Genomic DNA, 110,403 nt, shown 5'->3' with positions numbered 1-110,403 from the left:
GAGCCACAGCCCCTTCATAGTGATGATGTGGCCGTTGAGGACGAGAAAGTCCGGGCGGTATGGATACTCGAGAAACCAGATCCCGTATTCCGTGTTCTCGACGAAACCGCCGTGCTCGGGGGACAGGTAGAACGAGTTAAAGAGCCGATGGGCCGCGCGCAGGTACGTCTCGTTGCCGGTCTCGTTGTATAGCCATGCGTAAAGGCCGGCGAGCATTCCCTGTGAAAACGATGAGGCCCATGGCAGATGGATTCCCCTTGTGCCTGGTGGCTCGAAATAAACGTTGAAGATGCCCGCTTCGCCGGTGCTTTGATTAACCACCTCCATAAGGGGGAGCATTTCCCTTAGAAGTGCCTCAGCCTTTCTATCTTGGCCCGTCTTCAGGTAGTGGTACGCCCAGTTGGAGGCCGTCACAGGGTAATACTGAAAACCGCGCCCCCTGTAGTACACGAAGGGCAGCGTGCTCGTGAAGTTCTGACATTCCACGTAGGGAATGCTTTCGAGGGGTCGCTCCCTGGAGAATGAGACGACGTGGTAATCGGTATCCGGCGGCTCGCTCTTCGAGAAGTAGCAGAGGTCGGCGCGGAGGGTGAGGTTCAGTATCTCCAGCTCGGCCCGAGTAAGACGTCGTTTCCGTGCGATTGAGGAGAACACCTCGATGGGATAATGGATGTCCGGGAATTCCAGGGAGGCATTGAACGCTTTCCCTATGACCTCCCGTAGGGAGGGATATTCCTCCATGAGGAGTTCATAGTCCCCAGGTCCGGCGGGCTGGGGTTTAATCGGAGGTGTGTGAATGGGCGTGGCTGTACCAGTCACCGGGTTGGAATGGGTTGGGTCTTTTTCTTCTTCGCCCGTTCCCAAGCAACCGGAGGCTACGATAAGGAGCGTTACCAAAATTACTGTTGCTGTTTTTCTCCTGGAACTCATGGTTAACACTATCTGAAAAAGTTAAAAAGCTTTTCGAAAGATTTTAAAAAATGGTTAGAGATTCCCGAGTATCTCTTCCTCTTCCATCGTCCTCTCGCAGTAGTGGCAGCGCACCTTTAGGGGCTCCCTTGAGACGACGTAGAACTTTGAAACGGTGTACTCGTGGTTGCTGACGCAGTTTGGATTGGCACAGCGGAGGATTCCGGTTATCTCATCGGGAGTCTCGACCTTGAACTTCTCGGCCACCCTGTAGTCCCGCACTATGTTCACAGTGGCCGTCGGGGCGATGAGGGCTATCTTGTTGACCTCCTCCTCGCTCAGGAATTTCCCTTCTATCTTGACGATGTCCTTCCTTCCGAGCTTCCCGCTGTGGACGTTCGAGGCGAGAAGCAGAACGCCGCCGTTCGGCCTGTTGAGGCGGAGTATCTCGATGACCTTCAGCCCCTTCCCGGCAGGGATGTGGTCTATGACGGTTCCCTCTCTAATCGCGGTAACCTTGAGCTCGGCCATTCAAACCCCCTCCAGAACGCCAAGTGTGAGCCCCAAGAGGGCCATTCTTACTGGAACCCCGGAGAAGACCTGCCTGAAGTAGAGTGCGTGCTCCGTTCTATCGACCTCGGGGTGTATCTCGTCGACCCTCGGGAGCGGGTGCATTATCCTGAGTGTCTCCTTCGCCTTCTTCAGAACAGCACAGTTAACCTGGTAGCTGCCCTTGACCTTGAGGTACTCCTGCTCGTCCGGGAAGCGCTCGCGCTGGATTCTGGTGACGTAGAGAACATCGAGCTTAGGGATTGTCCCCTCCAGGTCGGTCGTCTCGTGAATTCTAACTCCCTTCTCCCGGAGCTCCTCTATGATGTGCTTGGGCATCCTCAAAAGCTCCGGCGAAATCAGGTAGAGCTCGACGTCGTAGAATGCTAAAGCTTCAGCCAGGCTGTGGACGGTTCTCCCGTACTTGAGGTCGCCGAGCAGGCCTATGGTCAGGCCATCTATCCTCCCGAAGGCTCGCTTTATCGTGTAGAGGTCGAGCAGAGTTTGAGTTGGGTGCTGGTTGCTGCCGTCGCCGGCGTTGATGACCGGTATCTCCGCCACCTCCGCGGCCAGCCTCGCCGCTCCTTCCATTGGATGGCGTATCACTATAACGTCGCTGTACTGCTCGACCGTCTTTATAGTGTCTGCCAGGCTCTCGCCCTTCTTGACGCTCGTGCTTGCGGCGGAGGAGAAGCCTATAACCGAGCCGCCGAGGCGGTGCATGGCGCTCTCAAAGCTTAGCCTTGTTCTCGTTGACGGCTCGAAGAAGAGAGTCGCGAGTATCTTTCCCTTCGCGTAGTCGAGTGAGCCCTTCTCGTTGAGTTCCGTTTCGAGTCTTTCTGCAACCTTTAAAACGAACTCTATATCGCTTTTCGAGAAGTCCCTAACGCTTATCACGTCGCGTCCTTTCCAATCCATAGAAGCCCTTCTAGTGTAAATTTCGAAGGGTTTTTAAACGTTTTTTAACATAAACTTGTCGACGGTAACCCTTTAAAGACGGGTTCAAAATTTCCATAACCTGGTTTTAGGGTGGTAGCATGAGGACGCCCAGCGTGTACGTAGCCGAGGAGCTAATGCCTTTTCTGAGGGCCAAGATAGCCGAGAGGCTTTACCGCGAGGGCATGAAGCAGTCCCAGATAGCCGAGTACCTCGGCATAACCCAGGCGATGGTCAGCAAATATCTGGCCGGGAAGTATAAGGTGCCCCCCTCGGAGGTGGCCGAGAGGCTCGAAGACATGGCCAACGACGTGTCTTCCTTCATTCTCTTCGGGGGGAGCAGGGGAGATGCCGTCCTTCTCGTGGCGAAGCACATTTTTGATCTGTTTCAAACCGGTTTTCTGTGCAGGTTCTACGCTGAATACGCAGGGGTGAGCGAGGACTCCTGCAGGTCGCTCTTTGAGGTCCAGCCGCTGAGGAGCGAGATACTTGAGGTTCTGAACATGGCCCTCAACGAACTCCTCAGGGATGAAAAGTTCCCCTCACTCATCCCGGAGGTCAGGAGCAATTTCGCCTACTCCCTTCCGTCCCCGCGGGGCATCGAAGACGTTGCGGCGATTCCAGGAAGGATAACCGCCGCCAAGGGAAAGGCCTTTGCTCTGCCGCCGGAGTTCGGGGCTAGCGGCTTTACTGCGAGCATACTCGTTAAGCTGGCCGAGGTCAGGCCTGGGATACGGAGCGTTCTCAACATCAGGTACGGACCGGACATAGAATCCGCCCTGACTGCGGCCGGGTTCACGATTGGGAAGGTTAAAACCGGTGGACTGAGCGAGGAGGAGGCCGTGAGGGCTATAGCCGACGTCTTCAGGCAGGACGCCTACGACGCAGTCGTTGACGTGGGTGGGCTTGGGGTCGAACCGCTGGTCTATATATTCGGCGAGACGCCCTTCGACGTCGTTGAGAAGCTCAAAAGGCTGGTGGGGAACCTTTGAGGCGGAGACTTCTCTTCCTCTACCTGCTCCTTCTTCTGTTCCTGAACCTGACGCCGAGGGTTCCATCGTCGCCCGTAGCCAACGGGGATAAGCTGGCTCATCTATTTGAATTCGCGATCCTGGGCTTTCTCGGATGGCGTTTGTGGACCTACATGCTTCCGTTGCCGGTTCTCCTGGAGTTTCTTCAGCTCTTCGTCCCAGGGAGAACGTTCTCCTTCGCAGACATGGGCGCAAACCTAATAGGCTTCACCCTTGGACTCATTGCGGGGTGGTGGTATGAAGGTTCTCACGAGGGAACTGAGGTTTCAAACGAAGGGGGAGATTGACCTTGTGGATATAACCCGTGAGGTGGAGAGAATCGTCGAGGAATCCGGAATCGAGAACGGCCAGGTTCTGGTATTCGTTCCCGGAGCCACTGGAGCAATAGTCACGATAGAGCACGAGTCCGGCCTTCTTGAGGACTTCAAGCGGGCTTTGAAGGAGCTTATCCCAAAGGGCAAAGGCTACCTCCACGACAGGATCGACGACAACGCCCACAGCCACCTTCGTGCCACACTCCTCGGCGCGAGCGAGTGCTTTCCCGTTGTGAACGGCAGGCTCGTGCGCGGAACCTGGCAGCAGATTTTCTTCGTCGAGCTTGACGTGAGGCCGAGGCACAGGCGCGTTATAGTGCAGCTCATGGGAGAATAATGTCGAGGAGGAAAAAGGGTACGTCCTCCTTTTCGAGCACGATGACGTTTTTTGGGTATCTCCTATGGGCTTTCCCGGCCTTCACCTCAACCTTCAGGTTTCCGGCTATCGCGTCCACCTCGTATGAGTTCCTGTAATAGTAAACTTTCCCGAACCTCCGGTATAGATGCTCCTGGACGACCCATTCGTACAGCGCCTCCTCCCTAAGCTCTGCTCCGCTCCAGGTGGAGAAAAGCCTTGCCAAAAGCGGGTCGCGGAAGAAAAACTTCTTCTCCCGCTTGTAGAGCACCTGCTCTCCCTGCCTGAGGTACGCTATTCCGAGAATGTACAGCTCGACGAAGAACTCTATGTAGTCCTGAACCACCTTGTAGGAGTAGCCAGAGGTCATTCCAGCCAACGCTCTGAAGCTCGTCGCTGAGGGCGCGCTCCTTATTATTGCTGAAAAAGTCTCTTTCACTATCTCCAGACTCTTTCCGAAGCGGACGAATTCCCCTATGTAAGCCCCAAGAAGGTCATCCATCGGAAGGCCGTTTATTGCTCCCGGAAAGCCTCCTGTTTTTAGGTACTTCTCAAAGAGTTTCAGCGTCTTTTCTCCCTGAAGTCCTGGCCTTTTCAGGCCCATCACTTCGACGTATTCCTTGAAAGAGAGCGGCATGACATCAATGGTCTTTCCCTTCCCCCTCCTTCCCGGGAACAATTCTATGTCTCTTTTTACCCTCAGAGAGCTTGACCCTGTAACCGTGATAACGTCGTTCTCTAAGATACCTGCGTCAATGAGGGGCTTAACTCCCCTCCACCAGCCCTCAAGTGACGATGCTTCATCCAGGAAAATGTATCCTGTTCTGATTCTTTCCCTTTCCTTCAGCTCATGAAATTCTCTCAGCAGGGCTGAAAGCTCTCTATAGTCTGGGAGGATTTCGACGTTGATGTACAGAATTGATTCGGGCGGATTTTCTCTCAGGAGCTCTTGGATGAGGAGCTTTATCCCCGTTGTCTTTCCTACCTGCCTCGGGCCGAGGACGAAGTTGAGCGAGAATGGCTTAAGTGAGAGCTTACCAGTCCATTTTGGCCACCAGCGGATTCTCTGCTCTCTCCAGCGCCTCGCGTGGTAGTCCTCCTTTCCCTCCCACCAGGGGTTCATATAAGTCAAATCCCCGAGCCTCATACCAACACCTGAGAACTATTAGTTCTCACATCTTTATAAATGTTGAGAAGTGTGGGTTCCCAGGGTTTAAAAAGTGGGAGTTAAATCTTGATGGAAATCTCAGCCTTGTCGTTTTTCTTAAGCTGGATTGCGAAGAGCTGTTTGCTGTATCTCCTGTAGCGGAGATATGCCCAAATCATTAGAACAAAGTTGATAAACCCGAATATTGGGAACAGGATTATTGATAGCGATGTTATCCAGGATGGATAGATATTTCCGCTTAACAGGCCGTATTCAATGATAGTTAGCCCCACGCCAGATGCGATCCAGGCGAATAGCGCCTGTTTAAACCCATTAAAGGTGTTTTTAACGGCAACTGAATAGACAGTCTCAAGTTTCTCGATTTTGGATTTATCTTTTTCAAAACCTACCTATCGCCCTTCCCATTCTTTCTCACATCTTTGCAGGGCGATGTTTGGTTCATCGAGGGCCAATGGTGTATAAGCTGTTGCTGTTATGTTTGGCATTACAATGGCTAAAGCACTGAATACTGCAAGTATGAGTCGCCATATTATGTCGCTCCCTGCATCGTTGGAGAGCATCGAAAGTATGAAGAGAAAGGGAGCGCCGGCAAAAAGCAATAACCCGAAAATATAGCCCATAAAGGAGTCACCCATTGAAGAGTTTGGATCAAGATATTTGTCGCATTCCTCTTTGGAACTCATTCCCCCTCCCGGAGGGTATAATAAGGCGAAGGCGTTAAATATTGCCTGCCGTATTATTCAACATGATGAAGCTTAGTGAGTATGAGCGCTGGATGAGGCAGGCGGAGAGGACACTAAAATCGGCACTCAGGGATTTGGACGGTGGTGACTACATCAGGGGGCTCGTGGATGGGGGAGAACTTGAGCCTTTCGTCAAAAGACTCGTGGATTACTTCGATGGTGACGTTACTATAATCCTCTTCGGTTCGAGAGCGAGGGGTGATTTCAACAGGACAAGTGATTACGATCTCGTGGTAATCTCGAAAAAACTGGGAGGGAACCCGCTCCAGAGGACGCGCCCTCTCTACGAGCTGAACGAGGAATTTTTGGATGTGGATATAATCGCTTACACTCTTTGGGAGTTCTTGAAGGCGCTCGAAAACCTTTCGCCATCTGCCCTCGATGCTATGAAGGATGGAATAGTCCTGCACGACAACGGGTTCTATGGCATGGCCAAGAAAAAGTTCGAAGAGATGAAAAAGAAGGGGCTGAGAAGGGAAAGGTACTGGGTTATGAGGGCTTAGTCTTTTGATTTTAACCCTCTAGCCGTTGATTCTCATGACTCTTCTCTCATATGCTCTCATTTGGAGCATTTAAGGCAGCGATGAATAGATTCTGTATTCCTTCCCCCAGGGAATATAACATCTGGCTTAGAGCATGACTCAACCTTGATTCCTCAGAAAAACCACAAAGGGGGTAATAACCCGCCCAAGTTCATCGGCTCCGCCTTCGGCGGCACTCCCCGGGCAGAGTGCGTTGGTCATCATGCCTAAAAGGCTTCCGGTCAGTACACTCTGATGGGGTCCTCGGAGGAGACGGCTTTTGCAGGTTTCTCCTCGTATTTGCCGCTTCTCTTGATGATCAGGTAGTACACCAGCGCCCCCAGTATCGTGAAAAGGAACGCCAGGACTATCCAGAGCACCTTTTCAACGTCCGACATTCTCTTCTGCTTTGTGAGGACGTCGTAGATTACCCACACGAGGGCGAGCAGCTGGAGCGCCATTAGGAACATGCCAAGCGCCCATACCGTCCCTAGAAAGACTGCGTCTCCCATACAACCACCCGCCTATATGACATCCCGCGATAAAAAAGCTTTCCGTAACCCTAAGGTTTAAATTTCTCGGGAGTACGGCTCTCATGGACTTTAAAACGGCACTAACCGGACTGTGCCCCCGGAGGTCCTCGGAGGAAGGTCTGTCCTCGCTACCGGCGCTTTGGGTTTGAGGGAAACGACGTCTGGCTGGTTCTGAGAAGAAGAGAATGAAAAAGAAGAATCACTCCTTCTTGACGTGCTTCTCGACGAACTCCTTGAGGACGTCCTTGAGCTTCGGCTCGCCGATCTCCTCAAGCTCGTACCTGACCCTGACGGCCGGCTTGTTGAGCTTCATGACGCGCCTGAGGTCGATTGGAGTGCCCATGATGACGACGTCTGCATCAGCCCTGTTGATGGTCTCCTCGAGCTCCTTGATCTGCTTGGCGCCGTAGCCCATAGCGGGAAGGATGACGTCGAGGTGACTGTACTTCTTGTAGGTCTCGACGATTGAGCCAACGGCGTAGGGCCTCGGGTCGACTATCTCGGCCGCGCCGTACTTCTTGGCGGCGATGTAGCCGGCACCGTACTTCATGCCGCCATGGGTGAGGGTCGGGCCGTCCTCAACCACCAAAACGCGCTTGCCCTTGATGAGCTCCGGCTTGTCCACGTAGAGCGGTGAGGCACCGTCGATGACGATGGCGTTCGGGTTGACCTTCTCGATGCTCTCACGGACCTTCTGAATGTCGTCCCTGTTGGCGGTGTCAATCTTGTTGATGATTATGACGTCAGCCGCGCGGAAGTTGGTCTCACCGGGGTGGTACTTGAGTTCGTGGCCGGGCCTGTGCGGGTCCGTAACGACTATCCAGAGGTCCGGAACGTAGAACGGGAAGTCGTTGTTTCCGCCGTCCCAGAGGATTATGTCTGCCTCCTTCTCGGCCTCGCGGAGGATCTTCTCGTAGTCCACTCCAGCGTAAACGACCATGCCCCTGTCGATGTAGGGCTCGTACTCTTCCCTCTCCTCGATGGTGCACTCGTGCTTGTCGAGGTCCTCGTAGCTGGCGAAGCGCTGGACGACCTGCTTTCTGAGGTCGCCGTAGGGCATCGGGTGCCTTATCGCGACGACCTTGTAGCCCATCTCCTGGAGGAGCTGAGCGACCTTTCTGCTGGTCTGGCTCTTTCCACAGCCGGTTCTGACGGCGGTAACTGCTATGACCGGCTTGGTGCTCTTGAGCATGGTGCTCTTCGGGCCGAGGAGCCAGAAGTCAGCGCCAGCTGAGTGAGCGCGAGAGGCGAGGTGCATGACGTGCTCGTGCGGAACATCGGAGTAGGCGAAGACGACGACGTCGATGTCGTGCTCCTTGATGATCTTCTCCATGTCATCCTCGCTCCATATCGGAATTCCGTTCGGGTAGAGCTCTCCGGCGAGCTCAGGCGGGTAGACCCTTCCCTCGATGTCAGGAATCTGAGTGGCGGTGAAGGCAACGACCTCGTAGTCGGGGTTGTCGCGGAAGAACACGTTGAAGTTGTGGAAGTCCCTACCTGCGGCGCCCAAAATGAGAACCCTCTTTCTCTTCTTTTCGGCCATGGTGACCACCTCAAAAGTTTTTAATCAGGCACTGGTGTATCGTTTTTGGCATTTATAACGGTTTTTGTTTAATGGTGCAAGCTTCTGGCGGGAATTATTCGGTACGGCCATCAGTGGACTGAAAAACATTCAAGAGCCGCTGGATAATCTCCGTTTGAATTTACCTGTGAGATTAATAACCTGCCGGGCCTTCCCTAACGTCCGCAACCGTTAATAAGTCCTCCGAGAAGATAAAACGATGCCTATGCCATCGTTGGAGGTTAGAACCCACACCGCTCTTCACGTCGTCAAGGGTGCCGTTGTAAAGGTTCTGGGTGAAAATGCCAAGTGGACGGCGAGCGTTTATGTTAGTGTGAACCACGGAAGATTAACGGTCAAGTTCGACCGGAAGCCGACGCCCGAAGAGGTTAGAGAGATAGAGCGCCTTGCCAACGAGAAGGTAAAAGAAAACGTTCCGGTTCGGGTCTACGAGCTTCCGAGAGATGAGGCTGAAAAGCGCTTCGGCAAGGACATGTACGACCTCTTCCCTATCCCGCAGGAGGTGAGAACCCTAAAGGTCGTCGTCATCGAGGGATGGAACGTCAACGCATGCAACAAGGAGCACACATCAACGACGGGAGAAATAGGGGAGATAAAGATCAGGAAAGTCCGCTTCAGGAGGAGCAAAGAGCTTTTGGAGATCAGCTTTGACGTTCTTTAGCCCTTCCTCACCCACAGCGCCCCCGCCATGCCGAAGTAGGTCGGGCACGCGTAGGCACTCTCCTTTAGCTCGAATTCAGCCTTCCTCATGGCTCCGAGCATTATGAGCATTTGCCAGTAGCTGTCAACCAAGGCATTCCTCACGAGCTCCTCGGGAACCCTGAGAAGCTCCTCGAGACGGTTCTCGTTAATCAGCTCCATGATGAGCCTGTCGTAGGTTTCGCTCTCCTTTCTCAACCCGTACGGCCCGTTCTCGTCGTGTGCATGTCCGTGGTCGGCGCTGACTATGAGTACGATTCTCTTCTCAGCACTCTCGATGACATCGCCGAGGACTTCGCCGAACTTCACGAGCGTTTCCCTGCTCACCTCTCTCGTTGGGGTTATGAGAACGAGGGGCTTCTTGTCCAAAAAGTTCAGTGGAATCAGCTCACCCCAGCTCAGCGGCCATCTCGAATACTCCCCCCTCAGCGAGGCGAAGTTCAAATCAACGACCGGCATTCCGGCCTCTTTCTCGGCCTGGTATATTCTCTCGGCCAACTCTCTATCAGTCTTCCACTCGCCAGGTATCTCTTTCCCCTCAAAGCCGAGCCACGAGACGAGGTTTTCGGCGAGAACGATGCCGAGATGGTCGCTCATTCTTACGTTGTGGGGGCTGATGAGGATGTAGGCGTCAACGTCCCTGAACTTCTCTCCTATCTCCCTGAGAACCTCTGCGAGCCTCTTCGTCTCCTCGTCTTCCGGCTCCAGGACGGGGTTTCCATGTGGCATGAGGCCGACTCCGACTAACATGCCCTTTCACCCCAGGCATTTTTCAAGCTCCTCAAGGCGGCACTCCCTTATTTCCCCAGCTGGCGTGTCATTAAGAGTTTTCAAACCGGAACCGGTAAGAATTGAGACTACCTTAGCTCCTTCCGGAAGTTCGAGCTTTCTCAAAGCGGCTACACCGGTTGCGCTCGCCGGCTGAACGAAGAGGCCTTCACCGGCGAGCTTCCTCTGGGCTTCAAGGATTTCATCGTCGCCCACTGAAACGCATTTCCAGTCGAACTCGCGGAGAAATTTGAGCACGGCGTTCCCGCTCGGCGGGTATGGGTTGGCTATGGCCTTTGCTATCGTTTTAGGGCTCTCAAAGCGCTCGATTCTGGCTTTTCCCTCGCTGAAGGCTCTGCATATTGGCGAACAGCCCTCGGCCTGAACCGCTATGAGTGCTGGAACCCTATCGATGAGTCTGCTCTCGTGGAGCTCGATAAAGCCCTTGACGACTCCCCGGAATAGTCCGCCCGAGCTGGTCGGGATTAGAACGTAGTCGGGGCTTATCTCTTCCGCTATCTCGAAGGCTATTCCCTTATAGCCCTCGACCCTGAAGGGGTTGTCGGAGTTGATGAAGTAAATGCCGAGCTTCTCTCCTATGGCCAGGCTCTCGAAGTAGAGCCTCCCGTAGTCGCCGAGAACCCTGATGACCTCTCCACCATAGACGGAGACGGCCTTGAGCTTCTCGTCGCTTGCGCTCTCTGAGACGAGGATTTTGGCCTTCAATCCGGCGCGGGTGGCATAAGCGGAGACGCTCGCCGCCATGTTGCCGGTTGAGACCGTTCCAACGGTTTTGTAGCCGGCCTTTAGGGCGTGGCTCATTGCCAGGAACGTCCCCCTGTCCTTGAAGCTCCAGGTCGGGTTTACCGTCTCGTTTTTGAGGTAGAGCTTCACTCCAAGCTCTTCGCCAAGCCTCGACTTCACAAGGGGTGTGTCACCCTCGCCGAGGGAGAACTCCAGTGCCGGTTCCACCGGCCAGAAGTCCCAGAACCGCTCCCAGACGCTCCTTCCTATGTACGGTTCGCCCTTGAACCTTTCAAACTCAACCGGTTCACCGCATTCGCACCTCTGAACCGGTTTATCGTAGGTTTTCCCGCAGACGGGACAGATGAGCTTCATTTTATTCCCTCCTTTCGGCGATCAGGAGAACGGAGCTTCCATCGATTCTTATCGTGTAGTTCGCGTAGGTGTTTCCCTCCGCGAGCTTGGAGAGGGTTTCCCCGAAGGTCTTCGCGGCGTTCTCGCTTGAGAAGACGACCCTCCACTGGAGGAGGTAACCCGTCGCGTTCCTACTTAGGAGGAGCCTGTCACCCCGACACGCACTCGAGACGTTCCAGGCGGTCTCGTTGTCAAGCTTCGCAACGTCCCTGAGGAGTAGGTAGACGTAGTATTCTCCCAGTCTATCTTCCTTGAGAATCCGAGAGTTTGGCGGTGAGTTCAGGGTGACGTTGAGGGGGGTAACGTTTTCGAGGTACAGCTCCGGATGCATGACCTGCTGCGCCGAGACGGGATATCGGTTGTAAGCCTCGTTGACAAGCTTCCAGCCACCTTTATCGTACAGATACCGCACAAAACTGTCGCCGAAGACGTATGGGAAGATGTGGAGGTCTGTGAGCGGATCCCCGCCCAGGGAGCGTATCTTGTGTATCGGAATCCCGTTCCTCTCGCAGTAGAGGTCCGCGACGAGGTCGGCGTCACCTTCGATTAGTGACTGGATAGCTATCGTCCCATCGTAGGTGTCGGCTCCATAGCGCGCGTCGAACCACTGCTTCTGGAGGACGTGAACAGACTCGTGGGCTATCGTCCTCTGGGCGACGTCGAGGTTTGACATGAAGTTCTCCTGGATGATGTAGATGGTATCCCCAACCGTCGCGGCTATCCAGTTGGCGCTCCTCTCCCTCTCCTTTTTGATGTACTGGTAGTCCGGGGGAAGAAGGAGGGTCATCTTGTAGGTAAGCTCCTCGGTTTTCATCCTCTCGATGTCGGCTTTTCCGGGCTTCCATTTGGCCAGGGCCTCGCTTTTCGTGAGAACCACTATCTTCGGCCTCTCCTTGAATGTGAGGTTCCTTATCTCCTGAACCTGGTCGAGTATCCCGTTTACCTGACTTAGAACCGTGTTCGGGTTGACGGTTAGTCTCTCGGCTGCGTAGAGCGATGAAATGAGCAGTATTATCAGCCCGAGAACCGCCAGCTTTTCCGAGAGATTCCGCATGCTATCAACTCGAAAAGGGAATTAAAAAGGGCTTTGGTGCAACCTTTGAACCATCACTCTTTGAACTCGACGAACTCCTCCTTCATGCCGTCCTTCGTTATGACGACGACCTGGACCTTCCTGCTGCCGGTGTAGACGTCCCTCTTTCCGGCGGTCTTGACGGCCCTGATCGCGAGCTCTTTCGCTTCCTCGACGCTCATGCCCTTCTTGAAGCCATCCTCAAGAACCGCTATGGCAAAGGGACTCCCAGAGCCAGTTGCCGTGTATTCGTCGAAGATAAGCCCTCCCATCGGGTCGAGGTTCGCCAAGGTCGGCTCCTCCACGTAGCCGCCGATGATTATCTGGACGAGGTAGGGGAACCACTTGTTCTCGTTGAGTATGTTGCTGAGCAGGTTCGCCATGGCCTTGGTGCTCATGGGCCTGTTCCAGGTGAACTGGTAGTATCTGGCTTCGGCCTCAAGCATTCTCGCCAGTGCCTGAACGTCGCCAACGCTTCCCGCGGTGGTTATCGCTATCCTGTCGGTGATGGGAACTATCTTCCTGATGTTGAGGGTCTCGACCATGTGGTCGAGGGAAGCCTGCGTATCCGCGGCCAGAACAACACCATCTCTGGCCTTTATTCCCACGGTGGTGGTACCGGTTTTCTTAGTTTCCATTCTCTCACCCCTTGACCCTTCTTCTCACGCCGGGTTTTAAACCTTTGCTAGACGTTGGCGAGAAGAACCCTGTGGTATCCCTGGGCTGTCTTTAATTGTTCAGTGTTCCGAATCCTTGGGCTGTCTTTCCCATTGCGTACTCTCATGTGATAGAAACCTCTGTTCGCACGGCGGTTGCTGGATATTTGAAAAATAGAAAGAAGAGTTAGTTCCCTTATCTTTCCCGCGGGCTCGTAGATTCTACACATACACCGGTTCTTGGATTGCAAGGGGGAGATGACGACCCACCGTCCGTTATGATACTGAATACCACTGGAACGTTTACCTTTATCCTCTCCGTTCCAACATTTACACCCAGAACACTGTACATAGAGTAGCAGTTCTTTCTTGGTTTGATGTCCACATCGTACACTGCAATTGATACAGCGTTCATATACTTGTGAAATCCAAATGTTAGGCTGAGTGCGCTGGCCAGTTTTCCGAGGGTTGGGCTTATACCCGTGAGATAATTTCCAGCGGCGTAGCCTATTGGGATGCTCAGACTTGACTTGGAGGAAAGTGAATTGGCCTGAAGCTGCTTTATGAATACTGCCTCCTCCCAGTTTCCAGTATTACCAATCCACTTTCTCTTCCATTCTGCCTCTCTTGAGATGCTCCAGATGTTGGGAGTCTTCGTAATTTTTGGAGGATTCTGTCCTGCGGATTTTTCGAACCTCCATCCTTCTCCCAGCTCTTTAATGTTGTAATCTCCGGTGCTGTGGATCTTGATTGGGTATGTCTGTACTATCCCTATGTCCACATACCTTTTCGTGAGTTTATCGTATGCAGGGACTTTGGCGTGGGCCACTATATACTCTACCCTAATGCTAAGATACCTCTCCCATGTTCTAGAATAAATAGGGACTGGGCCATTTGTTTTGTAGTATACATCAAGTGCCCATCCCTCGAAGTGGTGTCCCTTGGATACGCTGAGAACCGTAAACGGCCCTACATCAATCCCGACCGTCCAGTAGCTGTAGGTGCTCTTGCTGAGCACAAGGTGCCAGTCAAAATCGACTTTTTCTGTGGCCCAATTCTCAATCTTCAATCCCATCACTGAAACCCATTCGTCGAAGGTTTTTGCCTTTGCCCTGCTGTCAAAGTACAGGTCCCATTGGGGGTTGAGGCAGTACCTTCCTCCAAAGTCTATCCAGCCCCGTGGACACGAACCCTTTGCCTGAACCTGATAGTCCCCCTTCAGGTTCAGCGTCTTTTCGCTTTCGAGCTTGATTCTGCTTGAGGTTATGCTTTTCACTCCCAGCTTTCCGTCCTTCGTGATGTAGAGTATTAGGGGAGTTGGTGGGGCGTAGAGGGCTTTCTCGTCCGTTGAGAGTTCCTTTATCCACTCGTGCCTGGGTACTTTGACGAAAGTCGGGAAGAAGCTGCCGGCTTTTCCCTTCTTCAGCACTTTAACGCTTCCGTTGGGTAGAGGGTAGTAGATGATGTAGTTGCCCGAGCCTTCTATTTTGTACACGTCGTAACCAAGGATTCTGGTTACGGAGTCTTCGTTGCCTGCCGTGTAGTTCAAAGCCCCTACTGTGGTTCCTCCCAGGAGGATCAGCAGTAATGCCACTAACAGGGGTTTCTTTCTCACCATTGTGAACCCCACATGCTATTGCTTAATGATAACTTATAACGTTTACTCTTAAGGCTCGGAAAAACCGATGGGCCTTTCGTTCGTTTGGAGTATGAGTAAAGGGTAAAGAACATAACTGGCCTCTTCCCGGCCGTCTCTTATACTGGCTTTCAAATCCCAGCTAGAAGGACCCGGTGGCCATCGACCTCCGCTATCCTCGCCCTCACTCCGTAGACCTCCTCAATAGTCTCCGGCTTCAGCTCCCATGGCTTCCCCTCCCAGTACTTTTCTCCTTCCTTCAGGAGGACCAGCCTGTCCGCGTAGCGGAGGGCCAGGTTGAGGTCGTGGAGAACGGCCACGATTATCTTCTCCTTCTTGAGGGCCTTCAGCAGTTCCATCACCATGAGGGCGTGGTTTATGTCCAGGTGGCTCGTCGGCTCGTCCAGGAGTATCGCCTCGCTCCCCTGTGCTAAGGCCCTCGCTATCAGGGCCAGCTGGTACTCGCCGCCGCTCAGGTTCGTAACCGGCTCTTTCCTGCGCTCCCAGAGGCCGACGCGCTTTAAAGCCGCCTCAACGTTGCCCCTTGTCGCGTAGGCACCCATCTCAACAAACTCCTCGATGGTGAAGGCGAACTCGGGGAAGGAGCTCTGCGGGACGTAGGTTATGAGCCTTGCCCTCTCCGGCGGCCTCATTGAGAGCAGGTCCCTTCCGTCGAGCCTCACGCTCCCCGTCGGTCTCAGAATACCGACCGTGGCCTTCAGCAGGGTGCTCTTTCCGGCACCGTTCGGCCCGATTATTGTTAGAAGCTCACCCATCTCCGCCGTGAACTCCACCCCTCTGAGAACCTCTCTCTCGCCGTAGGCGAAGGAAATCCTAACCTCCAGCCTCATCGTCATGAGTACAGCTCCCCCCTCTTGTGCTTCATCAGGAGGTATAGGAAGAAGGGCGCCCCCATCAGGGCGGTTATTATGCCGACGGGCAGTTCCGTCGGCTTTGCGACGGTTCTGGCGAGCAGGTCTGCGAAGACGAGGAGAACGCCCCCGAAGAGGGCACTTGCCGGGGTCAGTTCCCTGTGGTTCGGACCGAGGAGAAGGCGCATTACATGCGGACTGACAAGGCCGACGAAGCCAATTATTCCTGCGGTTGAAACGGCGAATGCCGTTAGGAGGGCTATCGCACCTATGAATAGCTTCCGGTAGAGGTGCAGATCAAGGCCGAGGGCTATGCTCTCCTCCCCCAGGAGGATAAGGTTCAGCTCGCGCCACTTCCATACGAGGAAGCCGACGCCAAGGAGTGCAATGATAAACATCTCAACGACGTCTTCCCAGCCCTTTCCGTTGAACGTCCCCATGAGCCACATCCATGTGAGGTGCCCGCGGGGCCCCTGGGTTATCACCAGGTACGACGTTACCGCGCTCGCCAGGAAGCCGTAGGCTATTCCCGCTAGGAGGAGCGTATCGACGGGAACTTTTCCATCAACCCTTGAGACGGAGTAAACTATGAACACCGAGAGCAGGGCCGAGGTCAGGGCCAGGCCGCCCATATGCTGGGGGGCGTAGATAGCCCCCAGCGCCGCACCTATCCCAGCCCCGGCACTCACGCCGATTATGTACGGGTCGGCCAGGGGGTTGCGGAAGAGCGCCTGACTCGCCACACCGGCGGAAGCTAAGGAGAGTCCGACCAGATAGGCCAACAGAACCCTGGGGAAGCGGAGCTCCCACACGATGATGAAGGCCTTCGGTCTTTCGCCGGGGAAAATTCCTGGGAAGAAGGCCGACAGGGTCGATTTTATCCCGTAGGCTATGCCGGCCGTCACGTCCGAGGGGCTGAGGCTAACGGAGCCCACATATGTGCCCAGGAAGAGGGAAACCACCGAGAGCAGTGCTAGCGCGGGAAGCCATCTCCTCATGGGGTCGGATTATTTGTCCAGGCGTTTAAAGCTTTTGGGTGCGGTGCTCGAAAGGAAAAGATAAATAGTTCGGGGTTGTAGTGTGTAGGGGTGATGGGTACGAATAAAACCGCCGCGCTTTTTACGACGCTGTTATTGCTTGTCCTGGCCTTGCCGGTCGCGTCCCCGACCGTGATAGTGACTGCCCCTCAGCCTCCAATAGTAATAGTGGGCAATCCCCCGGAGGGTTCAGTGGTTGCACCGTACACCGAGTATACCATCTATTTCCTCGTGGCCGATGACTACGGTGTCACAACGGGCCCGGGCAAGATTGAAGCGTACTACCGGATAAACGACGGCGAGTGGAAGGAGGCTTACCTGAGAACGACAGCTGAGAACCCTGTGGTGGCGTCTCTGAGGGCGAGGTTCTATGGGGAGAGTCAGAACTTCTACGTCTTCTACCGCAGGTTCACCATACCTGGCCTTCCCGCGGGGAGCAGGGTTGAGTTCAAAATAAAGGTCACCGACGTTGAGAACCACGTCTCATTTAGCCCTGTCTACACGTATTATGTCGTCAATCCAGAGGGCCCGAGGGTTCTGATAGTCGATCCCTCCGTTGAAGCCCTGGCATTCGAGCGTTCCTTTGACTGGGTCACCGCGCAGGTAAACGCATCCCGGGCATTCTATCACTACAATCTCTCGGATTTTGAGGCCGTCCTCAGATCCCTCAACAGGGGTGCGGGACAGTTCCTTGTGGAGCACCACTGGGAGTTCCTCGCGAGGGACTACAACATCAGCATCGTCTCCCCGGATGAGCTTCCGGAGGCTCTCGAAAAGTTTCAGCCGCAGGTCGTTGTACTCTCAAACCTGTGGGTGCCGGACTGGGGCCTGGACAGCGAGGAGATGAATGCCCTTGAGGACTACCTCCGGTCAACCCATGCCGGTCTGATAGTCACCGCCGGAACCCTGCTGGACTCCACGAATCCCCAGCACATAGGCTCACCCGGAAACGTCAGCGTTGCCTCGATGCTCCGCATGGAACACCTCCAGCTTGCTATGGCTATCAAGGACGCACTCAACATGAGCGACGTCCCTGTGATGACGATGAACGTGAACACCGGTTACCCCCTGGTGTTCATGAAGCAGGGGCCCTTTGACGGGGGCCAGGTTAGTTTGAACGTCTCCACCGTCGTCGGCTGGCAGTGCCTTCTGTCCGAGACCCAGCTCGGTATTGCAAAGAGGAGTCTTGCGAAGTTCGCTAACGAGAACGGGTTGAGGCTCCGCCAGGCGGAGGGGGCTGTGGAAGGGCTGACCGGACAGAAATTCAACTTCTCGGCGGCGGTTTCCCTTCTCCTTCCTGAGGTTCTCACCGGGGTTTCGGTCTCGGACAGCGGGGTGGCCTTTGAGCACAACGGGACCGTGATGGAGCTGAGCTTTGAGAGGAAGTTCCTTGAAAGGATGAGGCTCCTCCATGCCGTTGGGGGGAGATACCCTGTCCTTTTGGCGCGCACCTCCGACTACAGCGGGGCTATCCTGGCCAGCGATGGGGACTACAGGGCCACATACGTCTCGTTTGAGCTTGAAGCCGGTGGTAAAGACGAGTTCAATGTCCTGAAGGGACTCATCAACTGGAGCATCTCCTATGCCGAGCCGGAGAAGCCGGAGGTCATATTACTTGCCAACGATATCGACTGGAGCATAAAAGGTAGACTCCTCGCCTCTCAGCTCGAGGCGCTGGGCTTCTCTGTGAAACGGGTCACCGCTGATGAGTTCGACTCCCACAAGGGCGCCGAGGTGGTGGTGATACTCGGCGGCCCGGATGCCTACGGCGGTGTTGGGGCCTACGTGCGGCAGGTTCTGAGCACGGAGGAGCAGAACGCGGTTCGGACTGGGAAGGCAGGGATGTTCATAAGAACGGGCGTTTGGAGAAGCGGACAGGTTGTCATCGTCCTCGCAGGGGATGACAGGTGGGGAACGGGAGACAAGATAACGGCCTATATGGAGGGGGTCGATTTCGACTACGCGGAGATGCTCACCGGGGTTGCGGCATCAATTTCGTGAGTTCCCTGTTTTTGTTTATTCCCTATTTCTTGAAAGCTCACCCTTCGAAACGGGACGCTGGAATGTTTTGGGGGCACCGATAGCTCCCTCAACCCTTAAAAGCTCTGGCGCGTAGAATATCATATGAGCGTCTCCATCCGTCAATTTGGGGGGAGGATCCCACTGGCCATGGTGGCCATAAGGCCCGCCAGGCTCTTTGATATCCCAGACGTCATGAGGATAGAGCGCGAGTCCTTCAGGGAGGACTACCCGAGGGGCGTTTTCCTTGTTTTCCTGGAGAACAACCCGGACACCTTTTTGGTCGCCGAGTACAACGGAAGGGTCGTCGGCTACGTTATGGGTTACCTCAGACCGGACCTCGAGGGCCACATCATGAGCATAGCCGTCGATCCGGCGTACCGGGGCAACGGCATAGGCTCCGCCCTTCTCACCGAGGTCATCGAAAGGCTCATAAACAGGGGGGCCCGCTACATAGGCCTGGAAGTAAGGGTTAGCAACGAAAATGCCATAAAGCTCTACGAGCGCTTCGGCTTCAGGAGGATAAAGCGAATAATAGGCTACTACGCCGACGGGGAGGATGCTTATTACATGCTCCTGCCCGCGGAAGAATGGGGTGGAAGGAATTGAAGGAGCCGGTAATCTTCCAGCTGAGCGGCGACAGAGTCTTCAGCGAGCGTGAAAAGGCGATAAACCAGTTCTACAACAAGCGCTACTTTGGGGAAGTCATTAACGGGAAGCTCTTTCTCTCGCTCATAGAGGCAGCATACCTCATGGAAAAGGGCAAGATAAGGGTCTTTGATGGTGAAAAGGAACTCTCTTTCAGGGAGCTGGTCGAACTCGGGAGGAAGAGGGACGACCAGTTCGACATTAAGCTGCTCGTTTACACGGATTTGCGAGACAGGGGCTACACCGTCAAGTCAGCCCTCAAGTTCGGCTCCCACTTCCGCGTTTACAGGCGCGGAATGGACGAGCACTCCCAGTGGCTGATATGGGTCGTTCCTGAAAACATGCGCTTTTCCCCGAACGACATTACTGCCCGAGTTAGAGTGGCCCACGGCGTCAGGAAGAACATGGTGATGGCCGTCGTTGACGAGGACAACGACGTGGTGTACTATAAAATAGAATGGGTGAAGTTCTGAATGGGCTGGGGCGTGTTATCCCTTGCATCGGTGGTTTTCCTGTTGGTCTGGGGCATGGTCGGTGCTCCCTGGTTCGTAGTCCGTCTTCTGGCTGGTAGGGTTTACCTTGGGCTTTGGCCTGGGAGGAAATGCCTCCTTAAGATTTTTGCGCTCTCCTTGATTCCTGTCTTCTGTTTCTTCTTGCTCCGCGGTGGCATTCTCCTAATATGGTGGCCGTTGATTTTTGTGGGAATTATTCCCCTTCTGGATTATCTATTTGTCCTCCCCTACGACCGCGATGATGCCTGGGAGAAGAACAGAGCACTCAACTTTGCTCTCGCCACGGGGTTCATCGCCGCGGTAATTTTCGTTGTTATCTATCTGAAATTCTCCTGTCTGTTCACCTTCTGTGGTGCTTGAGTCAGTTTTAAGCTTTCAGTTCACGGGGGTTCCATCCTCAGCCTCTCAAACTCCCTGTACATAAGGTTCACGGCTCTTTCATCCATGCTCTCCGTGTACAGGGGGACTATAACCACCGTGTTGTAGATGGTGGTGTAGTCCTTTAGGGTAGTCAGGAACTTAAACACTGGAGCAAAGCCGTTTTCTAGTATCAGGTACTCGACTCCGTCCAGGAAAATGACCTTCGGGTCCTCTGTCTTTCTCATGAAGTCCACCATCGTCTGGAGGAGGAACTCAAGCCTGGTGGGAGAAACCGTGTTCTTGCTCCTGATCGTGGTCAGCCAGAGTACTGGGGTTTTCTCGATTTTTAGGCGTTGCCTGATGACCTCGGGTGGGTGCCTTGAGACTATCAATCCAGCCCTTCCGCGCAGGAGCTTGGCTATCACCGGGTAGCAGTTCGGTAGGTTGCAGAGGTGGAGACCGGGTTTGAGGACGTTTCCCCTTTCATTTTCGGCGAACTCGACCACGGGTATCAGCTCGTACCTCTCCATGAGGGCCTTTAGAAGGTTTGCCCAGCCAATTAAGAACATAGCTGTTGCGACTAAGATAAGTGCGTTGCCCCCGGTGTTTATCAGTGATGCCTCCTCAGGGGTCAGGGCGATCATACCGTTGTCCCTGAGGTCCAAAAACAAGAAGGTGAACTTGGCCGCTGCCCCTGTAATGAAGGCGGAAAGGGTGTAATCATAGAACCTCTTAAGCTCTGGGTAGTGGGATGTGAACCCACCCCTGTACTTGAGGGCCAGGAGGGATACACCCACGAATGAAATCTCCACCAGTATGGCTGGAATCAGGGTCATCGGGGGCACCCCCGTCATAACCTGGTTATTACACATTTTATTGTATTCTCTCCCAAGAATTATATTTTTCGGTGGATGTGGGATGGATCAGGTAATTCTTGGTTTTTATCCAACACAGAAAAGGGAGGCAGTAGTTGGTATTTCGAACTAAAACTGGAAAAAGATGTAAAAACAGGTTCACTTCAAAAAGCCTGTCTTCTTTCCGAGGTCTTCAAAGGCATCCAGAACGTACTGGAGGTCCTCCTTGCTGTGGGCCGCTGAAGGTTCGAGCCTTATACGGGCGGTTCCGAGCGGGACGGTCGGGTAGACTATCGCCTGCGCGAAGATGTTGTACTCGTCGTATAAGCGCTTTGAGAACTCCTGGGCGGTCTTCTCGTCGTAGAGCATGACCGGCGTAATCGGGTGCTTGGTGTTGCCGAGGTCGTAGCCCAACTCGCGCAACCCGTTCTGGAGGAAGTGGGTGTTGTCCCAGAGCTTCTTAACCAGCTCATCGCTGTGCTGGAGTATCTCAACGGCCGCTATAGCTGCCGCGACATCGGGCGGGTTGGGTGCGCTTGAGAAGAGGAACGGTCTTCCGCGCTGCCTGAGGTACTCTATGGCCTCCTCCGGTCCGGCGACGTAGCCGCCGATGACACCGAAGGCCTTGCTCAGCGTACCCATCTCGAAGTCAACGCGGTCGTGGAGCTTGAAGTGGTCGACTATACCCCTTCCGCTGTCTCCCAAAACGCCTTCACCGTGGGCGTCGTCTATGTAGAGCATTGCATCGTACTGTTCAGCTAATTCGGCCATCTCCGGCAGCGGGGCGAGGTCACCGTCCATCGAGAAGACACCGTCGCTGACGATTATCTTCTTCTCCTTGTCCTTGTTCTCTTCAAGCTTCTTCTTGAGGTCCTCCATGTCGAGGTGCTTGTAGATGACCTTCGGGGCGCCGCTGAGGCGCATTCCGTCTATGATGCTCGCGTGGTTGAGCTCTTCGCTGATAAAGACACCGTTGTCCTTCTTGGTGAGCAGAGCACTTAACGCGCCGAGGTTGGCGTTGTAACCGCTCTGGAAGAGTATAGCGGCTTCCCTCTTCTTGAACTTGGCGAGCTTCTCCTCGAGCTCCACGTGGAGCTCCATGGTTCCGGCTATGGTTCTGACGGCTCCGGCACCGACACCGTAGTCGAGGATTGCCCTTATCGCGGCCTCCTTTATCTTGGGATGGGCCGCTAAACCGAGGTAGTTGTTCGAACACATGTTGAGAACGCGCTTTCCGTCAACGACGACCCAGGGGCCCTGGGAGCTCTCGAGCTTTCTTATGGTTACATACAAGCCCTTATCCTTGAGCTCTTTGAGCTCTTCCCTAATCCAGTCCAGCTTTGCCATGAGAACCACCGGTCGTTTTTTGGTCATCGAGGTATAAAAGTTTTGCAGTGCCCCCTTCGGTACACAGACAGGCAAAAGGCTTAATACCCCGGAAATCCATATGCCCCGGTAGTAGGGTGATAACCATGCCGGAAGAGATTCAGGAAGTTAAGATTCTCGAAAAGCCCTGGGTTGAAAAGTACAGGCCCCAGCGGCTCGATGATATAGTCGGTCAGGCTCACATAGTCAAGAGGCTCAAGCACTACGCCAAAACCGGCTCGATGCCGCACCTTTTATTTGCCGGGCCGCCCGGCGTTGGAAAGTGCCTCACGGGTGATGCCAAAGTCATAGCCAACGGTGAGCTGACAACTATAGGAGAGCTCGTCGAGAAGGTGAGCAACGGCAGGTTTGGCCCAACCCCTGTTAAAGGTCTTAGGGTTCTTGGCATTAACGAAGATGGTAAACTCACTGAGTTGCCCGTCGAGTACGTTTACAAGGATAGGACAGATGAACTCGTCAGAATAATGACGAGGCTTGGCAGGGAGCTTAAGGTTACACCCTACCACCCTCTCCTTGTGAACAGAAAGAATGGAAAAACTGAGTGGGTTAAGGCCGAGGAGCTTAAACCGGGAGATAGACTGGCCGTTCCGCGCTTCCTTCCGGCTGTGCTTGATGAGGATCCTCTGTCAGAATGGCTCGGTTACTTCATCGGCGACGGACACTCCGATGCTCAGGGCAATGTCATCACTTTTACGAACACGGACGAAAAGCTTAGAAAGCGCTTTATGGAGCTTACCGAGAGACTCTTCTCTGATGCAAAAATCAAAGAAAGAATTCACAAAAACCGCGCTCCGGATGTTTACGTGAACTCGAAGGTGGCGAAGGAGCTCGTTAAGAGCCTTGGCCTTGCAGGCAGAAAAGCTCACAGAGTTTACATACCTCAGCAGGGATGGAAGGGATTGCGCTCCTTCCTACGGGCGTACTTCGACTGCGATGCCGGAGTGGAGAAGAACGGTATAGTTCTCTCGACTGCGAGCAGGGAGATGGCGGAACAGGTAACTTATGCACTCGCAGGGCTTGGAGTGGTTGCCAAGGTTAAAAACCGGATCGTTAAGGGACGCACCTACTATTACGTGGTCATCTCCGGCACGGAAAACATCTCACGCTTCCTTTCTGAGGTTGGTTTTTCAGTGGAGGAAAAGAGGAAAAAAGCCGAAGCTTTGGTGAAGAGACCGAACCCCAACCTCGGCTCGCTTTATGCCGACAGAGAGCTAATTTCCTACGTTAGAAATAGGCTCAAGCTTAACTTTTACGACGACAAAATCAGATGGAGTCCGGAAAAGGCTAAACGGATAGCTTGGGAGCTAATGAAAGAGATCTACCACCACCTCGATGAGCTCGATAGGCTCGAAAAGGCTCTGTCAAGGAGTATAGTTATAGACTGGGACGAGGTCGCTAGGAGAAGGAAGGAGATAGCGGAGAAGACTGGGATAAGGGCGGATCGGATTCTTGAATACATTAATGGTAAGCGGAAGCCAAGCTTAAAGAACTACCTCAGGATCGCAAAAGCCCTTGGAATTGGGCTTGAGGAGACAATAGAGGCCATGAGAACCTTTGCCAGGAAGTATTCCAGCTACGCTGAGATTGGACGGCTTGTTGGAACCTGGAATTCAAGCGTCAGGGTGGTCCTTGAGAGCAACACGGGGAAGATAGAAACCCTCGAAGAAATAAGGAAAGCCGAGCTGAGGCTCTTGAGGGAGGTTCTCAACGACGAGAAGCTCAAGAGGGGCGTTGCCTACCTTATCTTCCTCGCCCAGAACGAGCTCCTCTGGGACGAGATAGTTGATGTCGAAAAACTCAAAGGCGATTTCGTAATCTACGACCTCCACGTTCCCAAATACCATAACTTCATCGGCGGGAACCTTCCAACGGTTCTCCACAACACAACTGCGGCTTTGGCCCTTGCGAGGGAGCTTTTCGGTGAAAACTGGCGCCACAACTTCCTCGAGCTGAACGCGAGCGATGAAAGGGGCATAAACGTGATTAGGGAGAAGGTGAAGGAGTTCGCAAGAACCAAGCCAATAGGCGGGGCGAACTTCAAGATAATCTTCCTCGACGAGGCAGATGCTTTAACCCAGGACGCCCAGCAGGCGCTGAGGAGAACGATGGAGATGTTCTCGAACAATGTGAGGTTTATCCTGAGCTGTAACTACTCCTCAAAGATAATCGAGCCGATACAGTCGAGGTGCGCCATCTTCCGCTTCAGGCCCCTCAACGACGAGGACGTGGCCGAGCGCATACGGTACATAGCCGAGAACGAGGGGCTTGAGCTGACGGAGGACGGCCTTCAGGCCATACTGTACGTTGCCGAGGGTGACCTCAGGAGGGCGATAAACGTCCTGCAGGCGGCCGCGGCGCTCGATAAAACGATAACCGACGAGAACGTCTTCCTCGTTGCGAGCAGGGCCAGGCCGGAGGATGTGCGTGATATGATGAACCTGGCACTGGAGGGCAACTTCCTCAAGGCGAGGGAGAAGCTCAGGGAGATTCTCCTCAAGCAGGGCCTCAGCGGCGAGGACGTGCTGATCCAGATGCACAGGGAGGTCTTCAACCTGCCGATTCCCGAGGACAGGAAAGTTGCACTGGCGGACAAGATAGGGGAGTACAACTTCCGCCTCGTTGAGGGCGCCAACGAGATGATACAGCTCGAGGCTCTCCTGGCGCAGTTCACCATAATGGGCAAGTGATGGCCATGCCGAGGGAAGTGCCCTGGGTCGAGAAGTACAGGCCGAGACGGCTGGATGAGATAGTCGGTCAGACCAAGGCCATAGAGCAGGTTAAGGCCTGGATAGGGGCGTGGCTGGAGGGGAAGCCCCCAAAGAAGAAGGCCCTCATCCTCGCTGGGCCGCCCGGAACCGGTAAGACGACCACCGTCTATGCCCTGGCCAGGGAGTATGGTTTCGAGGTCATAGAGCTTAACGCGAGCGACGAGAGGACGTACGAGAAGATAGAGCGCTACGTTCAGGCCGCCTACACTATGGACATCCTCGGAAAGAGGCGGAAGCTCATATTCCTGGATGAGGCCGACAACATCGAGCCGACGGGGGCGAGGGAGATAGCGAAGCTCATCGACAAAGCCAGAAACCCCATCATAATGAGCGCCAACCACTACTGGGAGGTTCCCAGGGAGATACGGAGCAGGGCGCAGATAGTGGAGTACAAGCGCCTGACCCAGCGCGACATCATCAAAGCCCTCGCCAGGATACTCCACCACGAGGGTAAGAGGGTTCCAAAGGAACTGCTCTACGATATCGCCAAGCACGCGGGCGGCGACCTCCGTGCCGCGGTGAACGATCTGCAGACCGTCGTCACGGGCGGGGTCGAGGACGCGGCCCAGGTTCTGGCCTACCGCGACACCGAGAAGAGCGTCTTCCAGGCACTGGCGCAGATTTTTGCCACGGACAACGCGAAGAAAGCCAGGATGGCAACGCTCGGTGTTGACATGTTCCCCCACGAACTTCTTCAGTGGATAGACGAGAACGTCCCTTACGTCTACTACAGGCCCGAGGACATAGCGAGGGCCTACGAAGCTTTGAGCAGGGCTGACATATACCTCGGCAGGGCGCAGAGGACCGGGAACTACGGCCTCTGGAAGTACGCCACGGACATGATGACGGCGGGGGTTGCCGTGGCGGGTGTCAAAAAGAAGGGTTTCGTGCGGATTTATCCCCCGAAGACGATAAAGCTCCTCACGGAGAGCAAGGCGGAGAGGGGCCTCCGCGATTCGGTCGTCAAGAAGATAATGAGCGAGATGCACATGGCAAAGCTGGAGGCGCTGGAGACCCTCAACTACCTCAGGGCAATATTTGAGAACAGCGCGGACGTTGCGGCGCACTTCGTCGTCTTCCTCGAGCTGACGGAGAAAGAGGTGGAGTTCATCGCCGGCGACAGGGAGAGGGCGAGGACGATCTGGGCAAAGAGCCTCAACATCCACAAGAAGCTCAAGGAGCGCGGTGAACTGGAGGGGCACGTGGAGGCCGCGGTCGAGAAGGAGTCCGGGGAGACCGGGCCGAAGGAGGAGGCTGTGGAAGCCCTGGAGGAGATAAGTGAGGAAGAGCTTGAGAAGGCCGAGGAAGAGATGGAGAGCGTGGAAGAGCCGAAGGAGTCCGGAAAGGTGGACAAGCCCGGGAAGAAGGGCAAGCAGGCGACGCTGTTCGACTTCCTGAAGAAGTGAGCGTTTTGTATTTTCTGCGATACAAATTTTTTGTGTTTTTATATTCTGCGGGATATAAGATTTGGCTCCTCACGGGAAACGATAAGCTGCGTCCCGCTATGGATGCTTCTGCTTGAATTTAGGAGGTTCAAAGCTCCTCCAAGAGTTCTTCCATTTTGGTTTTCAGCTCTGGTAACTTGTTTTTCACTATGTCCCAGATGAGCTCCACATCTACTCCAAAATACTGGTGGATGAGAATGTTCCTAAGGCCAATTATCTTGCGCCACTCTATCTCAGGGTGTCTCTCCTGTATCTCCACCGGGATACCCCGGCAGGCTTCACCGATTATTTCGAGGTTTCTCACTACCGCATCAATTGCTATCTTCTCTGCTCTGAACTTTTCAAAGCTAATTCCTTTGGTGTATTCCTCAATTCGGGAAATGGCCTCAAGTATGTCCTCTATGTACAGCCTATAGTCCCTCAACGCTCACCGCCTCACTCCATACGTATTTTTTGACCCTTGGCTTTAGGGCCTCTACTGTTATTAGATCAACTTCAACACCGAGGAGCTCCTCAAGGAAGAACTTAAGCTCCATGTAGTTATCAAAGGTCTTTTTTCCAGGTTCAAATTCCACTAAAACATCCAGATCGCTGTTCTTTCCTGCTTCCCCTCTCACGTAAGAACCGAACAGCCAGAGATGCCTAACCCCGAACTTTCGGAGTTCTTGGGCGTGGAAGTGCAGAACCCTGAGTATTTGCTCCAGTTCCATACGACCCTCCATCAAATCAGGATAATGCGATTGAGGTTAATAAGGATTCACCTTATCCTAACGTCCGCGCACACCTTGAAGACGTGGGGCTTGAAGTCGCTCACCTTCTTTACGCGGACCTCGCACTCCTTTCCCAGCATTGCGCACGCGTCCAGTATCCTGGTCCTGAACGCCCCGACATCGGCCTCGTGGACGAAATCGTAGTAGTGGAGCCATTTCTCGGCCCTGTCCAGCGTTAGAGCCAGGGCATCAACGCCCCTCGGCGTGGGGCTTATCACCCTGTCGTGGGCCGGAAGTTCGGGGAGAACGTCAAAAACGTCGCCGTGGATGAACTCTATCTCGCCCCTCAGTCTTTCCCGGTTCAGTTCGATGTTCTCAAGGCCGAGCTCGTAGGCCTCCCTGTTCAGCTCCACTGCGGTGATCTTAACCCTTTTATAGCGCGCTATGACGAGGGCGTAGGGCAGAACGCCGGCGAAGGGAATCAGAATCCTTTCCCCGTCGCGGACGAGCTGGGCCAATCTGTACCGCTCGCCCTTCATCCGCGGGTTGAAGAATGCCTTCGAGAGGTCAACCTTTATCCGAACGCCGTTCTCCTTGTGAACCGTTTCCAGCCGTCTCTCCCCCCAGATTATCGAGTATTCCCTTATTCTGAACGCCCCCTCGTGGAAGCCCTTCTGGGCCACGACCCTGATAAAGGGGTGGACTTTTCTGAGACCCCATACGATATCGTCCACCCTGTGGGAAAGCTCCCTCGGCACCTGGATTATCGCTATGTCCCCGACGATGTCGTAGCGCCGCAGGTGCTTCAGTTCCTCCTCGCTCAGCCTCCCGGTGAGGACGCTCTCGAGGTTCTTGTAAAGCTGCCGCTCGGGCCGGAGGGGAAGCTCCAGTGGGAGAACCTCGTAGCCGAGCGAATAAACCCTCTCATCTTCAGGGACGGGGAGGAGAACGAACTCCCCCTCCCGCTTCGGACGCCTCTTTCCGTCGTAGAGGCCCAGCTTCTTCAGCCTCCTCTTCACGGGTTCAGCCTCGGTTTTTGTCACCCTTATCGCCGGCATTCTCGGGTCCCCCTGGCATAACCTTTTCTTCCACGTCTCCCGAGTCGTTCTCGAGGAGCCTTTCGAGGTCTTCTTTCCTTACTGTTCCGAAAAAGGCTTTCTCTGAGAGGGTATCCTCTATCTCTCCGAAATCCGGCCTCCTGAATTCCCTTGCAAGGATGTTGAACTTCGTGGGCCCCAGGGCCTCGGGGGAGGCCAGCACAACCACGTACGCCCTGGTTGTGAGGGCGTAGTCCCTGAGTGTGAAGAGAAACTTCGCTATGGTGCTGAACTCGGAGTAGAACGTCATGTACTCGATTCCATCCACATAGACAACCCCTCCAGGGTTCTCGCGCATGAACCTCACGGCCTCCTCCCTGAGGATGTACAGGCTGCTGGGACTGACAGCATGGGGGTGCTGGACGTTGCTGAGCCACAGGAACGTCTTCGGACTGAAGCCGAACTTCGAAACCCACTCCTCGTAGGGGCGTCTGCTGATGGCCATCACCGGAGCGCCCTTCAGGTGGAACGTTTTCATCATGAGCTTCGCTTCGTTCTCACTCTCCACAAGAAAGACGCTGGACTCCTTTATTCCAACTCCCTTAGGCGAGATGACGCCGGGAGTCTTTCTGAGAAGCTCCCTCATTGAGAGGATTGAAATGACAATGAATGCCGTCAGCGCGACGATATCGGGAGCCCTTGGCGGTGCGCTTTCAGTGGCTGCCGCGACCATGAGTGCGATGCCCGCGAGTGCGAAGAGGCTGAATATAACTGACAGCTCCATGGAGTATTCCCTTTTGTGGAGTTCTCCGTAACGGTGGAGAAGTCTAATCCTGATGAGAAGGTACCCGGACACACCCGCCAGCAGGAGTCCTTCCACAAAGGTCACGGCGTCGATTTCAGTCACCACTTATTCTAGGGTGTCTGGGTATTAAACTATTTCCAGTAGGGCTCCCTCATGAGGACGACCTGGCGGAATATCTCCACGAGTTCTTCGTCGCTTGCGCCGTTCCTGAGGGCCGTCACGAAGTCGATGAGGTCCTCCTTCCTCAGCAGGCACGTCTTGAACTTCCCGTCCGACGTGACGCGGAGCCTCGTGCAGTTGGCGCAGAATACCGTGTTGTGCATCGCCCGGACCACCTCGACCTCAGCTATTCCGTGGTCGGTGGGGATGAAGTACTTCTTCCTCCGGTGCATCCTCCTCTCGCGGGTCTCCACGGCCATTTCCCCCAGCCGCTCCTCCACGGGCTTGAGCGGGTAGAAGTACTTCCTGAAGAACCTGGTCTCCGTCATCTCCCTCGGGGCCTCGAGTTCGATGAGCTGGAGTATCGTCCCGGTCTTCGCGGCGAACTCCACCATGTCCCATATCTCTCCGTCGTTCAGTCCCCTCATAACCGTCATGTTGAGCTTCACCGGGCTGAGGTACTTTACCGCCTCCTCTATGCCCTCGAGAACCGTGTCGAGCATATCGACGCCGGTGATTCTGCGGTAAACGTCTGGCTTCAGGCTGTGAAGGGATACGTTGACGCGGTTGAGGCCCGCTTCGGCGAGCGGCTTCGCCAGCTCCTTCAGCCTGCTCCCGTTTGTGGTCATGGAGAGATCGACCACGTATGGCCTTATGCGCCTTACCACATCAAGTATGTCGTTCCTGACGGTGGGCTCTCCTCCGGTAAGTTTGACCTTTCTTATTCCAAGGTGCGACGCCACCCTGACGAGCCTCTCTATCTCCGAGGGGGTCAGCTCAAGGCTCGCGTTGAAGTGCTGTCCCTCGCGGTGGCAGAAGAAGCAGCGGAAGTTGCAGTCCTGGGTGAGGGATATCCTGAGGTTGGTCGCGGGTCTGCCGAAGCGGTCGTAGAGCACCATCTGAAGCACCGCTTGGATTAGCCTTTCAGCTTAAAAAAAGATTTTGGGTAAGCGCTTTCGTTTAACATGCCCGGGCTGTTTCTTAGTTGATAATTTTTGTAATTTTTGTTGGTTTTTGTTAGCACAAGGTTTAAATACTCCAACTTAGTATTTCTTTGATGGTGGTTAGTAATGCCCAAGGCGACTTTTGTCATCAGCGGGGAAACCCTTGAAGAGTTCAAAAAACTCGCCAAAAAACGCTATGGAGATAAGAGGGGAGTCCTAAGCGTTGCAATTGAGGAAGCCATTAAAGACTGGATTAAGAAAACAAAAAAGGAGCTGGAAAATGCCGAGTGAAACAATCAAACTCACGGCAAAATTCAAGCTGAAGGAAACTCCTGAAGGATTAGATGAGCTTTTCCAAACTTATCGTGAGATTGTGAACCTTCTCATAACTTACGCTTTTGAGAACAACGTTACGGGCTTTTACCGGCTGAAGAAGGAAACTTACAAGGGATTACGCAAAGAATACCACGAACTCCCAAGCCATTACCTTTACACGGCTTGCCAGATGGCCACTGCAATATTCAAGAGTTTTAGGAAGCGGAGGAAGAAGGGGAAAGCTGAGGGGGAGCCTATTTTTAAGAAGGAAGTCATAATGCTCGACGACCACTTGTTCAAACTCGATTTAGAGAACAGAACCGTGAAACTCTCCACTCCTGAAGGGAGGATTTCTTTAGAGTTTTATCCTGCAAAATACCACGAGAGGTTTAAGGATTGGAAGGTTGGACAGGCTTGGCTTGTTAGAACGCCAAAGGGCGTTTTCCTCAACGTTGTTTTCTCGAAGGAGGTTGAAGTTAGCGAGCCGAAGGTTTTCGTTGGAGTGGATTTGAATGAGAACAACGTGACTTTGAGCCTTCCAGATGGCGGGTTTGTTCAAATCATCACTCACGAGCGGGAAATTAGGACTGGTTACTTCGTGAAGAGACGAAGAATTCAAAGAAAGTTGAGAACAGGTAGGAAAAGGAAAGAGCTTCTTGAAAAATATGGGGAGAGAGAAAGAAACAGGCTTAATGACCTTTATCACAAGTTGGCTAACAAAATCGTGGAAATTGCTGGGAAATACGGTGGGATTGCTCTGGAAGACTTGACGGAAATCCGGGATTCGATTAGGTATTCGGCTGAGATGAATGGTAGGCTTCACAGGTGGAGTTTTCGCAAACTTCAATCAACCATTGAATACAAGGCTAAACTAAGGGGAGTTAAGGTTGTTTTCGTGAATCCTGCTTTCACTTCCTCCCTGTGTCCGGTATGTGGGGAGAAGTTAAGCCCGAATGGGCACAGGGTTTTGAAGTGTCCAAAGTGTGGTTTTGAGGCCGATCGTGATGTGGTCGGCTCTTGGAATATTTCGCTTAGAGCCCTGAAGATGTGGGGAGTTTCCGTTCCCCCCGAAAGCCGGCCGATGAAGATGGGAGGGTGGAAGGTTATCCGCTACGATTGGTTCACAAGTTCCAAAAGTAGCGGATAACCAGAACGGGACTGCATCGAAAACTACAAGTAGGGGGAGGGGGCAAGTTATGGCCAGGGGGTTTTCCCATGAACGTTGAGGAGATTAAGTCCCGGCTTTCCCGTCTGGAATCGCTTCATTCCGCTTTTGAGAACAAATTCCCTGCCATCTATGGCGAGAAGGACAGGGAGGCTCTTCTGGAGACCGTTAAGGCTCTTCACACTGTATCCCGGGAGAAGCTTGAGGTGGCCGCGGGCCTTTACCGCGAGATGAGCGGGGATGCTCAGGCCAAGGAGCTCTACCGCAACGAGCACCAGATGAAGTTCCGGCTTGAGGAGCTTCTCTCCCTCCTCTCGAGGGACGACTACGATTCCCGTGTGAAGCTGGAGACCGCGATGGAGAGGCTCGTTCAGTTTCACAGGGTCTACGATTACGCAGTTAGAAAGGCCCTCGGCGAGCTGACCTCGGAGGTCGAAGGAATGGCGCTCCTTGCTGGAGGCGAAAAGGAAAAAAAGGTACCCACGGGTATAATGGAGGAGCTCAGAAAGGTCAAGACGCTCGAGGCCGAACTCGGTACCCTTAAAAGGTTCCTCCTCAGGCTCTATACTCATCCCGGTGACGTTCACAAGGTTGAAGCTGCTTTGAGAGACTGGCACTCCAGGGGACTGCTCTGGGTCGAGGCGAGAAACGTTGAGAAGCTGAGCGGTGTCGCTGACGCCGGCGAGATACTCGAGGGTCTCACGCTCATAGGAGTGGTGGAAAAGAAGATGAGGGGTGGTGAAGGTGTCTACAGACACAGGAGTTACAGTCCGGGTTAGGGGCATATACAGCACTGCCCTCACCAAGCTGTTCCTCGACAGGGGCTTCGGAATTTCCCAGCCGAGCAACAAAATCGTCGAGCGCTTCAACCTCGAAAAGACCTACGACGAGTTCGATGTTGACGTCTATGACAAGAAGGACCACCATGGAGTCATCCTCGTCGGGACGAAGGTTGAGGAGGTTAAGGCTGCCCTTGAGGACGAATTCATAGATGTCTTCTTCCGGAAGCTTCCCTACCAGCTGTACGGCATCTACAAGGGAATAGTCGTTCAGAGGGACGAGAGATACGTCTACGTGGACATTGGGAGCGCCATAGGTACGATACCTGTTAAGGACCTCCCCCGTGCCAAGGAGGGCGACGAACTCCTCGTCCAGGTCAAAAAGCACAACCTGCTCCCCCAGCTGAGCGTCACCCTGACGATCCCCGGTGACTACGCGGTTCTGATTCCGAAGCCCGTTGGTGCCCAGAGGCACGTCAAGATATCCCGGAAGATAAGGGACCAGAGCGAGCGCGAGAGGCTCCGCATCCTGGGTCTGAGTGTTGACCTCGGGGAGTGGGGGATACTGTGGAGAACCGCCGCCGCCTACAAGGACTGGAACCTTCTCCGCGATGAGATAGTGGCGCTCTCGAAGCTGGCCGACACCCTCGCGAGGGCAGACTCCTACGCGGCTCCGTCCCTTCTGATCGAGGGACGCAGTATTTACGAGGTCGAGTTCGGTGGCGGGGCGAAGAAGAAGCTCGACGAGATACGGAACAGGGTGGTTCCGACAGTTGAGGGCCACCACCAGCTGAAGGCCCACGACCTTGAACTCGGGTTCGCGGTGGAGATAGCCGAGGGAATACTTGCCAAGGTGCCGGGCCAGCGGGAGAAGGTCAGGCAGGGCTTCTGGGAGTCAGTCGTTGCCAACAAGGGGCCGAAGAGGGGCTGGCTCTTCAGCCTCGAGCACAACAAACCCGACGGCCAGAGGATAAAGATAGGGCCCGGTGAAGTTCAGGAGGTTTCCCTGAACCCGCTCAGGGTCACCTTCAAGCGCCACCTCAAGCCCGGAAAGTTCTACGATGGTCTCGACCTGCCGATAGAGTTTGGCGACTACGTCATCACGGAGATAGAGGAAGGAAAGTGGTGGTTTGTGCACCGCTACTACGACCGCGACGGCAACCTGAAGGGCGAGTACTACAACATAAACACGCCGGTGGAGATCTATCCTGACAGGGCCCGCTACATCGACCTCGAGGTGGACATCGTTAAATGGCCGGACGGCAAGAAGGAGGTAATAGACAAGGAGAAGCTGACCGAGCACTACGAGGAGGGCATAATTACCGAGAAGCTCTACCGCTCTGTCCTCAGAATAGTCCAGGAGGTTTACGAGAGGATTTGAGGCAGGGTTTTTGATGCCCAGCTTTTCTGCTTCTTTTTTCAGTCTCTTATCGTACGTGGCGAGCTTTTTAAAGTCCTCCGCTGTGGCGAGGATTACCATGTATAACGCAAAAGACTGTGTGGTCATAAACAAGACCACAAAGCTCTGCAGCATTCCGCTAGATGTCTGGTAGATCCGAAGTTTTGATTTTTCCGCAACCCTTAAATATTACCAAATCAGTAATATACTTGGTGGGTAATATGTTCTACGACAGGGAGCGCGAGCTGGGGAAGCTCAACGAGGTTTATTCTTTTCCCGGTTCGAGTTTTCTGGTAATCTACGGCAGGCGGAGGGTGGGAAAGACGGCCTTGGTGAGGGAATTCCTAAAAGACAAATCCGGTCTCTACTTCTTCGTCGGTGAAAAGGACGAAAAGCTGCTCCTCGAGGAATGGTCGCGCGAGATCGTGGAGAGGCTCTCCGATTACCTCCCCTCCTATGTGAAGCCGCGATTTTCTTCCCTCGAAGAGCTGGTAGGGTTTCTCCTGGACTTCTCACGCGAGAGAAGGCTCGTGGTGGTGTTCGATGAGTTCCAGAACTTCAAGGCGGTTAAGCCCTCTTTCTTTTCACCCCTCCAGGAGCTCTGGGATGAGAAAAAGGACGGCTCAAACCTGATGCTCATTGCAGTAGGCTCGTACGTCGGCATGATTAAGCGAATCTTCATGGACAGAAAGGAGCCCCTCTTCGGTAGGGCTGACGAGTGGATGAAGCTCAAGCCCTTCGACTTCTGGAGGGCTTACGGTTTTGTGCGCTCTATGGCTGATGTGAACCCAAGGCACTTTGTTGAGTTCTATTCGGCTTTAGGGGGAATGCCGAGGTATCTTCTCTATCTTCCGCGCTACTATCGCGGAGACTCGGTTGAGACTCTCGGGAGGCTTTTCTTCGACGAGTTCGCCCCGCTCAGGGAAGAAGGTCTGAACGTCCTTAAACTTGAGTTCGGCAGGTTCTATCGCTCTTACTTCTCGATTCTCGAAGCGGTCAGCCTCGGCTACGTTACGCCCAAGGAGATAAGCGACAAAACGGGCATGAAGCCGCTGACGGTGAGCAAATACCTCAGCGAGCTGACCAATCACTACGAGTACTTGGTTAGGGAGGTGCCAGTTACCGAGAACCCGCTGAAGACGAGGAAGGTGGCCTATAAGATAAGTGACGAGTTCTTCAGCTTCTGGTTCCGCTTTATTTATCACAACTACACGGCCCTTGAGGAGAATCCAGATAGGGTTTTTGAGCGCTTTAGAGCGGAGTTTCCCGCCTTCGTTGGTGAAACCTACGAGAGAATAGCGAGGGAGTTCGTGAAAAGGCTTGACCTCGGTTTTAAGCCGGAGCGCGTTGGCAGGTGGTGGCACAGGGGGGAGGAGATAGACGTGGTGGCATACGACCGGAAAAACGTTGCCCTCTTCGAAGTAAAGTGGAAGAACCTAAGCCAGAGGGATGCAAAGAGAGTTCTGAAAGCCCTCGAGAAAAAGGCAGAACTCCTGCCTCTGAGGGGAAACTACAGGTTCGGCGTCATAGCGGGGAAGCTTGAGGATAAAGACTGGCTCAGGAAGGAGGGCTTTTTGGCCTTTGACCTTGAGGATATCATTCGCTGACGTCCTCAATCCCCTTCTCCGTTATCCTGAAGTGGACCATTCCTCCTTCTGGTCTGAACCTGTGTCTTTCCAGGACCGCTACCCTCAGCCCCGGCGTGCTGAGCTTGTCGAGCCTTAAAATGTCCTTCGTCCGGTAGTTGAGCGTGTGCTCGGCGACGGGCTTCATCCTCTCCGCCCGGCTGTCGAAGTGAACCTGGTTGATGACTATCACCGGAATGCGGTTTCTTCTGGCTATCCAGAGGAGCACCTGGAGCTGCTTGCCCAGCTCCGCGCTCAGGCCCCTCCTGTTCTCCTCAACACGATAATGGGCGGTTAGCGAGTCAACGACGACGAGGGAGAACGTCCCATCAACGATCTTCTTCAGGCTCCCAACCGAGCGCCGCTGCTCCTTGAAATCCGAGGGGGTGAATAGAATGAAGCGCTGAAGGGCTTCCTCCGGATCCAGCCCCCTGGCTTTAGCCATCTGGCTCAGCCTCTCCGGAGAGAAGCCGCCCTCCGTGTCGATGTAGGCAACCTTTCCGTCGCTGAGAAGGCCTATCTGAACCGCCAGCGTTGTCTTCCCCGTGGCGAAGCCCCCGTAAATCTGGGTTAGGACGCCTTCCGCTATGCCCCCACCCAGAAGCTCGTCGAGTGATTTGACCCCCGTTGAGAGCATCCACTTCACCGCTAAAGGGTGAACTCTTCGTAGAGTTCAAGGGGCCTGACGAGGGTCCAGATGCGCTTCTTCTGGAGCTCATCCCTGAGCTTCTCGGGGCTTCCGGTCCCGTAGACGCCGTAGTGCATGGGTATGACGAGGCGTGGGCGCACATCCTCAACAATCTGGGCCGCTTCGCGCTCGTTGGCCGTTGAGCGGCCGCTTATCGGCACCAGGAGAACGTCCACCCTTCCGCGGAGTCTCTGGAGGACTGGTGTGGAGTACGTGTCGCCCGTGTGGAAGAGGGCCTTGTCCCCCTCTATCAGGTAGCCCAGGGGGTACTGGCTTGAGGGGTGCTCCATGTAGAATGCGGTCACCTTAACGCCGTTCTCGAGCTCGATGGTCTGGCCGTCCTCGATCTCCCTGACCTTCGTCACACCATCGCTGATGGCGGTCATGTAAACCGGCTTGGGTCCTATCACGGTAGCGTCGCGGAGTCGCGAGAGGAGCTCCACCTTGCCGTAGTGGTCAACATGCTCGTGGGTTATCAGTATGTAGTCAACCTCACCTATCCTGTCATCGTCCACCTCGGGATACGGGTCGATGAGGAGTCTCACACCGTTGGTCTCGACCCAAAAGCACGCGTGTCCATACCAGATAATCTTCATCGGCTCTACCTCCTCAACCTGTTTGGGTAAGGTGGACTTAAAGTTTTCCCCGTCGTCCGTTTTTCGAAGTTCCTTCTTTATCCTCCGATTCCCGGAAAGCCGGCGCAGGTTTTATATACCTCGTTTCAGCCCTTTCATTGGTGGTCGCGGAAATTTCGAGCCTCTGGATTGGGGCAGTCCATCACGGTGGTGCAGGATGAACAGACGTCGCCTCATAATCCCGCCCGTTTCACTCCCCGTGCTCCTGGTTATGGGGGTTCTTTTCGTCATCATCTTCGCATTCTTCTCCAGTGTCGTTATGGCAGCATTCGAAAAGCTAGGGATTCCCCCGGACGTCGCCTATGCTCTCTTCATCTTTGCGCTCGTGGGGAGCTTCCTAAACATACCAATCGCGGAGGAAACGTCCTACGAGCCAGTCGTGAGGGTGAGAGAGGTTAGGTTCTTTGGAATAGCCTACCCCGTTCCGTTCTTTGACTGGGAGGAGAGGCGCATAATCATTGCCATAAACGTGGGAGGGGCCATCGTTCCCATAAGCGTGGCCGTCTATGAGATATTCAGGATGGTGTACTTCAGCCGGTGGGCCCTTCTCTTCAACACCCTCCTGGCGGTTCTCATTGCTTCTCTCTTCAGCCATGCCGTTGCCAGACCTGTCAGGGGCCTTGGAATAGCCATGCCTCTCTTCCTGCCACCCCTGATGGCCATACTCCTTGGCTGGCTCCTCGGCGGGAGCAATCCGAACGCCGTTGCCTACATCAGCGGGACCCTCGGCGTCCTGATAGGTGCCGACCTGATGAACTGGAACAGAATCAAGAACCTCGGAGCGCCTATGGTGAGTATCGGCGGAGCCGGAACCTTTGACGGCATATTCCTGGCGGGGATTATTGCCGTCCTTCTGGTATGACGGTGGGTTTTTAAGGTGGGAATTGAACATTCCAACGGCAAAAAGGTGGTGACCATGTTCGTGGTTGGAAGCGGTGCCAGGCATCTGGAGGATGAGATAAAGGCCCTCGGCGGCAGGATTCTTGATGCCGAGATAAAGCGGTTCCCCGATGGTGAGAAATACGTCAGGGTCCTTGGTTCTTCGGAGGAGGTTACCCTCGTTCAGTCCACCTTCAAACCCCAGGACGAGCACCTGGTCGAGATGATTCTCCTCGCCGATGCCCTGCGTGAGGGGGGAGTTCAGAAGCTCAGGGCTGTTGTTCCGTACCTTGCCTACTCGAGACAGGACAGGGTCACGAAGGAAGGCGAACCGGTGAGTGTGAGGGCTGTGATGAGAACCCTCGCCGTTTACTACGACGAGCTCTACGTCTTCGACCTCCACAACCCCGAGACCCTCAAGTTCTTCCCGGGTAAGGCGGTCAACCTTTCCCCAGCGAGGGCTGTAGCCGAGTACTTTGGCGAGAAGCTCGGTGAGGGTGTTGTTCTCGCCCCCGACAAAGGCGCCCTTGGAAGGGCGAAGGCCGTTGCCGAAAAGCTGGGCCTTGAGTACAGCCACTTCCACAAGGTCCGCGTCTCCCCGACGGAGGTCAGGATGGAGCCGGTCGACGTTGACGTTAAGGGGAAGAACGTTCTCATAGTCGATGACATCATAAGCACCGGCGGGACCATGATCCGGGCGGCAAACCTGCTCAGGGAGATGGGGGCAGAGAAGGTCTTCGTCGCGGCCACTCACGGTGTTTTCGCAGAAGGTGCCATAGAGCGCGTGAGCAAAGCCGTTGACGAGCTCGCCGTTACGAACACGATACCCACGCCGGTCTCTAAGATAAGCGTGGTGCCCGAGATACTGAAGCTGTGATGTGGTAGCGATGACCAGGGCATCCTCTCTCATTGCCCTCTTAACCTTTCTGACGTTTTTTGGAGCCGGACTTCTCATGGTGGTTTCCTTCCTCGTCATTGGCGGCCTGGGTTCGGTGATTCCCTTCGCGGATGGGCTCTCCATAGTTTCCTCGCTCATGGTACTTCTACCTCTGGCAAAGCGTCTTCTCCTTGCCGTTGGGCTGGACGAGGATTCATCCAGAAAGCTTGCCCTCTTAGTCGGCCTCCTCTCGGTTTTGGTGTTCTACATGACCGTACCTGGAGCTTGTGGGGGGTGCGATTGATGAGGAGAGTCGCCATTTATACCATCGGCTTTGTCCTCATGACGCTCCTGGCATCCATTGATTTCGTTCTCTTCGTGGGCAGGTTGATGCCGCTTGGGGGACGCTGGCTGCCGTTCGTGGTCTCCCTTCTGATGGTAGTCCTCGGCGGCTACGTTGGGTGGACAGCTGGAGGGGGTCTTGGGTTGAGCCATGATGATGCACTCAACCTGGGTGTCCTTGTTTCGTTGGTCTCGGGTTTCCCTGCTTCTCGTCTTTTTCCTCCTTTGACCCTGCAAAAATTTTTTGACGTTTTTATGTCTAAAATTGTGCATTTTATCGACGCCTTTTGACAGCTTCTTTTTTAAGAATCTGGCCTGGGAGGGGTTTTGCAAAAATTTTGTATCGGTGGGGTTCACCCCTATTGGATGGAGCGCCCGAACAGGGCGCGACAAAACCCGAGCGCCAAGACGGCGGCGTCGGGGGGACAGGGTGCAAAGCACCCACGATGAACCCCGCCCTCCAGCTCGGGTCACAGCAATGTGCGCTCCCGAGGAAACGCCGAAAGGCGGACCCCTCGGGGGTAAGGCAGGCCCAACACCTCGACCAAACCCCGGACGGATATTTGGTACTTCCCCTTGAGGGAAGTCCCACCGGCCGTACTCCTTGCTCAATTCCGGTTGATCCTGCCGGAGGCCACTGCTATGGGGGTCCGACTAAGCCATGCGAGTCATGGGGCGCCTTGCGCGCACCGGCGGACGGCTCAGTAACACGTCGGTAACCTACCCTCGGGAGGGGGATAACCCCGGGAAACTGGGGCTAATCCCCCATAGGCCTGAGGTACTGGAAGGTCCTCAGGCCGAAAGGGTCTTTGACCGCCCGAGGATGGGCCGGCGGCCGATTAGGTAGTTGGTGGGGTAACGGCCCACCAAGCCGAAGATCGGTACGGGCCATGAGAGTGGGAGCCCGGAGATGGACACTGAGACACGGGTCCAGGCCCTACGGGGCGCAGCAGGCGCGAAACCTCCGCAATGCGGGCAACCGCGACGGGGGGACCCCCAGTGCCGTGGCATCGCCACGGCTTTTCCGGAGTGTAAAGAGCTCCGGGAATAAGGGCTGGGCAAGGCCGGTGGCAGCCGCCGCGGTAATACCGGCGGCCCGAGTGGTGGCCGCTATTATTGGGCCTAAAGCGTCCGTAGCCGGGCCCGCAAGTCCCTGGCGAAATCCCACGGCTCAACCGTGGGGCTTGCTGGGGATACTGCGGGCCTTGGGACCGGGAGAGGCGGAGGGTACTCCTGGGGTAGGGGTGAAATCCTATAATCCCAGGAGGACCGCCAGTGGCGAAGGCGCTCCGCTGGAACGGGTCCGACGGTGAGGGACGAAGGCCAGGGGAGCGAACCGGATTAGATACCCGGGTAGTCCTGGCTGTAAAGGATGCGGGCTAGGTGTCGGGCGAGCTTCGTGCTCGCTCGGTGCCGAAGGGAAGCCGTTAAGCCCGCCGCCTGGGGAGTACGGCCGCAAGGCTGAAACTTAAAGGAATTGGCGGGGGAGCACTACAAGGGGTGGAGCGTGCGGTTTAATTGGATTCAACGCCGGGAACCTCACCGGGGGCGACGGCAGGATGAAGGCCAGGCTGAAGGTCTTGCCGGACACGCCGAGAGGAGGTGCATGGCCGCCGTCAGCTCGTACCGTGAGGCGTCCACTTAAGTGTGGTAACGAGCGAGACCCGCGCCCCCAGTTGCCAGTCCTCCCCGCTGGGGAGGAGGCACTCTGGGGGGACCGCCGGCGATAAGCCGGAGGAAGGAGCGGGCGACGGTAGGTCAGTATGCCCCGAAACCCCCGGGCTACACGCGCGCTACAATGAGCGGGACAATGGGACCCGACCCCGAAAGGGGAAGGTAATCCCCTAAACCCGCTCCCAGTTCGGATCGCGGGCTGCAACTCGCCCGCGTGAAGCTGGAATCCCTAGTACCCGCGTGTCATCATCGCGCGGCGAATACGTCCCTGCTCCTTGCACACACCGCCCGTCACTCCACCCGAGCGGGGTCTGGATGAGGCCTGATCTCCCTTCGGGGAGGCCGGGTCGAGTCTGGGCTCCGTGAGGGGGGAGAAGTCGTAACAAGGTAGCCGTAGGGGAACCTACGGCTCGATCACCTCCTATCGCCGGAAAATCCGTCCGGGGGGTTTAAGAGGTGTTGGGCCTGCCTTCCGTGGGCCGGTAGCTCAGCCTGGGAGAGCGTCGGCTTTGCAAGCCGAAGGCCCCGGGTTCGAATCCCGGCCGGTCCACCACGAAGAGATGCACATCCCGAGCCCGGCTCGGGGTGGAAGGGTCCGAGATCCCGAACAGGGATCACGATGAGGACCGTGCACAGGCCGATTGACCCAAAAAATGCCCAGCCCCCTGAGTAGGGGGCAGAAAACTTAAGCCGTCTGGTGGATGGCTCGGCTCGGGGCGCCGACGAAGGGCGTGGCAAGCTGCGATAAGCCCCGGCGAGGCGCAGGCAGCCGTCGAACCGGGGATGCCCGAATGGGACCTCCCGCGGCTCTTGCCGCACTCCCAGTCGGGAGGGGGAACGCGGGGAATTGAAACATCTTAGTACCCGCAGGAAAAGAAAGCAAAAGCGATGCCGTTAGTAGGGGCGACCGAAAGCGGCACAGGGCAAACTGAACCCTTCGGGGAAACCCGGAGGGGATGTGGTGTAGTAGGGCCCCCGAAAGACCCTCCCGGGTGAAGCCGAAGTCCACTGGAACGTGGCGCCGTAGAGGGTGAAAGCCCCGTAGGCGCAAGCCCGGTGGGTCTTGGGGTGTCCCTGAGTACCGTCGGTCGGATATCCGGCGGGAAGCTGGGAGGCATCGGCTCCCAACCCTAAATACGTCCCGAGACCGATAGCGAACTAGTACCGTGAGGGAAAGCTGAAAAGCACCCCTGGCAGGGGGTGAAAAGAGCCTGAAACCAGGCGGCGATAGGTGGGTGCGGCCCAGAAGGGCTGACCCTCCCCGAAGGAAACACGGGCGACCGTGGAGTACGAGGGGAGGCGACCAGGGTCGCACCGTCCGTCTTGGATCACGGGGCAGGGAGTTCATCCGAGCGGCGAGGTTAAGGGGGTCAACCCCGAAGCCGCAGGGAAACCGACAGGTCCGCAGCCCGTAAGGGTGAGGGACGGGGTGTGAAAGCGCCCGGAGTCGCTCGGATGAGACCCGAAGCCGGTCGATCTAGCCCGGGGCAGGGTGAAGTCCCTCAACAGAGGGATGGAGGCCCGCTAGGGATGCTGACGTGCAATTCGCTCCCGTGACCTCGGGCTAGGGGTGAAAGGCCAATCGAGGCCGGCGATAGCTGGTTCCCGCCGAATTATCCCTCAGGATAGCCCGGCCGGAGGTAGGTGGTGGGGTAGAGCACTGATTGGGGGTTTAGGGGGAGAAATCCCCCGGCTCCCTGTCAAACTCCGAACCCACTGCCGCCGTAGATGGCCGGAGTAGGGTGGCGGTGTAAGCCGTCAACCGAGAGGGGAACAACCCAGACCGGGGTTAAGGCCCCTAAATGCCGGCTAAGTGTTACTCCAAAGGGTGTCCCTGGCCTTAGACAGCGGGGAGGTAGGCTTAGAAGCAGCCATCCTTTAAAGAGTGCGTAACAGCTCACCCGTCGAGGTCAGGGGCCCCGAAAATGGACGGGGCTAAAGCCGGCTGCCGAGACCCCGGCGCACGGACCGATTGGTCCGTGATCGGGTAGGCGGGCGTGCCGGTGGGGTGGAAGCTGGGCCGTAAGGTCCAGTGGACCCGTCGGTATTGTGGATCCTGCCGGGAGTAGCAGCATAGCCGGGTGAGAATCCCGGCCGCCGAAGGGGCCAGGGTTCCACGGCAATGTTCGTCAGCCGTGGGTTAGTCGGTCCTAAGCGGGTCCGTAACTCGGCGCCCGCGAAAGGGAAACGGGTTTATATTCCCGTACCGCGGTGGTAGGCGCGGCAACGCAAGCCCAGAGGGTGACGCCTCGGGGTAGGCGGACCGGTCCACAAGGCCGGCTAAGCGTATAAGTCCGGGGAGTGCCGTAATGGCGAGAACCGGATGAAAGCGCGAATGGCCTCCCGTAAGGGGGGTTCCGCCGATCCCTGGGGCCCGTGAAAAGCCCTCTGGGAACGATCCACCGCGACCGTACCGAGAACCGACACCGGTGCCCCTGGGTGAGAAGCCTAAGGCGTGTCGGGGGAAACCCAGCCGAGGGAACTCGGCAAATTGGCCCCGTAACTTCGGGATAAGGGGTGCCTGCGGGTGCGTAACCCGCAGGTCGCAGTGACTAGGAGGACCCGACTGTTTAGTAAAAACACAGGTCCCAGCTAGCCCGAAAGGGTTTGTACTGGGGCCGACGCCTGCCCAGTGCCGGTATGTGAAGCCCGGGTTCAACCGGGTGAAGCACCGGTAAACGGCGGGGGTAACTATAACCCTCTTAAGGTAGCGAAATTCCTTGTCGGTTAAATGCCGACCTGCATGAATGGCGTAACGAGGTCCTCACTGTCCCCGGCTGGGGCCCGGCGAAACCACTGCCAGGCGCATATGCCTGGGACCTCCGGTGGGAAGCGAAGACCCCATGGAGCTTTACTGCAGCCTGCCGTTGCCATACGGCGGGGGGTGCGCAGCGTAGGCGGGAGGCGTCGAAGCCCGTCCTCCGGGGCGGGTGGAGCCGTCCATGAGACACCGCCCACCCTCTGCCGTATGGCTAACCTCCGATGGGGGGACAGCGGTAGGTGGGCAGTTTGGCTGGGGCGGCACACCCTCGAAAAGGTATCGAGGGTGCCCTAAGGTCGGCTCAGGCGGGTCAGGAATCCGCCGTAGAGTGCAAGGGCAAAAGCCGGCCTGACTGGACCCGTAACAGAGGCGGGTCCAGCCGCGAAAGCGTGGCCTAGCGAACCCCTGAGCCTCCCCGGTGGGGGCCAGGGATGACAGAAAAGCTACCCTGGGGATAACAGAGTCGTCTCGGGCGAGAGCCCATATCGACCCCGAGGCTTGCTACCTCGCTGTCGGCTCTTCCCATCCTGGTCCTGCAGCAGGGGCCAAGGGTGGGGGTGTTCACCCATTAAAGGGGAACGTGAGCTGGGTTTAGACCGTCGTGAGACAGGTCGGATGCTATCTACCGGAGGTGCTGGGTGCCTGAGGGGAAGGCTCCCCCAGTACGAGAGGAACAGGGAGCCGCGGCCTCTGGTCTACCGGTTGTCCTACAGGGCACAGCCGGGCAGCTACGCCGCGTCCGATAAGGCCTGAAAGCATCTAAGGCCGAAGCGGTCCCCGAAAATAGGCACCCACTCCCAGGCGCAGGGGGTCGGGCGACCGGTCCTTTGCCTGGGACGAGGGCTCGGGAAGAAGACCCGTTTGATGGGGCGGGGATGTAAGCGGGAAGGGAAACCGACCCGTTCAGTCTGCCGCTCCCAACAGCCCGAGGTTTCTGCCTCTGAAAGGGGGGCTGGGCATTTGATAGGTCAATCGGTCTGTGCACGGTCCTGGCCCTAAATCTCGATTCTGTCTCGATTGCATTGCAATGTTGAACCCTGGTTATGGTGCTTTTCCGCAACCGTTAAAACCCCCCAGCGGAGCTTTTCTTGGTGGTTGAATGAAACTGTTAGTCCTCGATCTCGATGGTACCCTCTGGGATCACGAAGATGCGTCCAGGCTTACGCCGCCATATGAGTTCCACGGCAATTATCTGGTTGATTCTACAGGTGAGGAACTCCATCTCTTCCATGGAGTCAGGGAGTTCCTTGAATGGGCGAGTGAGAGGTTCGTCCTATCCATTGCCAGCTGGAACGTTGAGGAGAGGGTCAGGCTGATCCTTGAGGGCTTCGGCCTATGGCACTACTTCATTTTCCCGAAAATTGAAAACCACCCGAACAAGGCGGACATGATAGCGAGAACGCTCCGGGAGCTGGAGCTTTCGGGATACAACGTTGAGGAGACCATCTACGTGGACGATAGGGATATCCACATCGAAGACGTTAAAACTACCGTCCCCTCTATTCGGTTCATCCATATGTGGAAAGATGTCAAAAGTTTTGAGGAGTTGAGGGAACTTCTTGAAAGAATGGGGTGATACCATGGAGCTGCTCATCGTGAAGGATAGACGCATAGACTACGACGGTTCCGCGATAGAGAGCCACTGGGCCTACAGGAACTTCGGAATGCTCGGGAACTCTCTAGTCATCTTCCGAGGAAAGTGCGACGTTAAGGTTGAGGAGATGATTGACATCGAAGATTTGAGGGCAAGCAAGGAAATCAAGAGCGATGACATGGTCCACTACATAATCGAGGTCTTTGACCTTGTCAATACCCTCTTCGCCTCGACGCTCCAGAAGCTCTTCATAGCCAAGCTCTGCGAGGTTCTGGCTGAATATGGGGTAAAAACTACAAGAAAGGGAGACGACATCTACGTGGACGGCAAGAAGCTCAGCATCTCGATAGCCACCGTTTCACCGGTCAGCGTCAAGATCCATATCGGGATAAACGTTGAGGCGAAGGGAATTCCGGAGGGCGTTGATGCCATAGGCCTCAAGGAGCTCGGCATCACCGATGTTGATGGGTTCATGGAGATGACGGGAAAGGCCCTCGTCGAGGAGTTCAACAAGGTGAAGAAGGACAGCCTGAAGGTCAGGTGGGCTCAGTAGAGGAGAAAGAGAACGCTCCCAACCAGCGGAACGGCTAAGTTGTCGTCGACCCAGCCTTGGTATTCCGCCAGGGTCAGGATGACCGCCCATCCTATTTTTCCTATCGCGCCAGTGTCAAGAAACACTGCCGCTATTATCAGCGCGGTTATCAGGTAGCCAAGGCTCCCGGTCCAGTGCTTCTTCAGCTTGACGTTGAAGCCGTGCCTCCTGAAGTAATAGTGCCGTATTATCCCGGTCACGCCGTCGCTGATGGCCATCGCGAGTAGCAGAGCCGTCGCGTACTCCCTTGGGAGGACCATCGGCACGACCGAGGCGGAAAAGGCGAAGAAGACCTCCCCGTAGTTGTGCTCTATCTGATACCACGAGAACTCCCTCTTTTTGAGGTGCGGCCAGAGCTGAAAAATGCCGAAGACGAAAGCCGCTCCGCTGAAAACCTCTGGGGGTATTCTCTCGTAGTAGAACATCAGAACGGCAGGAACTATGCTGAAGTGGATTATCTTCCTGTTCACCCAGGCCCACTCTGGGCCGAGCCTTTTCGTGAGGCTTATGGTGGCAAGTATGAATGCAGCGGCGATGCCTGCGTAGATTCCCCAGCTTGGGAGCATTCGTTCCACCAAAAAAGAAGAAGGGGGTTGGGGTTAATATGAGTTGCCCCCGAAGGCCCTTCCTACGGTCTCCAGAGCCGCTATGAAATCGCTCGCGTGGACGACGATATACCACCCGTCCGTTCTAGTGAGTTCTCCCCGGGATTTTCCGGCCAGTTCGCCGTAGAGCCCCTGGATTTTAACCCTCGGTTCAGTCGTCGAGAGCTTGAGCGTTATCTCGACGGGCTTCCCGTTCTCCCAGACGATACCGACCTTAAGTCCTGCCTTCGTTTCCTTCCTCTTCTTCAAGCCGAGTTTGAGGTAGCGGAGCCTCTCCTCTGGAACCTCGTTCTCTTTGGCCTTCTCCCTGAGGTACTCGTCGGCCAAGGTCAGTCCGTGCAGGCCTAAAGAGTAGCCAAAAACCGGAATTCCCAGGTCTTTTCTGCTCCTCCCCTTGTAAGCGTAGACCTCTATCCTTCCGCCGGAGCCCCGAGAGGCCGTGTAAAATCCGTTTCTGTTATCGTTCCCGAAATCTCCCAGAAAATCCACCAGTTCATCGTATGCCGAAAACGGGATCGAAAAGCTCGCCCACGTTCCCCAGACCCTTGGTGGGACAGAGACGAAGCCCATCTCCTCGAGGTGGTACTCGACCGGCTTTGGTCTCAGTATCAGGAATCCATTATCCGTGGGCTCCAGCTCCAGCAGTGCCCTTTCATCCGGCACCACTGCAAACTTTCCATCGCTTTCAAAGTCTTTGGCCTTCAGGAGCCGGCTCCTCCGTATTCTTCTTCCCTCCCGCGAACTCACCACTACCGGAATCGGTGTCTTCCTTCCGCTCTCCTTGTCGTAAGGCACCTTGAAGCCAGCCTTGAGGAGTTCCTCCTGAATCTCCAGCGATGCCGGGAAAAATACCTGCATCCTCCTCATTTCTAACTCCATTGGTGTGCCCCCATGTTACTTTTGTCTGTAGTTTTACCATCAAAATTTATAAAATTTTCCCTCTTGAAGTTGTTCCCCATGCCAAGCTTAAGCTTAAAAGCCCCTCCGCAGACCTAAGCGCGGTGGTGAGAATGGTTCATTGGGCGGATTACATGGCTGAAAAGATTATCCGGGAACGCGGCGACAGGGATGAATACGTTGTGGAGAGCGGAATAACTCCGAGCGGTTACGTTCACATAGGGAACTTCAGGGAGTTCTTCACAGCGTACATAGTCGGCCACGCCCTCAGGGACAGGGGGAAGAAAGTCCGTCACATCCACATGTGGGACGACTACGACCGCTTCAGGAAGGTTCCCAAGAACGTCCCGGCCGAGTGGAAGGAGCACCTCACGAGGCCGGTTCGCGAGGTTCCGGATCCGTGGGGCTGCCACAACAGCTACGCGGAGCACTTCATGGAGCTCTTTGAGAGCGAGGTTGAGAAACTTGGCATTGAGGTGGACTTCCTACACGCCTACGAGCTGTACAAGTCCGGCGAGTACGCCGAGGAGATAAAGCTGGCCCTGGCCAAGCGTGAAGAGATAAAGGCCATACTCGACAAATACCGTGAGAGGGCCAAGCAGCCGCCCCTTGAGGAGGACTGGCAGCCGGTTATGGTTTACTGTCCCAAGTGCAGGAAGGAGGCGGAGTTCGTTTCGTGGGACGGCGAGTGGAAGGTCTCTTACAAGTGCCCCCACTGCGGTAACGAGGGTGAGACCGACATAAGGGACGGCAACGTTAAGCTCAGGTGGAGAGTTGACTGGCCGATGCGCTGGGCGCACTTTAAGGTGGACTTCGAGCCGGCCGGAAAGGACCACCTGGCCGCTGGCGGCTCGTACGACACCGGCAGGGAGATAGTCGAGAAGATATTCGGCTGGCCGTCACCTATAGACCTGATGTACGAGTTCGTCGGAATCAAGGGGCAGAAAGGCAAGATGTCCGGCAGCAAGGGCAACGTTATACTCCTCAGCGACCTTTACGAGGTGCTCGAGCCAGGAATAATCCGCTTCATCTACGCCAAGGCGAGACCGAACAAGGAGATCAAGATAGACCTCGGCCTGGGCCTGCTCAACCTCTACGACGAGTTCGACAAGGTGGAGAGGATTTACTTCGGCATTGAACGGGCCAAGAACCCGGAGGAGGAAGAGGAACTTAAGAGGACATACGAGCTCTCGATGCCGAAGGTTCCCGAGAGGCTGACCGCGCAGGCGCCCTTCAGGTTCCTGGTTACGCTCGTTCAGATGCCGCACCTCGACGAAAGCGGTATAATCCGCGTTCTCCAGGAGCAGGGTCATCTCCCTGAGAAGCTCGGCGAAGATGACGTCGAGCGCATAAGGCTCCGCATACGCTTGGCTAAAAACTGGGTTGAGAAGTATGCACCGGAAAATGTGAAGTTCAGCATCTTGGAAAAGCCTCCAGAGATCGAACTTAGGCCTGAAATCCGGGAGGCCATGGTCGAGGTCGCAGGATGGCTTGAGGCCCACGAGGGCTTCACCGTTGAGGAACTCAACAACGCGCTCTTCGATATCGCTAAGAAGCATGAGATTCCGAGCAAGGAGTGGTTCAAAGCTTTGTACAACGTCTTCATCGGCAAGGATCGTGGTCCAAGGCTCGCGAGCTTCCTGGCTTCCCTCGACAGGGACTTCGTCGTCAGGCGCCTCCGTCTGGAGGGCTGATTTAGTTCTTCAACTTTTTCTGTCCTTTTCCCGTGGTATTTTCGAGACTTTTTCAAGCCTGTCGAATTTTCTCGACAACAGGTTTTTATCCGCTCCCCCCAATGCATTTCGGTGGTGTCGATGGAGTTCAACCTCATAATCACCGGAGTCGGCGGCCAGGGTGGTTTGACGCTTTCGAGAATAGTTGGAAACGCCGCCATGCACGAGGGCTACAACGTCAGAATAGGTGAAACCCTTGGAATGAGCCAGCGTTATGGAAGCGTTCTCAGCTACCTCCGCTTTGGTGAAGAGGTCTACTCACCCCTCATCGAAGAGGGTAAAGCAAACCTCATGCTCGCCCTTGAACCTGCTGAGGCGCTGAGGAACGCCCGCTTCCTTGGTAAGGGCAGCACGGCCGTGATAAACGCCTATCCGATACACACCGCGACGACCCTCGTCGGGAAGGAGAAGTATCCAGAGCTGGGAGAGATAAGGGAAGCCATCGGGGGAATCTGCCCGGTTCACATGCTGAACTTCCAGCGCGAGGCAGATAGGATAAACCCCAGAACCCTCGGTGTCCTCATGCTCGGCTACGCCTATTGGAAAGGCCTTGTGCCACTCAATAAGGATTCCCTGCTGGAGGGAATAAGGCTCACCCTCAGGGAGAAGCTCTGGGAGGTCAACTTCAGGGCCCTTGAGCGTGGAATCGAACTCGCGAAGGCCTGACTTTTCTTTCTCACTCGTTGTGCTTTATGAAGAAGGCGTAGAATATCGCCGTCGCTATTACATAGAGCGCCGCCGTCGCGTAGAACGGGTAGCTCAGGGACATGCCGAAGAGCAGGCCACCGACGTAGTTCCCTCCTCCCCTCATAAAGGTCGAGAAGGCCCTCCTTATTCCTGCCGCGGTGGCCTTCTCCTCTGTCGAGAAGAAGCCCATCATGAAGGAGTCGTTTATGGGCCACACTATGTTCATGAGGATGGAGCGGACGACGTAGAGGGCCGATGCTATCAGGAAGGTCTCTATGGAGGGGAACACCGCGAAGAGAAAGGCCGCTATGCTCTGGAAGGACGTTATCACCTTGACCGGCCCTATCCTGTGAACCAGCCTTGGAAGGCCGAAGGAGCCGAGCCCCATGGCCAGCTGCTGGAAGAAGAATATCCCGCTTATGGCCGCGAGCGTCTGCCCGAACTGGAGCTTGAAGTAAAGGCTCATGTAGGGTATGGTTATTCCTGCGCCAAAGCCTATCAGCGCGCTCGGAAGGGAGAACTTGAGTATCTTGACGACCAGCTCACGGTTCCAGTTTATCCTTGGATTCTTTACGGGAACGTCGCGGATTATGAGTAAGGCAGGAATCACGAGAACGAACTGGAGGAGCGCCAGTGAGATGACCAGTCTGTAGGCTATACCCTCGGTCAGCCCGAGCCCCACGAAAAGGCCCGGGGCGAAACCCGCTATGAGGACTCCCAGGGCGTTAAATATAGTTCCCAGGCCGAAGCTTATCGAGAACGCATGATGGCGCCTCTCCTCGCCGACCTCCTCGCTGAGCAGGGCGGTAAAGTTCGGCTGTCTCAGGCCCATATTTGCTCCGACCAGGAAAAAGCCGAGTGCCAGTACGCAGTCGTTTATGGCCATCACTTGGAGGAGCCTCCCGGCCAGTCCGAGGAGAGCGGAGATGAGGAGGGTTCTCCGGTACCCGAGCCTCAGTGAGACCTGACCGGCTATCAGGAAGAACAGTCCCCCGGTGAACGTCTGTATTGAAAAGAATGTCCCCATGGCGGCCATATTGTATCCCAGGACGGTCAGATAGAAGGGCATGATGAATATCGAGAACTGGAGGAACAGCTGGCCCGCTGCGTTTGCCGCTATGAGTATCTTTGCGTCTCTGCCGTAGCCCTGGAACATGTGCTAACGTTAATCTTAGCGTTTATAAGTCTGTCGAACCGAAGCCTTTTATACGCCGCTGTTCGTCTATATATTGGCGGTGATATCTATGGAGTTCAGGAAAATCCAATTTACCGGCAGGAGTTCATACATAATCTCCCTCCCAAAAAAATGGGTTCGGGAGCACAACCTCAGCCAGGGCGACGTGGTTCCGCTCTCCATAAACCCTGACGGCAGCATAACCATATTCCCCAAGGAGCCGAAGGAGATAAGCGAGAGGAAGGTCCTTACGATATCCCGCGAGTATTCCCCAGACATGGCCGTCAGGCTTGTCATATCCGCCTACATCCAGGGCTACGACGTTCTTGAGATTCACCTGGCCGAGGAGATGCCGATATACAAGGTGAAGATGCGCAAGGTTCTCCAGAGCCTTCCCGGCGTTGAGATAATCCTCGACGAACCCCAGAGGATGGTGGCCAAGAGTCTCCTCGACGAGGAGGAGGTCAACCTGGCCGAGCTCCTCAACAGGATTCGCTCCCTCATAATGTCCATGCTCGGCGACCTTGAGCTTCTCATTCAAAACCCCGGGGAGGAGGAGATACTCAGGGACATCAACGACCTCGAGAACGAGCTTGACAGGTTCTACTTTCTCATAATCCGTGCGGTCAACAGAATCCTCACCAAGCGCGGCGTCACCGAGGAAAGCGGCATAATCAGGAGGACCTTTGACCTGCTCGGCATACTCTTCATAGTCCGGAACATCGAGCGCATCGGAGACCACATAACGCGCATCGCCGAGAATCCGGGTGAGGTGAACGTTCCGTACCTGAAGGAGAAGTTCGGCCAGATGATGGCCCAAATCGAGGAGCGCGACCTCACGAAGATCGACGGGCTGATGCTCGAGCTTAAGGGGGAGATACGCTCAATAGACTACCGTCAGTCCATAGCAAAGGAGAGCTACAGGAGGATACTGGAATACCTTGAGAACATTGGCGAGACGATAATCAACATGGCGCTGAGCTGAAGTTCCTATCTTTTCGTTTCCACAATCCTTTTAACCGTTCGAGGGCTTTTTATTACGGTGGTTCTCATGGTTGCGATAATAGTTCACGGCGGTGCCGGCACGATAAGGAAGGAGGAGCGCATTCCAAAGGTTATCGAGGGCGTTAGGGAGGCGGTTCTGGCCGGCTGGCGCGAGCTCAGGCGGGGTTCTGCTTTGGATGCGGTTGAGGAGGCCGTCAAGGTTCTTGAGGACAACCCGCTTTTCAACGCAGGAACTGGGAGCGTTCTTACCCTCGACGGAAAGGTCGAGATGGACGCGGCAATAATGCGCGGAAGAACTCTGGAAGCCGGCGCCGTTGCCGGAATCTGGGGTGTTAGGAACCCCATAAGCGTGGCGAGAAAGGTCATGGAGAAGACAGACCACGTGCTCCTCAACGGCGAGGGGGCTGTAAAGTTCGCCCGCTTGCTCGGCTTCGAGGAGTACAACCCGGTGACCGATGAGAGGCTGAAGCAGTGGGAGGAGCTGAGGAAGAAGCTGCTCGAAACCGGTGAGACGAGACACTGGAAGAAGCTCAACGAGCTCATCAGGGAGTATCCTGAAGTCCTCAGGAGTACGGTCGGAGCGGTTGCCTTCGATGGTGAAGAGATCGTTGCCGGAACGTCCACCGGTGGAGTGTTCCTCAAGATGTTCGGCAGGGTCGGCGACACGCCGATAATCGGCGGCGGAACCTATGCCAACGAGGTCGCGGGGGCTTCCTGCACGGGGCTCGGTGAGGTGGCGATAAAGCTCGCTTTAGCCAAGAGTGCCACCGACTTCGTCCGCCTCGGAATGGACGCCCAGGCCGCGAGCGATGCAGCTATAAGCCTCGCCACAAAGTACTTCGGCGCCGACACCATGGGCATAATAATGGTTGATGCGAAAGGTAACGTCGGCTTCGCCAAGAATACGAAGCACATGAGCCACGCCTTCATGAGAGACGGCATGGACGAACCCACAGCGGGGGTTTGAGCCATCGAGAGAACGCTCCGTGACATCTGGCTCCTCAACTTCTCGACCTTCTTTTTCTTCCTGGGGATAAGTGTAGTCAACCCCATAATATCGCCCTTCGCGATAACCCTCAACGCCACCCCATTCCTGGTTGGCCTGGTTGCGGGGGTTGCCTCGGTTGTTTCGCTGTTCTCAAAGCCCGTCGGCGGTCTCATCGGCGACAGGGGCTACAGGTTCCAGGCCATGATGGCCGGCAACGTCCTGGGAATGCTGGCCGGGCTCCTCTACATAACCTCGGCACTCCTCGGAAATCTGTGGATATTCGCCTTCGCCAGGGCCATACACGGCTTTTCCATGGGGATATTCTTTCCCTCCAGCCTTTCAACCGCAGTTGACCTTGCGCCCCCGGGTAGGGTCGGCGAGACCCTGGGCTGGAGGGGCATGATGTTCTCCCTCGGCAACATAGTCGGCCCGGCCCTCGGCGGATACCTCTCCGACCTCCTCGGCTTCGTCGGGGCCTTCTCCTTCACCGTGCTGTTTTCCCTCGTTGGCCTCGCCCTTGTAGTCCCGGTCTGGCTCGATGGCAGAAAGGCCGTTCCCAGAAGGGAGGAGAGGCACGAGGACGTCAGCTACTCGGAGCTCCTCAGGAGCTATTTCGTTGCCGCGTCACTGGCGCTGTTCTTCTTCTCCTTCTCCTACGCCGGCGTCATAACGTACCTTCCAGCCCTCTACAAGGTTCTGGGAATGCCCCAGAGCCTGTTCGGCTTCTACATGATGGTCATAGGATTGGCGAGCTTCGTAATGAGGCTCGTTGGTGGCAGGAGCGCCGACAGGATGGGTCCTATTCCGGTCATACGTGCCGGCATGCTCCTTGTTATCATCGGCTACATTGTTCTGATTCTCTACAGGCTCCCGCCATACTCCTACGCCAGCGCGCTCCTCATCGGCGCGGGCTTCGGTTTATCCGTTCCCGCAATGCAGCTCATGGCCCTTGGAAACCTCCCTCAGAGGATAAGGACGATGGGTTCGAGCGTCTACACGATGTTCTTCGACCTCGGAATGCTTGGCGGCCAGGTGACCCTCGGCTACGTGGCACAGCTTGAGGGCTACGCCGGGGTCTTTCCCCTGCTCCCCTTCATAGCGGGCGCATCACTTATAATAGTCCACGCGCCCCTCATAATTGGAGGTAGGAAGGAATGAAAGTCAGGGTCTCCTACGGGACGGCAATAGCGATGGGGCTGATAAGGGCCAGGATGCTCGCAAGACCGACCACCGCTTATCTCATGACGTACCACGAGGGCCGCTGCAGAAACAACTGTGCCTTCTGTCCCCAGGCGAGGGAAAGCAGGGCCGATCTGAAAAAGCTCTCCAGGATAACCTGGCCTGCCTTTGACGTTGAAGAGGTCGTTGAGGCCCTTCCTTCTGGGAGGTTCGCGAGGATATGCCTCCAGACTGTTGATTATCCGGGCCTGGTCTCCGATGTTATCGAACTCCTTGACCTCTTCCAGCCGCTGGGTCTTCCGGTCTCGGTCTCGATAACCCCCGTGAATAGGGCCACCCTTGGAGAGTTCAAATCAATGGGTGTTGACTACATCGGCGTTGGCCTCGACGTGGCCAGTGAGAGGCTCTACCCGGAGATAAAGGACTCCCTCTACTCCTGGGACGAGATGTGGCGTTTCACGAGGGACGTTATCGACGTCTTCGGCGATGGAAAGGCCCTCGTGCACCTCATAATCGGGCTCGGGGAGACGGATAGAGAGGCAGTGGAGACAATCTGGAGGGCGTACTCGATGGGTGCCTGGGTTTCCCTCTTTGCCTTCACCCCCATACGGGGAACCCGCCTTGAGAACGCGAAGCCCCCAAGCCTCGCGAGATACAGGAGAATCCAGGTGGCCCACTACCTCATAAAGGAGCGTCTCGCCGCGCCGGAGGATTTCGAGTTCGATGCGGGCGATTCCTTGGTTGGTTTTGGGATTGATAAAGAAAAGCTTGCCAAACTCCTTCCCCCGGAGATATTCGCCACCCATGGCTGTCCGGGCTGCAACAGGCCGTACTACAATGAAAGACCCAAAAAGGAACCCTACAACTTCCCCGAAAGTCCAGGGGGGGACTACGTGAGGCGCGTTCTTGACTCTATCCTCTGAGGAGCTCGATTATCTCATTGAACTCCTCCAGCGAGAACCGCTCCTCGACCTTTTCTCCCCCCGCTATCCTCACGAGCGTTTGAACGAAGCGGTAAAGTTCATCGTTGTTTCTAACCAGGCCCAGCGTAACGTCCATGTCTTTGGATATCTCGCCGAGCCGGTTCTCCCCCTTCATTATGAACAGAATGTCGCCGAGCCTCTTTATCCCCAGTCTATAGAGGTCCTCATTTGGCGCGCGATGTATTCCCCTGAGGGCGCACTTAACCGCTCCCCTGTAGTTGTCCTCCTGAAGGAAAATCTCCGCGAGCCTGAAGCAGGCCTCGAAGTAGAACTCCGGCTCCTCCTCCCTCGCCAGCTCCATTATCTCGTCAAGCTTCCTCTTGGCGGTTTCGAGGTCCCTGGCGTTTTCTGCCTCTATGGCCTCTCTGAAGAGCCTCATAATCCTCTCACGCCTGTTCAGGGGTTCGTATTTTATCACCATCATCCCTCACCCCGGCTCTCGAGCCAGGCCTTTTCAAATTCCGGCCAGACATCCTCAAACCTCTTCTCCACACGCCACCGTCTCCGGAATGCGTTCAGCACCACCCGCAGATCCCTCTTCAGAAGTTCATAGCTCTCAGGGCGGGCGGTCGTTATGTGCTGGGCCCAGTCGATTATGAGTATCTCGCCCTCGTCGTGGGTTAGAACCACGTTGAACTCGCTCATGTCCGAGTGAACGATGCCGAAGCGGACTATCTTGAGGTACTCCTCCAGAACGCGGTCGAGTATCTCTTTCGCCTCTTCCCTCGCTAGATCCGTGTCACGAAGCTCCGCCAGCTCGGTTCCTTCTATGAACTCCATAACGACCACGTGCCTGTTCCATGCTACCGGCCTCGGCACCCGGGCTATCGGGCTCAGAAGAGTTAGCGCCTCGTACTCCTTTTTGGCTATCAGCCTTGAGACGTAGAGCCAGCTCGTGTGGTGCTTATCCTGGAAGACGTGGCCGTGGTAGCCAGCCCTCCGCGATGCGGTTCTTCCACCGATGCGGTTGAACTTGACGGCGACCTTTTCACCCGAGGGGGTCATTCCTATGTAAACGTCAGCGTCCTTTCCCACGCCAACGTGGGCGGGGTTTATCGCCTCGATAACGCCCTTTTTCGCGAGCGCCCTTATGGCGAGGACGTCGTAGCCGTGTATCGTGAGCTGGTAGCCTATGTAGCCGATGTCGCTCCTCCTGGCCACGAGCCCCCAGTCGTCGAGCTTCCCGAGCCTGAACGAGGCAGTCTCGATGTCCGTTCTCGTGAAGCGCGCGATGTCCTCCAGGGGCACCCATCGGTGGTGCCGCATGTTCAGCTCTACCCCTCTGAGTATCCTGAAGTCGAGGTCCCGCAGGTTGGGATAGGCCTCGAGTGCCAGTAGCTTGCTCACCATCTCCCTTCCCTGAAGTCAGTTTCCGGCTGGCATTTATAAAGGTAGTTGGACGCTCCTGTCCAATATGCTTTTAAACGCTTAGTCCTTTATCGAAACCATGCGGAAGAGGCTCCTCCTGCTGGTCTCGCTTGGCTGGGTCTTCAACTACGCCCACAGGATGGCAATCCCGCCCCTTATTCCGATGATAAAGGCCGAGCTGGGAATAAACAACGCCGAGGCCGGCCTTCTAATGACGACCCTGCTTTTACCCTACGCACTCATACAGGTTCCAGCCGGATACATAGGTGACCGCTTTGGGCGGAAAAGGCTCCTTGTTCTCAGCATAATCGGCTACTCGCTCTCATCCGCTCTCATAGTCTTTGCCCGCGAGTACTGGGAACTGCTCGCGGTTCGGGCACTCTACGGCCTCTTTTCCGGCCTCTACTATGCTCCCGCAACAGCGCTGATAAGCGAGGTCTATCGGGAGAGAAAGGGCTCCGCGCTGGGCGTCTTCATGGTCGGCCCGCCCGTCGGCAGCGGGATAGCGCCGCTGATAGTCGTCCCCATAGCGGTGAACCTCGAATGGCGCTACGCCTTTCTGGCACTCTCGATGCTGAGTCTGGCAATCGGAATAGCGCTGACCTTTGCGGTTAGGGGCGAGGTTTCAAAGCCATCCCGCGTCAGGTTCTCCATACCTCGGAACGTTTTCCTCCTCAGCGCGGCGAACTTCATAGTCCTCGCCGCCTTCTTCGGTCTCCTCACGTTCCTTGTGTCCTTCCTGGTGAACTCGGGGGTCTCCCTTAAGACCGCGTCCCTGCTGTTCTCCCTTCTCTCGGTTATCGGAATCACTGGCTCTCTCGTGGGGGGCGGACTGTACGACAGGATCGGGAGGCGCAGCGTGGCGGTGGTCTTCGGCCTCAACGCCCTCCTCACGTTGATTCTCGCCCTCACGGCTTCCCCATGGGTGATAATCCCTCTGGGCATTACCTTCTACTCTGTGGGAGCCATAGTCACGGCCTACACGTCAGAAAAGGCCACCGGGGAGAACCTCGGTTCCGTCATGGGCTTCGTTAACATGGTCGGGTTCTTTGGTGCAACCGTCGGGCCCTATGCCGTCGGTCTCCTGATAGATCACTTCGGCTACGAAAAGGCTTTCCTGTCGATACCGGCTATGTACCTGCTGGCGGGGGTGCTGGTAAAACTGGAGGAGTGAGTTCTTTACATAATCAACCAGTACAGTTTGGGGGCATAAACGGTTCAAGCACCACCGTTGAGAGCGTCCCCTTGTATTTGAAGAGGCCGTCCTGGACTTCTACTGTAACCCACATTAGAAGCCTCTCTTCGGGTGCCCGATCCAAAAACGTCAGCTCGTATGTTCCTTCTCCCGCTTCACCGAGGTCTTTGACCTGAATGAGGTAGGTCATTCCTTCCGGGTCCTTTTCCCTGCTGATCTCAACTTTTCCGTACCAGGGAGGCTCGACCTCAAGGTACAGGGCGTTTAGAAACTCCCTTTTTACCACCACCCGTATGTAGAGCGTCCTCGCACCTTCCCTAGGGGTTATCCAGAGGCGTATCTTGTCGAAGCTTCGCGTGATTACGACGTAAAAATGCCCGCTGAAGTTTGCCCTCAGGCTCTCGTCCCGTCCCACCCAGCTGGCGGGATTCTCTGAATCGGTGTACGATACCTTGGAGAGATGGGGTTCGAGTGTCATGGGTACTTGGCTCGCGATGGTAAGGATCACTACGATGATGGCTACACCCAGAACGTAGACATGTCCCTTACTCAACCCTCCCACCTGCGGAAATACCACAACAAAGGATAAAAAAGTTGCGATGAAAGTTGCCTTCAGCCGTACATGACCTCGTGCATGGCTATCTGCTGGGCGAGCCTCTGCTCCGCGCCGAAGACCTTCTCGATGGCCTTCATGAAGTCCTCCTGGGTGACGTACTCGCGCCTCGCCCTTATGGCGAACATTCCGGCCTCGGTCGCTATGGCCTTCAGGTCCGCACCGCTGGCCCCATCGGTCATCTCCGCGATTACGCGCAGGTCGACGTCCTTGAGGTTCATCTTCCTCGTGTGCACCTTGAGTATCTCCAGCCTGCCCTTGAAGTCCGGAAGCGGAACTTCTATCAGTCTGTCGAACCTGCCGGGTCTCAACAGAGCTGGATCGAGGATGTCCGGCCTGTTGGTTGCCGCTATGACTTTCACGTTGCCCCTTGGGTCGAAGCCGTCCATCTCCGCCAGGAGCTGCATAAGGGTTCTGTTGACCTCCCTCTCGCCGCCTGTGGTTTCGTCCATCCTCTTCGCTCCTATCGCGTCTATCTCGTCTATGAAGATTATGGTCGGGGCCTTTTCTTTGGCGAGTTCAAACAGCTCGTGAACCAGCCTTGCCCCTTCGCCTATGAACTTCCTCACGAGTTCGCTGCCAACGACGCGGATGAAGGTTGCGTTGGCCTCGTGAGCCAGGGCCTTGGCCATTAGCGTCTTTCCGCAGCCGGGCGGACCGTAGAGGAGAACCCCCTTAGGCGGCTCGATTCCGACCTTCTCGAAGAGCTCCGGGTGCCTTAGTGGAAGCTCTATTGCCTCCCTGAGTTCCTGAAGCTGTTTCTCCAGGCCGCCTATGTCCTTGTAACTGACGGTGGGTCTCTCGATGACCTCAAACCCGAGGACGCTTGGGTCTTTCTCGCTGGGAAGAAGCTCCACGACGGCCATCGTCCTCTGGTCGAGGGCAACCCTCGAACCGGGCTTGAGGTTCTCGCGCTCGATCCATGGCGCTATCCTGACGACAAAGCGCGGGCCGTTGAAGTTCTGGACTATCGCTCTGTCCTCGTCGAGCAGTTCGAGAAGCGTGCCCGCGAATGCCGGGGGCTGCCTTAGCCGGGACATCTCCATTCTGAGACGGGAGAGCTCTCTCTCCAGCCTCTCCTTGTCGGCTTCCAGGGTTCTCACCTGGAGCTCGAGCTGCCTTATGCGTCTCTTCAGATATATGACGTAATCATCGTACTCGTCCGATGGTTTGATATCGACGTTTTCAACGCTCATAACCTTTCACCTCTCACAATTAAGGTTTCTGTAGAAGGGTCTTTTTAACTCTATCCTTCCCGGGAGAGTTGGAGGGGCGATTTATATAATTGTTGGTACAAAACGTGCGGATTCTCCAAACATCTCTTTGAAGTAATCCTCCGTTGGTTTAATTTGCGAAATTCTTATTAACTTTAAACGCAGAGTATAGAAAGGTTATACCAAGGGGTGGGTTGTAATGAGGGTGGAGATAAAGTTCAGGCCCGCAGAGGAGGGCACGATTCTGCCGTTTAACTACAATTATGACGTTTACACTCAGTTAGTGGCCAAAATGGCCATAGTTTCCCCTGAAATAGCCAGGGAAGCTGAAGTGAGCCATGTTGACTACTTCACGTTCTCCCGCATAATGGTGCGGAAGCGCGAGCTCATCCCAGACCGGGGGATTAGGGTTCTCTCGGACGACGTCTCGCTCTACATCTCGTCCTCCTCGAACGAGCTGATAAAGGCTGTTGTTGAGGGCTTCATCGACAGTCCAATCCTGCAGATAGGGGACGCCACATTCATCGCCGATGACATAAAGGTTCTCAAGGAGCCCAGGATAAAGGAAAGCGCCCTGTTCTCGACGCTGAGTCCAATAATGGTCAGGACGGTTAAGCTGAGCGGCAACAGGATGAAGATATGGGATCTCTACCCCAACGAGGAGAGCTTCTTTGACAAGCTCCGCAAGGTAATGCTCATGCGCTATTCCGCCATAATGGGTGAGATGCCCGAGGAGAGGGACTTTTCAATAGACGTTGTCAAGTTCAAACCCGTCAGGATACTCGTTAAGGATACCTACTACCGCGGCTCGCTCATGATATTCCGCTACACCGGCTCCTCCGAGATCGCCCGCTTCGGCTATGAGAACGGTTTTGGGGAAAAAACGAGGTACGGCTTCGGAATGGTCAAAGTGATAGATGAAGAGCAAGAACCAGAAGCCCAAGGATGAACTCTATCCCCCAGACTATCGCGACGAGCCTCGGCTCGTTCACCTTGACCTTTCTCATTATCGTTCCCAGAAAGCTGGGGTACGGCGGTGCTTTCAGCGTCCCGTCGGGCAGGACTTCCGTTCTTCCGTGTTTCCTGACCCCAAACCTAACCCCAACAGCCTTTATCACGAAGTCCAGAAAGTGCGGGACGAGGAGTATCGCCGCGTAAAGTTCAGCCTTTCCGAGTATTCCGACGAGCCCAATCAGCGCGCCCATGCTCAGCGTTCCGGTATCACCGGGGAAGACCCTCGCGGGGTAGCGGTTCCACCACAGGAACCCCAGGGCGGCGCCGAATCCCGCCAGCGCCAGACCCCTGGCGGGTCCGTCGGTTACCACGGCCAGAAAGCCCAGGGCCACGGCGGAGGTTCCAATCTCAAGGCCGTTGAAGCCGGCCAGCAGGTTCACCAGGTTTGCCGAGCCCGTAACGAAAAGCACCGCGAAGACGGGGTAGAGGATTCCGAGATCGATGGTGTGGCCGAGGATGTCTATCCGCGAAGATACCCCGAAGAACACAGTCGGAACCGCGACCAGGAGGGAGAGGGCCACCTTGTGGGACTGTCTGAGTGCCGTCAGGTCGTCCACGATTCCAACGACTCCGAAGAGCAGGAATACAAGGAGGGCCCGGGCGGTTTCGGGATTGAGGGACGGTGCCAGCGCCAGGGGGATGGCAACGAGGAGCGCCAGTCCGCCCATCTCGGCAACTTCGGGCCGGTCGAGCTTGTGTATGTCCCTTCCGGTGATGCCCGCTCGCTTCAATCTCCCTGCGAGGTACGGGGTGAGGATGAGGGTTAGGGTTAAACCTATAAGCGGAGCAGCCTCTATCATATTCAGGCACCCTTTGCTTGTAGGAACGCCCAAAAATAAACCCTTCGGTGGACGGCATGGACGTGAGGCTCGTAGTCTTCGACCTCGATGGAACGCTCGTTGGTGCTCCAAAACCCTTCACTCAACTCAAGGAGGAGCTGAAATCCAGGCTCCTGGCGGAAGGAATACCCGGGGAGACCCTCGGGGACCTCACTCCTATGTACGAGAATCTTCAGAGGATAGCGGGGGAAACGGGCAGGGATTTCGGAGAACTCTATTCTCATATGGTGGAGCTTGAAACCGAGCGCATATCGGAGAGTTTTCTTTTTGAGGGCGTCAGGGAAACCCTGGAGTTTCTCAGGGAGAAGGGCATCCAGATGGCTGTGATGACCCGCAGCTCCAGGAAGGCGGCCCTCAGGGCCCTTGAGATGCACGGCATAGCGGGATATTTCAGCGTGGTGTTCACGCGGGACGATGTTCCTCCGGCGGAGCTTAAGCCGAACCCGGGCCAGCTGAAACGGATAATAGAAGCCCTCGGCGTTGAGCCGACCAGAACCCTCGTGGTCGGCGACCACGGTTACGATATCCTGCCGGCGAAGGAGCTTGGGGCGCTCTCGGTCATGATAACCTCTCACGAGTCTGGAAGGATGAGCTTCTCCGTCGATGTGGAGTCTGACTTCGAGGTTCCAACGATGGAGGAGTTCAGAAATCTGATTGAGGCCCTTCTGGACACGTATATAGTCGTTCCTGCCTACAACGAGGAGCGCATGGTGGGCACCGTTTTGGAGGATCTGCTGCGCTACTTCAGGCACGACGAGATAATCGTTGTCAACGACGGCTCCCGCGACAGAACCGAGGAGATAGCCCGCTCAAAGGGCGTTCACGTTCTCACGCACCTGGTCAACAGGGGGCTCGGCGGTGCCCTCGGCACGGGCATCGCCTACGCGCTCAGGAAAAACGCCCGGCTGATCCTCACCTTCGATGCCGACGGCCAGCATCTCGTGAGTGATGCCCTCCGCGTAATGAAGCCCGTCGCCGAGGGTAGAGCGGACTTCGCGGTCGGCTCCCGCCTCAGGGGCGACACCAGTCAGATGCCGTTTGTCAAGCGCTTTGGCAACTTCGTCCTCGACGCGATAACAGCGGTCTTTGCCGGGGAGTACGTCAGCGACAGCCAGAGCGGACTTCGGTGTTTCAGCCGCAACTGCGCGGCCAGAATAAGGATAACCTGCGACCGTTACGCGGTTTCGAGCGAAATCATCATTGAGGCTGCCAAAGGTGGGTGCAGAATAGTCGAGGTTCCAATAAAGGCGGTCTACACGGAGTACTCGATGAAAAAGGGCACCAACATATTTGAGGGCGTTAAAATCGCGCTCAACCTGCTGTTCGATAAGCTGAGGTGATGGATGTGTATGCGGTTCAGTACATAGCCATAGCAGTTGTACTGGCCCTGATGCTCTACGTGCTTGGCAAATATGGAAAGAGGGAACTTGAGTGGGGTGACCTCCTGTTCTGGGTAGTCATTCTGGTCGGCCTCCTGGTGGTCTCAATATTCCCCATTGAGATAGCCATGACGATAAAGCAGCTCCTGGGTCTCGGAAGGGGTCTTGATTCGCTCTTCGTCGTTGCCATAGGGCTGGCGTACCTGATGATATTCAAGGTCTACCTTGCCGTGGACAGGACTGAGAGGGAGATAACTGAACTGACGAGAAAGATAGCGATAGAGCTTGAGGAAATAAGGGAAATGCTTGAGGAGATTGAAAAGAAGAGCTAACCCTTGAACTCCCCAAAGAGTTCTTCCAGGAACGCTTTAACGCGCTCCTTTGGCAGTTTGAACTGTCGTATTTTCACTATCCCCTTCCTCTGGGCCTCCTTCAGCAGAATCTCGGTCGCTTCGTTGGGGTACATCTCCTCGTAGACTATCTCCTTTATTCCGGCGTTTATGACCAGCTTGAAGCAGATGTCGCAGGGGAAGTGGGTGACGTAGAGCGTTGCCCCCTCAAGGCTTATGCCCTTCCTGGCCGCCATCGCTATGACGTTCTGCTCCGCGTGAACGGCCCTGTGGCAGTGTCCATCGACTATCAGGCAGCCGGCGTCGATGCAGTGATCCATTCCGCGCGGGGCCCCATTGTAACCAGTGGCCAGGATGTAGCCGTCCTTGACTGCTACTGCCCCAACGCGGAGCCTCGGGCACGTCGCCCGGAGCGATACGAGCTTCGCTATGAGCATGAAGTACTCGTCCTTGGTCGGTCGGATTCGCTTTATCCTGTCCGCCTTCTCCCTGTCCAGGAAGATTTCAACCGGCATGGCTCATCACTGCATGCGCTTATTGAACATGTTGTTTCCGTTCATCTCAATGATTATCCGGAATATCCTTTCATCGTAGCTCGGGTGGGTCTCGATTATTTGAACCTTCTGCTTCCTCTCGATTGACGGCTCGATGCTCGGGAGCACGTTTGATTTGATGCCGATGCGGAGGTCCTCGTAGTACTTCAGCTCCTCCAGGGCGCGCTTGAGGTTCATTGGTGTGTCGAGGAGCCTCAGGGCGGTCTCGTCAGCCTGGAACTCCCTCTCCTTGTGGAAGTTCGCGCGGGTAACCTCATAGAGTCCCAGGAGCGTCAGTGATGCGGCGCTGATAACTAGGCTTCTGGTCAGGAGCATCAGGATTCCTGTGAACATTACCATGAGATACCTCCCGTAGGCAAGAACCGGGAATGTCCGGGTGTCGCCGTTCTTTATGTGTCCCAGCTCGTGCGCCGCCACCGCCAGTATCTCCTCCTGGTCGAGGACTTCGAACAGGCCGAGGGAGAGCACTATCGTGTTCTTGAATGAGTACGCGGTGGGGATGTACTCGTCCAGTATGTATACCCTTGGCATCGGCAGGCCCGCCTTCCTGGCCATCTCTGCGATGCCGTCGTAGAGCCAGGGCATCTCGTTCCGCTGGAGTGGGACGTACTCGCCCTTGATGTCGTGGGTTGAGGCCCACACATAGAGCGCCAGCACGGTCCCGAAGGCCACCAGCGATATCTCAAGGCCTAGCTCAGCCAGTGCTATCACTGCCAGCAGGACCTCGAGGGCCATTATGATGAACAGCATCGTCATCACTTCTTGATCTTGGACAAGTAGGCATAGGTCGCCTCCTTGAAGTTCGTCATAAGGGCATCTAGTATGCTCTGGACGACCTTTTCTTCAAACTCCTCCCTGGTGGCGGTTATGGCGTAGACGTATCTCATCCCACCCCGTCCCTTCTCGACGCTCCTCTTGAGCAGCCCTCTCTCGCAGAGGCGGTTCATGAGTATGCTTATGGTAGAACGCCTTATGTCTGGGTGCTTCTCCTTCATGTACTCGTAGACCTGGCCGGCCGTTGCCACCTTGACCTTCCACATGTGCTCCATTATCTCCGCCTCGAGCGGCGGGAGAACGGCCTTCATCCCCTCCTCGGTAAGCTTGAACTCGTGCGGCTCCATGTTACCACCATCCTTCCCTGATGTATGATAGGGTGTCGGGGCTAAAAAGTTTTTGTGCAATTGGGTACCACTGTGTACAGTGCCCCGTTTCGGGAAGAATTAGATTTTTAAATCCTCTCCTTGAATAACTATGGGCGTGGGCCGGTGGCTTAGCATGGATAGAGCGTCGGCCTCCGGAGCCGAAGGTCGCGGGTTCAAATCCCGCCCGGCCCGCCACAACGAAAGACAAGGGGGCTCCGCCCCCTTATCTCTCTGTACTCTCAAACCCCCGAGGTGGGGTTCCACCCCACGTTAAGAAACTTTTCTGGAGAAAAGTTTCATCAAAAATGGCATGCCTTTTAGAGGTGCTAACCTAATTTAAGGGTTTGCTTTAAACTCCATCCTTGTGATAGGGGTTTCTTCTCCTTAGCGCCCTTCGGGCGCTGTTTTTGAGCAAACCCCATTCCAATGGACTCTCATGAAAGTAAACCCCAAACAACCGCCCACTTGACAATGCATGCAACATCTTCAAGCCCCTCTTGGGCAGTCGGAACTTTTTGGTCAAGCTTTGCGCAAGCAAAGGTTGCTGGGGGGGCTAACGCCCCCACACCCCCAGAGCTTTGCCAACCAAGCCAGCTTTGGGAAAATCAAGCATGAATTCTGAAATCCGCAGGTGAATGAGGGTTTAATATCAAGCCTTGTCATTTGACATTGTTGGGAGTGAAACGCTATCAGATCAACAAGCGTTTTTAGAATTGCACGTCATTTTTCCGCCAGCGCTGAAACTTTGCCTGCGCAAAGTTTCATCAAAGTTTGTGATTCTTTCGTGGATTGCTGTTTAGGAAGGTTTTCACTTGAATTGGCAGTTCTAACTGAGATTCTTTTGAGCTACGCATCTAAAAAGGGTTCGAGTTTTTAGCGCTCCCTGGAGCGCGAGTTGAAGTCGAACCCGTTAAAGAACGCTCTTTTGACAATGAATCCAAAGTACAATCCGACCACTGAAAAACCCACTAAAAATTTAGCCACTCAAAAGGAATCACGACCTTTTGATCAAACTTTTGCTCTGCAAAAGTTTGTACTGGTGGGCCCGCGGGGGTTCGAACCCCGGACCTCCGCCGTGTGAGGGCGGCGTCATAACCAGGCTAGACCACGGGCCCGTCCCCGGAATAATGGGTGGGGAGAGAAATATAAAGCTTTCGCTAGATTCCGTCGAGTATCTCTTTAGGGGCCCCCGCGAAGGCCACCAGGTACTCCGCCTCGACTACGTGGAGCCTGCCCGGAACGACCATAACGTGGGGCTGCTTTCCAAAGTCCTCCCTGATCATGTCCCTGACGTATCCTGCCCTGAGCGTCGGGTTCAGCGAGCCCGCCCTCGCAAGAACCACCACCAGCGTGTCCGGGGTGAAGACGTTTTCCTTCTTCATTTCCTCTACCTGGAGCAGTATCTCCATCGCCTCGTTTGCCGTCATATATCGGTTCTGCTCGGCCTTTATGTCGAGGAAGAGCATCGTGTGCAGGTTTCTTTCCATGTTCTCCTTTATCACGTCGTAGTGGCTCGTCGGAAACCAGTTCTTCTCGGGGTAGGCAACGGTTGCGCTCTTGCCAAACTTGTATATCTGCAGTCCGGTTATCGCTATCGCCGAGTAGATGCTCGGGGCGTGAATGACGTAGCTCTCGATTCCTAGCTCCTTGGCCCGTATCCTGAGGTCGGAGTGTGTCGTCGCCACCATTGGATCGCCTGCGGTGAGGAAGGCCACGTCCCTCTCCTTGGCTTCGCTCAGCACAATGCGCTCAAAGTGAAGTTCGACCTCCTCCCTGCTCAGTCGTCGAATTGGCTTTCCGATAAGCTCTTCCACCTTATCCAGGGTAGTACCCGCCAGGAGGGAGGTGTAAAATTCCGCAAAGATTAAGTCGCACTTTCTGGCGGTTTCAAGTCCTTTGAGCGTGATGTCCCTCTCGTCGTAAAGGCCGAGTCCTATGAAGTATATCGCCATGAGCCTCACCGGGGAGCGTAGGGCGGGGAGTTTTTAAGGTTGACTTTCAAAGCAAAGTTTGTTAGGCAATTGCCGAAAAGCTTATAACGATTGACGAATATTTTACCAACATGCTTGAAAAGGAAAAAGAAGCCCTGGCAAAGAGAATAGCGGGGGAAATAACTCTCTCCTCCGACCCCGGCAAAACCATGCGCAAATGGCGCGAGATCTTCGGAATCAGCCAGACAGAACTCGCCGAATACCTCGGCGTCTCTTCTTCAGTCATAAGCGACTACGAGGGGGGCAGGAGGAAGAGCCCGGGTGCGTCGACCATAAGGAAGTTCGTTGAGGCCCTCCTGGAGATCGACGAGCGTCGCGGTGGAAACGTCATCAAGGCCTTCAGCAAGACCATCGGTAGCGAGCTTCCGACGAGCGCAATACTCGACATCAGGGAATTTGCTCTGCCTCTCACCATTAGAGATCTGGTCGGGGCCGTGAAGGGGGACGTCGTAGCCAACATGCACCTCCTCGACAGGCGCATATACGGTTACACCGTTGTTGACAGCATAAAGGCGATCCTTGAGATGAGCAGCGAGGAGTTCCTCAAGCTCTATGGCTGGACGACGGAGAGGGCACTGATATTCACCAAGGTCACGACTGGAAGGAGCCCGATGATAGCGGTTCGCGTTCAGGGGCTCAAACCGGCCGTCGTGGTTCTTCACGGGGTCAAGAAGCTCGACGAGCTCGCAGTAAAGCTGGCCGAGCGCGAGAGAGTCCCGCTGGTCATCTCTCATGCGTCAAGTGAGGCGGAGCTAATAACTGGGCTCAGAAGGCTCGTTGAAAAAACGGAGAAGGAGCTATGAGCTCACTCCAATCTTTCCTTGCGCCACACCCCTCCCTGGGCTAGCCGGGTTAACCTGTCCTGTATATGGGTGAGCACATCGCTCAGTGTTTTCCCATTATCGTATTCCTCCAGTATTGCAAGAAGCTCCTCCCTGCTGTAGTCCTTCATCTCCCTGGCCAGTTCAGTCATCCTCGGATAAGCCCGGACTATATTGTCAACGATGGTTATGTCTGCCATTCTCGCCGAACGGGAAAGCGGGTTGAGGTCGACGGTGATCACGAACTTGCCCATCCTCACGAGAGCCTCCGTTCTGTCGCCGTCCTCCAGCGGGACGACCACCACGTCGGCGTTCCAGATGCCTTCCTCATCAACCTTTCCCCTCTCGTGCTCCAGGCCGGGGATGCGCTTCGTGGGGTTTATTCCGAGGAGCTCCACATCGGGATCGTGCTTCCTCAGCTCCTTGGCTATTGCCCTAACGCGCTCCTCCGTGCGGTAGAACAGGTTTATCTCAAGCTTAGCATTCAGCGCTTTTGCCAGCTCTATCGTCTCCTTTGGAACTAACGCGGCAACGTTGCCGTTGACCGAGATAACCGGGTGCTTCGCCAGGATCAGCTTGGCAACGGCTGCGCGCATGGCCCTCTCCGCAGGCTCTATCGTCTTCTCCCCTATAAGGTAGTCAAAGGCCTCACCGCGGCCGTGGGCTATCAGCCCTGCCTTGGCGGTCATGCCCTTCTCCATCCCCTCGATGATCTTCTCCCTGTAGTACAGGCTCCAGTAGCGCGGGTGGCTCTTCGGTATCTCCACCATTCATATCACCGATTGAAGTTACTCACTCATGCTAAAAAGGCTTCCCAAAGCGGAAGAAGCCCCTATCGGGCTCTAAAGGGGGACGCTCTGGCCTTGTTTTGGGCGAAAAGGAGTTCTAAACCTTTGGTTCAAAAAACTGTTATAAACTCAAAGTTCAGAACTTAAGGTGAACAAAACTGTTCATATGTACGGGAGGTTTCATCCATGTACCGAATTACTGCGAAAGAAGAACTGGATGTTAGGGATTTCTTTATGGAGGTCGAGGCGCCACATGTGGCTAGAGCATGGAAGCCGGGCCAGTTTGTTGTTTTACTGATACACAAGAAGGGCGAGAGGATTCCGATGTCCGTCTATTACGCCGACAGGGAAACCGGAAGGCTGGGGATGTTCATCAGGAGGCACGGGAAGACCACCTTCGACCTCTGGGACAACTTCGACGTTGGCGACTCCCTCTACGCGGTTGCCGGACCGCTCGGGATGCCGATAGAGGTTAAGCACTACGGGAACGTCGTCTTCGTCTCCGACGCCGTCTGCGGCCAGGCTGAGAACTACGCCACGCTCAGGGCAATGAAGGAGGCCGGGAACTACACCATCTCCATCCAGACCTTCGAGGACAGGGCCCACTCCTACCCCGAGAAGTTCTTGGCGAAGCCCGTGGCCGACGAATACTACCTCACCACTGAGGACGGCTCTCGTGGAATCAAGGGACACTACCTCGACGTTCTGAGGGAGCTCATCGAGAAGGACAAGGTGGACATAGTTTTCGGCGGCGGAAAGCTGGGCTCGCTAAAGAAGCTCGCCGACCTGACCAGGGAGTACGGAATTCCGACCATCGTCACGGTGAGGCAGATAATGGTGGACGGAACCGGCATGTGCGGCTCTTGCAGGATACTCTACGACGGGGAGATAAAGTTCGCATGCAGGGACGGGCCGATGTTTGACGCCCACAAGGTGGACTGGGACGATGTCATAAGGCGTGACGGCAGATTCGTCCGCGAGCAGGAGATTGCCAAAAAACACTACCTCGAGTCAAAGGGGGTGGTCTGAATGGCGGTCAAGCCAAAGCTCATCAAGGAGCGCGTTCCTACGCCCGAGAGACCCGTTGAGGAGCGGGTTAAGAGCTTCGTCGAGGTCAACCTCGGATACGACTTTGCCTCGGCCGTAAAGGAGGCCGAGCGCTGCATACAGTGTCCTCCGGAGTACGCACCATGTATCAAGGGCTGTCCGGTTCACATCAACATACCGGGCTTCCTGAAGGCCCTCCGCGAGAACGCGGACAATCCGGATGAGGCCGTAAAGAATGCCCTGCGCGTTATCTGGAACGACAACACCCTGCCGGCAGTTACCGGCCGCGTCTGCCCGCAGGAGGATCAGTGTGAGGCGCCGTGTGTCATGGGCAAGGTCGGAGACCCGATAAACATCGGGAAGCTCGAGAGGTTTGTAGCTGACTACGCGCGCGAGAAGGGCATAGACGAGGAACTCCTCTGCGAGTTCAAAGAATCCTGCACCGGAACAGGAGGCTCCGTGGCGGTGGTGGGTGCCGGGCCAGCTGGCCTGACCTGCGCCCTCGAGCTGGCGAAGATGGGTTACAAGGTCACCATCTTTGAGGCCCTCCACGAGGCGGGCGGAGTGCTGATGTACGGCATTCCCGAGTTCAGGCTGCCCAAGGACATCCTCAAAACCGAGCTGGAGAAGCTCGAGAAGCTCGGTGTTGAGGTGAAGACCAACTACATAGTTGGCAAGACGGTTACCATCGAGGAGCTCCTTCAGGAGTACGACGCGGTCTTCATAGGCACCGGGGCTGGAACTCCAAAACTGCTCAACATACCCGGAATACTCCTCGACAGGATATACAGCGCCAACGAGTTTCTCACTAGGGTGAACCTAATGAAGGCATACCTGTTCCCCGAGTACGACACTCCGATAGCGATAGGGAAGAAGACCATAGTCATAGGCGCCGGGAACACGGCCATGGACGCGGCACGCTCCGCGCTCAGGCTCGGCTCCGAGGTCACGATAGCTTACCGCCGCGGGAGGGAGGACATGACGGCCAGGATTGAGGAAATCCATCACGCCGAGGAGGAGGGGGTTAAGTTCGAGTTCTTCCTCACGCCGGTTGAGTTCATCGGCGATGAGAACGGCAAGGTCAAGGCGGTTAAGTTCGAGAAGATGCGCCCGCTCGAGGAGAGGGACAAGCGCGGAAAGAGAAAGATAGTCGGAACCGGGGAATACGTGACCCTCGAGGCAGATACAGTCATCATAGCGATTGGTCTGGAGCCCAACAGAATACTGGTTGAGGCCAGCGGTTTTAAGGCCAACCCGGATGGAACGCTTGTTGTGGACGAGAACCTCATGACCAGCATTCCAGGAGTCTTCGCCGGCGGAGATGCGATAAGGGGAGAGGCAACGGTTATACTGGCGATGGGGGACGGAAAGAAGGCTGCGAAGGCGATAGATGCCTACATCAAGCAGAAGAAGGCAAATGCCTGATCTTTCTTTTTCTCGCCCCCTACCACTGCCTTTTTCTATCCCCGACGAAGAACTTCATGAAGCCCGAGAAGTCCTCGCCGCGGAAGGCCGCGTAGAGGCTCTGAGTTTCCTCTGGAGTGAGCCACTCGATTCTCTCTGGAATTCCCTCCTCAAGGAGGTAGAGTATCTCGTCGCCCTTTCTGGCCACGTCGAGGGTGTAGATTTTTTTCTCGTGCTTTCTGGCCAGCTCGATCTCCCTGACGACCAGGGAGGTGAACTTGCCGACTATGGCTATCGCCACGAATATCTCCGCCTCTGGAATCAGGTGGTCGGTTGTTCTGAGGCCGTAGTCGGAGGGGATTACAAAGTTGTTGGAGCCGAACTTTTCCTCGAGTATCTCCAGGATAGCCCGCTCTGTGTGGGTGTGGTAAAGTATCGTGGGCTCGCTCAGGTAGACGAGCGGGCCGTAGGTTTCGCGCTTCTTTTTCTTGAGGAATCCAAGCATGGAACCACCTCAGGTGGGGATAATGTCATCATCTTGGCGTCAGGAGGGATGACACTCTTCATCGGTGCACCAAATCGACCTCGACACGGAGCCTTAAAAAGTTCTCCTCAAGATTCCCGTAGAAACCACCCCCAGCACAACGATTAAGAAGTTTGCATCGGAAGATAAAAATTGGCCATGGTGCGGAGGGAACTCAGGCTCGTGCTGAGGCCAGTTGCGGGAGTGCTCCTGCTCTTTCTTCTCCTGAGCAACGTAGCCGTTACATTCCTCCCCATAAAGGACAAGGGAGAAGGGCTCGAGAGGGTCTTCCTGGCGCCGATCAAGCTGGTGGAGTACAGGAGGAGCAACGAGGGCAACGTCACCACGCCGTCGCTTCCTAACCCATTCAAGAAGCGGGAGGAATCTCCGCAGAGACCTCCTTGGGTGCGGTTTTCACCGGAGGAACTGGAGCGCGATCTCAACAACCGAACCCTTTCAAGGTACCTCGATGACATCATCAACAGAAGCGTGGCCCTGATAAGGGGGATGGGAGAAAAGCCGACACCTCCTCTCGTCAGGGGAACGGCTTATATGCTCCTCCTTGACAGGGTGAACTACGTCTACGACTCCAGACTTGATCTGCCCTCCTATACTGTAACACACGGCGGAGTGTGCTCGGACTGGACTCTCGTGGACTACGCGCTGATAAGGCGCATTAACCTCAGGTACAACATCACGGCTAAGTACTTCTTCGTCCATACCCGTGCACCCTTCGACGTTGGCCACGCATTCCTTGCGGTCCACTACCCCGACGGCCACTGGGAAGCCTATGACTGGTTTGCCACCACATATCTCCACGTTTCCTACGGGAGGTACAGGTTCAAGGTTCTGAGGGTCGATAGGGACGAGTGGGTGATAGGCTGGTTCCCGGCCGACACCGCGAAAGCCGTCCGCTTCTCCTCGCTGGAGGAGATGCTGAGCGTTTACAGTATGGAGGGAGGTTACCTCGATTATGGCTATCACGTCACCCTGTACGAACTCCCCTCTTTCAATGCCACCTACGACATACGCCCCTTCCAGGCCTCCGAGGAGGCAAGGGCTAAAATCGATAGGATAAAAGCTGAGATGATGGCCGGCATCGAGGGGGAACTAAGGTACAACAGCTACACCGTCAAGGTGAGGGGCATCGGGAAGGGAACAGGCGAGCTAATCGATGCGGAGTTCAAGGACGATCTCGTGGTGCTTCACATAAAGCTGTACAACGTCTCGGCCCCTATTGAAGTGATTCCGGGAGAAAGAAGCACGGCGGTTCTGGTGGACAGAGAAAATGCGGTTATAGAGAAGTGGAGGGGAGTCAGGTACTTTGGCAGGTATCCCGCTTACGATTACCTCCTGCTCACTGGCGATGTGTCCGAGATAAAGATAGGCATACCGTACAGAAACCCCATGTACTACTTCAGGGAATTTCCCTGGAGGGTCACCTTTAGAGAGTACATAGGAAAAGACGGGGTAACGGTACTGCTGTGGGAGGGACGGGGATGAGGGTAATTCCACTCGCCTCAGAAAGCCTCGGCGTGAGGAGCCTGGCGGTCTTCGTTGACGCTGGAGGGAGGAAAATCCTTATCGACCCCGGTGTCGCCCTCGGGCCTAAGCGCTACGGCCTTCCACCGGCAAAGGTTGAGATAGAGACACTCCACAGGATGCGCCGCAAGCTCCAGGGCTACGCGGGGAAAGCGGACGTAGTGACGATCTCCCACTACCACTACGACCACCATACCCCTTTCTTCGAAGGTCTCTACGAGAGCTCCAGCGAGGAATACGCGAGGGAGATATACGAGGGAAAGCTCCTTTTCATAAAGCACCCACGGGAAAACATAAACTTCAGCCAGAAAAAGAGGGCGTGGGCCTTCCTCAAGAAAGCGGAGCCGATAGCGAAAAAGGTTGAGTTCGCGGACGGCAGGAGCTTCGACCTCGGCGGAGTTACGCTGGAGTTTTCTCCAGCTGTCCCCCATGGAAGCGAAGGCTCAAAGCTCGGCTTCGTTGTGATGACGCTCATCGACGATGGTTTCCGCTTAATCCACGCGAGCGACATCCAGCTTCTTAACAGAAAGGCTGTGGAGTGGATAATCGAGAAGGTTCCAGATTTGCTCATAACAGGTGGACCGCCGACGTACCTGGGAAAAAGAGCGGAGGGAAGCTGGGAAGCCGGAATCAAAAACCTCAACGAGATAATCCGCGAGACCAACGCGGAAGTGGTTCTCGACCACCACATCGTCAGGGATAAACGCTATCCGAAGTTCTTTGACGAGCTGGAGAAAAGCCCCAAAACGTTCGCGGGTTTCCTGAATGTTGAAGACCGACCGCTCGAAGCATACAGGAGGGAGCTTCACGGAAGAGAAAGGGGTGAGGAGGTAGAGGTACCGTTCAAGTTACGTTGATAGAAATCCCCCATCAACCGGGATTATTGCACCGTTCACGTAGCTGGCTAAATCGCTCGCGAGGAAGAGTACCACCCTCGCGACCTCATCGGGCTCCCCAAAGCGGCCCACAGGAAGGCGCGCGTTGAAGTTGAAGGACATGCCTATCTTCTCCATGTCGAGCTTCATTATCGCCTCCTTCTTGAGCCTCCTTACCCCTTCGGTCTCTATTCCTCCCGGAACGACTACATTGGCCCTGATTCTCTTTCCGTATTCCCTCGCTATCGCCCTCGTTAAAGCGACCACGCCGAGCTTTGCGGCATCGTAGTGGGCAAGGCCTTTGGCAAAGGGCAGAAACGCCTCTATGGAGCTCACGTTGATTATTACGCCTCCCCGCTCCTTTCTAAGCCTCACGAAGTTCTGGCACATCCAGAAAACGGAGTGGAGGTTTATCGCCATGACTTTTTCATAGAACCCTTCATCGACCTCCGTGAAGTCCTTGAACCAGTAGACGCCGGCGTTGTTGACCAGCACAGTAGGCTCCCTGCCCCTCAGGACCTCCCAGAGGGCATCGACCTCCACCTTCCGGGAGAGGTCGACGCGGTGAAGGTTCACGTCTACTCCAAACTCTTCCACAAGGGCTTTAGTTTCTTCCAGACCTGACTCGTTGAGGTCAACGAGCTCAAGGTCTGCTCCAGCTTCGGCAAACCTTATGGCGGTGGCGCGGCCTATTCCAGAGGCAGCACCGGTAATAAGTGCCCGCTTTCCCTTAAGTGAGATCAGCTCGGAGAGACTTTTTTGCCCCGCCATGTTCCGGTGTAGTACTTTAACGTTGATATACTTTTCCCGGGAAACCCTTAAATCCTCCCGAAAGAATTTTCCATCAGGTGATGGAAATGAGGGACTTCTACATCGCCCACGAGGACGATATCAAGGCCGGAAAGACCACTGACGTTTACTTCATCAGAACCCGGAAGATACTCGTCGAGAAGGGCATTCACAGGAAGGTTTTCGCCGATGTAACGACGACTTCTTTGCCCCATGGCTGGAAGTGGGGGGTCTTAGCTGGAATCGAAGAAGTGGCAAAGCTCCTTGAGGGCCTTCCGGTAAACGTCTACGCGATGCCTGAAGGCACTATATTCCACCCCTACGAGCCTGTCCTCCAGATAGAGGGCTTTTACGAGGAGTTTGGGGTCTACGAGACCGCTTTACTTGGAATGCTCAGCCAGGCGAGCGGTATAGCCACCGCCGCCCTCAGGACGAAGATAGCGGCCAACTTCAAGCCAGTTTACTCCTTCGGCATAAGGCACATGCACCCGGCAATAGCACCTATGATAGACCGCTCTGCATTCATAGGCGGTTGCGACGGCGTTTCCGGTGTCTTGGGGGCGGAGATGATTGGAGAGAAGCCCGTCGGAACGATGCCCCACGCGCTGATTCTTACAGTAGGCGACCAGGTGAAGGCCTGGAAGTACTTCGACGAGGTCGTTGAGCCAGGGGTTCCGAGAACCGCTTTGGTTGATACGCTCTGCGACGAGAAGTTCGAGGCTCTGATGGCGGCTGAAGCTCTCGGCGAGAGGCTAACTGCTGTAAGACTTGACACGCCAAGCTCAAGGCGCGGTAACTTCAGGAGAATAATTGAAGAGGTCCGCTGGGAGCTCGACCTGAGGGGCTACGAACACGTTAAAATATTCGTCAGCGGGGGCCTAAACGAGGAGAGCATAAGGGAGATAGTTGACGTTGCCGATGCCTTCGGCGTCGGGGGTTCAATAGCCAGCGCCAAACCCGTTGACTTCTCCCTCGACATAGTGGAGATCGAGGAGAAGCCGATAACCAAGCGCGGAAAGCTCAGCGGGAGAAAGCAGATTTATCGTTGTGAGAAGGGCCACTACCACCGCGTTCCAGCTGAGAAGAAGCTTGAACGCTGCCCGGTCTGCGGTGCAAAGGTCGAGCCGCTCCTCAAGCCGCTCATCGAGAACGGGGAGATAGTGGCGGAGCTGCCGAAGGCTAGGGAGATAAGGGAGTATGTTCTTGAGCAGGCCGAGAAGTTCAAGTTAAGTCTGGAGTGAAATGTGCTGTCTGCTTCTTTTTCTTCTTCTGCCAGAAACTGCAGGCGGATATCAACGCCCCAGAACAGAGACAAGTGGGTCTGGACTAAGGGTAAGGAAAAAGAAGAGGCTTCAGGCCTCCTCGATGTAAATGCAGCTGACCGGGCAGGCCTCGGCAGCCTCAACGGCGCAGTTGTAGAGGTTCTCGTCCTCGATGATCTCGACAACAGGCTGGCTCTTGCCCTCGTCGTTCATCTCGAAGACGTCTGGGCAGAGGCTGGCACAGATGGCATCTCCGATACAAACGTCCTGGTCAACCCTAACCTTCCAAGCCATGGGAACATCACCGGACTTAGATGAACCCAGGCGAATATAAACTTTTCGTCGGCAGAACGGACGCCGAAAGACGAAAACACGTAGAAAAAGGGAGCAAGTCGCCCGTTGATGAACAAAAATTGACAGAATGGGTCAGTAGAGTCCAAGTCTCTTCTTGTACTCCGGACTGATCCTGTCGGGTGTCCAGGGCGGGTCGAAGGTTAGCTCTATCTCCGCGTCCTTAACGCCGGGGATCTCCAGTATCTTGTCCTCTACCGCTCTTAGAATCCACATGGTAAGCGGACAGCCCGGGGTCGTCATCGTCATCTTGACGTAGACCGTGTTGTCGGGGTTGAGCTTCAGCTCATAGATGAGGCCGAGGTTCACCACGTCGATTCCGATCTCGGGGTCTATGACCTCCTTGAGCTTCTCGAGTATAAGTTCCTCCGTCAGCTCGGTGCTTTCACCTCCTACCTGAACTTCGCGCTCGCGGTTGATGGTTATCAAGCCGATTCCCTCGAGCTTCCCAAGCTCCGAGTGGAGCTTTATGAGGACGTTATCTATGTCCGGAGTGTCCTTCGCGAGTGTAACGGTGACGTCCCCCTTCTCGTTCACCTCGATGGATTTGACGAACTTCTCATCGACTATCTCATTAACGACCTTTTCGACTTCCTCTTTCGTGACCATTACTCACCACCTGGGTGGGATTCAGAATGACAGATTTAAACCTTTTGGGTCAGAATTGTGGAATCAGCGGGAGAGAACGTCGAGTATCAGAGCCTCGGCTATCTCCGGCGTTATCGCCCTGGCCCTCAGCTCACGGAGAATCCTTTGAATGGCGAAGCGCTTTACGCTCGGGGCCTTCCTGAAGGTCTCCCAGAGCAACGGACAGCCGAACTTGAGGTCGTACTTTCCCCCTATCAGCTCTATTATCTCTGCTTTGTCCAGGGCCAGGAAGGCGGGAAGGTTGAGGGTTACGAGTTCGCCGGTTTCATAAATCGATATCAGCCCGGAGCTGAGCAGGTCGCCGCTGGCGAGGATTTTTATCCCGTTCTCCAAGGCGTAGCGCTCAACGGCCTTCATAACCATGGAGTGGCATTTGCCGCATATGGGAGCGCCCTTGTTCATCTGCTCGGTTATCACTTCGAGGTAGCCGGGTATCTCAACGAAAATCGCCCCTTCAGAGCGAGCTTTGATGAGGGTTTCTTCGCTCATCTGGGGCAGTTTGGCCGTTATTGGAACCACGTCAAAGCCCGCCCAGCGGAGTATTTTGAGCGTTGCGGTACTGTCGGAACCGCCGGAGAAGGCCAGGGCTACCTTAACTCCAATCGGCGAGCGGTCGAAGTCCTTTCCGCTCAGTCTGTATTCTATCAGGGCCTTCAGACGAGAATATGCTTCCTCCCCGATTTCTCCCCTAACCCTTTCAAGGGCTTCAAGGTTGTACTCGAGGCGGTAGCGCTTGACGAAATCCTCTCCCACTGGATTTATCATCGAAGCCTACTAAACGCCCCACTTATTAAACTTGCCGCCGGGAAAAACCTTAAAAGAGGCCCACCCTAACCCCGTTCACGAACTAAAAATCCTTCTGGAGGTGCTTGCGATGAGGGAGATATTGGAGAAGGTTAAGACCAAGACGAGCATCCCGGTTTACGAGAGAACAGTCGAGAACGTTCTTTCGGCGATTCAGGCCAGCGGAGACGTCTGGCGCATTGTTGACCTCAGCGAGGAGCCGCTTCCGCTCGTGGTGGCTGTCATTACTGCCCTCCACGAGATGAATTACGTGACCTTTGACGGACCAAGGATTATCCTCACTCAGAGCGGCAGGAAGCTGGTGGAGAAGTACGGGATCGGCGCGAGGAAGGACTACACCTGCTCCCACTGCGAGGGCAAGACGGTCGAACTCGATGCCTTCAGCGACCTCCTTGAGCAGTTCAAGGAAATAGTCAAAGACCGCCCGCAGCCGAAGCACGACTTTGATCAAGCGTACGTTACCCCGGAAACAACCGTTGCCAGGATAGCCCTCATGCACACCCGCGGGGACCTTGAGAACAAGGAAGTCTTCGTCCTCGGAGACGACGACCTCACGAGCATAGCCCTCATGCTCTCTGGTCTCCCAAAGAGGATTGCCGTCCTCGACATTGACGAGAGGCTCGTAAAGTTCATCGAGAAAACCGCTGAAGAGCTCGGCTACGAGAACATCGAGATGTTCACCTTCGATTTGAGGGAACCCCTGCCAGAATACGCGCTCCACAAGTTCGACACCTTCATAACCGACCCGCCCGAGACGGTCGATGCGATAAGGGCATTTGTCGGCAGGGGAATAGCGACCCTGAAGGGGCCCGGCTGCGCCGGCTACTTCGGCATAACGAGGAGGGAAAGCTCTCTCGACAAGTGGAGGGAAATCCAGAGGGTTCTCCTCAACGAGTTTGGCGTTGTCATAACCGACATCATCAGGAACTTCAACGAGTACGTCAACTGGGGTTATGAAGAGGAAACCAGGGCCTGGAAGCTCCTGCCGGTCAAGGTCAAGCCGTCCTACAACTGGTACAAGAGCTACATGTTCAGGATCCAGACGCTCGAAGGCTCAAAGGGCTTCGAGGACAGGATTACGGTTGGAGATGAGCTCTACAACGACGAGGAGGCTTCAACCACCTGAAAACCAAAAAAGAAGGGAATCACTTCTTCTCTTTTCTCCTGTTTCTCAGGACCACGATCCCGGCCAGGCTTATTAGCAATACTCCTGCCCCAATGTATGGGTAGGCCGTTTTTCCTTCCTCAGTCTCAGGCTCGGCGGCGCGGAAGCCATTGACCTCGTAGGCAGCTATTGCCAGAGGGTTTTTCGAGGGGTAGATGACGACGTAGCCGTCCAAACCTGTAACCACCGCCTTCCCCGTTGCGTTGCCGATGTAAGAACCGTCCCTCACGAGCAGGAAGGTGGCGTTGGCCAGGCTGGCCGTTTCACCCTCTACCTCCGGGCCGGGTATCTCTGCATAGAGCAGATCCCTGAGGAAAGAGACCGCCTTACCGTAAATCTTTGAGTCCTCAAGCCCGGCCCTCTGGAGGGCCCAGGCGACTCTGGCAGTCGAGGTGATTCCGGCTGTCGAGCCCTGGGTGTATGGAAAGGCTCCGTTGTCGTACTGCCTCTCCACAAGCAGGCCCAGGGTCTCATTAAGCTCGTTCTCCATTCCAAACTCGCTGAAAACTATGGCCGCGTGGGCGAGGTAGTAGGTGGGGACGTTGTAGTAGGCAGGGTTTCCGGTTTTCGGGTCCGTAGTTTCGAGCATCCACGTCAGGTTCTTGCTGAGGTAGTCGAGCGAGGAACTGTAGTTGTAGCTCACGTTGAGGAACCTGAAGGTTTCAACAACGTACTCGGTGTTGTAGAAGTCTCTCCAAACGCCGTTCTTTCCAGTCGAAAGGAGGTAGCTCACCTCCCCCCTGTAGTCCTCACCCATCAGGGCTTTAACCCTCGCCAGTTCAGCCACCTGCCAGGGAAGGAGACTTGAGAGGTTGGAGGGCAGTTCAGGGGTTTCGTTGCAGAGAATGCTGTAGTCGGCGAGGATTATCCTCTCCCAGTCGTCGGTGGGGCGTATCTTGGAGAGGTATGGGCAGGCTATGGGGCGGAGGTTCTCAAAGCCCCTGATTTTGGAAACGCTCAACAGATCGAGGACGCGGTAGTGGAGAACGCCCCAGAAGCCGAAGTGCTCCCTTTTGAGCAGTTCTTGCTTGTATTTCTCATCTCCCGTCGCGTAGAGGGCCATTGCTACCGCGACGGTGGAGTCAAAGTCCCCGCTAAGCTCAACCTCTTCCCCAAGGTAGGCGAGGGCAAAGACACGGTAGGCTTTCATCTCGCCTTCCACTTCCATCTCCCTGAGCTTCTCCTTTTCACCGAGCGCCATGTAGCCAAATATCCGCTCCGTATCAGTCTTCGGTTCGGTTCCCATCAGCCAGCCCTGGGCGCGGTTTATAGCTTCTTCCACCCCCTTCCTGAAGCCAGTGAAGCTCTCGTTGATGTAGCCCCCATTGACGAACTCCCTGAGCGCGATTAACGCCAGTGCCGTGTCGGTGTAGTCGTTCCAAGAGCCGTCCGGGTTCTGCCTGTATATCAGCCAGTAGGCGGCGCTGTTCAGGACATCGTGGTAACGCCCGCGGGCGATGTTTTCACCGCGCATAAGGGCGAGCATCGCCATGGCCGTGTACTTAGCCTCGTGCTCCTCCCCGTTGGCGAAACCCCATGAGTCGAAGGGCGTCCTTATTGCCATCAGCCATTCGCAGCCCTCCAGAACCTTTCCGTAGTCCCCGGCCCGATAAAGGGCCAGAACTGCAAAGGCTGTGTCCGGAACGGTCGGCTCGTAGACGTAAGGCCTGATTTGAGCTTCCCCAGCGCGAACCGGCACGGCGGATAAAAGCATGAGCGTGAGCAGGATTATTGCAAGTGACTTTCTCACTTCGACCACCCCAGAAAGGAAAGAAAAGGGGTTAAAAGGATTCACCCGTAGTAGACCTTTCCGTAGAGGGTGTAGGAGGCCCAGCCGTAGGTGTTGTAGGCGTAGACGAGGAACTTCCAGTCGCCCGGAGCCGGGTTGCTGTACTCTACGTGCTCGTTGCTGTTGTAGCTCTCGGAGCGGTCCACAAGGTTGCCGTTCGGGTCGTAGAGGTAGAGGTCAAGGTCGTGGGCGCTGGTGTCGAAGACGAGGTCGCCGGTTATCTTGGTGGCCCCGCTGTTCACGGTCATGGTGAAGCTGTCGCTCCTGTCGTAGTAGTCGTGGACGTAGCCGGTGAAGGTCTGCTCATCGACGGTCGGCTGCGGGGGCTGAGTTCCACCACCGCTGGATTCGCTGAGTGAACCGTCGCTGACCACGTCGACCTGGTAGTTAGCACTGCCCGAGTAGCTGACGACCTTTATGGTCCAGGTTCCGGCGGTCGGGTTGTAGTAGCCGACCTTTTCGAAGCCGTAGTAGGCGGTGTATGAGTAGTCGACCTGGTTGCCGTTCGGGTCGTAGAGGTAGAGGTCAAGGTCGCTTCCGCTGTTGTCCCAGTAGAGGGTGGCCGTAACGAATGAAGCGCCGCTGATGTCGAAGGCGTGGGTGGCACTTCCCTTGTCGGCGACGGAACCTGTGAAGACGAGCTTGGCGTAGCTGTCGTAGTGGGCAGCCTTGTAGGCGTTCACTCTACCGGCACCGTAGGCGATGTCGGCTATCTCGTCTGGCTTGACTATGTCGGCTGTTTCAATCAGGGCGGTCTTGACCATGTCTGGACTCCAGCTCGGGTGGGCCTGGAGTATGAGGGCGGAGATTCCGGCGACGTGCGGGGTGGCCATCGAAGTTCCTGGGGCAGCGACGTAGTAGTCACCGATGGTAACGTCGGTGAGCTGGGTTCCGCTGGCCCTCGCCGCTATGATCCAGTTGCCCGGAGCGACGACCTCGGGCTTGAGCCTGTTGTCGGCGGTTGGTCCTCTGCTTGAGAAGTCGGTTATGACGTCGTACTTATCGACGGCGCCGACGGTGATGACCTTGCTGGCCGCGGCCGGGGAACCGACGGTGTACTTGTCAGGCCCGCTGTTTCCAGCGGCGACACAGACGACTATTCCAGCGTCCCAGGCGTTGTTCACGGCCTGGCTGAGGGAGTCGGTACCGTCGGAGCTCTGGCTCGAGCCGAGGGAGAGGTTGATGACCCTTATTCCGTACTTGTCCTTGTTCTGAACCGCCCAGTCCACACCGGCTATGATGTCGGATATGCTTCCCGAACCGTCTGCACCGAGGACCTTAATGCCCACGAGCTTGGCACCGGGGGCCATGCCCTTGTACTTGCCGTTGCTGGCCGCCCCGGTTCCGGCGGCAATGGAAGCGACGTGGGTTCCGTGGCCCTGGTCATCGTAGGGAGTCGTCTTTCCGTTCACGTAGTCCACCCAGCCGATGACCTTGCCCTGAAGGTCCGGGTGGGAGGCGTCGATACCGGTGTCGATGATGGCGATGGTTATTCCCGAGCCATCGTAGCCGAGGTTCCACATGTTGGTGGCCATAACCTGTGCGGCGGACTCGTCGAGGCCCTCGGTTTCAACATTGATTTGAACCTTGTAGTCCTCCTGAATGAACCTTATTCCTGAGACCTGGGTGTTTCCAAAGAAGCCGGTGTCAATCATACCTGCTATCATGAGCAGGTCCTTGACCTTCATCTTGACGGCAACCGCCGGGATAACCTTGTAGGTGTACTTAATTTCAGCACCCATAACTTTGAGTATCCTGATGGCCCTGTCCCTGTCTGCCGGGCTGTTGAACATCATGACGGTGCTTATCTCCTGGTTCCAGTTCATTCTCTGAACCTTCTTGAATAATCCTGGGGTCAGTAAACCGTAGTTCTTCTGGACCTGCGGAGCGACCGCTGGCTTGGCGGGCACGGCCGCAACAGCGCCTGCCATCATTCCAACGAGTAACAGGGCAACTACCAACGCCTTCCAACCTTTCATTTCTAGACACCTCTTTTCTACGATGTGTTTATACTGGCCATCCGGGTATCATACCCTTCATCAGAGCACTGATTTGAGCACTAGCATATAAATCTTTCGATTTTAAAAAGTATTATTTCGGTGTTGGCAGCATCATCATCACTTTTAGTTGCTATATGTAAAATAACGACACACCAGAATGTAAGTTGAACTTGGCAGAATCTAACAATCGATACAGAAAAATGGGAACGATGATACAGCACGCACGGGGTTCTGTAAAATCACCAATTTGTTGAAAATTTTACAAAAGGTTATGCTCGCTGAGAACAGTCCCCGAACGTCGGTACTCAGTACCGGCTATGTGCTGTAGGCGGTCCTTGAAAGTTCAAGAAACGATTGTGGTGCGGTGGCCGGGATTTGAACCCGGGTCACCGGCTTGGAAGGCCGGTGTCCTAGACCAGGCTAGACTACCACCGCACGCGAGAAGTGGTGGGGCGAGGGGGATTTGAACCCCCGACACCCGGATCTTCAGTCCGGCGCTCTCCCAGGCTGAGCTACCGCCCCACGCCCAAAGATAAGGGGCAGGCAGAGATTTATAAATCTTGCGGTGGGCTGGGGCGACACTGCACTGCTGTGGGGATTTTGAGCGGACATCATATCCTGGGCTCAACCGCGTAAACGGTCCTGTCCTCCCCGATGGCCTCAATCAGACCGAGGTGGCGCCGCACACAGCTCTCGCACTCTCCGCAGTGTACAGGCTTCCCGTCCTCTGTGAAGCCCTTCGGCATGTAGCAGGAGTTGGAGTATTCGTATTTAGCGCCAAGCTCCTTCAAAAGCCTCGCTATACCCTTCTTGTCGAGGTCTATGAGCGGAGCGACGACCTTCACTTCAGCCATGGTGCCGTACTTCAGCATCTCGTTCATTTTCTCGACGAATTCGGGCGTGTTGTCCGGGAACGTTACCCCTTCCTCTGCGTTGAAGCCGACTATTATATCGCCCCCTCCGAGGGAATCGAGGAGTGAAGCCGCGACGCTTATCAGCACGACGTTTCTTGCTGGAACCCAGACGCTTTTTGCAGTTTCCTGAGCGATGTTCATGTCCTCAAGCTCTTGAGCTGTAACCCTCGGCGTCTCGCCTCCAACGAGGGTCGTCCCCCTTAGCTTTGAGAACTCCTCAAGGAAGTCAAGACGGACTATCTTCAGCGGAACGTCCAGCTCCTTCGAGAAGAACTCTGCTACTCTGTTTGTTACTCTCTCCTCGTTGCTCCCGTAGTTGATGACAAGCATTATAACTTCGTCGTAGTTCCTCTTGGCCCAGTAGAGGCAGGCCGTCGAGTCAAGCCCCCCCGAGAACAAAACCACCGCGCGCTTCATTCAATCACCTCCGGAAGTAACTTAGTCCCAAGTTTTTTGGCACGGTTTCTAAGCTTTTTGTCGTAGGTCGCGAGGGTTCCGACGTCTTTGGCCACGGCAAGAATTGCCGAGTCGTTGTAGTGCTTTAGACCAAGGTTTCCAAAGAGCTCAAAGGCTGAAAGCAGATACTGCCTATCGTCCACGAGTGTGACTCTCTCGTTCAGGAGGATTTTTGAAACCGTTTTCTCGGCCTCTTGGGGAGAAATCCCCGCAACGGCAAGGTTCCACACAAGCTCATACATCACAATCGTTGGCAAAAAGATTCTGTCGAGGGAGTTGACGAGCTTCCTTGCCTCTCCGTATTTCTCCGAACTCCTGTTGATGGAGTAGAGGAGCACGTTCGTGTCTACCACCGCTACTCCTCCCATCTGGAGGCCTCCCTAAGCATCTTTTTGACGTTCTTCTCGATTTCCTCTGGCGTGAAATCCCTGCCCAGATCAATGCTCGGCCACTCCATCTCGGCTTTCCTTATAACTATCTCATCCCCCCTCAGCTCTACGGTGAGATATTCGCCCTCCTTTATCCCCAGAGTCTTTCGAATCTCCGCTGGAATCGTTATCTGGTAGTTTCGGGTGACCTTCGTCACCGGCATAGTAGTTCACCGTAGTATAGTAGTGCCTTCTACTATAAATGTCTTACTCCAGCGCCAGTCCCACTATATCACCCACGTCCGAAAAGCCCTCTTCCTCAAGATACCTTGCTATCCCCTCGCTAATTTCCCTAAAGACTTTCCACCCGCGGAGCGAGACGGCAGTTCCAATCTGGAGTGCGGAGGCTCCGGCAAGGAGAAACTCGACCGCGTCCTGCCACGTGGTTATGCCCCCTATTCCGATAACGGGGATCTCAAGTGTCCTTGCGAGGTCGTAGACCGCCCTCAAGGCAACGGGCTTGACCCCCGGACCAGAGTAGCCGCCGACGCGGTTGATGAGGACTGGCCTCCTCGCGTAGACGTCTATGGCGATGGCTTTCAGCGTATTTATTGCCGAAACGGCGTCAGCGCCAGCCTTTTCAGCGGCTAAGCCGAGCTTCGTTATGTCGTCTATGTTCGGCGTCAGCTTCGCTATCACCTGCTTGTCGGTCGCGTCCTTGACGGCTTTAACGATTTCATAGACGTTCTCCGGCCTCTGGCCTATCTCCATGCCGTAGCCCTTCGCATGGGGACAGCTGAGGTTGAGCTCGAAGGCATCCGCCACATCGCTCAGTTTTTCGGCGAGAAAGGCGAACTCATCCGGCGTTCCTCCGAAAATCGAGACGATCAGCGGGAAGTCGAAGGTGTAGCCTTCGACCATCTCAATGAAGTCCTTCCAGCCGGGGTTCGGCAGGCCCATCGCGTTTATCAGCCCGTAGGGAAGCTCGACAACGGTTGGGTTATCGTAACCCGCCCTCGGTTCAATTCCAATGGACTTGGTAACTACTCCACCTGCTCCCTCTTCATGGGCCCTTATCCACTGCTCCGGAGTCTTGTCGTTTATTCCGGACGCAAGAATGAGCGGGTTCTCGAACCTTATCCCGAAAAGCTTCACTTCAAGGCTCGCCATCTTGACACCTCAAAGGCAAAAGATGTCGCTGGACTATTAAGGTTTTGCATTCTCCACGCATACAGAACACCACGAATCCAGAAGGGCTGCTAGCGGCGGCGGGCGCGCCCGGGGGTGGGAACCCTCCACCGTCCCCTTCCACCGGGGCTCGCTCACCCCCGCTACCCCACGAGCGCCGAACGTCCCGCCTACCGCTGCTCCCTTCCGGGCCTGGCGGGGTTCGGCGGGCAAAGGGAGTTAGCGGAGCCCTCCAGCTCCGCCCCTCCCACCGCCGGCCCCGTGGGACGAGGGATCACCGTTGTGCCCCGGCTTCCGGGGACGGCTTTGGGAACCGCCCCCCGGGCTTCGGCCCCGGCATATCGACGGTTTCCGGTTGCAGGGGACGCCGAACCCCCCGGCCTAGCCCGCCGCCAGCTAACTTATCCTTGGGCAGATATATAAAGCTTTGGTAGGCTCGAAAACCAAAGGTTGCCCACCATTGGATTGAAAAATTTTCATAAATGCATGAACGAATAGGTGCATGGGTGATACACCGTGCGCTTAACTGAGCATCCCCTTCTGCGTTTTGAGCGTGGCAGGGAGGTCACTATATATTTTGAAGGGAAACCTATCAAAGCCTACGAGGGGGAGACGATAGCGACTGCCCTACATGCCTCTGGAATCCGGGTTCTCAATTATTCAGCCAACGAAAAGCGCCCCAGAGGGCTCTTCTGCGCAATCGGCAAGTGCTCCTCCTGCTTGATGATCGTGAACGGAATCCCCAACGTCAGAACGTGCATAACCCTCGTCGAGGACGGAATGAGGATCGAGCCCCAGCACGGAAAGGCCAGACTGCCGGGGGAAGCAAAGCCCCCGGAGTTCAAGGAGGCGAAGGTCGTAAGGGCGGACGTTGTTATAGTGGGCGGCGGTCCTGCAGGACTGATGGCGGCCATCCATGCCGCCGATGCCGGAGCAAGCGTCGTTCTCCTAGATGAGAACCCGATGCTCGGCGGCCAGCTCGTCAAACAGACCCACAAGTTCTTCGGCAAGCGCGAGCAGTTCGCGGGAGTCAGGGGAGTGGAGATAGCGAAAATCCTTGAGGACGAGGTCAGGAAGAGGGAGAACGTTAAGGTCTTCCTTGAAACCTCCGCCGTCGGCATCTTCCAGGAGGGTGAAGAAAAACTCGTCTTGGCCGTCAGGAACAACCGCGAGCTGATTGAATTCCGCGGAAGGGCGGTTATCGTAGCAACCGGCGCGATGGAGAAGATGATACCCTTCGAGAACAACGATTTACCGGGAATCTACGGCGCCGGAGCCATTCAGACCCTCATGAACACCTACGGTGTGAAGCCTGGCGACAAGGTTCTAATCGTTGGGGCCGGAAACGTGGGGCTTATACTGGCGTACCAGCTCATCCAGGCCGGCGTCGAGGTGAAGGCGATAGTCGAGGCCATGCCGAAGGTCGGCGGCTACTTCGTGCACGCGGCGAAGGTCAGACGGTTAGGAGTTCCGATACTCACGAGGCACACCATCCTGCGCGCCGAGGGGAAAGAAAAGGTCGAGAGGGCAGTAGTGGCACAACTCGACGAGAACTGGAACGTTGTTCCCGGAACGGAGAAGGTCTTCGAGGTGGACGTCATAGCTTTAGCGGTTGGCCTGAGGCCCAGCATAGAGCTCCTCCACCAGGCCGGCTGTCAGATAAAGTATGTTAGAGAGCTCAGCGGGCACGTGGCAGTTCGCGACGAGTGGATGGAGACCACAGTCAGGGGAATATTCGTCGCCGGCGATTCTGCTGGAATAGAGGAAGCCACAACTGCAATGCTCGAAGGAAAGATAGCTGGCATCGCCGCCGCCCTGAGGCTCGGCATAGCAGACGAAAGCTGGCTGAAAGAGATGGAGAGGGCCCAGAAAGACCTCCTGGAGTTCCGCTCCGGGCCCTTCGGCAGGCACGTGCTTGATGGTATAAAGAAGGCCTTGGTGGTGAGAGAATGAGTGAAATTCCCTCCTACCTCAGAAACGGTTACATAACACCGGAGGAGCTTGAAAAGTTCATCCCCCTGCCGAGCGAGGAGAGGCTGAGGAAACGGCCGGTTGCGATTCCCGAGTGCCCGCAGGAGATACCCTGCGCCCCGTGCAGGGAGATATGTCCTACCGGGGCGATAAGCATGCCCACCCCGAACGACCTGCCGATAGTCGATTACGACAAGTGCATCGGGTGCTCCCTCTGCGTGCAGATCTGTCCAGGTCTCGCTTTCTTCATGGTGCACTACGTCGGTGACAGGGCGAGGATAACTATGCCCCATGAGCTCCTTCCGGTTCCAAAAAAAGGGGAAGAGGTCGTTCTCCTCAACCACATTGGAGAGCCGGTTGGAAGGGGAAAGGTTCTCACCGTCGTACCGAGGGAGAAGAGCAAAGGAGACACGCCAATAATCATCGTCGAGGTGCCGGTGGAGCTGGCGTGGGACGTCCGCGCCGTGAGGGTCGAGAGGTGATAAAAATGGCCGGGAAGAAAATAGTCTGCCGGTGTAACGACGTCACCGTTGAGGAAGTCGAGGCGCTCATAGATTCTGGCGTCACCGACATCGAGGAGCTGAAACGGCTCCTCCGCATAGGGATGGGCCCCTGCCAGGGGAGAACCTGCATTCCCATGGTCCTCGGCATACTAGCCAGAAAGACCGGAAGGAGGCAGGAGGAGATACCGCTTCCGAGGGCGAGGGTTCCGATTCGGCCCGTCCGCGTTGAGGTTCTCGTGGGTGGTGGCGATGAGTAAGATAGCGATTATCGGCGGCGGAATAATAGGCGTCGCAACTGCCTACGAGCTGGCCAAGCTCGGGGAAGAGGTAATCCTCTTCGAGAAGAACTACTTCGGCTCCGGCTCGACCTTCCGCTGTGCCACAGGAATAAGGGCGCAGTTCACGGACGAGGCCAACATCAGGCTCATGAAGTACTCCGTTGAGCGCTGGGAAAAGCTTGAGGAAGAGCTCGGCTTTGATATAAGCTTCAGGCAGACCGGTTACCTTTTCCTTGCCACGAGCGAGGAGGAGGTTGAGGCGTTTAAGGCCAACATAAGGCTCCAGAACAGATTCGGCGTTCCGGCCAGGCTCATCGGCATGGACGAGGCGAAGGAGATAGTGCCCATCCTTAACACCGAGCCCTTCCTTGCCGGCGCATGGAACCCGGAGGACGGCAAGGCGAACCCCTTCAAGACGCTCTTTGCCTATCTATTCCGTGCTAGGGAGCTCGGCGTTGATGCGCGCGAGCACACGGAGGTTATAGGCTTCGAGCGGGAGGGAGATGCCATAACCGCCGTGAGGTTCAGGAGCAACGGGAAGGTCGGGAGCGTTAGGGTAGATGCCGTTCTGAACGCGGCCAACGCATGGGCGCCCCTCATCAACGAGATGGCCGGCCTCAGCAGAGACCTCATACCCATCACGGCCTACAAGCACCAGCTCGTCAAGACCGAACCGCTCGAACCCGGCCAGGCCGAACCGTTGGTGTGCCCGCCGAGCTGGAACGACGCCTACATAATCCAGGATGGGGAGGACGGCGGAATAATCTGCGGTGCCGGGATAGAGCACAAGGCTAAAGGCTTAGACGACTACGAGCCGACCTACGACTTCCTGCGCGGCGTTCTGGAGTATGCCGTCAGAATCGCCCCGCCGCTCCGCTACGCTCACGTTGTCCGCCAGTGGGCGGGCTTCTACGCAAAGACGCCGGACAGCAATCCCGCCATCGGAAGGCTCCTCGACAACTTTTACATTGCCGCAGGCTTCAGCGGCCACGGTTTCATGATGGCGCCGGCCGTTGGGGAGGCGATGGCCGGGCTGATATCGAAAGGCCGTTCCAAGGTTCCGCTTGACTGGGAGTGGTACGACCCGTACAGGTTCGAGCGCGGCGAGCTGAGGAGTTCGGCGTTCCAGATAGGTTGAGTCCCTTCTCCTATTCTTTCGACATCCCCACGGCAAGAAAAAGGTTATAAATCCTGCTGATTAGCACCGTGAGGGTCATCATGAGGATAGTCTTCGATATAGGCGGATCGGTTCTCGTGCCAGATGATCCGGACGTTGATTTTATCGGCAAGATGGCTTACGAGCTCATCAAGATAAGCGAGGACCACGAGGTTGCAGTGGTAGTCGGCGGCGGAAAAGTCGCCAGAAAGTACATCAAGGCGGCAAAGAGCTTCACGCCCAACGAGACCTTCAAGGACTACATCGGCATACACATCACGAGGGCCAACGCGATGCTCCTCATAGCGGCTTTGGGTGAAAAGGCCTATCCCTTCGTCATCCAGGACTTCAGGAAGGCGTGGGAGGTCATACAACTCAAGAAGATACCGATAATGGGCGGAACTCACCCGGGCCACACGACCGATGCAGTCTCTGCTCTGCTCGCCGAGTATCTCCAGGCCGACCTCCTGGTGGTTGTCACCAACGTCGACGGCGTCTACGACTCCGATCCTAAAAAGAACCCGAACGCGAGGAAGCTTGAAAAGATAACCCCCGAAGAGCTGGTTGAGATAGCAATGGAAGCGGAGAGCAAAGCCGGAGGAAGCGGAGTTGTGGATGCTTTAGCGGCAAAGTTCATCCAGCGCGGCAGGATAAAGACCTATATCGTCGGCAAAAAGGATGCGTATCATCTCTTCGACGTTGTGAGGGGCAAGCACAGCGGGACGGTAGTGGAGCCTTGAACATTTTTATTTCAATGTTGATTGTACTTCCATATGATGACCAAAATGCTTTTATTGCTAAGCCACGTAACATGCAACCATGTGCAGGATGGCGCACTTCGGGAACTGCGACCCCGAGACAGCTGACCAGGAGTACTGTATTTTTCACAAGCCGGACAAGACCGAGGAAGAGGTCATTGAATTCTACAGAAAGTTCTTGAAGAGGTTCAAGCCAAAGATTGAGGAGATCGAGGTTGATGGAGAGAAGAAAAAGAGGCTGGTTTTTAAGGAGCCTATTGATGCGAGGGGGTATGTGTTTCCGAGAATAGACCCTCCGTTCCCTCTATTTTTGTTTTTGTTGGTTAGGGGGATATTGAGGAAATTGTGTTCTTGGACAAAGTGAACTTCAAAGAGGCAATCTTTAAGGGTGATGTGCTCTTTATAAATTCTACTTTCAAAAAAGATGTTATCTTTGCATATGCGAAGTTTAGGGGTGATGTATTCTTCTCCTACTCTCACTTTGAGGGAGATGTGTACTTTGATAAGGCACATTTTGAAAAAAGATATAGTTTCTTTGAAGCAAAGTTTAAAAATGTCAGTTTTTGTATGGCGGAGTTCGATGGGAGAGGTCAGGGAATGAAGGGGCCGGTAATATTCGGCTTTAATAGGTGTGAGTTTTCAGGAGAATCAGACTTTTATAAAGTAAAATTCCGTGATAATGTTAGTTTTGAGGGTGCTGTTTTTAAGAAATACACACTTTTTTTCGGTGCAACTTTTGAAAAAGATGCGAATTTTAAACATGTTAAATTCGACTTTACCTCTGGTTCGGAGTGGATCATTCCAAAGTACCAAAATGAAGACGTTGAAAGAATCTTCTTAGGTCTTAGGGACATTCGCAAGGATATTCAAAATGATAATCATGGCCCACCATTTATACATCCGCATGAAGTCGAATACGAAATGACTTTGGGGGGAGACATTGAAAAGACCTTTAGAAAGGCAGTATTTAAAGGCCAGACTAAGTTTAGTTACTCAACTTTTAGAGGATTTGCAGATTTTAAAAATGCCCGATTTGAGAATGATGTTGAATTTATACAAGTAACATTTGAAAGTGAAACAGATTTTTTAAACGTAGTGTTTGAAGGAAAGACGGTATTTAACTATTCAACTTTTAAGAAAAGGACATATTTTGCATGGTTTCCAGAGTGGTCGTCCACTCCCGAAAATGCTAGTTTTAAGAAATATTGCTCGTTTGAAGGAGCCCGATTTAGTGATGAAGTATCTTTTACTAATGTTGAGTTTAGGGGAGGAATTAATTTTTATAATGCTCATTTCGGCAAGAGGGTTGCGTTTACAAAAGCTAAATTACATGGAGATTCCACTATCAATTACGTCAATTCAGAATTTTTGGGAAGTGCACAATTTGATCAGGCTGAATTTTATAACCCTGCCTTTTTTGAGCACTCTGTATTTAAAGATACAGCTACCTTTGACTTTGCTAGTTTCAAGGAAAAAGTAACCTTTAACTTCGCCACATTTGAGAAGGGAGCGAGCTTTAAGAATGCCGAGTTCCATGGCAATGTTCACTTTGAGGATGTCGAATTCAAAAAAACAGTGGAATTTCAATCAGCAAAATTTGAAGGAGATGCTATCTTCAACGGATCAACTTTCGAAAAACGCCTAATTTTTGTGGAGAAAGACACCTCCAAGGAACCTAAACCCAAGTTCCATGGAAAACTCGAACTTTCAAATTGCGATTTTCGGCAAGGAGTTAGCTTTGTAATACTACCAGCATCTAACACAGAAAATGCCGTTAGGGAGATTGAAAGTCAGTTGGAGGAGCTATTTGATTCTAGTTCACCAAGTTACGCATACGCTCTCCAAGAAGCCGCAAGAGTTCAACGTTTAAGCTTTGAAAATGAAGGAAAGCGAGAGGAAGCTGATCAAATGTTTGTTGCAGAAATGCGTGCTCGGAGAAAAATACGAATGATAGATGCGATAGATGCTCTTAGTAGTGGAAAAAAATGGCCTGTTTTTAGAGCGATGCTATACAATTTCCTAGAGTGGCTGATGGGAGACTTATTTTCAAACTATGGTACTGGTTGGGCGAGGCTTTTGTACACAGGATTGGGAATTCCCCTCCTGTTGTTCCCTATTGTCTATATCTTCAGCCAGTATTCCGCGTTTGGAATAAACCTCGGTTTTATACTTACTCTAGCAGTAATTTCCAGCTTGATTGGAGCGTTTACCTCCCAATTCTTCGATATAGAACTTAAAACAAAAGCCAAAGTCAAATTGGCTATACACTCAACCGGGATCTTTGGTATTTTGTGGACTATATTCGCCCTTGGTACTACTCTAAATCCCAAAGGTTCAATATGTATTTCCACTGCGGACTCAGTGTGTACTCCAATTGGAATGTCCGGAATTGAGGGTATTTTCAACGTTCTGTATTATAGCATGGTCACCTTCACCACCCTTGGCTACGGCGATATGCACCCAACGGGCTGGCTCAAAGCCTTGAGTGCAATCGAAGCCCTAACTGGAGCCGTCTTCATGGCGCTCATCGTCGCTGTGATAGCGAGGAAGTGGATGCGCTGAGGAGGAATGGCGAATGGAAAAAGCCCTCCTCATGCTCAAGGCGAGGCTCATTGAGGAGGAAGAGGGCGAAAGCCCTGAGGAAATCGAGGCACTCGAAAGGGAAGCACTTGAGAGCGGAAAAGACTGGGAAGAACTAAAGAAGGAGCTTGGCCTGTGAACCTAAGGTTAAGGCCAACTTTTTATACCTCTTCGCCCTTCTCCCTCCGGTGGTGCTCATGAAAGTTGTCGTTGTCGGTTCTGGTACGGCCGGAAGCAACTTTGCCTTATTCATGCGCAAGCTCGACAGGAAGGCGGAAATAGTAGTCATCGGAAAGGAACCAACGATGCAATACTCCCCCTGCGCCCTGCCTCACGTCATCAGCGGAACCATCGAGAAGCCCGAGGACGTTATCGTCTTCCCGAACGAGTTCTACGAGAGGCAGAAAATCCAGCTCATGCTCGGAACGGAGGTCAAATCCATAGATCGCGAGAGGAAAGTTGTGGTCACGGATAAGGGGGAAATCCCCTACGACAAGCTTGTTCTGGCTGTGGGTTCGAAGGCCTTCGTCCCCCCGATAAAGGGCATCGAGAACGAGGGAGTGTTTACGCTCAAGAGCCTCGACGACGTGCGGAGGATAAAGGCCTATATAACCGAGAGGAAGCCAAAGAAGGCCGTTGTAATCGGCGCCGGTCTAATCGGACTCGAAGGGGCCGAGGCCTTCGCGAAGCTCGGCATGGAGGTTCTGGTCGTTGAGCTGATGGACAGATTAATGCCGACGATGCTTGACAAAGATACCGCCAAGCTCGTTCAGAAGGAGATGGAAGCCAACGGAGTTTCCTTCCGCTTCGGCGTTGGGGTCAGCGAGATAGTCGGCAGTCCGGTCGAGGCCGTCAAGATAGGCGACGAGGAAGTCGAGGCCGACCTCGTCCTCGTCGCCACCGGCGTAAGGGCCAACGTTGACCTCGCCAAGGAAGCCGGACTGGAGGTGAACCGCGGGATAGTAGTTAACGAGCACCTCCAGACGAGCGATCCAGATATTTATGCGATAGGCGACTGCGCCGAGGTGATAGATGCCGTAACCGGCGAGAGGACGCTCAGCCAGCTCGGAACCTCCGCCGTCAGAATGGCGAAGGTCGCCGCCGAGCACATAGCAGGTAAAGACGTCTCCTTTAGGCCGGTCTTCAACACGGCCATAACAGAGCTCTTCGGCCTTGAGATAGGCACCTTCGGAATAACGGAGGAGAGGGCGAAGAAATCTGGAATAGAAATAGCGGTCGGAAAGTTTAAAGGCTCGACGAAGCCGGAATACTACCCCGGTGGAAAGCCTATAACCGTCAAGCTGATTTTCAGGAAGTCCGATAGAAAGCTCATCGGCGCCCAGATAGTCGGCGGGGAAAGGGTGTGGGGCAGGATAATGACGCTCTCCGCCCTAGCACAGAAAGAGGCAACCGTCGAGGACGTCGTTTACCTTGAGACCGCCTACGCCCCTCCGATAAGCCCGACGATAGACCCGATAAGCGTGGCTGGAGAGATGGCCCTCAGGAGATTCCGCTGAGTGGGGCTCCAGACTTTTTCTCCCTTCTTCGCCCCAAGTTCGCCCTCCCTTCAATCGTTCCCGGGTTAGTGGCCTTTACCATAGCGCGCTACCACTACGGCGTTTTCTTCACTCTGGATTCCTCATGGCGATGCTCGGGGTGTTTCTCGTTCTTCTCTCCACCAGCCACTACCCTTCTTCCTCTGAGCCGTTGGAACATCAACAAAGTTTAAGTGCCCTCCCAACAACTTGGGTTTTAGGTGATGGGTATGAACGTAGACGAGAGGGATAAAATACTGCTCGGTCTTGGAACGGGGGTGCTGCTGGCCTCGTCCCTCAGGATCTTTGTGGCCGGAGCGTACTCAAGCCTTGAGAAGACGTTCTTCTACGGAATGAACTTTCCATCCGGGCTGGGAATCCTCCTGCTCCTTTTCGCTGCATTCCTCGTCGGAAGGATGAGCAGAAAGGCTGGAGCAGCCCTAACAGCGGCCTATGCCATAGCGGTTCTGATAACCGATGCGACGGAATACACACACCTCGTGGCGGCTTTCGCCCTGCCGGTGGCCCTTGCGCTCGTCAAGGAGCTGGACGTGAAGTACCTGGCTATGGGGCTCGTCGCTGACCTGAGCCTCCGCGTCCTGGCTGTCGGAGCCGAGCCGGCTGACTTCCTGTACACGAGGGTTATCCTGGCGCTCTTCGTGCTCCTCGGTTCCTACGCCCTCTGGAAGGAACCGGGAACGCTCAAGAAGCCGGGCTTCGGCCTCTACGCTTTCGCCGCTCTCATCGAGCTTGGTCTCATCTACCCCAACGCGGTGATGCGCTACTCCGGAATGACCGTCTATTATCTCCCGGAGTTCGTCGGCTTCTCCCTGCTCCTCGCCCTGGCGATACTGCTCGGCCCCCACCTCGCGGGGAAGCCAGAAGCCGCGATGGCGCTCCTGATAATCGGCTCGGCGACGCTATTCCTTAAGCCCCTCTCTCTGGTCGGCCTGCCTATAGCCTTGGCCTCAACCATCGCCCTCGTTGAGAGCGCGAAGGGCAGCAGAGGAGGAGTCATCGGGGCTTTCTACATGTTCCTAATCGCAACGCTCGCCCTCGGGGCCTACGTCGGCAGGGACATCGGCCTGCCCTTCATGGAGGACAGGCTTGAGGCCCTTATCCTCGCCGCCTCGGTGGTTTATGCCCTCAGTGCCTACGGGAAGAGCGCAGAGGTAAGCCGTCCAAGCGTGAAGGAGATCATCGGCCCGCTCATTGGTCTCGTCCTGGCATCGGTCATAGTACTGGCGCTCTTCTACGTCGGGCCAACCTACAGCGAGGGGAAAAAGGACGTCCTCCTCTGGACCTACAACGTCCACCAGGGGTTCGGGCCGTACGACGGAACGTTCAACGGCTACGAGCTTGTGAACCTTTTGGCCGAGCAGAAGCCCGACGTGTGGCTCGCCCAGGAGGTCGTTGGCGGAATGATAGGCAACGCTTACCAAGACGTTCCCCTCTTCATCTCCGCCCACCTCGGCTATGCTTACGAGTACAAGCCCGCCGTTGAGGGGACCTACGGAATAGCGGTCTTCTCCCACTGGCACATGAAGACCGAAGGTGAGCTCAACCTGGAGAGCGTCGGCCAGGCGAGACCGGCTCAGAAGGTCTCCATCGAGGAGCTGGGCATAACCGTGGTAAACGTCCACATGGGGCTCAGCGAGGAGGAAAGGGCGATGCAGGCAGGGGAACTGCTAAAGTTCGCTGAAGCTTCGCCAGTTGCCCAAATAATAGCCGGCGACACCAACGCCGAGCCAGACGAGAGGGCGATAGAGATACTCACCCGCGACTACAGAGATGCTTTCTCCGAGAGGCCGCCTTATACCTTCCTCTGGGAGCGCAACGGGGTGGTTGACAAGGAGAACATAGACTACATACTGCTCAAGAAGGACTGGCCGGCAAAAGTCAAAGATTACGGCTGCCTCTGCGACGTCGTGGTGTCAGACCACAGACCGGTGTGGGCGGTAATAGAACTGCCGTGAGGTTTTTTATTTTTCATTCCCAACTTTTCTCCATGCCGTCGAGGGTTAAGGTCAGCAAGCTGATGGCCTACATTCTGCGGCATTCTCCAGAGGAGTTCGGGCTGAAGCCGGACATGGAGGGCTTCGTCCCGCTTGACGATTTAGTCAGGGCGCTCCAAAGGATTTATCCGGACGTTACCGGGGATTTTGTGAGGGAGATCGTTGAGAATGATGCAAAGGGCCGCTACGAAATCAAGGGAGATAAAATCCGCGCCCGCTACGGCCACAGCTTTGAAGTCAAGCTCAACCACGGGGAAGACACGGAAACAAAAATCCTCTACCACGGGACGCCGAGGAGGAACCTTGAGCGGATTCTGAGGGAAGGGCTCAAGCCTATGAAAAGGCAGTTCGTCCATCTAACAACAAGCAAAATCGAGGCCCTGGAAACGGGCAGGAGGCACGGGAAGGATGTGGTTCTTCTGATAATTGACGCTGAGTGCCTGCGGAGAAATGGCCTGAAAGTCTACAAGGCCGGGAGGAACGTTAGGATAGCCAAGCGCGTTCCGCCGGAGTGCATAATTCTTGAAGCGTGATGGAGGAAAGCCTATTATATCCAGCAGCCCAATGGTTTACGGGTGGAACCATGTGCGACATTCTCGTGGCCACTCCCGAGGCCACCAAGGAGGGAATAACCCTCTTCGCCAAGAACAGCGACCGCGAGCCAAACGAAGCTCAGATCCTTGAGTTCATACCGAGGATCAGGCACAGGGAGGAGATGGTCAGGTTAACCTACGTGGACTTTCCGCAGGTGAAGGAGACCTACGCGGTGATACTCTCCCGCCCCTGGTGGATGTGGGGGGCGGAGATGGGCGTGAACGAGTTCGAGCTGGCGATAGGCAACACAGCGGTTTTCACGAAGGTCAAGGTGCCTGAGAAGGGGATAACCGGAATGGACATGATACGTTTGGCGCTTGAGAGAACGAAGAGCGCGAAAGAGGCTTTGGAGTTCATAACCGGCATCGTTGAGGATGGCTTACAGGGTGGGAACGGGAGCAAAAGCCACAGGCTCTACTACTTCAGCTCCTTCATAATAGCCGATCCCAAAGAGGCCTGGGTTCTTGAGACCGTCGGAAAGGACTGGGCGGCAAAGAAAATCGAGGGTGTTTACTCCATCTCCAACGCCCTCACCATTGAGAACGACTGGGACATGGCATCTGAAGGCGTCGAGAGGCTTGCAAGAAAGGGGTCCTTTAGCTTTGCGAGGTACTTCTCGGACAGATTTTACACCCACTTCGCCAGGGGCAGGGAGCGGAGGGCCTTCACGATGAAAAAGCTGAGGGAACGTGAAGGCGAGATAACGCTCGAATACACGATGTCCCTTCTGCGCTCCCACTCCTTTGAACCTTACCGCCCGGAGAAGGGCTCGATGAGGGACATATGCATGCACTACGGTGGACTGACAAGGCCCTCCCAGACGGCTTCATCTCAAGTTTCCGAGCTTGGAAAGGGTATCCACTGGTTCACCGGAACTTCAAACCCCTGCCTGAGCATCTTCAAGCCGGTGAGCTTAGAGGGCGGCCTTCCGGACCTCGGAAAAACCCCCACTGATAGATACGATCCAGAGACCTACTGGTGGCACTTCGAGGCCTTCCACAGGAAGTTTCTGACGAACTACCGGGGCTACATCGATGACTTCGCCCGCGAGAGGGATAGGCTGCAGGGGGAGGTAATTGAGAAGGCGAGGGAGATCGAGAGGACACCGGAGGATATGAAAGCTTTAACGGAGTGGGCCTTCAGGGAAGAGGCAAGGCTCCTCGAAAGGTGGGAGAAGATTGTAAAGCCTGGAAAGCTCCCCTTCCTCTTCGGGCGGAGCTGGAGAAAGGTTAACGAAGAGGCTGGACTTGGGCTGGAGGGTTGAAGATGCTCAGGTTCCCGGACGGATTTCTCTTCGGAACTGCTACCTCGTCTTACCAGATAGAGGGTGACAACGTCTGGAGCGACTGGTGGTACTGGGCCGAAAAAGGAAAGCTCCCGCCAGCAGGAAAGGCCTGCAACTCCTGGGAACTGTACGAGAAGGACATCGGGCTGATGGCAACCCTTGGCTACAGGGCCTACCGCTTCTCGATCGAGTGGGGACGAGTCTTTCCCGAGGATGGAAAGCCGAACGAGGAGGCATTAATGCGCTATCAGGGCATCATCGACCTTCTCAACGAGAAGGGAATTGCCCCGATGCTCACGCTCCACCACTTCACACTTCCAACTTGGTTCGCCCTCAGGGGAGGCTTTGAGAGGGAAGACAACCTTGAGCACTGGAGGAGCTACGTTGAGCTGATAGCCGACAACATAGAGGGCGTTGAGCTAATAGCCACTTTCAACGAGCCGATGGTCTACGTCGTGGCCTCATACGTCGAGGGGATGTGGCCTCCCTTCAGAAGGAACCCGCTGAAGGCTGAGAAGGTCGCTGCAAACCTGATCAGGGCCCACGCCATCGCCTACGAGATTCTTCACGGCAAGTTCAGGGTCGGGATAGTGAAGAACCGCCCGTACTTCATACCTGCGACCGATTCTGAGAGGGATAAAAAGGCGGCCGGGGAGATAGACTACACCTTCAACCGCTCGCTCCTTGACGGAATCCTGAGCGGAGAGTTCAGAGGTTTCATGAGGACCTTTGACGTCCCCGTGAGCGGCCTTGACTGGCTCGGAATGAACTACTACAACATCATGAGGGTCAAGGCAGTGAGGAATCCGCTCAAACGCTTCGCCGTCGAGGATGCCAACGTGAGCAGAAAGACTGACATGGGCTGGAGCGTTTATCCAATGGGCATCTACGAAGGATTAAAGGCCTTTTCGGAGTATAACCTTCCGCTCTACGTCACCGAGAACGGCATAGCGACGCTCGACGATGAATGGAGGGTGGAGTTCATAATCCAGCACCTGGGGTACGTCCACAAAGCCATTGAAGAGGGCATCGACGTGAGGGGCTACTTCTACTGGTCGCTGATAGACAACTACGAGTGGGCCGAAGGCTTCAGGCCGCGCTTTGGGCTGATCGAGGTGGACTACGATACCTTTGGGAGAAAACCAAGGAAGAGCGCCCACATCTACGGCGAAATCGCAAAGAGGGGAGAGATAAGCGATGGGCTGCTTGAGAAGTACGGTCGTGGGGAAAAGCTTTAAATGCATAATCACAGATATATAACCATGATTATGCAAGAGTTCGTAAACCGCTCTGAGGAGCTGCGGAAGCTGGGGGAGTACCTGAAAAAACGCTCGCTCATCATAGTTTACGGTCGGAGAAGGGTAGGCAAGACGAGACTGATAATCGAGGCCCTGAAAGGCACTCCCCACGTGTACCACCTATGCAAAGAGGAAGAGCCCAGAGAAACGCTCGTCAGCCTCTCTAAAAAGCTCCACCGCGTTACGGGAGATATTAAATTCTTGGAGTACCCACCTTCCTCCTTCGATGAACTCTTTGATCTTCTGAGCGCTAGCGGAACAGTACTGGTTCTCGACGAGTTCCCGGTACTCGTAAAGAACTATCCCCGGATACTGGGTCTTCTTCAGGAGTACTGGGACTTCGGTGAGGGAGGGAGCATCATTCTGTGCGGTTCTAGTGTGTCAATGATGAAGAGACTCACGGACTACGGAAGTCCACTCCATGGCAGAAGAACCATGACAATTAAGGTTAAACCCCTGGAGTTCAGGCACATTGGAGGGTTCTTTCCGGGCTATTCTCCTGAGGAACTGGTTAGGGCATATGGCGTTCTTGACGGTATTCCCGAGTACCTGCTTCGCTTTGACCCCTCCTTATCGGTGGAGGAGAATGTGGTTCGGGAATTCTTCGGGAAGGGATACCTCTACGAGGAAGCTGAACTTCTCCTGCGCTATGAGCTCAGGGACCTGAGCACTTACAACACAATCCTTGAGGCAATAGCCTCTGGGTACACGTCCTTCAACGAGATCAGAACCAAAACTGGAATAGACGGCTCGAAACTTTCCCGTTATCTCTCTGTCCTTGAGGAACTGGAGATAGTCAGGAGAGAATACCCGGTGCTTCCTGGGGTTTCCAGGAGGAGGAAGGGTGCGAGGTACGGTCTATCGGACAACTACTTTGCCTTTTACTACTCCTTCGTCTATCCCTTCAAGGAGGAGATAGAGCTCGGCCTCCCCGATGTCCCTCTTGAGAACTTCAGGAGAAAGTTTAACCTATACCTGGGGAGGGTTTACGAGAAGGTGGCCCTTCAGCACATCATGCTCATCAACAGAAATGGAAAGCTTCCCTTCAGGTTCACCCGTATAGGGAGATGGTGGTGGAAGGGGGAAGAAGTCGACCTGGTAGCCTTGGACGAGAAAGAGAAAAGGGCCCTCCTTGTTGAGGTCAAGTGGAGGAAACTGGGCCCCAGAGAGGTCTGGGGAATAAGAAAAGACCTGGAGAGGAAAGCCGCCCTGATGGGACTTGACGGATGGGAGGTTCATACTGGCATAGTTGCCAGGGAGTTCGTGGAACGGCCGGCTCCCCTGCTCTGGGACATTCATGATATCACCGGTGAATAAATCCCTTTATCTCTTCCACATCACCCTCAGTGAACTGTGGCATCATGTCGAGGTGAGCCCTCATCAGCTCGGCCATGGCCCTCAGCCCAGCCTCGGCGTTGTGGACGACCGGGTCGAGGAGCACGGCTTTTATTACCTTCTCAACGTTTCCTTCTACCGCTGCCTCCGCCGATAACCGCTGTATCTCTGCCTGAACCCTGAGGAGGGCTAAAGCCTCCTGCGGGAGCTCGACGCGGAGCGGCTTCACTCCCTTCGGCGAGACCTCGGCCGGAACCTCTACTATCGTGCCTTCCGGCAGGTCGATGTAGTCCCTGTTGGGGACGTTTATGGCCTCCTGGAGCTTTTCCCTGCCCTCAAGCCCCTCAACGACGTTCATGGCAACGTCCGGGAACTTGACGAATCGGTTGAAGGCGAACTTGGGGACGAGACCGCGGAGGAACAGCCTCAAAAGTCTCCTTACCTCCTCCCCCTCCTTTCTCGTCCGCTCTATCCATTTCAGTCCCTTCTTCTCCTCCGGAATTAACGGCCAGGCGAAGCTAAGGTACTCGCCTATGTGGTTGTCGTCCGGCGAGGGGAATAGGCCGTACGCCATGTAGAGCAGCTGGCTCAAAGGCTCGAAGTCCGGCCTTTCCTTTAAGGCCTCGTCAAGCTGTGGATATGCATCCTCGCCGTTAATGCGGAGCTCCCTTATCCAGGTGAAGTGGTTCAGGCCGCCGGCGATGAGGCTTATCTCCCTCTCGTCGGCCTTCAGCAGGGGGGCCAGCATTTCCTTCCTCTCAAGGTAGCCCGTGCAGAGGCCGTAGACGTTCTTCAGCCCGGTGTAGTTCAGAACCGCGTAGGTCACCCTCGGCTCCGGGTTGGAGTAAATGAAGACCCGTGCGTCTCTGTTAACGTCCTCTATCCTTTTCGCTATCTCCAGAACCAGCGGGACGACGCGCAGGGTGTGGGAGAGTCCACCTAAACCACCGTTCTCCCCGAGAACCTGCCTGATGCCGTACCTATGGGGAATCTCGAAGTCCAGCCTCCAGCGTTCGTACCGCTCCTTCTCGACGGAGATGACCGCGTAATCGAGGCCGTAGTTTTCGAGCCCCTCGATGCTCTCAAGGGGAGTGACGGTGAAGCCTGCCTTGAAGGTCCTCTTTATCTTCTCCGCTAAGGCCGTTATGAACTTCCTCCGCTCGCCGTCTATCTCGACGAGATAAACGTCCGCGTTCCTCAAAACCTCGCTCGTGGCTATCGTGTAGAGGCCCAGAGGGGTGAATATGCTTCCGGCTCCGATGAAGGCTACTCTCATTCACAGCACCCCCGCAAGCGGGTTTGCGTGGAAGAGAACCGTGGGGAGAATCTTCATCCCCTCGCCGTATTTGAAGCCCGCCGTCTCCCCGTAGAACCTGGCAACGCTTTTCACGAAGACCTCCCACGAACTCCACTCGCTCCCGAACTGGCTCTTGTGGGCTTTCAAGGCCTTCAGCTTGAGCTTGAGGAAATCTCCTATGTCCTCAATGTAGTTTGGATTGTCCGTGTAGTAGAAGCCGAGGAGCCTCACCTCCCAAGGCTCCCCCTCCCCGACGCTTGGAAGGGCGGAGAAGAAGGCCGCCTCCCCCGTTGAGAACCCCGCGTTCCTGTGGTCTGGATGGACATCGTAGGGGAGCCATGGATCTGGAGTGAGTACGAGGTCGGGCTTTTCCGAACGGATTATTCGCAGTATTTCATCCCTGAGGTCCTCGCTGTGGGGGAGCTTTGTATCGGGGTAATCGAGCCAGATGAGCTTTTTGACGCCTATTATCTCCGCCGCCCTCTCCTGCTCCTCCCTCCGGACTTCCTTCAACTTCTCTGGCGGAATCTCTCTGCTCCCGGCCGATCCGTCCGTGAGGGTAAGGTAGGTTATCTCCCTTCTCCCCCGCGAGAGCTTGGCCAGTGCTCCCCCGATGGCGAGCTCGCAGTCGTCAGGATGCGGCTGGACGCAGAGGATCCTCTCAACGCCCTCGAAGGGCCTCTCCACGTCGAAGCCCAGGGTTTCCCTCAAAAGCTCCTTGAACTCGTCGGGAGAGACTCCCCTTAGCTTGGCCCTGGCAAGGAGAAAAGGCTTCAAGCTATCTCACCTCCCAGCAATTCCTGAGCGCGGCTCCTGAGTATCCCCCTGACCTCCTCCCTGTCCTTTGGATACTGATGCCTTATCCAGAGCCATACAAGGGCGCAGAGCGTCCAGAAGAGCGAGCCTATTATGAGTGTGTACTCGTAGGCCTGGGCGTTGGTGTAGCCCGCTTTTCTGAGCGCCTCGATCAGGAACCCGCCGAAGAGCGGGCCGAGGGCCTTTCCGACGTTATCTATGATGTTGAACACCCCGAAGACCGTCCCCCTGTCCTCGGGGAGGTTCACCTGGGAGATTATCGCCGTAACGTTCGGCCCCGCAAAGCTGACGAGTTGTAGGAGTCCTATCGAATAGAGCGCCAGAAGGGCCCACTGTAGTGGTGAAAGCTCCGATGGAAGGGGATAGACTATGACCCCGATCGCGGCGAGCATTCCAATGAAGATAGCTGCCCCGGTTATCAGCGCCCTGCCACCGGGGCTTCTCCTCTCGAAGTAGTCTCCCACGTAGCCTCCGACAAGGGTTCCTATGACCGTCGCTATCCCCAGAATCAGCAGAACGAAGGTCGCCGTCTCTTTCTCCATTCCCCTCGTCACTATGAGGAACGAGACGAGCCAGTACATCAGGACGCCCCAGGGGACGGTTCCGGCCAGGCCCTGGAGGAAGATGAGGAGGTTCGTTTTGGTTCTAAAGGACTTTCTAACCGCCTCCCAGCTCAGCCGGTAGGTGTACTCCACACCGCGTTCGATGAGCTTCCTGACCTCCTCCTCTCCGGCACCCCTCTTGGGTTCCTCGGCTATAACGTAGAAGAGGGGCGCGAGAATGAAGTTCGGAACCGAGGCGAGGATGAAGGGGAGCCTCCAGCCCCCTATCAGGCCCGCCATTATCATGCCAAAGAGGGTTCCGAAGCCGAAGGCGGTCTGTATGAAGGCGTAGCCCTTTCCGCGCTCCTCGCTCGGGAACATGTCCGCTATGAGGGAGTAGCCTATCGGGATTATCGAACCGACTCCAATGCCGGTGAAGAGCCTCATGAGGAGGAGCTCGTAGTAGCTGCTGACGAAGGCCGTCAGGAAGCAGGGTATCTCGCCGAGGAGAACGCCCACAACGAGGAGCTTCTTCCTCCCCTTGATGTCGGAGAGAAAACCCCAGACTATTGTTATCAGCGCGCTCGTTGCAACGAATATCGTTGAGACGAGTCCCATCTGGGTCTCGCTTATCCCGAACTCGGCCATTATCTGCTGGTAGTTTGGTGGTAAAAGGTTCTGGTCGGCCATCAGGAAGGCCGCCATCAGGACGAGAAGGAGTATGGAGAGCTTATTCCTTAGGTTTCCCATCTACACCCCTCCAGGCTTCATAGATTGCCCTAAACGCGTCAAGCCTCCTCTCGGGCAGGGGCTCCCAGCCCCTCGCATCGCTGTTCTCCGCCAGAAAGGCCTTCTCTCCCCACAGGTTCCGGGAGAGGGTGTTCAGCCTGGCGTTGCCTTCGTCGAGCCGCCATATGTCAAGGCTTTTATCGGGCGCCCAGCTTGAGGTTCTTAGGTATAGCTTCCTGCCCGAGTGCGGCAGCTCGCTGGGGAGCCGTGTCTCGCTGCCGAGGGCATCGAAGACCTCGAGAAAAGACTCCACAGTTATCGAATAGCCCGCCAGGTCACGGTAGCCTATGAACTCGATGTCTGTGCCGTAGAGCACTATATCCTCAAGGTTCTTCAGCCACTTCGCGGCCTTTCTCGGGTTCATCAGCGGGAACCTTCCGGCACCGAGCATGACAACGGTGTTCACGTTCACCCATACCGGTATCGCATCTATATCCCTGACAGCTTCGAGGGTCACCTTGCCCTGGAAGACGAGTTTCAGCGACTTCTTCAGCTCCCTCAGGCCGAAGAGGTAGTTGAGGTACCTGTTGCCCTCACCCCGCTGGGCTTTAATGAGGTGGGGGTAAAGGGGCTTCACGGGCTTTATCGCCCTGTTGAGGTGGCTGGAGAGTACGAGGGCTTCGCCGTCAACGAAGACTTCGCTATAACCGTTGTCCCTGAGTACGGCCGGCAGGATCGGGTCGTAGGCCAGCTCCGGCGGGAAGAAGAGCCTTGGAGAGACTTCGAGCAGGTTCTCCTTTGCCTCCCTGTCCCTCCTTATCTGGGCCTCAACCCTGTCGAGGCTCAAAAGAGGCAGTATCGCGTGGCTGTATGCTGTCCCGGTTACCTCTACCAGCCCCGACTCGATTCCCTCGCGTACGAGCCTCAGCACTTCCCCGGGGAGGATTTCGAGTGTAAAACCTGTGATGTTGAGGGCGAAGGGGATCTCCCTTTTGAGGAGAGCCGAGAGGACCGGCACGTAGGCCTTCTCGATGACCCTCCCTATCTCCCCCTTCGGTATCTCAGCGTACTGCAGGTTGCCGTGGAGGAGGAGAGCGATCAATTCAGACCCTCCTCACCTTTACCCCGTCGCTCGGGCTGACGAGGTGGTAATCGGGCTCCCAGTTGAAGTGCCTGACGTACTCGTCGGTGACCCTCATGGCGATGTCCACCGCGAGCTCCTCGGGGACTATGGCCACAGCGGAGCCGCCGAAGCCGGCACCGGTCAGTTTGGCACCATAGGCGCCGAATTCAACCGCTTTCCTCACGAAGTAGTCCAGCTCCTCGCTTGAGACCTCGTAGTTCCTGGCCAAGTCCCAGTGTGAGGCCGTCATCAGTTCTCCGAAAGTTTCAATGTCGCCGCTCTTCAGGGCGTCCCTCGCCTCAAGGACGCGCCTGTTTTCCCTCACTATGTACCCAAAGAAGCGCCGGTAGAGTGAGGGAAGACCCCTTAGGTCTTTCTCTTCAACTTCCTTGGAGGTTCTCCTTCCCAAGAGCCTCAGCGTTTCCTCCGCGACTTTCCTTCTCTCGGCGTAGGCGGAGCCGGCCAGCTCCCTCTTAACTCCAGTGTAGAACACGAGAACCCCCATATCCTTTGGGAGCCTTATGTATTCGTGCCTTAGCGTGTCGGTGTCTAGGAATATGAGGTGGTCTCTTCTCCCGTGGACGATCGTGAACTGGTCGAGTATGCCGCAGGGGACGCCAACGAACTCGTTCTCCGCCTTCTGGGCGAGAAGGGCCATCTCTATGGGAAGGAGATTCAGCCCATAGGTCTCGTTGAGGAAGGCCAGGACGGCCAGCTCAAGGCTCGCCGAAGAGCTCAGCCCGGAGCCTATTGGCAGGTCTCCACCGAGGATTCCCTTCATTCCGCCAATGGTGTAGCCTTCTTCCCTCAGAACCCAGAAGATTCCCCTGATGTAGTCCACCCAGTCATTTTCTTTGCTGATTTCATCGAGGCCAAACTCCTTGACCTCCCGGAAAACCTGTGAGTAAATCCTGACCCTCTCGTTCTTCTGGGCGTGCAGGACAGTGTAAAGGTCTATTGCCATCGGCATCACGTAGCCGAGGGTATAGTCCGTGTGCTCTCCAATCAGATTGACCCGTCCTGGAGAATAAACGCGGTACATGAACCCACCCAAATGGGTTAGACTCAAAAATATTTAAGAGTAGCGAGAGAGAAAAGAAAAACTTCAGCCCATCTGAATCGCCGTCGTTCTCAGTTCTCCCCTTTCGAAGCGGTACGGGTCATACCACTCGACTGGGAGGTCCGTTCTTCCCTTCGTCACAAGGTCTGCCACCATTTCAGCAACCGCCGGGGCCATCATGAAGCCGTGCCCGCTGAAGCCGGCCGCTATGTAGTAGTCGCTCAGCTCCTCTATCCTTCCTATGGCGGCGTTGCTGTCCGGGGTTTTGGCGTAGTAGCCGGCCCAGGTTCTCAGTATGAGCAGCTCTCTCAGTGCCGGGATGATTTTGGTGAAGTAATAACTTACTTCGCGGAGGAACTCGTAGGTCGGGTTGAGGTCATAGGTTGGCCCCAGTTCGTAGCCGACGCCGCCAACGACACCGCCGTGGGCAGTCTGGGTGAGGTATGCGTGGCCGTACTTGAATGATATGACCATCGGGTTTATCGAGCCCTTCTTTATCGGTTGAGTGATGACAGCCTGGTGCTTGTAGGGCTCTATGGGTATCTGGGTCTTTATCCCGGCCATCGCGTTGATGAGCTTGGCCCATGCGTTGGTGGCGTTGATGACGGTGCCGGTCTTGATGGTTCCCCTGTTCGTTTTCAGTCCCTTTATCTCGCCGTTCTCGATGATGAAATCCTTGACCTCGGTGTACTCCACCAGTTTTGCCCCGAACTCCTCCGCGTGGAGGGCGAACTTCGCAGTCGAGTGGAACGGATCGGCTTTCCCGTCTGTCGGGTTCCAGGAGGCAGCTATGACCTCGCTGATATCGAGGAGGGGAACTATCTCCTTCGCCTCCTCGGGCGTTATGAGCCTCGTCGGGACGCCGAAACGGTTCTGTATCGCTATGTTGCGCTTGAACTCCTCGACCTCATCGTCGTCGTAGAGAAGGAAGAGGTAACCGGTCTGCTCGAAGGAGAAGCCGTATTCCTCGCTGTATTTCTTCCACAGCTCGACGGAGCGCTTCATAACCCTGACGTTCGCTTCATCGTTGAACTGCTGTCTTATGCCCGTTCCACAGCGGAAGGTGGAGCCGGAACCTATGAAGCGCTTCTCTATTACCGTGACCTCTTCTCCGCGTTTGGCTAATTCGTGAGCTATGGTGACTCCGATTATCCCTCCACCAATGATGACGATTTCACTCCTCTCGGGAAGCTCTTTGCTCGGCATTTCAATCCCTCCCCGCGGTGACCTTCATCTTAACGTTCTTAAGCGGTGGTCTCGCGACGGGTATGTCGAGCCTGTCCATCGGAGTTCCGGTTCTCTGGGAAACAACCAGAGCCCCGTTGAAGAGACAGAATCTTCCCTGACAGAAGCCCATCGCGAGATGCGTTAAGCGCTTGATTATCTGCAGGTCCGTTATTCCGGCCCTGACCACGTCGTCCACCTTCCTCAGGGAGACGTCGCAGCCACATATCTGGACGTCCTCAAGGTTGAGGCTTCCGAAGTCTATGCTCTGAATCTGCACCGCCTCCGGTTCGTACTCCTCCAGTTTCTCCGCGTAGATGCACGGCTCGGCGTCGAAGCCGAACTCCCGGAGGATGTATGCCCCGACGAGCCTGCCCTCAAGGTAGTTCGCGTAGTGGGGCTTTATGCTGACGGCGCTTCCTGCCACGTAGATTCCATCGCGTATTCTGTGATGTGAGTCGAGAACCGGGGTGTAGTAGCCGTGTTTGAAGATCAACTTTCCTCCGGCCTGGGTCGGCGGGTTGATGTCCGGTCTCCTTCCCTCGGCCATGATGACGGCATCAACCTCGTAGACGTTGCCGTTCGCGTCGATGAGCCTCTCGACCTTTTCGTCCCCTTCAACACGCTTGGGATTCGGGACGACGATGTATTCGATACCCCAGCGGTCGAGCTCCGCAGTTATCTCCCCCGGCTTGCCCCCGACGACGGCGACCTTCCTTCCCGGGGCAACTCCCCAGACGTTGAGAACCTCCAGGAGGTCGGAGCGCCTGAAGACACCGGGCATGTCGTTGTTCTCGAAAAGGTGGATGTTGTCAACGGCCCCAACGGCCAGAACAACGCGCTTGGCCATTACCTCGATGAGCCGGTTTTCCCCGGTAACTATCGGCACGAGGAAGTACTCGCCCTTGTCGAATACACCAAGGGCTATGGTGCCCTTGAAAACTTTGACGTTCTCGTTGAACTTTCCTGTGAGCTCCCTAACGGCTTCCTGGGGATTTTTCTGCCCAAACCCTTCCTGGGGAAGGCCCTTGAGCCACATGTCTCCCCCGAGCCAGCCCTTTTCCTCTATAAGCGCAACCGTAAGGTGCTCCTGGACCTCGAGAACGGTTCCGATTCCAGCCGGGCCGCCTCCGATGACGGCCACATCAACGACCAGCCTTTCAACGGGCTTGTCCTCGTCTATCTCCACGGTCTCCTGGAAGTCCCCGTAGTTCTGTCTCTCCAGCCTCATACCGTCCCTTACCTTCGTTTTGCGGGCGTTCACGTTCTTTACCCCATCAATTACCATCGGAACGGGGCCGAAGGTGAACGCTCCTCTCTTCCTTCCCTCGGTACTGCTGGTGAGCCAGTACACCCCATTGGCGAGGAGTGCGACGGTGATCTTTTCCCCCTCGTAGGCATCGTAGGGCTTTCCTTCAAAATAGATTGCGACCTTCCTGGAAGGCTCCTTTTCGGTCAGGTCGAGCGGTCTCATGCTCCCACCTCTAGGATTTCACAATTGGCGCCCTTCTTTATACATTGATGTTTATAAACGTTAGGTTGGCCAAAAATGGTGTAAAACCATTGGTTAAATACTCCGGTGGACTGGGACGATGGGTACATGTAGAAAATGAAAAAGGGAAACTCAGGCGGTCCCTTTGGTGAGAACGAAATCAACAACGTTTTCGACCTGGCTCTTGGCCCTGGTCTCGGTGATGCTCTTCCTTCCAGTCTCAACGGGAACCTTCCTGAATATCTCCTCGTGGAGCTTGACGACATCTTCCGGCGGCTTGGTGAACATGCTGACTATCGCGATCACTATCAGGGTCACGAAGAAGTTGATGAAGAACACCGGTATGCCGTTGAACCAGCCGCCTATCGTTCCGAAGAAGCCCGGAGCGTCCGGGTTGAAAGCCCAGCCGTATATCTTTGCCTCGAAGATGACCTCGCTGATGAGACCGTAGGCCATTCCGACTATCGCTCCCTCCTTGGTCGTCTTCTTCCACCAGAGGCTCAGGACAAGGATCGGGCCGAAGCCAACTGCGAGACCACCCCATGCTGTAGCAACCATCTGGTAGATGACCTTCGGGCCGCTTATGGCGAACCAGAGGCCGACGAGGGCAACCGCAGCGACGACGAGCCTTGAGATGTTGACCATCTGCTTCTTGCCGAGTTCCCTTCCGAGGACCTTGTGGTAGAAGTCCCTGGCTATGGCCGAGGACGCGACGAGTAGCTGTGAATCGGCGGTGCTCATGACCGCTGAGATTATACCCGCGATGACGAATCCAGCAAGCCAGCTCGGCATGAGCTCAACTGCCATGGCCGGGATGATCTTCTCGGGGTCGCTGACCTGGAGCATTCCGGCGTGGTACATCGCGAAGCCCAGGAATCCGGCGAAGAACGCGCCCCAGAGCACTAAGATTGTCCAGGTCCCGCTGATGAAGATACCAGGCCTTCTGAGCTTCCTCGGGTCCTCAACGCTCATGTAACGGGTGACGATGTGGGGCTGACCGAGGTAGCCGACTATCCATGAGGCGTAGCCTATGGCGAAGACTATGGCCGCTATTCCTGTGGCGCCGCCGAATGGGTGGAGCTTGGCGGGATCCGCGCTGGCTATTATCGCTGTGGCCTTATCAAAGCCTCCTATCTTTGAGAGCGCAAGGAACGGCACTATAATGAGCGTCAGCAGCATGAACATGGCCTGAACGACGTCGGTCCAGACGACGGCGAAGAATCCACCGGTGATAACGTAGGCCGTCAGGATGATGACGGTTATGAGGATTCCGGTGTTGTCGCTTATGCCGAAGCCCTCTGCGAAGGTCTTTCCTCCCGCTGTAAACTGGGCTGCAACGTAGGCGGTCATGAAGATGACGATTATCAGTGCGCTCAGAATTCTTATCAGCTTGGTGTCGTCCTTGAGCCTTGCCTCGAGGTAGTCGGGGACGGTTATTGCCCTGAATTTACCGGCGTATATCCTCAATCTGGGTCCAATAAGGACGTAATCGGCGAGGGTACCAAAGAGGCAGCCTATTCCTGCCCAGAAGGCACCGAGGCCCCTGGAGAACGCTGCACCAGGGTAACCGAGCATCAACCAGCCGCTGAAATCGCTCGCCTTGTCGGAGAGGGTTGCGGCCAAAACGTGGACCTTTCTTCCGCCAACGAAGTACTGG

108 protein-coding genes, 5 tRNA genes, 2 rRNA genes, 1 other RNA gene and 1 pseudogene (2 of these 117 running past the window's edge) are annotated in these 110,403 nt (G+C 55.4%); 58 read left to right on the top strand and 59 right to left on the bottom strand.

Annotation, left to right across the window (positions count from 1 at the left end; genetic code table 11):
* On the bottom strand, positions 1-741 hold the 5' portion of the coding sequence (locus TIRI35C_RS09600; RefSeq protein WP_188202662.1) for a D-glucuronyl C5-epimerase family protein. Its footprint begins 300 nt before the window's first position; 741 of the gene's 1,041 nt are visible here — the first part of the coding sequence; the start codon lies at positions 739-741; the stop codon falls past the left edge of the window.
* A 55-nt stretch (positions 742-796) separates the two neighbouring features.
* On the opposite strand from TIRI35C_RS09600, the gene TIRI35C_RS09595 reads away from it, so the two are divergent.
* Positions 797-946: a hypothetical protein gene (locus tag TIRI35C_RS09595; RefSeq protein ID WP_188202661.1), complete on the top strand. Its 150-nt coding sequence runs from the start codon at positions 797-799 to the stop codon at positions 944-946.
* A 38-nt stretch (positions 947-984) separates the two neighbouring features.
* On the opposite strand, the gene pyrI is transcribed toward TIRI35C_RS09595, so the two are convergent.
* Positions 985-1,440 (bottom strand): aspartate carbamoyltransferase regulatory subunit, encoded by a 456-nt coding sequence (pyrI, locus tag TIRI35C_RS09590; RefSeq protein WP_188202660.1) that lies wholly within the window; start codon positions 1,438-1,440, stop codon positions 985-987.
* Positions 1,441-2,376, bottom strand: coding sequence for an aspartate carbamoyltransferase (pyrB, locus tag TIRI35C_RS09585; RefSeq protein WP_188202659.1), 936 nt, complete (start codon positions 2,374-2,376; stop codon positions 1,441-1,443).
* Between the two features lie 119 nt (positions 2,377-2,495).
* Here pyrB and TIRI35C_RS09580 point away from each other — a divergent pair, with 119 nt between their 5' ends.
* From TIRI35C_RS09580 to TIRI35C_RS09570, 3 genes are read left to right on the top strand one after another with little or no spacing between them, the layout of a single operon-like run.
* Positions 2,496-3,386, top strand: coding sequence for a thiamine-phosphate synthase family protein (locus tag TIRI35C_RS09580; RefSeq protein WP_188202658.1), 891 nt, complete (start codon positions 2,496-2,498; stop codon positions 3,384-3,386).
* Positions 3,383-3,712: a VanZ family protein gene (locus TIRI35C_RS09575; protein WP_188202657.1), complete on the top strand. Its 330-nt coding sequence runs from the start codon at positions 3,383-3,385 to the stop codon at positions 3,710-3,712. The genes TIRI35C_RS09580 and TIRI35C_RS09575 overlap by 4 nt, the downstream gene beginning before the upstream one ends.
* The gene (locus tag TIRI35C_RS09570) at positions 3,663-4,076 is read left to right on the top strand and encodes a secondary thiamine-phosphate synthase enzyme YjbQ (protein WP_188202656.1); all 414 of its coding nucleotides are present in this window, start codon (positions 3,663-3,665) and stop codon (positions 4,074-4,076) included. The genes TIRI35C_RS09575 and TIRI35C_RS09570 overlap by 50 nt, the downstream gene beginning before the upstream one ends.
* Here TIRI35C_RS09570 and TIRI35C_RS09565 read toward each other — a convergent pair.
* Together TIRI35C_RS09565 and TIRI35C_RS09560 are read right to left on the bottom strand one after the other, a co-directional pair.
* Entirely contained in the window at positions 4,063-5,241 is a 1,179-nt protein-coding gene (locus TIRI35C_RS09565) for an ATP-binding protein (protein ID WP_188202655.1), read from the bottom strand. The two genes, TIRI35C_RS09570 and TIRI35C_RS09565, sit on opposite strands and share 14 nt — an antisense overlap.
* Before the next feature lie 410 nt (positions 5,242-5,651).
* Complete coding sequence (locus tag TIRI35C_RS09560; RefSeq protein WP_188202654.1) at positions 5,652-5,945, bottom strand: hypothetical protein; 294 nt, start codon at positions 5,943-5,945, stop codon at positions 5,652-5,654.
* A 62-nt stretch (positions 5,946-6,007) separates the two neighbouring features.
* Here TIRI35C_RS09560 and TIRI35C_RS09550 point away from each other — a divergent pair, with 62 nt between their 5' ends.
* Positions 6,008-6,508: a nucleotidyltransferase domain-containing protein gene (locus TIRI35C_RS09550; protein ID WP_246454748.1), complete on the top strand. Its 501-nt coding sequence runs from the start codon at positions 6,008-6,010 to the stop codon at positions 6,506-6,508.
* 260 nt (positions 6,509-6,768) lie between these two features.
* Here TIRI35C_RS09550 and TIRI35C_RS09545 read toward each other — a convergent pair whose 3' ends face one another.
* Together TIRI35C_RS09545 and TIRI35C_RS09540 are read right to left on the bottom strand one after the other, a co-directional pair.
* Positions 6,769-7,038: a PLDc N-terminal domain-containing protein gene (locus tag TIRI35C_RS09545; RefSeq protein WP_188202653.1), complete on the bottom strand. Its 270-nt coding sequence runs from the start codon at positions 7,036-7,038 to the stop codon at positions 6,769-6,771.
* A 220-nt stretch (positions 7,039-7,258) separates the two neighbouring features.
* Positions 7,259-8,602 carry a cyclic 2,3-diphosphoglycerate synthase gene (locus TIRI35C_RS09540; protein WP_188202652.1) on the bottom strand — a complete coding sequence of 448 codons (1,344 nt, stop codon included), beginning with the start codon at positions 8,600-8,602 and terminating at the stop codon, positions 7,259-7,261.
* Positions 8,603-8,846: 244 nt separating this feature from the next.
* Here TIRI35C_RS09540 and TIRI35C_RS09535 point away from each other — a divergent pair, with 244 nt between their 5' ends.
* Entirely contained in the window at positions 8,847-9,302 is a 456-nt protein-coding gene (locus TIRI35C_RS09535; protein ID WP_188202651.1) for an alanyl-tRNA editing protein, read from the top strand.
* Here the strand turns inward: TIRI35C_RS09535 and TIRI35C_RS09530 are convergent.
* The 7 genes from TIRI35C_RS09530 to TIRI35C_RS09500 form a co-directional block, all read right to left on the bottom strand.
* Positions 9,299-10,090: a DODA-type extradiol aromatic ring-opening family dioxygenase gene (locus TIRI35C_RS09530; protein ID WP_188202650.1), complete on the bottom strand. Its 792-nt coding sequence runs from the start codon at positions 10,088-10,090 to the stop codon at positions 9,299-9,301. The genes TIRI35C_RS09535 and TIRI35C_RS09530 overlap by 4 nt on opposite strands.
* Before the next feature lie 6 nt (positions 10,091-10,096).
* The gene (gene thrC / locus TIRI35C_RS09525; protein ID WP_188202649.1) at positions 10,097-11,227 is read right to left on the bottom strand and encodes a threonine synthase; all 1,131 of its coding nucleotides are present in this window, start codon (positions 11,225-11,227) and stop codon (positions 10,097-10,099) included.
* Between the two features lies 1 nt (position 11,228).
* Positions 11,229-12,320: a hypothetical protein gene (locus TIRI35C_RS09520; RefSeq protein WP_188202648.1), complete on the bottom strand. Its 1,092-nt coding sequence runs from the start codon at positions 12,318-12,320 to the stop codon at positions 11,229-11,231.
* A 53-nt stretch (positions 12,321-12,373) separates the two neighbouring features.
* Positions 12,374-12,976 carry an archaeal proteasome endopeptidase complex subunit beta gene (psmB, locus tag TIRI35C_RS09515; protein ID WP_188202647.1) on the bottom strand — a complete coding sequence of 201 codons (603 nt, stop codon included), beginning with the start codon at positions 12,974-12,976 and terminating at the stop codon, positions 12,374-12,376.
* 214 nt (positions 12,977-13,190) lie between these two features.
* A complete protein-coding gene (locus TIRI35C_RS09510) occupies positions 13,191-14,624 on the bottom strand; it encodes a hypothetical protein (protein WP_246454746.1) in 1,434 nt (477 codons plus the stop codon).
* Positions 14,625-14,761: 137 nt separating this feature from the next.
* The gene (locus TIRI35C_RS09505; RefSeq protein ID WP_188203202.1) at positions 14,762-15,481 is read right to left on the bottom strand and encodes an ABC transporter ATP-binding protein; all 720 of its coding nucleotides are present in this window, start codon (positions 15,479-15,481) and stop codon (positions 14,762-14,764) included.
* 2 nt (positions 15,482-15,483) lie between these two features.
* Positions 15,484-16,500 carry a FecCD family ABC transporter permease gene (locus TIRI35C_RS09500; protein WP_188202646.1) on the bottom strand — a complete coding sequence of 339 codons (1,017 nt, stop codon included), beginning with the start codon at positions 16,498-16,500 and terminating at the stop codon, positions 15,484-15,486.
* Positions 16,501-16,593: 93 nt separating this feature from the next.
* Between TIRI35C_RS09500 and TIRI35C_RS09495 the strand changes: the two genes are divergently transcribed.
* The 4 genes from TIRI35C_RS09495 to TIRI35C_RS09480 all read left to right on the top strand — a co-directional run bounded on the left by TIRI35C_RS09495 (position 16,594) and on the right by TIRI35C_RS09480 (position 20,078).
* The gene (locus tag TIRI35C_RS09495) at positions 16,594-18,540 is read left to right on the top strand and encodes a hypothetical protein (protein WP_246454744.1); all 1,947 of its coding nucleotides are present in this window, start codon (positions 16,594-16,596) and stop codon (positions 18,538-18,540) included.
* 123 nt (positions 18,541-18,663) lie between these two features.
* Entirely contained in the window at positions 18,664-19,167 is a 504-nt protein-coding gene (gene rimI / locus TIRI35C_RS09490; protein ID WP_188202645.1) for a ribosomal protein S18-alanine N-acetyltransferase, read from the top strand.
* The gene (gene endA, locus TIRI35C_RS09485; RefSeq protein ID WP_188202644.1) at positions 19,164-19,679 is read left to right on the top strand and encodes a tRNA-intron lyase; all 516 of its coding nucleotides are present in this window, start codon (positions 19,164-19,166) and stop codon (positions 19,677-19,679) included. Before rimI ends, endA begins: the two co-directional genes overlap by 4 nt.
* Positions 19,680-20,078 carry a hypothetical protein gene (locus tag TIRI35C_RS09480; protein ID WP_188202643.1) on the top strand — a complete coding sequence of 133 codons (399 nt, stop codon included), beginning with the start codon at positions 19,680-19,682 and terminating at the stop codon, positions 20,076-20,078.
* A gap of 20 nt (positions 20,079-20,098) precedes the next feature.
* Here the strand turns inward: TIRI35C_RS09480 and TIRI35C_RS09475 are convergent, their stop codons facing one another.
* A complete protein-coding gene (locus tag TIRI35C_RS09475; RefSeq protein WP_188202642.1) occupies positions 20,099-20,914 on the bottom strand; it encodes a DUF835 domain-containing protein in 816 nt (271 codons plus the stop codon).
* Positions 20,915-21,091: 177 nt separating this feature from the next.
* Positions 21,092-22,279 carry a glycine C-acetyltransferase gene (locus tag TIRI35C_RS09470; RefSeq protein WP_188203200.1) on the bottom strand — a complete coding sequence of 396 codons (1,188 nt, stop codon included), beginning with the start codon at positions 22,277-22,279 and terminating at the stop codon, positions 21,092-21,094.
* A 125-nt stretch (positions 22,280-22,404) separates the two neighbouring features.
* On the opposite strand from TIRI35C_RS09470, the gene TIRI35C_RS09465 reads away from it, so the two are divergent.
* Both TIRI35C_RS09465 and TIRI35C_RS09460 read left to right on the top strand, forming a co-directional pair.
* On the top strand, positions 22,405-25,005 hold the full coding sequence (locus TIRI35C_RS09465; protein WP_188202641.1) for a replication factor C small subunit: 2,601 nt from the start codon (positions 22,405-22,407) through the stop codon (positions 25,003-25,005).
* Positions 25,005-26,492 (top strand): replication factor C large subunit, encoded by a 1,488-nt coding sequence (locus TIRI35C_RS09460; RefSeq protein ID WP_394354775.1) that lies wholly within the window; start codon positions 25,005-25,007, stop codon positions 26,490-26,492. The genes TIRI35C_RS09465 and TIRI35C_RS09460 overlap by 1 nt, the downstream gene beginning before the upstream one ends.
* Before the next feature lie 127 nt (positions 26,493-26,619).
* Here the strand turns inward: TIRI35C_RS09460 and TIRI35C_RS09455 are convergent, their stop codons facing one another.
* Genes TIRI35C_RS09455 through moaA form a run of 5 tightly spaced genes read right to left on the bottom strand, consistent with a single transcriptional unit; the run spans position 26,620 to position 30,138 of the window.
* Complete coding sequence (locus TIRI35C_RS09455) at positions 26,620-26,955, bottom strand: HepT-like ribonuclease domain-containing protein (protein ID WP_188202640.1); 336 nt, start codon at positions 26,953-26,955, stop codon at positions 26,620-26,622.
* The gene (locus TIRI35C_RS09450; RefSeq protein WP_246454743.1) at positions 26,942-27,253 is read right to left on the bottom strand and encodes a nucleotidyltransferase family protein; all 312 of its coding nucleotides are present in this window, start codon (positions 27,251-27,253) and stop codon (positions 26,942-26,944) included. Before TIRI35C_RS09450 ends, TIRI35C_RS09455 begins: the two co-directional genes overlap by 14 nt.
* Before the next feature lie 35 nt (positions 27,254-27,288).
* Positions 27,289-28,299: a tRNA (guanine(37)-N1)/4-demethylwyosine(37)-methyltransferase Taw22 gene (gene taw22, locus TIRI35C_RS09445; RefSeq protein WP_188202639.1), complete on the bottom strand. Its 1,011-nt coding sequence runs from the start codon at positions 28,297-28,299 to the stop codon at positions 27,289-27,291.
* On the bottom strand, positions 28,265-29,185 hold the full coding sequence (locus tag TIRI35C_RS09440; protein WP_246454742.1) for a DUF835 domain-containing protein: 921 nt from the start codon (positions 29,183-29,185) through the stop codon (positions 28,265-28,267). The genes taw22 and TIRI35C_RS09440 overlap by 35 nt, the downstream gene beginning before the upstream one ends.
* 29 nt (positions 29,186-29,214) lie before the next feature.
* Entirely contained in the window at positions 29,215-30,138 is a 924-nt protein-coding gene (moaA, locus tag TIRI35C_RS09435; RefSeq protein ID WP_188203196.1) for a GTP 3',8-cyclase MoaA, read from the bottom strand.
* Between the two features lie 174 nt (positions 30,139-30,312).
* On the opposite strand from moaA, the gene TIRI35C_RS09430 reads away from it, so the two are divergent.
* From TIRI35C_RS09430 to TIRI35C_RS09410, 5 genes are all read left to right on the top strand, one after another.
* On the top strand, positions 30,313-30,477 hold the full coding sequence (locus TIRI35C_RS09430) for a hypothetical protein (protein WP_188202638.1): 165 nt from the start codon (positions 30,313-30,315) through the stop codon (positions 30,475-30,477).
* Positions 30,467-31,648, top strand: coding sequence for an RNA-guided endonuclease InsQ/TnpB family protein (locus tag TIRI35C_RS09425; RefSeq protein WP_188202637.1), 1,182 nt, complete (start codon positions 30,467-30,469; stop codon positions 31,646-31,648). The genes TIRI35C_RS09430 and TIRI35C_RS09425 overlap by 11 nt, the downstream gene beginning before the upstream one ends.
* A 68-nt stretch (positions 31,649-31,716) precedes the next feature.
* On the top strand, positions 31,717-32,445 hold the full coding sequence (locus TIRI35C_RS09420) for a hypothetical protein (protein ID WP_188202636.1): 729 nt from the start codon (positions 31,717-31,719) through the stop codon (positions 32,443-32,445).
* Positions 32,411-33,826: a DUF402 domain-containing protein gene (locus TIRI35C_RS09415; protein WP_188203195.1), complete on the top strand. Its 1,416-nt coding sequence runs from the start codon at positions 32,411-32,413 to the stop codon at positions 33,824-33,826. The genes TIRI35C_RS09420 and TIRI35C_RS09415 overlap by 35 nt, the downstream gene beginning before the upstream one ends.
* A gap of 239 nt (positions 33,827-34,065) precedes the next feature.
* Entirely contained in the window at positions 34,066-35,451 is a 1,386-nt protein-coding gene (locus TIRI35C_RS09410; RefSeq protein ID WP_188203194.1) for an ATP-binding protein, read from the top strand.
* Here the strand turns inward: TIRI35C_RS09410 and radB are convergent.
* Together radB and TIRI35C_RS09400 are read right to left on the bottom strand one after the other, a co-directional pair.
* Positions 35,441-36,106, bottom strand: a complete 666-nt coding sequence (gene radB / locus TIRI35C_RS09405) for a DNA repair and recombination protein RadB (RefSeq protein WP_188202635.1) — start codon at positions 36,104-36,106, stop codon at positions 35,441-35,443. The genes TIRI35C_RS09410 and radB overlap by 11 nt on opposite strands.
* A gap of 11 nt (positions 36,107-36,117) precedes the next feature.
* A complete protein-coding gene (locus TIRI35C_RS09400; RefSeq protein WP_188202634.1) occupies positions 36,118-36,753 on the bottom strand; it encodes an MBL fold metallo-hydrolase in 636 nt (211 codons plus the stop codon).
* A 196-nt stretch (positions 36,754-36,949) separates the two neighbouring features.
* Here TIRI35C_RS09400 and TIRI35C_RS09395 point away from each other — a divergent pair, with 196 nt between their 5' ends.
* From TIRI35C_RS09395 to TIRI35C_RS09355, 9 genes are all read left to right on the top strand, one after another.
* Positions 36,950-37,654: a DUF1614 domain-containing protein gene (locus TIRI35C_RS09395; RefSeq protein WP_188202633.1), complete on the top strand. Its 705-nt coding sequence runs from the start codon at positions 36,950-36,952 to the stop codon at positions 37,652-37,654.
* 54 nt (positions 37,655-37,708) lie between these two features.
* Positions 37,709-38,548, top strand: a complete 840-nt coding sequence (locus TIRI35C_RS09390; protein ID WP_188203193.1) for a ribose-phosphate diphosphokinase — start codon at positions 37,709-37,711, stop codon at positions 38,546-38,548.
* A 10-nt stretch (positions 38,549-38,558) separates the two neighbouring features.
* The gene (locus TIRI35C_RS09385; protein ID WP_188202632.1) at positions 38,559-38,852 is read left to right on the top strand and encodes a hypothetical protein; all 294 of its coding nucleotides are present in this window, start codon (positions 38,559-38,561) and stop codon (positions 38,850-38,852) included.
* Positions 38,852-39,181, top strand: coding sequence for a hypothetical protein (locus TIRI35C_RS09380; protein WP_188202631.1), 330 nt, complete (start codon positions 38,852-38,854; stop codon positions 39,179-39,181). The genes TIRI35C_RS09385 and TIRI35C_RS09380 overlap by 1 nt, the downstream gene beginning before the upstream one ends.
* Before the next feature lie 320 nt (positions 39,182-39,501).
* A 16S ribosomal RNA gene (locus tag TIRI35C_RS09375) occupies positions 39,502-40,987 on the top strand.
* 53 nt (positions 40,988-41,040) lie between these two features.
* Positions 41,041-41,117: transfer RNA gene (locus tag TIRI35C_RS09370), tRNA-Ala, on the top strand.
* A gap of 120 nt (positions 41,118-41,237) precedes the next feature.
* Positions 41,238-44,266: ribosomal RNA gene (locus TIRI35C_RS09365) — 23S ribosomal RNA — on the top strand.
* The 16S and 23S rRNA genes sit together here with 1 tRNA gene alongside, the layout of an rRNA operon.
* 158 nt (positions 44,267-44,424) lie before the next feature.
* Positions 44,425-44,901, top strand: coding sequence for a magnesium-dependent phosphatase-1 (locus TIRI35C_RS09360; protein WP_188202630.1), 477 nt, complete (start codon positions 44,425-44,427; stop codon positions 44,899-44,901).
* A gap of 4 nt (positions 44,902-44,905) precedes the next feature.
* Complete coding sequence (locus TIRI35C_RS09355) at positions 44,906-45,472, top strand: DUF366 family protein (RefSeq protein ID WP_188202629.1); 567 nt, start codon at positions 44,906-44,908, stop codon at positions 45,470-45,472.
* On the opposite strand, the gene TIRI35C_RS09350 is transcribed toward TIRI35C_RS09355, so the two are convergent.
* Together TIRI35C_RS09350 and TIRI35C_RS09345 are read right to left on the bottom strand one after the other, a co-directional pair.
* Complete coding sequence (locus TIRI35C_RS09350; RefSeq protein WP_188202628.1) at positions 45,466-46,077, bottom strand: diacylglycerol/polyprenol kinase family protein; 612 nt, start codon at positions 46,075-46,077, stop codon at positions 45,466-45,468. The two genes, TIRI35C_RS09355 and TIRI35C_RS09350, sit on opposite strands and share 7 nt — an antisense overlap.
* A gap of 33 nt (positions 46,078-46,110) precedes the next feature.
* A complete protein-coding gene (locus tag TIRI35C_RS09345; RefSeq protein ID WP_188202627.1) occupies positions 46,111-46,995 on the bottom strand; it encodes a PhoI in 885 nt (294 codons plus the stop codon).
* A gap of 131 nt (positions 46,996-47,126) precedes the next feature.
* On the opposite strand from TIRI35C_RS09345, the gene lysS reads away from it, so the two are divergent.
* A complete protein-coding gene (gene lysS, locus TIRI35C_RS09340) occupies positions 47,127-48,707 on the top strand; it encodes a lysine--tRNA ligase (RefSeq protein WP_188203192.1) in 1,581 nt (526 codons plus the stop codon).
* Positions 48,708-48,827: 120 nt separating this feature from the next.
* Positions 48,828-49,412, top strand: a complete 585-nt coding sequence (locus tag TIRI35C_RS09335; RefSeq protein WP_188203191.1) for an indolepyruvate oxidoreductase subunit beta — start codon at positions 48,828-48,830, stop codon at positions 49,410-49,412.
* A 10-nt stretch (positions 49,413-49,422) separates the two neighbouring features.
* Here the strand turns inward: TIRI35C_RS09335 and TIRI35C_RS09330 are convergent, their stop codons facing one another.
* On the bottom strand, positions 49,423-50,589 hold the full coding sequence (locus TIRI35C_RS09330) for an MFS transporter (RefSeq protein ID WP_188202626.1): 1,167 nt from the start codon (positions 50,587-50,589) through the stop codon (positions 49,423-49,425).
* A gap of 88 nt (positions 50,590-50,677) precedes the next feature.
* On the opposite strand from TIRI35C_RS09330, the gene TIRI35C_RS09325 reads away from it, so the two are divergent.
* From TIRI35C_RS09325 to TIRI35C_RS09310, 4 genes are all read left to right on the top strand, one after another.
* A complete protein-coding gene (locus tag TIRI35C_RS09325) occupies positions 50,678-51,592 on the top strand; it encodes a phosphate signaling complex PhoU family protein (RefSeq protein WP_188203190.1) in 915 nt (304 codons plus the stop codon).
* Between the two features lie 66 nt (positions 51,593-51,658).
* Positions 51,659-52,579, top strand: coding sequence for an isoaspartyl peptidase/L-asparaginase family protein (locus tag TIRI35C_RS09320; RefSeq protein WP_188203189.1), 921 nt, complete (start codon positions 51,659-51,661; stop codon positions 52,577-52,579).
* A gap of 3 nt (positions 52,580-52,582) precedes the next feature.
* Positions 52,583-53,758, top strand: coding sequence for an MFS transporter (locus TIRI35C_RS09315; RefSeq protein ID WP_188203188.1), 1,176 nt, complete (start codon positions 52,583-52,585; stop codon positions 53,756-53,758).
* On the top strand, positions 53,755-54,702 hold the full coding sequence (locus TIRI35C_RS09310; protein WP_188202625.1) for a radical SAM protein: 948 nt from the start codon (positions 53,755-53,757) through the stop codon (positions 54,700-54,702). Before TIRI35C_RS09315 ends, TIRI35C_RS09310 begins: the two co-directional genes overlap by 4 nt.
* On the opposite strand, the gene TIRI35C_RS09305 is transcribed toward TIRI35C_RS09310, so the two are convergent.
* Together TIRI35C_RS09305 and TIRI35C_RS09300 are read right to left on the bottom strand one after the other, a co-directional pair.
* A complete protein-coding gene (locus TIRI35C_RS09305) occupies positions 54,692-55,183 on the bottom strand; it encodes a hypothetical protein (protein WP_188202624.1) in 492 nt (163 codons plus the stop codon). The two genes, TIRI35C_RS09310 and TIRI35C_RS09305, sit on opposite strands and share 11 nt — an antisense overlap.
* Positions 55,183-56,112, bottom strand: a complete 930-nt coding sequence (locus TIRI35C_RS09300) for a serine/threonine-protein kinase RIO2 (RefSeq protein ID WP_188202623.1) — start codon at positions 56,110-56,112, stop codon at positions 55,183-55,185. Before TIRI35C_RS09300 ends, TIRI35C_RS09305 begins: the two co-directional genes overlap by 1 nt.
* Positions 56,113-56,209: 97 nt before the next feature.
* On the opposite strand from TIRI35C_RS09300, the gene TIRI35C_RS09295 reads away from it, so the two are divergent.
* A complete protein-coding gene (locus tag TIRI35C_RS09295; protein ID WP_188202622.1) occupies positions 56,210-57,304 on the top strand; it encodes an MFS transporter in 1,095 nt (364 codons plus the stop codon).
* 13 nt (positions 57,305-57,317) lie between these two features.
* Here TIRI35C_RS09295 and TIRI35C_RS09290 read toward each other — a convergent pair whose 3' ends face one another.
* Both TIRI35C_RS09290 and TIRI35C_RS09285 read right to left on the bottom strand, forming a co-directional pair.
* Positions 57,318-57,887 (bottom strand): hypothetical protein, encoded by a 570-nt coding sequence (locus TIRI35C_RS09290; RefSeq protein ID WP_188202621.1) that lies wholly within the window; start codon positions 57,885-57,887, stop codon positions 57,318-57,320.
* Between the two features lie 50 nt (positions 57,888-57,937).
* On the bottom strand, positions 57,938-59,134 hold the full coding sequence (locus TIRI35C_RS09285; RefSeq protein ID WP_188202620.1) for a proteasome-activating nucleotidase: 1,197 nt from the start codon (positions 59,132-59,134) through the stop codon (positions 57,938-57,940).
* A 217-nt stretch (positions 59,135-59,351) separates the two neighbouring features.
* Between TIRI35C_RS09285 and cas6 the strand changes: the two genes are divergently transcribed.
* Positions 59,352-60,101 (top strand): CRISPR-associated endoribonuclease Cas6, encoded by a 750-nt coding sequence (gene cas6, locus TIRI35C_RS09280; protein WP_188202619.1) that lies wholly within the window; start codon positions 59,352-59,354, stop codon positions 60,099-60,101.
* On the opposite strand, the gene TIRI35C_RS09275 is transcribed toward cas6, so the two are convergent.
* Complete coding sequence (locus TIRI35C_RS09275) at positions 60,058-60,966, bottom strand: MraY family glycosyltransferase (protein ID WP_188202618.1); 909 nt, start codon at positions 60,964-60,966, stop codon at positions 60,058-60,060. The genes cas6 and TIRI35C_RS09275 overlap by 44 nt on opposite strands.
* A gap of 56 nt (positions 60,967-61,022) precedes the next feature.
* Between TIRI35C_RS09275 and TIRI35C_RS09270 the strand changes: the two genes are divergently transcribed.
* Positions 61,023-62,345: an HAD family hydrolase gene (locus TIRI35C_RS09270; RefSeq protein WP_188202617.1), complete on the top strand. Its 1,323-nt coding sequence runs from the start codon at positions 61,023-61,025 to the stop codon at positions 62,343-62,345.
* A gap of 5 nt (positions 62,346-62,350) precedes the next feature.
* Positions 62,351-62,716, top strand: coding sequence for a DUF2304 domain-containing protein (locus TIRI35C_RS09265; RefSeq protein WP_188203187.1), 366 nt, complete (start codon positions 62,351-62,353; stop codon positions 62,714-62,716).
* On the opposite strand, the gene TIRI35C_RS09260 is transcribed toward TIRI35C_RS09265, so the two are convergent.
* Genes TIRI35C_RS09260 through TIRI35C_RS09250 form a run of 3 tightly spaced genes read right to left on the bottom strand, consistent with a single transcriptional unit; the run spans position 62,713 to position 64,409 of the window.
* Positions 62,713-63,249 (bottom strand): deoxycytidylate deaminase, encoded by a 537-nt coding sequence (locus TIRI35C_RS09260; protein WP_188202616.1) that lies wholly within the window; start codon positions 63,247-63,249, stop codon positions 62,713-62,715. The genes TIRI35C_RS09265 and TIRI35C_RS09260 overlap by 4 nt on opposite strands.
* Positions 63,250-63,255: 6 nt before the next feature.
* Entirely contained in the window at positions 63,256-64,038 is a 783-nt protein-coding gene (locus TIRI35C_RS09255) for a M48 family metallopeptidase (protein ID WP_188203186.1), read from the bottom strand.
* Between the two features lie 5 nt (positions 64,039-64,043).
* A complete protein-coding gene (locus TIRI35C_RS09250) occupies positions 64,044-64,409 on the bottom strand; it encodes a BlaI/MecI/CopY family transcriptional regulator (RefSeq protein WP_148883348.1) in 366 nt (121 codons plus the stop codon).
* Between the two features lie 138 nt (positions 64,410-64,547).
* Here TIRI35C_RS09250 and TIRI35C_RS09245 point away from each other — a divergent pair.
* Positions 64,548-64,625, top strand: a tRNA-Arg gene (locus TIRI35C_RS09245).
* Positions 64,626-65,467: 842 nt separating this feature from the next.
* On the opposite strand, the gene TIRI35C_RS09240 is transcribed toward TIRI35C_RS09245, so the two are convergent.
* Both TIRI35C_RS09240 and dph5 read right to left on the bottom strand, forming a co-directional pair.
* A tRNA-Val gene (locus tag TIRI35C_RS09240) sits at positions 65,468-65,545 on the bottom strand.
* A gap of 42 nt (positions 65,546-65,587) precedes the next feature.
* Entirely contained in the window at positions 65,588-66,382 is a 795-nt protein-coding gene (dph5, locus tag TIRI35C_RS09235; protein ID WP_188203185.1) for a diphthine synthase, read from the bottom strand.
* Positions 66,383-66,492: 110 nt separating this feature from the next.
* Between dph5 and TIRI35C_RS09230 the strand changes: the two genes are divergently transcribed.
* Positions 66,493-67,224 carry a helix-turn-helix domain-containing protein gene (locus TIRI35C_RS09230; protein ID WP_167891330.1) on the top strand — a complete coding sequence of 244 codons (732 nt, stop codon included), beginning with the start codon at positions 66,493-66,495 and terminating at the stop codon, positions 67,222-67,224.
* Between the two features lie 2 nt (positions 67,225-67,226).
* Here TIRI35C_RS09230 and TIRI35C_RS09225 read toward each other — a convergent pair whose 3' ends face one another.
* The gene (locus TIRI35C_RS09225) at positions 67,227-68,012 is read right to left on the bottom strand and encodes a 4-phosphopantoate--beta-alanine ligase (protein ID WP_188202615.1); all 786 of its coding nucleotides are present in this window, start codon (positions 68,010-68,012) and stop codon (positions 67,227-67,229) included.
* A 204-nt stretch (positions 68,013-68,216) separates the two neighbouring features.
* On the opposite strand from TIRI35C_RS09225, the gene TIRI35C_RS09220 reads away from it, so the two are divergent.
* Together TIRI35C_RS09220 and gltA are read left to right on the top strand one after the other, a co-directional pair.
* Positions 68,217-69,059 (top strand): sulfide/dihydroorotate dehydrogenase-like FAD/NAD-binding protein, encoded by an 843-nt coding sequence (locus tag TIRI35C_RS09220; RefSeq protein WP_188202614.1) that lies wholly within the window; start codon positions 68,217-68,219, stop codon positions 69,057-69,059.
* Complete coding sequence (gene gltA, locus TIRI35C_RS09215; protein ID WP_188202613.1) at positions 69,060-70,502, top strand: NADPH-dependent glutamate synthase; 1,443 nt, start codon at positions 69,060-69,062, stop codon at positions 70,500-70,502.
* A 19-nt stretch (positions 70,503-70,521) separates the two neighbouring features.
* Here gltA and TIRI35C_RS09210 read toward each other — a convergent pair whose 3' ends face one another.
* Entirely contained in the window at positions 70,522-70,986 is a 465-nt protein-coding gene (locus TIRI35C_RS09210) for a hypothetical protein (protein ID WP_188202612.1), read from the bottom strand.
* Positions 70,987-71,163: 177 nt separating this feature from the next.
* On the opposite strand from TIRI35C_RS09210, the gene TIRI35C_RS09205 reads away from it, so the two are divergent.
* Both TIRI35C_RS09205 and TIRI35C_RS09200 read left to right on the top strand, forming a co-directional pair.
* Entirely contained in the window at positions 71,164-72,507 is a 1,344-nt protein-coding gene (locus TIRI35C_RS09205; protein WP_188202611.1) for a hypothetical protein, read from the top strand.
* The gene (locus TIRI35C_RS09200; protein WP_188202610.1) at positions 72,504-73,403 is read left to right on the top strand and encodes an MBL fold metallo-hydrolase; all 900 of its coding nucleotides are present in this window, start codon (positions 72,504-72,506) and stop codon (positions 73,401-73,403) included. Before TIRI35C_RS09205 ends, TIRI35C_RS09200 begins: the two co-directional genes overlap by 4 nt.
* Here TIRI35C_RS09200 and TIRI35C_RS09195 read toward each other — a convergent pair.
* Positions 73,395-74,192 (bottom strand): SDR family NAD(P)-dependent oxidoreductase, encoded by a 798-nt coding sequence (locus TIRI35C_RS09195; RefSeq protein WP_188202609.1) that lies wholly within the window; start codon positions 74,190-74,192, stop codon positions 73,395-73,397. The genes TIRI35C_RS09200 and TIRI35C_RS09195 overlap by 9 nt on opposite strands.
* Before the next feature lie 86 nt (positions 74,193-74,278).
* Between TIRI35C_RS09195 and TIRI35C_RS09190 the strand changes: the two genes are divergently transcribed.
* On the top strand, positions 74,279-75,451 hold the full coding sequence (locus TIRI35C_RS09190) for a nicotinate phosphoribosyltransferase (RefSeq protein WP_188203184.1): 1,173 nt from the start codon (positions 74,279-74,281) through the stop codon (positions 75,449-75,451).
* A 111-nt stretch (positions 75,452-75,562) separates the two neighbouring features.
* Here TIRI35C_RS09190 and TIRI35C_RS09185 read toward each other — a convergent pair whose 3' ends face one another.
* The 3 genes from TIRI35C_RS09185 to TIRI35C_RS09175 all read right to left on the bottom strand — a co-directional run bounded on the left by TIRI35C_RS09185 (position 75,563) and on the right by TIRI35C_RS09175 (position 77,236).
* Positions 75,563-75,766, bottom strand: a complete 204-nt coding sequence (locus tag TIRI35C_RS09185; RefSeq protein WP_188202608.1) for a ferredoxin — start codon at positions 75,764-75,766, stop codon at positions 75,563-75,565.
* A gap of 132 nt (positions 75,767-75,898) precedes the next feature.
* Positions 75,899-76,432, bottom strand: a complete 534-nt coding sequence (locus TIRI35C_RS09180) for a metal-sulfur cluster assembly factor (RefSeq protein WP_188202607.1) — start codon at positions 76,430-76,432, stop codon at positions 75,899-75,901.
* A gap of 63 nt (positions 76,433-76,495) precedes the next feature.
* On the bottom strand, positions 76,496-77,236 hold the full coding sequence (locus tag TIRI35C_RS09175) for an ATPase (protein WP_188202606.1): 741 nt from the start codon (positions 77,234-77,236) through the stop codon (positions 76,496-76,498).
* Positions 77,237-77,345: 109 nt separating this feature from the next.
* On the opposite strand from TIRI35C_RS09175, the gene bpsA reads away from it, so the two are divergent.
* Positions 77,346-78,401, top strand: coding sequence for a N(4)-bis(aminopropyl)spermidine synthase (bpsA, locus tag TIRI35C_RS09170; protein WP_188202605.1), 1,056 nt, complete (start codon positions 77,346-77,348; stop codon positions 78,399-78,401).
* Positions 78,402-78,420: 19 nt separating this feature from the next.
* On the opposite strand, the gene TIRI35C_RS09165 is transcribed toward bpsA, so the two are convergent.
* From TIRI35C_RS09165 to ffs, 9 genes are all read right to left on the bottom strand, one after another.
* Positions 78,421-80,199: a hypothetical protein gene (locus tag TIRI35C_RS09165; RefSeq protein WP_343044044.1), complete on the bottom strand. Its 1,779-nt coding sequence runs from the start codon at positions 80,197-80,199 to the stop codon at positions 78,421-78,423.
* Positions 80,200-80,231: 32 nt separating this feature from the next.
* Positions 80,232-82,208, bottom strand: a complete 1,977-nt coding sequence (locus TIRI35C_RS09160) for a S8 family serine peptidase (protein ID WP_188202604.1) — start codon at positions 82,206-82,208, stop codon at positions 80,232-80,234.
* A 378-nt stretch (positions 82,209-82,586) separates the two neighbouring features.
* Positions 82,587-82,664 (bottom strand) — tRNA-Gly (locus TIRI35C_RS09155).
* Between the two features lie 10 nt (positions 82,665-82,674).
* Positions 82,675-82,751 (bottom strand) — tRNA-Phe (locus tag TIRI35C_RS09150).
* 89 nt (positions 82,752-82,840) lie between these two features.
* The gene (gene queC, locus TIRI35C_RS09145; RefSeq protein WP_188202603.1) at positions 82,841-83,560 is read right to left on the bottom strand and encodes a 7-cyano-7-deazaguanine synthase QueC; all 720 of its coding nucleotides are present in this window, start codon (positions 83,558-83,560) and stop codon (positions 82,841-82,843) included.
* On the bottom strand, positions 83,557-83,967 hold the full coding sequence (locus tag TIRI35C_RS09140; RefSeq protein ID WP_188202602.1) for a PIN domain-containing protein: 411 nt from the start codon (positions 83,965-83,967) through the stop codon (positions 83,557-83,559). The genes queC and TIRI35C_RS09140 overlap by 4 nt, the downstream gene beginning before the upstream one ends.
* Positions 83,955-84,191, bottom strand: a complete 237-nt coding sequence (locus TIRI35C_RS09135) for an AbrB/MazE/SpoVT family DNA-binding domain-containing protein (RefSeq protein WP_188202601.1) — start codon at positions 84,189-84,191, stop codon at positions 83,955-83,957. Before TIRI35C_RS09135 ends, TIRI35C_RS09140 begins: the two co-directional genes overlap by 13 nt.
* Positions 84,192-84,234: 43 nt before the next feature.
* Positions 84,235-85,137, bottom strand: coding sequence for a dihydroorotate dehydrogenase (locus TIRI35C_RS09130; RefSeq protein WP_188202600.1), 903 nt, complete (start codon positions 85,135-85,137; stop codon positions 84,235-84,237).
* A gap of 96 nt (positions 85,138-85,233) precedes the next feature.
* An RNA gene (gene ffs / locus TIRI35C_RS09125) (signal recognition particle sRNA) lies at positions 85,234-85,547 on the bottom strand.
* A 124-nt stretch (positions 85,548-85,671) separates the two neighbouring features.
* Here ffs and TIRI35C_RS09120 point away from each other — a divergent pair.
* From TIRI35C_RS09120 to TIRI35C_RS09055, 14 genes are all read left to right on the top strand, one after another.
* Positions 85,672-87,108 carry an FAD-dependent oxidoreductase gene (locus tag TIRI35C_RS09120; RefSeq protein WP_188202599.1) on the top strand — a complete coding sequence of 479 codons (1,437 nt, stop codon included), beginning with the start codon at positions 85,672-85,674 and terminating at the stop codon, positions 87,106-87,108.
* The gene (locus TIRI35C_RS09115) at positions 87,105-87,608 is read left to right on the top strand and encodes a 4Fe-4S dicluster domain-containing protein (RefSeq protein ID WP_188202598.1); all 504 of its coding nucleotides are present in this window, start codon (positions 87,105-87,107) and stop codon (positions 87,606-87,608) included. Before TIRI35C_RS09120 ends, TIRI35C_RS09115 begins: the two co-directional genes overlap by 4 nt.
* 5 nt (positions 87,609-87,613) lie before the next feature.
* On the top strand, positions 87,614-87,886 hold the full coding sequence (locus TIRI35C_RS09110; protein WP_188202597.1) for a (2Fe-2S)-binding protein: 273 nt from the start codon (positions 87,614-87,616) through the stop codon (positions 87,884-87,886).
* On the top strand, positions 87,879-89,045 hold the full coding sequence (locus tag TIRI35C_RS09105; protein ID WP_188203182.1) for an NAD(P)/FAD-dependent oxidoreductase: 1,167 nt from the start codon (positions 87,879-87,881) through the stop codon (positions 89,043-89,045). Before TIRI35C_RS09110 ends, TIRI35C_RS09105 begins: the two co-directional genes overlap by 8 nt.
* An 80-nt stretch (positions 89,046-89,125) precedes the next feature.
* Positions 89,126-89,803, top strand: coding sequence for a UMP kinase (gene pyrH / locus TIRI35C_RS09100; protein ID WP_188203181.1), 678 nt, complete (start codon positions 89,126-89,128; stop codon positions 89,801-89,803).
* A 79-nt stretch (positions 89,804-89,882) separates the two neighbouring features.
* The gene (locus tag TIRI35C_RS09095; RefSeq protein WP_188202596.1) at positions 89,883-90,185 is read left to right on the top strand and encodes a hypothetical protein; all 303 of its coding nucleotides are present in this window, start codon (positions 89,883-89,885) and stop codon (positions 90,183-90,185) included.
* On the top strand, positions 90,182-92,383 hold the full coding sequence (locus TIRI35C_RS09090) for a potassium channel family protein (protein ID WP_188202595.1): 2,202 nt from the start codon (positions 90,182-90,184) through the stop codon (positions 92,381-92,383). The genes TIRI35C_RS09095 and TIRI35C_RS09090 overlap by 4 nt, the downstream gene beginning before the upstream one ends.
* 13 nt (positions 92,384-92,396) lie before the next feature.
* Positions 92,397-92,540, top strand: coding sequence for a hypothetical protein (locus TIRI35C_RS09085; protein ID WP_188202594.1), 144 nt, complete (start codon positions 92,397-92,399; stop codon positions 92,538-92,540).
* A gap of 58 nt (positions 92,541-92,598) precedes the next feature.
* Positions 92,599-93,918 (top strand): NAD(P)/FAD-dependent oxidoreductase, encoded by a 1,320-nt coding sequence (locus tag TIRI35C_RS09080; protein WP_188203180.1) that lies wholly within the window; start codon positions 92,599-92,601, stop codon positions 93,916-93,918.
* 248 nt (positions 93,919-94,166) lie between these two features.
* Positions 94,167-95,912 (top strand): endonuclease/exonuclease/phosphatase family protein, encoded by a 1,746-nt coding sequence (locus TIRI35C_RS09075; protein ID WP_188203179.1) that lies wholly within the window; start codon positions 94,167-94,169, stop codon positions 95,910-95,912.
* 32 nt (positions 95,913-95,944) lie between these two features.
* Entirely contained in the window at positions 95,945-96,484 is a 540-nt protein-coding gene (locus tag TIRI35C_RS09070; protein ID WP_188202593.1) for an RNA 2'-phosphotransferase, read from the top strand.
* Between the two features lie 50 nt (positions 96,485-96,534).
* Positions 96,535-97,809 carry a C69 family dipeptidase gene (locus TIRI35C_RS09065; RefSeq protein WP_188202592.1) on the top strand — a complete coding sequence of 425 codons (1,275 nt, stop codon included), beginning with the start codon at positions 96,535-96,537 and terminating at the stop codon, positions 97,807-97,809.
* A 2-nt stretch (positions 97,810-97,811) separates the two neighbouring features.
* The gene (locus TIRI35C_RS09060) at positions 97,812-99,068 is read left to right on the top strand and encodes a glycoside hydrolase family 1 protein (protein ID WP_188203178.1); all 1,257 of its coding nucleotides are present in this window, start codon (positions 97,812-97,814) and stop codon (positions 99,066-99,068) included.
* Between the two features lie 24 nt (positions 99,069-99,092).
* Positions 99,093-100,445 carry an ATP-binding protein gene (locus TIRI35C_RS09055; RefSeq protein WP_188202591.1) on the top strand — a complete coding sequence of 451 codons (1,353 nt, stop codon included), beginning with the start codon at positions 99,093-99,095 and terminating at the stop codon, positions 100,443-100,445.
* A gap of 163 nt (positions 100,446-100,608) precedes the next feature.
* Here TIRI35C_RS09055 and TIRI35C_RS09050 read toward each other — a convergent pair.
* From TIRI35C_RS09050 to TIRI35C_RS09015, 8 genes and pseudogenes are all read right to left on the bottom strand, one after another.
* Positions 100,609-101,739: pseudogene (locus TIRI35C_RS09050) on the bottom strand (family 4 glycosyl hydrolase); the annotation flags it as partial.
* On the bottom strand, positions 101,740-102,537 hold the full coding sequence (locus tag TIRI35C_RS09045) for a PIG-L deacetylase family protein (RefSeq protein WP_188202589.1): 798 nt from the start codon (positions 102,535-102,537) through the stop codon (positions 101,740-101,742). It lies immediately after the preceding pseudogene.
* A complete protein-coding gene (locus TIRI35C_RS09040; protein WP_188202588.1) occupies positions 102,534-103,868 on the bottom strand; it encodes an MFS transporter in 1,335 nt (444 codons plus the stop codon). Before TIRI35C_RS09040 ends, TIRI35C_RS09045 begins: the two co-directional genes overlap by 4 nt.
* Positions 103,849-104,949, bottom strand: coding sequence for a polysaccharide deacetylase family protein (locus tag TIRI35C_RS09035; protein WP_188202587.1), 1,101 nt, complete (start codon positions 104,947-104,949; stop codon positions 103,849-103,851). The genes TIRI35C_RS09040 and TIRI35C_RS09035 overlap by 20 nt, the downstream gene beginning before the upstream one ends.
* Position 104,950: 1 nt before the next feature.
* Positions 104,951-106,012: a galactokinase gene (locus TIRI35C_RS09030; RefSeq protein WP_188202586.1), complete on the bottom strand. Its 1,062-nt coding sequence runs from the start codon at positions 106,010-106,012 to the stop codon at positions 104,951-104,953.
* A 63-nt stretch (positions 106,013-106,075) separates the two neighbouring features.
* Complete coding sequence (locus tag TIRI35C_RS09025) at positions 106,076-107,236, bottom strand: NAD(P)/FAD-dependent oxidoreductase (RefSeq protein WP_188202585.1); 1,161 nt, start codon at positions 107,234-107,236, stop codon at positions 106,076-106,078.
* A 1-nt stretch (position 107,237) separates the two neighbouring features.
* Entirely contained in the window at positions 107,238-108,728 is a 1,491-nt protein-coding gene (locus TIRI35C_RS09020) for an FAD-dependent oxidoreductase (protein ID WP_188202584.1), read from the bottom strand.
* Between the two features lie 150 nt (positions 108,729-108,878).
* On the bottom strand, positions 108,879-110,403 hold the 3' portion of the coding sequence (locus TIRI35C_RS09015; RefSeq protein WP_188202583.1) for a sodium/proline symporter. 92 nt of this gene lie beyond the right edge of the window; only the last 1,525 of its 1,617 coding nucleotides appear in the window; its start codon lies off the right edge, out of view — the gene reads right to left on this strand; the stop codon is at positions 108,879-108,881.

This window comes from Thermococcus camini, assembly GCF_904067545.1.
Lineage (GTDB): Archaea > Methanobacteriota_B > Thermococci > Thermococcales > Thermococcaceae > Thermococcus > Thermococcus camini.
Note: the sequence above shows the minus strand (reverse complement) of the source record. Positions and strands in the feature narration are given on the sequence as shown.

Excerpts from the sequence above, each read along its gene's own strand:
- TIRI35C_RS09595 (WP_188202661.1), top strand. The coding sequence starts at position 797 with ATGGGCGTGGCTGTACCAGTCACCGGGTTGGAATGGGTTGGGTCTTTT.
- pyrI (WP_188202660.1), bottom strand. The coding sequence starts at position 1,440 with ATGGCCGAGCTCAAGGTTACCGCGATTAGAGAGGGAACCGTCATAGAC.
- pyrB (WP_188202659.1), bottom strand. The coding sequence starts at position 2,376 with ATGGATTGGAAAGGACGCGACGTGATAAGCGTTAGGGACTTCTCGAAA.
- TIRI35C_RS09580 (WP_188202658.1), top strand. The coding sequence starts at position 2,496 with ATGAGGACGCCCAGCGTGTACGTAGCCGAGGAGCTAATGCCTTTTCTG.
- TIRI35C_RS09570 (WP_188202656.1), top strand. The coding sequence starts at position 3,663 with ATGAAGGTTCTCACGAGGGAACTGAGGTTTCAAACGAAGGGGGAGATT.
- TIRI35C_RS09565 (WP_188202655.1), bottom strand. The coding sequence starts at position 5,241 with ATGAGGCTCGGGGATTTGACTTATATGAACCCCTGGTGGGAGGGAAAG.
- TIRI35C_RS09560 (WP_188202654.1), bottom strand. The coding sequence starts at position 5,945 with ATGAGTTCCAAAGAGGAATGCGACAAATATCTTGATCCAAACTCTTCA.
- TIRI35C_RS09550 (WP_246454748.1), top strand. The coding sequence starts at position 6,008 with ATGATGAAGCTTAGTGAGTATGAGCGCTGGATGAGGCAGGCGGAGAGG.
- TIRI35C_RS09545 (WP_188202653.1), bottom strand. The coding sequence starts at position 7,038 with ATGGGAGACGCAGTCTTTCTAGGGACGGTATGGGCGCTTGGCATGTTC.
- TIRI35C_RS09540 (WP_188202652.1), bottom strand. The coding sequence starts at position 8,602 with ATGGCCGAAAAGAAGAGAAAGAGGGTTCTCATTTTGGGCGCCGCAGGT.
- TIRI35C_RS09535 (WP_188202651.1), top strand. The coding sequence starts at position 8,847 with ATGCCATCGTTGGAGGTTAGAACCCACACCGCTCTTCACGTCGTCAAG.
- TIRI35C_RS09530 (WP_188202650.1), bottom strand. The coding sequence starts at position 10,090 with ATGTTAGTCGGAGTCGGCCTCATGCCACATGGAAACCCCGTCCTGGAG.
- thrC (WP_188202649.1), bottom strand. The coding sequence starts at position 11,227 with ATGAAGCTCATCTGTCCCGTCTGCGGGAAAACCTACGATAAACCGGTT.
- TIRI35C_RS09520 (WP_188202648.1), bottom strand. The coding sequence starts at position 12,320 with ATGCGGAATCTCTCGGAAAAGCTGGCGGTTCTCGGGCTGATAATACTG.
- psmB (WP_188202647.1), bottom strand. The coding sequence starts at position 12,976 with ATGGAAACTAAGAAAACCGGTACCACCACCGTGGGAATAAAGGCCAGA.
- TIRI35C_RS09505 (WP_188203202.1), bottom strand. The coding sequence starts at position 15,481 with ATGAGGCTGGAGGTTAGGATTTCCTTCGCCTACGGCGAGAGAGAGGTT.
- TIRI35C_RS09500 (WP_188202646.1), bottom strand. The coding sequence starts at position 16,500 with ATGAGGAGATGGCTTCCCGCGCTAGCACTGCTCTCGGTGGTTTCCCTC.
- TIRI35C_RS09495 (WP_246454744.1), top strand. The coding sequence starts at position 16,594 with ATGGGTACGAATAAAACCGCCGCGCTTTTTACGACGCTGTTATTGCTT.
- rimI (WP_188202645.1), top strand. The coding sequence starts at position 18,664 with ATGAGCGTCTCCATCCGTCAATTTGGGGGGAGGATCCCACTGGCCATG.
- TIRI35C_RS09480 (WP_188202643.1), top strand. The coding sequence starts at position 19,680 with ATGGGCTGGGGCGTGTTATCCCTTGCATCGGTGGTTTTCCTGTTGGTC.
- TIRI35C_RS09475 (WP_188202642.1), bottom strand. The coding sequence starts at position 20,914 with ATGACCCTGATTCCAGCCATACTGGTGGAGATTTCATTCGTGGGTGTA.
- TIRI35C_RS09470 (WP_188203200.1), bottom strand. The coding sequence starts at position 22,279 with ATGGCAAAGCTGGACTGGATTAGGGAAGAGCTCAAAGAGCTCAAGGAT.
- TIRI35C_RS09465 (WP_188202641.1), top strand. The coding sequence starts at position 22,405 with ATGCCGGAAGAGATTCAGGAAGTTAAGATTCTCGAAAAGCCCTGGGTT.
- TIRI35C_RS09460 (WP_394354775.1), top strand. The coding sequence starts at position 25,005 with ATGGCCATGCCGAGGGAAGTGCCCTGGGTCGAGAAGTACAGGCCGAGA.
- TIRI35C_RS09450 (WP_246454743.1), bottom strand. The coding sequence starts at position 27,253 with ATGGAGGGTCGTATGGAACTGGAGCAAATACTCAGGGTTCTGCACTTC.
- taw22 (WP_188202639.1), bottom strand. The coding sequence starts at position 28,299 with ATGCCGGCGATAAGGGTGACAAAAACCGAGGCTGAACCCGTGAAGAGG.
- TIRI35C_RS09430 (WP_188202638.1), top strand. The coding sequence starts at position 30,313 with ATGCCCAAGGCGACTTTTGTCATCAGCGGGGAAACCCTTGAAGAGTTC.
- TIRI35C_RS09425 (WP_188202637.1), top strand. The coding sequence starts at position 30,467 with ATGCCGAGTGAAACAATCAAACTCACGGCAAAATTCAAGCTGAAGGAA.
- TIRI35C_RS09420 (WP_188202636.1), top strand. The coding sequence starts at position 31,717 with ATGAACGTTGAGGAGATTAAGTCCCGGCTTTCCCGTCTGGAATCGCTT.
- TIRI35C_RS09410 (WP_188203194.1), top strand. The coding sequence starts at position 34,066 with ATGTTCTACGACAGGGAGCGCGAGCTGGGGAAGCTCAACGAGGTTTAT.
- radB (WP_188202635.1), bottom strand. The coding sequence starts at position 36,106 with ATGCTCTCAACGGGGGTCAAATCACTCGACGAGCTTCTGGGTGGGGGC.
- TIRI35C_RS09400 (WP_188202634.1), bottom strand. The coding sequence starts at position 36,753 with ATGAAGATTATCTGGTATGGACACGCGTGCTTTTGGGTCGAGACCAAC.
- TIRI35C_RS09395 (WP_188202633.1), top strand. The coding sequence starts at position 36,950 with ATGAACAGACGTCGCCTCATAATCCCGCCCGTTTCACTCCCCGTGCTC.
- TIRI35C_RS09390 (WP_188203193.1), top strand. The coding sequence starts at position 37,709 with ATGTTCGTGGTTGGAAGCGGTGCCAGGCATCTGGAGGATGAGATAAAG.
- TIRI35C_RS09385 (WP_188202632.1), top strand. The coding sequence starts at position 38,559 with ATGACCAGGGCATCCTCTCTCATTGCCCTCTTAACCTTTCTGACGTTT.
- TIRI35C_RS09380 (WP_188202631.1), top strand. The coding sequence starts at position 38,852 with ATGAGGAGAGTCGCCATTTATACCATCGGCTTTGTCCTCATGACGCTC.
- TIRI35C_RS09360 (WP_188202630.1), top strand. The coding sequence starts at position 44,425 with ATGAAACTGTTAGTCCTCGATCTCGATGGTACCCTCTGGGATCACGAA.
- TIRI35C_RS09355 (WP_188202629.1), top strand. The coding sequence starts at position 44,906 with ATGGAGCTGCTCATCGTGAAGGATAGACGCATAGACTACGACGGTTCC.
- TIRI35C_RS09350 (WP_188202628.1), bottom strand. The coding sequence starts at position 46,077 with ATGCTCCCAAGCTGGGGAATCTACGCAGGCATCGCCGCTGCATTCATA.
- TIRI35C_RS09345 (WP_188202627.1), bottom strand. The coding sequence starts at position 46,995 with ATGGAGTTAGAAATGAGGAGGATGCAGGTATTTTTCCCGGCATCGCTG.
- lysS (WP_188203192.1), top strand. The coding sequence starts at position 47,127 with ATGGTTCATTGGGCGGATTACATGGCTGAAAAGATTATCCGGGAACGC.
- TIRI35C_RS09335 (WP_188203191.1), top strand. The coding sequence starts at position 48,828 with ATGGAGTTCAACCTCATAATCACCGGAGTCGGCGGCCAGGGTGGTTTG.
- TIRI35C_RS09330 (WP_188202626.1), bottom strand. The coding sequence starts at position 50,589 with ATGTTCCAGGGCTACGGCAGAGACGCAAAGATACTCATAGCGGCAAAC.
- TIRI35C_RS09325 (WP_188203190.1), top strand. The coding sequence starts at position 50,678 with ATGGAGTTCAGGAAAATCCAATTTACCGGCAGGAGTTCATACATAATC.
- TIRI35C_RS09320 (WP_188203189.1), top strand. The coding sequence starts at position 51,659 with ATGGTTGCGATAATAGTTCACGGCGGTGCCGGCACGATAAGGAAGGAG.
- TIRI35C_RS09310 (WP_188202625.1), top strand. The coding sequence starts at position 53,755 with ATGAAAGTCAGGGTCTCCTACGGGACGGCAATAGCGATGGGGCTGATA.
- TIRI35C_RS09305 (WP_188202624.1), bottom strand. The coding sequence starts at position 55,183 with ATGGTGATAAAATACGAACCCCTGAACAGGCGTGAGAGGATTATGAGG.
- TIRI35C_RS09300 (WP_188202623.1), bottom strand. The coding sequence starts at position 56,112 with ATGGTGAGCAAGCTACTGGCACTCGAGGCCTATCCCAACCTGCGGGAC.
- TIRI35C_RS09295 (WP_188202622.1), top strand. The coding sequence starts at position 56,210 with ATGCGGAAGAGGCTCCTCCTGCTGGTCTCGCTTGGCTGGGTCTTCAAC.
- TIRI35C_RS09285 (WP_188202620.1), bottom strand. The coding sequence starts at position 59,134 with ATGAGCGTTGAAAACGTCGATATCAAACCATCGGACGAGTACGATGAT.
- cas6 (WP_188202619.1), top strand. The coding sequence starts at position 59,352 with ATGAGGGTGGAGATAAAGTTCAGGCCCGCAGAGGAGGGCACGATTCTG.
- TIRI35C_RS09275 (WP_188202618.1), bottom strand. The coding sequence starts at position 60,966 with ATGATAGAGGCTGCTCCGCTTATAGGTTTAACCCTAACCCTCATCCTC.
- TIRI35C_RS09270 (WP_188202617.1), top strand. The coding sequence starts at position 61,023 with ATGGACGTGAGGCTCGTAGTCTTCGACCTCGATGGAACGCTCGTTGGT.
- TIRI35C_RS09260 (WP_188202616.1), bottom strand. The coding sequence starts at position 63,249 with ATGCCGGTTGAAATCTTCCTGGACAGGGAGAAGGCGGACAGGATAAAG.
- TIRI35C_RS09255 (WP_188203186.1), bottom strand. The coding sequence starts at position 64,038 with ATGCTGTTCATCATAATGGCCCTCGAGGTCCTGCTGGCAGTGATAGCA.
- TIRI35C_RS09250 (WP_148883348.1), bottom strand. The coding sequence starts at position 64,409 with ATGGAGCCGCACGAGTTCAAGCTTACCGAGGAGGGGATGAAGGCCGTT.
- dph5 (WP_188203185.1), bottom strand. The coding sequence starts at position 66,382 with ATGGCGATATACTTCATAGGACTCGGCCTTTACGACGAGAGGGACATC.
- TIRI35C_RS09230 (WP_167891330.1), top strand. The coding sequence starts at position 66,493 with ATGCTTGAAAAGGAAAAAGAAGCCCTGGCAAAGAGAATAGCGGGGGAA.
- TIRI35C_RS09225 (WP_188202615.1), bottom strand. The coding sequence starts at position 68,012 with ATGGTGGAGATACCGAAGAGCCACCCGCGCTACTGGAGCCTGTACTAC.
- TIRI35C_RS09220 (WP_188202614.1), top strand. The coding sequence starts at position 68,217 with ATGTACCGAATTACTGCGAAAGAAGAACTGGATGTTAGGGATTTCTTT.
- gltA (WP_188202613.1), top strand. The coding sequence starts at position 69,060 with ATGGCGGTCAAGCCAAAGCTCATCAAGGAGCGCGTTCCTACGCCCGAG.
- TIRI35C_RS09210 (WP_188202612.1), bottom strand. The coding sequence starts at position 70,986 with ATGCTTGGATTCCTCAAGAAAAAGAAGCGCGAAACCTACGGCCCGCTC.
- TIRI35C_RS09205 (WP_188202611.1), top strand. The coding sequence starts at position 71,164 with ATGGTGCGGAGGGAACTCAGGCTCGTGCTGAGGCCAGTTGCGGGAGTG.
- TIRI35C_RS09200 (WP_188202610.1), top strand. The coding sequence starts at position 72,504 with ATGAGGGTAATTCCACTCGCCTCAGAAAGCCTCGGCGTGAGGAGCCTG.
- TIRI35C_RS09195 (WP_188202609.1), bottom strand. The coding sequence starts at position 74,192 with ATGGCGGGGCAAAAAAGTCTCTCCGAGCTGATCTCACTTAAGGGAAAG.
- TIRI35C_RS09190 (WP_188203184.1), top strand. The coding sequence starts at position 74,279 with ATGAGGGACTTCTACATCGCCCACGAGGACGATATCAAGGCCGGAAAG.
- TIRI35C_RS09185 (WP_188202608.1), bottom strand. The coding sequence starts at position 75,766 with ATGGCTTGGAAGGTTAGGGTTGACCAGGACGTTTGTATCGGAGATGCC.
- TIRI35C_RS09180 (WP_188202607.1), bottom strand. The coding sequence starts at position 76,432 with ATGGTCACGAAAGAGGAAGTCGAAAAGGTCGTTAATGAGATAGTCGAT.
- TIRI35C_RS09175 (WP_188202606.1), bottom strand. The coding sequence starts at position 77,236 with ATGATAAATCCAGTGGGAGAGGATTTCGTCAAGCGCTACCGCCTCGAG.
- bpsA (WP_188202605.1), top strand. The coding sequence starts at position 77,346 with ATGAGGGAGATATTGGAGAAGGTTAAGACCAAGACGAGCATCCCGGTT.
- TIRI35C_RS09160 (WP_188202604.1), bottom strand. The coding sequence starts at position 82,208 with ATGAAAGGTTGGAAGGCGTTGGTAGTTGCCCTGTTACTCGTTGGAATG.
- queC (WP_188202603.1), bottom strand. The coding sequence starts at position 83,560 with ATGAAGCGCGCGGTGGTTTTGTTCTCGGGGGGGCTTGACTCGACGGCC.
- TIRI35C_RS09140 (WP_188202602.1), bottom strand. The coding sequence starts at position 83,967 with ATGGGAGGAGTAGCGGTGGTAGACACGAACGTGCTCCTCTACTCCATC.
- TIRI35C_RS09135 (WP_188202601.1), bottom strand. The coding sequence starts at position 84,191 with ATGCCGGTGACGAAGGTCACCCGAAACTACCAGATAACGATTCCAGCG.
- TIRI35C_RS09130 (WP_188202600.1), bottom strand. The coding sequence starts at position 85,137 with ATGGCGAGCCTTGAAGTGAAGCTTTTCGGGATAAGGTTCGAGAACCCG.
- TIRI35C_RS09115 (WP_188202598.1), top strand. The coding sequence starts at position 87,105 with ATGAGTGAAATTCCCTCCTACCTCAGAAACGGTTACATAACACCGGAG.
- TIRI35C_RS09110 (WP_188202597.1), top strand. The coding sequence starts at position 87,614 with ATGGCCGGGAAGAAAATAGTCTGCCGGTGTAACGACGTCACCGTTGAG.
- TIRI35C_RS09105 (WP_188203182.1), top strand. The coding sequence starts at position 87,879 with ATGAGTAAGATAGCGATTATCGGCGGCGGAATAATAGGCGTCGCAACT.
- pyrH (WP_188203181.1), top strand. The coding sequence starts at position 89,126 with ATGAGGATAGTCTTCGATATAGGCGGATCGGTTCTCGTGCCAGATGAT.
- TIRI35C_RS09095 (WP_188202596.1), top strand. The coding sequence starts at position 89,883 with ATGTGCAGGATGGCGCACTTCGGGAACTGCGACCCCGAGACAGCTGAC.
- TIRI35C_RS09085 (WP_188202594.1), top strand. The coding sequence starts at position 92,397 with ATGGAAAAAGCCCTCCTCATGCTCAAGGCGAGGCTCATTGAGGAGGAA.
- TIRI35C_RS09080 (WP_188203180.1), top strand. The coding sequence starts at position 92,599 with ATGAAAGTTGTCGTTGTCGGTTCTGGTACGGCCGGAAGCAACTTTGCC.
- TIRI35C_RS09075 (WP_188203179.1), top strand. The coding sequence starts at position 94,167 with ATGAACGTAGACGAGAGGGATAAAATACTGCTCGGTCTTGGAACGGGG.
- TIRI35C_RS09070 (WP_188202593.1), top strand. The coding sequence starts at position 95,945 with ATGCCGTCGAGGGTTAAGGTCAGCAAGCTGATGGCCTACATTCTGCGG.
- TIRI35C_RS09065 (WP_188202592.1), top strand. The coding sequence starts at position 96,535 with ATGTGCGACATTCTCGTGGCCACTCCCGAGGCCACCAAGGAGGGAATA.
- TIRI35C_RS09060 (WP_188203178.1), top strand. The coding sequence starts at position 97,812 with ATGCTCAGGTTCCCGGACGGATTTCTCTTCGGAACTGCTACCTCGTCT.
- TIRI35C_RS09055 (WP_188202591.1), top strand. The coding sequence starts at position 99,093 with ATGATTATGCAAGAGTTCGTAAACCGCTCTGAGGAGCTGCGGAAGCTG.
- TIRI35C_RS09040 (WP_188202588.1), bottom strand. The coding sequence starts at position 103,868 with ATGGGAAACCTAAGGAATAAGCTCTCCATACTCCTTCTCGTCCTGATG.
- TIRI35C_RS09030 (WP_188202586.1), bottom strand. The coding sequence starts at position 106,012 with ATGTACCGCGTTTATTCTCCAGGACGGGTCAATCTGATTGGAGAGCAC.
- TIRI35C_RS09025 (WP_188202585.1), bottom strand. The coding sequence starts at position 107,236 with ATGCCGAGCAAAGAGCTTCCCGAGAGGAGTGAAATCGTCATCATTGGT.
- TIRI35C_RS09020 (WP_188202584.1), bottom strand. The coding sequence starts at position 108,728 with ATGAGACCGCTCGACCTGACCGAAAAGGAGCCTTCCAGGAAGGTCGCA.